Genomic DNA, 115,343 nt, shown 5'->3' with positions numbered 1-115,343 from the left:
TTCAGGGCTGCCAAGTCGATCAAGCCATTGATAGTTTTCTAGTTGATCGTTTAAAGTTAAATAATAATAATCTTTAGATTCTTTTAAGGTATTTTGCAGTGCAAGTTTTTGTTCAATTGACGCTTTATCTAACTTCTCTTGTTTTTCTTTTATGCTTTTATCAAGATAAGCGATAGAACGATTGGCATAAGCCACTTGATTTTTTACTTCAGTAACCAGTAGAGGAGTGGTTGTTTCATCATGACGCTTAATTAAATCAGCTAAAACGGCTCTTAGTTGGTTATTTTTACCAAGTTGCTGAACACGGATAACAGCAAGATCACTTCCTTTAAATGAGGCTGCTTCTTGTTTTAGTCGAGCGACTTCATTGTTTATTTTATCTAAATCAGCTAGGTCTTGAGCTTCATTCGCAAAAGTAATAGTACTGAAAAGTAAAAAGAGTCCAATAAGATAGCGCATAGTGCCTCTACTGCTGTTGAAGTGGTATTAAATCTATTGTAATGAAATATATAGGAAAGTGGCAGAAGAACTTTATTAGAGAATGTCACAAAAATGAAAAAGCAGCCGTGAAAGCTGCTTTTGCTAGAGCATACTGAACAGATTATTAATCAAGCCCTTTGAACTCAGTGATAAGTGCTTTACAAAAGGAAAGAAAAAAACCAATTATCATCACTAATAAGACTGAGCCAAATATAAGAGTTAATATTTCCATATATCACCTCGATTTAAATACAAGGTGAGTATAGCAATTTATGTAGTATTTATCCTGCTTGCTCGTGAAACAAATGTTGCAGTTTGTTTCTGCTTTGCTAATTATCGTTGCTTTTAACCGATTTTATACGTTGTTAAAAACGTTTGATTCTTTATTACTGCCTTGTTTATTAAAGAAAAGTTGCGTTTCTTCTATAATTATGTGGCGTAAGGCAATTAAACCGATCAAATTTGGGATCGCCATCAAACCATTAACAATATCTGCAATCACCCAAATGGTATCTAGGTGCATATAAGCGCCGGAAGCCACTAAAGCAATGAAGATGATTTTATATGGAAGAACACCTTTAGTACCAAATAAATAGGTTACACAACGCTCCCCATAATAGTTCCAACCTAAAATGGTGGTAAAGGCAAAAAACATTAATCCAATCGATACAAGGTAAGGGCCTAGTTGTTCAGAGCCTAGACCAATAGCAAATGCTTGAGTTGTCATTAGTGCACCAGCAGAATCCCCTTGCCAAACACCAGTAACGACTAAGGTTAACCCTGTCATAGTACAAATGATCACGGTATCAAAGAAGGTACCTGTCATTGAAACAAGACCTTGTTTTACACAAGAATCCGTTTTTGCGGCAGCGGCAGCGATAGGAGCACTACCAAGACCTGATTCGTTTGAGAATACGCCACGCGCTACACCCGATTGAATAGCAAGCATGATAGACGCACCAATAAAGCCACCCGTTGCTGCTGTACCTGTAAAGGCGGATGAAATGACTAATTGAAAGGCTGCAGGCAGTGCTTCAGCTTGGAATAATAATACCGATGCACACGACACAACATAAATAACCGCCATGGTTGGAACGACTTTCTCTGCTACTTTCGCAATAGATTGAATACCACCAAGCGTTACAACGGCAACAAGGACAGTAAGGATGCCGCCGGTTAACCATGCAGGCGCGTTCATTGTGAGGTGAGCTGAATCAACAATCGCGTTAATTTGTGGGAAAGTACCAATACCAAAACAGGCAACGCCTAAAGCAAATAGGGCAAACAATTTAGCGAGCCACTTATTACCCATACCGTACTCGATGTAGTACATAGGGCCGCCGATCATCTGGCCATTGCTGTCTGTTTTTCTGAATTTTACCGCTAATAAACACTCTGCGTACTTTGTAGCCATTCCAAATACGGCTGCAAGCCACATCCAAAATAGAGCACCAGGTCCCCCCATTTTTATTGCGGTGGCAACACCAACAATATTACCCGTACCAATAGTGGCAGATAGGGCGGTGCATAATGCAGCGAAACTAGAGACATCACCTTTACCTGTACTTTGATTCTCTTCTTTTGAGAAGACCATTTTTAGTGCAGTCGGTAAGTGGCGAAGTTGGAAAATACGAAGTCGGAACGTAAAGTAGATACCTGTACCCACTAATAAGATCAATAGAGGTGGACCCCAAATGAAGTTATCGATAGTAACAAGCGTGTTGTGAAAAGTGTTCATGGTTTCCCCTTAATAAAACATATAGAAAGGAGAAGAGAGAGTGGTGTACTAAAACTAAAAAAATAGGCCATAGTATAGAGCCGAGATTAATCGGATCACTTTCTCCTCTGTCCTTTTGCCTGAGAGTTTCACCGTTATCATTTTTCAGATAAGGGCTTGCTCCTTCGGCGGCCGATTTAACGGCTCTCTCCAGAGATTCCTCCAACTACAGTCCTCACCTTATTCATAAAAAATGAACTAGGCACCTGAAAGATTTACTTCTTCGGTGGGCGTTGCCAAAAATGGCGTTGCCGCTCTCCTGCAGTCTTCATCGGATCAACAAATTGTAAGCTACGTAGTAGCTAAGTTGAGTATGTTAGACAAGTCACATTTTTTTGTCATGCATTTTATTTACAAAATAGATAAAAATTGATCGAAAACGGTTTCTTTGTTCAAAATAACAACGATAACTCAAGTATTTAGAGTGTAAAAATGTGCTAAAGTATAAGAAAAGCGAGGTGTACTATGTTACGAGTTGCTGTCATTATTTTATTGTTTGCTCTTTCGGCACTGTTATTCAAATACAGAGCAAATGAAAAAATTCAAAAATCGGTGGTTTATACGTCAGTGATTGGTGTTGCTATTTATGTGGCATACATCATGATTTCAGAACTGATCCGATAAACTGTTTGTTACTTATAAAATGTGTAGAGAATGCATCTATACTATCTATTGTTTATATATGAATGCTTGAGGTTAATGCGTGAGTGTAGAAAATCAAACCAGAACGACTGACGATCATGACGAAGACGTTATCATTATTGAAGAAAAATCAAAAACTAGTCATTGGGTTGCTGGGGTTACCTTAATCATTGGTGCGATTACGGGTGGTCTCATTGGTTCGAGTCTGTCTGATAATAAATGGTCTGCGGCTTATACTCAGCTAGAAGCGAAAGCCAAGCAATATCAAACTGAATTAAAGCAAGCAAATGAGAAAAGTGCAGAGCTTGATATCCTGATCTCAAAAGAGAAGGAACAAGCGTTAGAAGCGCAGCAAAAAGAGCATGATGTTGAAAAAACGCAATTACTTACAACGGAAGCTGATAAGCGCTCGTCACTAAGTAAAAGTGTAGGGGCATTAACGTCTCAAAAAGCATCACTTGAAATGCAGGTAGAAGAGCAAGATAAGCAAATCACGACGTTGAGCAATCAAGTTGATTTGCAGCTTACGATGCTTTCTCGTGCAAAGCAGTTATTTCAGCGTCAGCTACAGTTAAAAGAAGAAGCGGGTGATCTAGAAGTAAAAATTGAAGTGACAGGGGCTAATGAGAAGCAACTTGCTAAAGATTGTGCTGTGTATTTGGAAGGCAAAAGTTGGGATGTGAAATCGGACGTATGTAAGCGTCAAGAAGAAGCAAAAAAACAGATTGCACAATATAATGATGAACTTCAATTATTACAGATGGACATTAAAGAGATCGATCGTATTAGCGAAGATTTAGGAATGTAAGTACTTTTCTCGAATAAAGAAACCACACATTGGTGTGGTTTTTTTATAGGCTTAAATTGTATTGAGAATTATTTCAGTAATTGGAGAAGATGAGTGAGTGATCAATCGGCGAAATTTGTTCAGGGTTCTACAATGCGTCATATATTGGTGATGTCGGGAACGGCTTCTATCGGATTAATGGCATTGTTTGTTGTTGATTTACTCGATATGTTTTTCATTAGTATGCTGGGGCAAGTTGAGTTAGCGGCGGCAATTGGGTTTGCTGGAACGATTATTTTTTTCTCTACTTCAGTTTCTATTGGCTCATCCATTGCAATGGGAGCTCTTGTTTCTAAGTCATTAGGAGCAAAAGAAAATGATAGAGCAAAACAGCTGGCTTCAAGTACTTTAGTTATCGCTTTTATTGTAAATAGTATTGTTACTATCATTATGTTCTGCTTTATTCCTGAGTTGCTTGCAATGATAGGGGCAAAAGGAGTAGTGGCAGAGCGAGCACAAGCGTACCTTTCTATTTTATTACCAAGTACGCCTATTATCGCGATAGCAATGGCTGCTGGGGCAGGCTTAAGAGCCGTTGGTGATGCGAAGCGTTCTATGCTTGCAACGCTTTATGGCGGTCTTGTGAATGCGGTACTTGATCCTATCTTTATCTTTGGTTTTAACATGAATGTGGAAGGGGCTGCGATTGCTTCTGTTATTTCACGTTTGACGGTTTTAATTTTCTCACTCTATCCATTAATCGTGACTCATAAATTGGTCACACTACCTCAATGGAAAGACATCAAACATCATACGCCAGCCATATTTACTATTGCGATCCCGGCAATTATTACCAATACCGCAACGCCAATTGGAAATGCGATAGTGACCTCGACACTTGCGCCATTTGGTGAGGATTTTGTGGCTGGTTTCGCCGTTATTGGCCGATTAATCCCTGTGACGTTTGCTGTGATTTTTGCTATGTCAGGTGCAGTTGGGCCTATTATTGGACAAAATTACGGTGCTAAACGAGTCGATAGAGTAAAAGAGACGTTAAGAAATTCATTATTATTTTCATCGGTTTATTGTGTCTTCGTTTCTTTGATTTTGTACCTACTTCAAGATCAAATTATTGCTTGGTTTAGCTTGGTGGACGATGCTGCTCTTATTATGACGACATTCTGTACCGTGGTTGCTATTACTTTTATTTTTAATGGTGCCATGTTTGTTGCGAATACGTCTTTTAATAATCTAGGCAAGCCATTGTATTCAACGGCACTGAATTTAAGTAAAGCCACTATTGGTACCTTGCCATTCGTGTATTTTGGGGCGCAGTGGTATGGCGGTATTGGTGTTCTTTATGGACAAGCTCTAGGTAATATTGTGTTTGGTATTATCAGTATTTTGGTATTAAAAATTCATGTTTCTTATATGGTTAAAGAGCATTGCAAAGCCGTTTCGTCTGAGGATACTTTAGGGGATATTACGGTAACCATGACACCATTTTGTAATAACGATGCAGTGATTATGCAAAGTGGTGTTGAGAATAAGGAAAAGTTAGATCATCCGTCTTTGTCGGGATAAATAGGTCATCTAATTAGTTACATTAATATTATAAAAGTTAACCCTAATAAAAAGGGTGGTGTTGTATAAATAAAATACAGTCGCCACCCTTTGTTATTTTAAGTCTTGGTACTATTTTTGTTTAGAGAGTTTTCTGCGTAAGAAACCAAACCCAAACAATGAAGCCAGCGCAAAAAAGTTAAATGATGCTGCTTTTTCATACTCGAGTGAAATTACGATAGGATCATGGTCGGATGCTGAATACATGTCATTGTATTTCGCCATGTCCCCCGTGTATTTCGGGCTGTATTCAAATAAATTACTTTCTGCTGCATTAATGTGCCAATCTTCAATTTCAGTAATACGTTCAACCAGTGATTCATTGGCTAAGGCGTGGTCAAGATTACCTAATTCACCAGAGTAGGTGTAAGAGAAGGTCTCTGTGCCATGTAGGTGTGTGTTTAGGTTGATATAACCATAACCTTGGGTTATTTGGCTGCCCGTTTCTTCATAAGGGAGTGGGTTACCTTCTTTATCTGTACCGAGTGTGGTGTAAGCTGCAGTAAAGATATCTCGGTTGTATTTCTCTTGGCTGTAATCGGTTAGTGTTAGTAGGGGATCTTCCATGCCATAGGCGTTCATATCACCTAGGATTAGAATATCGCCTTTAACGGTTTCAAGATCATCACCAATGGCTTTCGCTGCGGATACTCTAAAGCGGTTACAGTTACCTTGTAGGTCGGCTGGGTCGTTGTCTTCTTCAAAATTCTGCCATTGCTCGATACATTCAGAGCCTTTTGATTTTAGATGATTAACCACGACGGTTAATGGCTCTTTGGCTTCTTTAACCATGAATTCTTGCACTAGGCTATGACGTTGGTATTTGTCATAAGCAGGGTTAAATTCAATGGTGCCATTGTTGTCTCGAGTAATGGTGTTTTCGGCAATGTGTTGTTCTGGTGTTTTGATAACACGCGCTTTGCCTTTGAGTTTCACTTCACTTGGACGGTAAAGCAGGGCAACCATAATGGCATCTGAGCCTAAGTATTCGCCTTGGTACTTGTCTTTGCTTTTAATCTCAACGTATTTGTAGTGATCTTCTTCATCTTCAAATTGTGCATTTAATGCAGTGGTTAGATCATTAATCGCACTGTTTTCACCAAAGCCATTATTTTCTACTTCCATTAAACCAATAATATCGGCATCAATAGCAACGAGTGCCGATAAGATTTTTGCTTGTTGAACAGCAAAATCATCCGCATTAACGGCACCACGGTTTTGACCTGTTGGATTAGCATCACCGCCAGTCGCTACTGAGGTGAAGTAGTTTAATACGTTAAAGCTTGTGATGGTTAAATCTTCATCATCAATACTTGGTTCGTCTGTTCTCTCAACGTTAAATAGGGTTGAACCGTCATCATTAAGTGCTTGAGTAATGATATTGTCTTGAGTGATTGTGTTTGAAGCAACTAAACGGTATTGACCGTAAGAGTAAGCAACAACACCTTCTAGGCCTTCAATACGTGCACCTAAGCGTAGATAGGAATCCGCACTGCCATCTTGGTCGATATCAGTACCAAAATCGGGGAAGTAAGGTACTTTTCCGTTCGCGGCTTTGTTGTCTGATTCAATGGTAATTTGGCGTTTTGAATTTTCTTCTGCTAATGCAATGGCTTCAGAGCTTTCTGCAGCAAATAACTGTGTTGGTTTGAATAACGGTTCACCATGAGATAACACCATGTTGTTACGCTTGCTGCCATAATCAAAGCTAAAGTTTCGTGTAATACGCAGGTCTGAATGAGAAGTGAGTTGTACCTTCATTCCTTCATGGCGCTCTAATGCGTCTGCTAATGTTTCGTCTTCATTAATAACAAGTTTATTGACCTTAGCTGGAGATTCAGTCCTTTGAACTACGTAGTTATTGGTATCAGGCTTTAGTTGTGTTTGGTTATAGTATTCTTGAACCTTGGCTTTTACGCACACAATTGCCCCAGGTTGGATCTCTTGTGATGGTGCACTGCCTGTGCTTACGAAGATACCTTCTGAGCTGTTGGGATCAAAGTCATCATTCAAACCCTGTAAATAAAAGCCTTTTAGCAAGCTTTCACCACGCGCAGTCACAATACCTTGAACGAAGTACTCTTCTTCAGAAATAAACCCACTGGTCACTAGAGGCGATTTACTGCCTGTTCCTTGAATTTGGTTTATTTCAGTAAAGGTTGGAGAGGAGCCTGATTCAGTTTTACAAGCAAATGGAGGAGGTGGCGTTACGCCTTCTTGATATTCACCAAGGCCTTCAATATTGTCTTTTGGTTTTTCAAGCCACATAGCAGCATCAAACGTTGTGCTAGGTGTTAAATCTGCTCGAACAAAACTCTTATCTTTGCCCCAATCTACATCGCCATCAATACCAATTCGATCATGCTCTACGCCATCTTTAAACAGCATATAAGTTTCGTCGCCATTGTGATTTACAATGCTTTCAGTACTGTTTGTTACGGTTAGGATTGAGTCAGATGATCTACTGTTTGAAATAACGTAAACGCTTTTTGCATCTAAGGTAATTGAGGATAAATCGAGATCATTTTTCCATTCGTTTACCCCATTGTATTTGGATTTAAGAACGTAACCAGAGAGTGATATCGCGTTGTCACCAGTATTACTAATTTCTAATGATTTATTGTAACTTCCGCCTTCAACATATTGAGAAATTATAATTTCTGCGTATGCATTACTAGAGAGGGCTAAGCCAACAGCCATAGCGATAGAGGTTTTTAATTGAGGTTTTTTCATTTCACTGCTTTCCGTAGTCATGTTATATGAATTGATGTTTCTTATTTGTTTTATCTATAATTTAAAGCTCTCATATTGATATGTTATAAACATTACTTTTACATGAATAATGTGAGACTAAGCAGTGTCGTTACGCTATTAATTTGGCAGAAGTCAATTTAATAACAAAAATAGTAATAGTGTATATACAAACAGGTCCTGTTGAGTGGATGCAAACAAATATGCATTGCTTAAAGTAAGATTACATTGAATGTAGATATGGATCGTAGAGAAAGGGATAACTATGGAGTAGGTCTTTTTCTGTATGAATAATATGCAATGATGGTTCATCAATGAACAGTATTATTTATATATAGGAGATCATTAAATGAAAAAGGTCCAACTCTCAACACTTGTTGCTTTGGGAGTACTTTCTCAACCTGTTATTGCTTTAGATGAGCCAAACACAGCCACAATTGCGATTTCACTGGCGATGAATTACGAGAGTTCAGTTGATATTGATGCCTACTGGTTGAGTGAAAAACTCGATGGCATAAGGGCCTACTGGTCTGGTTCTGAGCTGTTAACTCGAAAAGGACACAAATTGCACGCGCCAGATTGGTTTACTGATCCTTTGCCTGATCATCCTATTGATGGGGAGTTATGGGCAGGTCGTGGTGGTTTTCAAAAGGTAGCAAGGACGGTGCTTGATTCTGAGCCTGACGAAGCGTCTTGGAGAGACATTCGATTTATGATGTTTGACTTGCCTAGCTCTGCGGGGATGTTTCCAAAACGGTACTATGAATTATCAACCATGATTAAAGCGCTTGATATTCCACATTTAAAATTAGTAGATCAACATCCGATAAGCTCTGAAGAAATGCTGTTTGATGTATTAGAAGATATTTCAGGACGAAAAGGGGAAGGGGTAATGTTGAGAAGAGTTGATGCTGTATACCGTCCAGGACGACATGATGATTTGATTAAACTGAAAAAACATCAGGATGCAGAAGCAATTGTTATTGGCTATACCGCAGGAAAAGGAAAGTATCGGGGTATGGTTGGGGCATTGATATTGAAAATGCCAGATGGAAAAGAATTTAAGATCGGCAGTGGGTTAACGCAAGCGTTAAGAGAAGAACCGCCTAAATTGGGGCAGCAAATTACTTACCGATATAATGGCTATACAGACAACGGAATACCTAAATTTGCACGATATCTTGCGGTGCGGGAAGGGTATTAACGATAGAGTGCTTATTTTAGATGCACTCTATCTTTGAGGGGGATTGTTGAAAAATGATTAAGCGATTATTGGCTTGACGCTATCACGCACGACTAAAGTCGGCTCAAGCTGTATTACATGATTAGTTTCTGATTTGGTTTGGATTTTTTCCAATAATGAATCAACGGCTTGCTGCCCTAATCGATGTTTTGGCTGATGGATAGTAGTTAATGATGGCGTAATGTATTTAGCCATTTTAATATCATCATAGCCCACAATAGAAAGATCATTAGGCACAGAAATACCTTTTTTATTCGCGCAATTAATGACACCCATTGCCATCATGTCATTACACACAAAGAGTGCGCTAGGTAACTTCCCTCGACTATGAAGCTCATTAAAAGCGGCCTCTCCACCTTCGCATTCAAAGTCACCAGAGGCAATCCATTCTTTATTGATCGCTACTCCTGATTCCTCCATCGCTTGCACAAAACCACTTAAACGTTGTTGTGCTTGTAGCTTATTAAGAGGACCCGTTAAACAACCAATCTCAGTATGTCCTTGTTCAATTAAATGCTTTGTTGCTAGATAGCCACCGTGGTGCGAGTTGTCTTGAATTTTATCACTAGGAAAATCAATCAAGCCCCAATCCATTACCACTGTTGGTACAGCTTGGTATCGAGAGAATAATTCAAGTACTTGATTTTCAATTTCGGTGCACATTAGCAATAAGCCATCAACACGCTTTTGTAATAGGGTATCTAGGCTTGAGTGAACGCGCTTAGCATCGCCTTCGGTATTACATAGGATTAGGTTATAGCCCATTTCATAACAACGACGCTCAACGCCTTTTACGACTTCACCAAAGAAGGGGTTGGTAGAAGTCGTAACTAACATACCAAAGGTTTTTGTATGATTGACTTTTAAGCTACGAGCGAGTGCAGAAGGGGCATAATTTAGCTCTGTGACTGCAGTCATTACTCGTTCAGAAATGTCTTCACTAACAAAGCGTGTTTTATTTAAAACATGACTTACTGTAGAGGTTGAGACACTTGCATGTTTGGCTACATCTTTGATTGTTGCCATAAATTCAATCCTTTATTTATGTCTTTATGAGCAAATCACAAAGGTATTTTGCTCATAAAGACATCAAAATCGGTATTAATGCTCTAGTAAAAAACGTTCTACTTCTGTAATAGAAGGAATAGAGGTTTGAGCACCCATTCGAGTTACTGAGATTGCCGCCGCAGCATGAGCAAATTTGATTGCATCGTCCAATTTACGGCCAGACTGTAATCCTGTTAAAAACGCGCCATTAAAAGTATCACCGGCACCTGTTGTGTCAGTTGCTTGAACTCTAAAGCCTTCAACTTGGCGACCAGAACCATTTTGGCTGATCCATACTCCTTTACTGCCAAGGGTGATCATTACCGTTTCAATACCCTTTGTATGAAGGGCGTCAGCAGCCAGTTGAGCACTTGCCATATCGGTTACTTCAATGCCTGTTAGTAATTCAGCTTCTGTCTCATTTGGAGTAATCATATCAACAAGTTGCAATAAGTCATCACTTAATTGATGCGCAGGGGCTGGGTTTAATACCACTTTAGTACCTGCGGCTTTGGCAACTTGTGCCGCTTTTTCGATGGTTTCAATAGGGGTTTCAAGCTGCATTAATAGGGTATCAGCCGCTTCAATTAATCCGTGATGAGGGGCAATACGCTCTGCTGTTAGTCGTGCGTTTGCTTCGGCGGAGATACAGATGCTGTTTTCACCGGTTGCTGCTACTTGGATCATTGCAATGCCTGTTGGGGTGTTTTCTTCTATCATTACGGCTTGGGTATTAATGCCATCGATTTTAAATGCTTCAATCATTTGGTGACCAAAGCTGTCGTCACCTACGCTTGCGATAAATGCGATATCAGCACCTAAACGAGCAGCAGCAACGGCTTGGTTTGCGCCTTTACCTCCAGGAATAACAGAATAGCTGTGACCGTGTAACGTCTCACCAGGGCGAGGGAAAGAAGCAACTTGAAGAACGTGGTCTGCGTTTACGCTACCTAAAACAACTAATTTATTCATAATGTGCCTTGTTTCTTATCTGTGACCGGAATGTGGTCTTAAAACCTATGGGTAAATGTTTTTTCTTTACTTCATTTAACGATACGTTTTATATCTATTTTTGCTCTTCTAAGAAGAGTGAAGCATCGATACAATGTAGTTGTGAGCGTATCAATGCTCCCGTTTTATTACTTTATGAGTTGATTACTTAGTAATAACTTTTAGGTCAACTGGGATGAATTTTTCAACAGTTTCGCCTTTAAGAACTTTAACCGCTGTTTCTACACCAAGTGCACCAATTAGGTCTGGTTGTTGTGCAATCGTTGCACCAAGTAGGCCACGGTTAACCGCTGCAATACCGTCTTCTGTGCCATCAAAACCAACGATTAATACGTCTTTACCTGATGCTTGAACAGCACGTAGAGCACCTAACGCCATTTCATCATTTTGAGCAAATACTGCTTGAACATCAGGGTTTGCTGCAATCATGTTTTCCATTACGTTAAGACCTTTAGTACGGTCAAAGTCAGCAGGTTGGCTACCAAGTAGAGTCAGATCGCCATTATCAACCGTTTTCATGAAGCCTTCACCACGCTCACGTGCAGCCGATGTTCCAGCGATACCTTCAAGTTGGATAACGCGTGCTTTTTCGCCCACTTTTTCCATGATGAATTTACCTGCCATCTCACCACCAGCAACGTTATCTGAGGCAATATGGCTTACTACGTCACCACGGCTTGCACCACGGTCAAGCGTTAATACAGGGATGCCAGAGCGGTTAGCCATACGAATCGCATTTGATACCGCATCAGAATCTGTTGGGTTAATTAGAATTGCTTTTACACCACGAACTGTAAGATCTTCAATGTTTGAAAGCTCTTTACTTGGATCATTTTGAGAATCCAGAACAATCAGTTTGTAGCCTAGGTCTTTTGCTTTTGCTTCAGCACCTTCTTTCATGGTCACGAAAAATGGGTTGTTCAATGTAGACACGACCATTGCCATTGTATCTTGAGCCGCAGCTGTCGATGCGAAAGAGGTAGAAAGTAGGGCTGCCGAGATTAGGGTTGCTAACTTTTTCATTCTATATTCCTTGTAGAGTGTAGGGCGGCACAATTCAAACAGGGTACGTCTGGTTGTGCCTATTTTTGTTTTAAACAGCAAACGAATGTATAGGGGTGAAATTTTTGTATTGCGTTCTTATATAATTTAGTGCGTATTACTTGCTCTTGTTGTCCACTAATACTGCCAGTAGGATAACTACCGCTTTGGCAATCATTTGGTAGTAAGAAGAAACATCTAATAAGTTCAGTGCGTTGTTTAAGAAGCCGATAATCAGAGCACCAATTAGCGTACCCATGATGCGACCTTTACCACCAGCGAGGCTTGTACCACCAAGTACAACCGCTGCGATAGCATCTAGCTCATAACCCATACCTGCTGTTGGTTGAGCTGAAGAAAGACGAGACGTTACGATTAAACCAGCTAGTGCAGCAAGTAGACCACAGATTGCGTAAACACCGATCTTAACGCGATCTACGTTGATACCAGATAGGCGAGTTGCAGATTCATTACCACCGAGTGCGTAAACGTAGCGACCAAAGCGTGTGTGATTTAGTAAGTACCATACAGATGCAAATACGATAACCATTAGCCAGATTGGAACTGGGATGCCAAGTGCGTAACCTGTACCAAACCACGCAAAGCTGTCTGCAACATCAGTAAAGCCTGTTGAGATAGGGCGGCCTTCGGTATAAACCATGGTTACACCACGTAATAACGTCATTGTAACTAGCGTTGCGATAAAGGCTTGAACCTTGCCTTTAGCGATAATAATACCGCTGATTGCACCCAGAGCTGCACCCGCAAGTAGCGCAGTAGGAACCGCAATCATTACCGGAATCTCAAGACCAATCATGGTTGCAGCAAAGGCACCACAGAGTGCTAATACAGAACCAACGCTTAAGTCGATACCTGCGGTTAAGATAACCAGTGTCATACCTACCGCGATAATCGCGTTGACTGAGGTTTGGCGCAGGATGTTTAAGATATTGTCGACAGTGAAAAAGTTGTCGTTTAAAAAGGAAACCACGACAATTAAAAGCAATAGCGCGATTAATGATTTTTGTTCAATCAGCCATTCTTTAGAAAACATGCCGCCTTTCTTTTGTTGCGTTTCAGATGAAGTCATTGATTTAGTGCTCATGCTATTACCTCGATGTTTTGCTCAACAGTTTTACCTACTGCACAAGCCAATAATTTTTCTTGGTCGGCATCTTTTGCCATGAATTCGCCACTGATACGGCCTTCATGCATAACTAAGATACGGTCGCTCATTCCTAATACTTCAGGCATTTCAGATGAGACTAAAATAATGCTCATGCCTTCGGCTTTAAATTGGTTAATTAATTGGTAGATCTCTTTTTTCGCACCAACATCAACACCACGTGTTGGCTCATCTAAAATCAATACTTTAGGACGAGTCATAAGGCCTTTAGCAATCGCCACTTTTTGTTGATTACCGCCAGACAAGTTACCGATAATTTGGTCGCGAGTAGGGGTTTTAATATTGAATAAGCGAATGAAATCTTCTACTGCTGTGACTTCCGCGTAATGATCAATCTGAACACCTTTTGATAACTGATCTAACGAGCATAAAGACATGTTCTCTTTCACTGATAAACCAAGTACTAGGCCATCACCTTTACGGTCTTCAGAGATATAAGCAATGCCGTTTGCCAAACCATCACGAGGAGAGATTGGGTTAATCATCTTGTTGTTTAGTTTGATAGCGCCACAGGTCATTGGGGCGGCACCGTAGATAATTTTCATTAACTCAGTACGGCCTGCGCCCATTAAACCCGATACACCAAGGATCTCCCCGCGATCTAATGAGAAGCTAACATTGTGAACACCAGGACCAGAAACATCGAACAACTCTAGTGATTTTTCATTGTGTTGAACATCAATACGAGGGTATTGCTCATCAAGACGACGGCCTACCATCATTTCAATTAGTGTGTCTTCATCGATATCCGCAACAACTCGTTCACCAATGAATTTACCATCACGCAGTACTGTGATGTCATCGCAGATCTCGAAGATTTCTTTTAGACGGTGTGAGATATAAACAATGCCACAACCTTCATCACGTAGTTCGTTAATGACTTTAAATAGGGATTCAGTTTCAGTATCCGTTAAGGCATCAGTCGGCTCATCCATGATGATAACTTTAGATTTGAACGACAGTGCTTTGGCAATCTCAACCATTTGTTGCTCACCTAAACTCAGTTCGCCTAATAGCTGACGAGAGTGGTGTTTTACATTCAAACGTTTCAGTAGAGCATCTGCATCACTGTACATTTCAGCCCATTTGATGCCACCAAATGCATTGGTTTTCTCACGGCCTAAGAAGATGTTTTCAGCAATGGTCAGTTCAGGAATAAGGTTCAGCTCTTGGTGAATAATACTGATACCTGATTCTTGAGAGTGCTTAGGGCCATTAAAGTTAACCGCTTTACCTTCGTAACGGATTTCACCAGCATCCATTGCGTAGATGCCCGTTAGTGACTTCATCAAGGTTGATTTACCCGCGCCATTTTCACCCATCAGGGCCATGACTTTGCCGGGATAGACATTAAGACAAGCACCATCCAGAGCTTTCACGCCTGGAAAGGCTTTCTCAATGCCGTTTAATTCTAAGATAGCTTGAGTCATAACGTGTCCTATTTAAAATACAACGCCAGATTGGAAAATAACGTTAGCATAAGGAGTGCATTCACCAGTGCGAACAATCGCTTTGCTTTGCTGTGTGTGTACTTTAAATGCCTCGTGAGGCACGTAAGAGACGGTAATTGATTTTCCACACAGCGCTTCTTCAGCAGCAATAAGTGTCATCAGCTCATCGTGTAGTTGTGGGCTAACGGTTTTGAACTCTTCAGCAACAATTACGCCTTCAATTTGCATTTCAGACAATGTCGCTTTTACGGTATCAATAAAGGTTGGTATTCCCTGAACTAATGCTAAATCGATTCGTTGTGATTCTTCAAAAATCGGCAGGCCAGCATCGCAAATAGTGACTTCATCAGTATGGCCAAGTGTGGCGATTACATACGATAACTCTGCGTTTAGTAGTGTATTTTTCTTCATGAGAATACCTTTAGTTAATTAATTATGAACACATACTGCTTGTTTAATGCTCATCGAAACGTTTGCGTAAACGTTTCGATGGTGAATTTAGAGCAATAAATAGCACTTTGCATCCAAGAATATAACTAAGTGTGATCAAACGCAGGAATCTAATTGATGAAAGACTAAATAAGAGATCTTAGTCAAATTTTGGTGGTAGCTAAAGGATGGAAGGAGGGGGTACTTTTAAATGTGCAATCTCTAGGAACTAAAACTTCAATTGAATATCGAATGACTACTTATACTTCAGTATAACGAATAGATTGGCGTTTATTATTTTAGAAATTTAACATTGAGGTTGAATAATGCGCGTAACCAATTGTCTTTATTTAGGTTTTGTTTTATGTAATGCACCCTCAGCCATGGTTGAGTTAGAGACTACGGTGGTCGTTAAGGGAGATAAGTTCGTCTATGAAGGGGATATCTCTGGCGATGCGAATGAAACGCTGTTGTCGTTATATAAAAATAATGGACAGATTAAAACATTAGAAATTAAGAGTTATGGTGGAGAAATTAACCTTGGGATGGATCTCGGTGAGTTTGTTTATAAAAATAACTTAACCGTTGAAGTGAACGATTATTGTTTTTCATCATGCGCAAATTATGTATTTCCAAGCGGAAAAAGAAAATTAATAAGTAACCGTGCTGTTATTGGTTTTCATGGTGGGGCAAGCAGTAACGAATTTGATGATAGTGAGTTTGAAAAAGAGTTAGCCAGCCTATCTATTCAGCAACGTGAAGAGACATTAAATGAAGCGGCTAACTATATGAAAGATTCGATAAAGCGTGAGGATGCGTTTTATTCCATGATTGGGGTTGATCAAAGGATCACGACATTGGGCCAAAGTGATGATTTCTCTCAGTTTGACGAAGGAGGTTATGATGGCTGGTACTACTCAATATCTGCTTTAAATAAATTAGGTGTTGATAACGTCTTTTTGATTGAACCTCCGGTGGAATATAAACCAATCAGAAGTGATTTAACGCTTTTTGAAATTGATGCGGATAAATTTTAATAAACCACATTATTAAGCTGGATTTATTTATTTTTTATAAAGAGAAAAAATGCCAAGTTATTAGAGTGACTTGGCATTTTTATTATCTAAAGCGATGTAAATCATGATGTATTAATTATTTAAATATAAACTGAAGGCTAATTAAATAGAAACTTCATTTATACAAGGATGCAAAATGAAAACTAAAGCTTTGTTTATTGGTACCGCATTAAGTGTATTAACTGGCTGTGCGACAACCTTACCAACGGTCAATGATATTGATGTAAATAACTTAGAAAAGAATCAATCAGTATTGATTTTTTCAGCAGGCGCATATGAGGCTTGTAAGATTAATACGGTTCAAGTCGTAGTGAAAAAATCTGAAAATGAAGCGTCACTTGGAGATAGCATAGGTGTATATCAACTAAATAACGGATATATTGATAGTTTTTTTGAATCAGAATATGGTTTAGTTTATTCAACAGTACTTGAGCCGGGTACTTATGATTTCTGGCTATCTAATACGAACCCATTTTTTAGTTATGATGAACCGATGATTACCGAGTCATTTACATTAAAGTCAAAAGAAATAAAGTACATCGGTGAGATTTATGGTGACCGTTGTGGTGGTAATGGAGACATTACGATTACGGTACATAATAAAAATGAACGAGATCTTAATTATATCAAAAATAATGTCGCAGAGATCGATATAAATAAGGTTGTTGTGGAACCCGTAAAAGCCATTCCACGTGATGATAAAGCAGTAGAGTAGGTTGTTATTACGGTTGGTTTATTGAAAAACAGTAGTTTATAATACTTAGACAGCCTTAAGTATATTAAGTTATTTGTATAAGAGAGTAGATAGTGAACAATTATTTCGAAAGCCCTTTTATTGGTAAGTCATTAAAAGAGCAAGTAACTAACCCCAATATTATTGTTGGTGAGCACAGTTACTATTCTGGTTATTACCATAATCACAGCTTTGATGATTGTGCTCGCTATTTACTTTCTGATAGAACAGATATTGATAAGCTAATTATTGGTAGTTATTGTTCTATTGGGTCAGGCGCTGTTTTTATGATGGCAGGAAACCAAGGGCACCAACATAAATGGGCAAGTACCTTTCCATTTTTCTATCAAGATAACGATAACTTTGCTGATGCTAAAGATGGCTTTGAACGTGCTGGTGATACCGTTATTGGTAATGATGTTTGGATTGGTACAGAAGCAATGATCATGAGTGGTGTTACTGTGGGTGATGGTGCAATCATAGCAAGTCGTGCTGTGGTGACTAAAGATGTAGAACCATACTCCATTGTGGGTTCAAATCCGGCTAAACATATCCGCTATCGTTTTACAGAGACTGAGATTGCTCAGCTAGTAGAAATGAAGTGGTGGCAGTGGAGTGAAGAGAAAATTAAAGGTGCAATGGACTTACTGTGTTCGTCTGATATTAATGGCCTTTATGCGTATTGGAAAAATTCGATTTAATTAACCGTAGAGGGCATAAATAGGCTAAAATAACCGGCTATTATTTTAGCTTTGAGCCCTTTATATTCATGACGACGACGACAGCACCAGCCAACTTTGCAGAACTTGGCCTTATTTCACCATTGTTAGCACGATTAACAGAGCTGGAATATCAACAGCCAACGCCTATTCAAGCGCAAGCTATCCCAAGTGTATTAGCCGGACGTGATTTAATTGCAGGGGCAAATACAGGCTCAGGTAAAACAGCAACGTTCGCATTGCCTATGTTGCAGCAAATTTTTGAGCAGCAGTCAGGGAAACCCCACAGCAATAAAGGCAATTATGTTACTGGCCTTATCTTAGTTCCTACTCGTGAGCTTGCACAACAAGTCGCTGATAGTATCAAATCATATTCCGCGCATTTTAATGGTGCGATTAAAACGGTGTCTGTGTTTGGTGGTGTATCTGTTAATAAACAAATGCTGAACCTTCGTGGTGGTTGCGACATTTTAGTTGCAACGCCAGGTCGATTACTAGATTTGATCTCAAGTAATGCCATTAAGTTAGACCAAGTAAAAACCTTAGTACTTGATGAAGCCGATAGAATGCTAAGTCTTGGTTTTACTGAAGAATTGTCTCAGCTATTAGCGTTAGCGCCAAAGCAAAAACAAACACTGTTATTTTCAGCAACGTTTCCAGAAGAAGTAGAAACGTTAACTCAGGCGTTACTTAATAACCCGGTAGAGTTGCAATTACAAAGTGCAGACGCAAGTACTTTAGTACAGCGCGTATTTACTGTTAATAAGGGTGAAAAAACAGCCGTATTAGCGCATTTGATTCATCAACAGCAATGGCGACAAGCACTTATTTTTGTCAACGCTAAAAACGGTTGTAATCACCTAGCCGATAAACTGTCAAAGCGTGGAATTACTGCAGAGGTATTCCATGGTGATAAAGGTCAGGGCGCTCGTAGCCGTGTTCTTGAAGGTTTTAAAGCGGGTGAGATTGATGTACTGATTGCTACAGATATTGCCGCTCGTGGTTTAGATATTGAAAAACTGCCAGTGGTTATCAATTTTGATTTGCCAAGAAGCCCAGCAGATTACATGCACCGTATTGGTCGAAGTGGCCGTGCAGGTGAAGTGGGTCTAGCATTATCATTAATTGATTTTGAAGATTACCATCACTTTAAAATCATTGAGAAGAAAAACAAGATCCGACTTGAGCGTGAGCAAGTAGAGGGTTTTGAAGTAGATGAAGATATCACAGAGGCCTTATTAGAAGCGATTAAACCAGTCGCAAAACCAGAAGGCACAGGCAAGAAGAACAAAAGAAAATACCCAGATAACTGGTAATAAATAGATCATCTAATTAGTTACATTGGTATTATTAAAAACACTCGACACTTCATATTGTCGAGTGTTTTTCTATAGTTAAGAATTTTCCTAACTTGGGAGTGCTTGTGAGAAAATTTTATACAACGGAAGGAAATAGGTCTTCCAAAAAACAAAAAGAAGCCTATCCTGTACTTGCACTGTGTGAAAATTGTGTGGGCCAATACACGGTCATTAGTGAAGGTGAGAGAACTTATGATGAATGTGTAAAGTGTGGCGCTGACGATTAACTACAGTGATCTAATTTACGGTTTAATCAATTATCAGAAATAGAATGATAAAGTAAGGAAATAAAATGAGCGCAATTGGTAATTTAATTTGGTTCCTTTTTGGTGGCGTATTCATGGGTCTAGCATGGTGCTTTTTTGGTGTATTAGCCTTTATTAGTATCATTGGTATTCCATGGGGAAGAGCGTGTTTTGTTATTGCTGGTTTTTCTTTTTTCCCGTTTGGTAAAGAAGCGATTTATCGTGATGAATTGACCCGAAACGAAGACATAGGTACAGGTAGTCTTGGTTTTATTGGTAATGTTCTGTGGTTTATTTTTGCAGGTTTTTGGTTAGCGATTGGCCATGTAATGTCAGCGGTAGCTTGTTTTGTGACGATTATTGGTATTCCATTTGCCATTCAACACTTGAAGCTTGCTGTGATCTCAATTGCACCTATTGGGCAAACAATTGTTGATAAAGAAGTTGCAGCAGCCGCTCGTCGTGCTAATGCAGAGGCAGAAGTAAATAAGTGGCGTTAATAAAAGAGCAGGGCACAATTAATAAAATTTAGATTATTACTTGCCAGCGGCTAAATTTTCACTAAAATCGCGCAACATTCATTTGGTAGTGATTAATTAATGAAAACGCTAATAGCTAGCTCTATGTTAGCATCGTCAATGATATTAACAGGCTGCGTGACTTTCCCAACTCAAGAATCAGAAAAAGTAGATGTGATTTGGGATGAAGTTGAAGTAGTAAAAGATTGTCAACGTTTGGGGATTGTATTTGGCTCAGAAGGCCATTTTTATGATTACTGGCTGCACGCTGATAAGGATATGGTTTGGGGTACATTAAACCAAATGCGAATTAAAGCAGCAGCACTAGGCGCGGATACATTGTATCTATATCAGTCTTTAGATTTTTCAAGCTCTGTTACTATGTTTGGCAACGCTTATTTATGTAAACAATCAGCAGAAAGTACAGTTCAAGTTAAATAGATATACTGATAATAAAGCATCCATAGATTTTTAATTATGGATGCTTTTTTATTTATCTTTCGGAAGGCTCTGAGATTTGATAAAGCTTCTGATCCCCACAAGTCGTTTTACAATTACACACTTTATTCACTCCCACGTTATTCAGTCCACCACAGCTTCCTTGGATCGCTTTACGTCCAAATATAACGCCTAATGCCATTAATAAAATGGTAAGAATAAACACAATAAAAGTAATTAGTAGAGTACTCATTATTCAATCTCCGTTTGGAGCATTAAAGCCTGACCATTAACCAAGCAACTGCTTACTTTAAATCTTGCTTGTTTAATTATGCTGCCAAAGGTTTGTCGAGAAACCATCATCTGGTCGGCTGCGTCTTGTTGACTTAATCCTTCAAAATCAGCCAATCGCAATGCTTCTAATTCTTCAGCAAGTAGTTGAACTTGCGGTAGTTCTGTTGTTGGTACGCCATTAGGTTTAAAGCAACTGTATGGTGCTCTACTACAAATTCGACGACACTTTTTAGGTCTAGCCATCAATGCTCTCCATTAAATACAAGCAAAGTATAGGCTTGTTAGTGGCATATGCCAATAATTATTTTTGGCATATGCCATTAACAGAGTTCGTTAAGATTAAAAAATAATCATGAAGAGTATTTTCTTTATTTAGATCAAGTGGTTTTTATTATGACTAACGACAAGGTGATATTTATTCGATATTATGCGCCTTTATTAGAATAATGAATTGGCAATAAATCTTATGAAAATTTCTGTTGATGGTGGTTCTTTTCAAGTTTCTGTTGAAACTGAATATGCAGGGTTGGTAGTTGAAGCAACAAAGATTTTTCACTCAACTCGTGAGCAAGCTGGATCAAACGATAAAGCGATTTTGCGTTTTCTACAAATTATCATTGAACACCGTGAAGATAATGATGCTATTGGGTATGCATCAATGGGGTTATTAGGTTGGTATAACGAAGTTATTTATGCTGTTGAAGATAAAGACATTACGCTAAATTTGCCTAAGATTTTGCCACATCTATTAAATCCATCGGGTGATCTTACGGCTACTAGCGCGACTGAAATGAACACGTTTAAGCATTAGTATTACCGATGAGCCAAGCTGAAATTCAAAAAGTGATTGCTAGTTTTACTTCAATAGAACAGGTTCTTAAACATTTTGATATTGAGTTTGACAGTAAGTTTATTAATGAATATCGAGTGCCATTAATGAAACGGATTAATGGCAACTTGCTGCTTGCGAAACCGGATGATTGGTTTTCGGCTCGTCGTGCATTAAGAAATGCCTATTGTAAGATTCAAAGAGGACGATTAGATCCCCACACTCGTTCAGCGTGTCGTGGTTGTACTACATGTATTCGTCGATAATCTCACAATAGTTATATACAAAAAGCCCTCAATGTTAATCCATCGAGGGCTTTCATTTATTCACTTAACGATTCAATTATTTTACGTTTAAGCTGTTCATTTGTTGTTGTAGTTTATCCAACTGCTGCATTTTTGCTTTCATTTGAAGAGATTGAGAGCTTATAGCAGCAGGGTTCATTAATTGGCCAGACTGCATTGGATAGTCAGGTAGAGTGTTAAAAAACTCACCTAATACATCTTGCATCGGTACGAATAGCCACATGTTATCTGCCATCCAGCGTAGGTACATACCCGATTCGTGTGGTGCTTTTTCAAATGGGTCAGCACGTAGGTGAATGATTTGAGGCCAGTTTGGCTCTAGACGAACCGCATTAGAAATATTACCTTCCATCACTGCAAAGTTTAATTTCCAATCCTGCCAGCGAACTGCGTTTAACTCACCATTTGCAGTGAAGTAGAGTAGGGATTCACGAGGGCCTTTGTCTGTTTTTCCTTCAAATAATGGTTTGAAGTCATAACCATCAATATGAACTTTGAATTCTTTGCCGTTGGCTTTGTAGCCTTTAGCCAGTTTTTCTTTCACATTAGGGACACCCGCAGCATCAAGTAGCGTTGGTAGCCAATCTTGGTGTGCCATCATTTCATTGATTTTAGTGCCCGGCTCGATAGTTCCCGGCCAACGAACAAGCTGCGGAACACGCATACCGCCTTCCCATGTTGTCCCTTTCTCGCCATGGAATGGAGTTGCACCACCATCTGGCCATGTTGCAGTTTCTGCACCGTTGTCGGTTGAATAAATAACAATGGTGTTATCTGCCACACCTAGGTCGTCTAGTTTATCTAGTAAGATACCGACGTGATCATCGTGCTCAAGCATACCATCAGCATAAATACTGATGCCTGATGCACCTTGGTATTTCTCTTGCAGACGAGTCCAAACGTGCATACGGGTGGTGTTATGCCAGATAAAGAAAGGCTTATCTGCTTTAACTGCTTTTTCCATAAACGCTAATGAAGAATCTAAGAACTCCTCATCGGCATGTTCCATACGTTTACGCGTCATTGGGCCTGTATCTTCGATCTTACCATCGGCATACGACTTAATCACACCACGAGGGCCGTAGTTTTTACGGAATTCAGGATCTTTAGGGTAGTAATACGTTTCTGGTTCTTCTTCAGCATTTAAATGATAAAGATTTCCGAAAAACTCATCAAAACCGTGGTTAGTTGGTAGGTGTTTATCTTGATCGCCTAGGTGGTTTTTACCAAATTGAGCGGTCATGTAGCCTTGTTCTTTTAAAAGATCAGCAATAGTAGGCGCCCAATCAGGAATACCGTGATCAGAACCCGGCATACCAATGGTTAAGAGGCCAGTACGAAAAGGTTCTTGACCTGTAATGAAGGCTGCACGGCCAGCAGTACACGATTGTTGGCCATAGTGATCAGTAAAAAGGGCACCTTCGTTTGCAATACGGTCAATGTTTGGGGTTTCGTAACCCATCATGCCTTGGTTATAGGCACTGATGTTCCAGTAACCAACGTCATCACCAAAAATAGCGAGTATATTTGGTTGAGATGCTGCCATCACTGTGCCTGAGGTGGCAAGTAGGCCAACGCCAACAGCAATCTTACTTAAATTATGTCCCATGAAGAACTCCAATTAGTTGCGATTAATTGTCTGTACTCTAAGTGAGAAATAATGATTCGTCGCTTTATAGCGGTTATAACCAATGGTTATTTTTAAATTAAATTGTTGAATTTAAATGGTTATTTGTAAGGTGTAATTAAAGACTAATTGAGATGTTGATCAGAAATACCATATTTATTTTTGAGTGATGAAGAAAAGGAATAGAGACAATTGGCATAAAATTGAATAAAAAACATACATCAAATTCGATTCTGCTTGTTTTATAGACTATATATTTAATCGTAACTGCTTATACATAAACAGGAGGTTATATGACGTTGAAACAAGGAACAAATCGTAGGTTAGGTATTTTAAGTGCGGTATTAATGGGGGCTTCTGGCTATACCCTTGCTGCCGAAAAGCCCAATATTTTAGTAATTTGGGGGGATGATATTGGTCAATCAAATATCAGTGCGTATACCTTTGGTTTAATGGGATACAAAACCCCAAACATTGATAGCATAGCAAAAGAAGGGATGATGTTTACCGACTATTACGCAGAGCAATCATGTACTGCTGGTCGTTCAACGTTTATAACTGGCCAAAGTGTATTACGAACAGGTTTAAGTAAAGTCGGTTTGCCGGGCGCAGATATAGGTTTACAAGCCGAAGATGCAACCATTGCGGAAGTGTTAAAACCAATGGGCTACATGACAGGCCAATTTGGTAAAAATCACCTTGGTGATAAAGATGAGTTTCTTCCAACAGCGCATGGTTTTGATGAGTTTTTTGGTAATCTTTACCACTTAAATGCGGAAGAAGAACCGGAAAACATTGATTACCCTAAAGATCCTGAGTTTCGTAAAAAGTTTGGACCTCGTGGGGTAATTAAATCGTACGCTGATGGCAAGATTGAAGATACAGGCCCGCTTACACGCAAGCGTATGGAAACTGTCGATGATGAAACCGTTTCTGCGGCAATTGATTTTATGGGGCGTGCCGTGAAAGCAGATAAGCCATTTTTTGTGTGGTGGAATGCGACTCGAATGCACTTTAGAACTCACGTAAAACCGGAGCTGCAAGGTTCAACAGGGATCAGTAATTACGCTGATGGTATGGTTGAGCACGATAACCACGTGGGTGAACTGTTAAAAACCGTGGATAAACTAGGTATTAAAGATAACACCATTGTTTTCTATTCTACCGATAATGGTCCTCATATGAACTCATGGCCTGATGCGGGTACAACGCCATTCCGAAGTGAGAAAAACACCAACTGGGAAGGGGCTTATCGAGTACCAGCCATGGTTCGTTGGCCGGGTAAAATTGAACCGGGCGTAGTATCTAATGAAATTATGCACCACATGGATTGGCTACCAACATTTGCAGCGATTGCCGGCAATGACGACATAAAAGATGAATTGAAAAAAGGAACCAAACTTGGAAATAAGAGCTTTAAAAACCATCTAGATGGATACAACTTCTTACCTTACTTAACAGGTAAAGAAGAGAAAGGCCGTCGTGATGAAATCTTTTACTTTACCGATGATGGTGATTTAGCCGCACTTCGTTATAACAAGTGGAAAGCAGTATTTATGGAGCAACGTGTTAACGGTACGCTTCAAATTTGGGCTGAACCATTTGTAACTCTACGTGTGCCTAAATTGTTTAACTTACGTATGGACCCATATGAAGTCGCCGATGTAACGTCTAATACATACTATGACTGGTTGTTAGACCATGCATATATGTTTGTTCCAGCACAGGCGTATGTAGGACAATATTTAGCAACCTTTGAGGAATTTCCTCCGCGTCAAAAAGCAGCAAGTTTCGGCCTTGATCAGGTAATGGAGAAGCTGCAACAGCCTCACAATAAATAGTAAAAATCAGATAACGCTAGGGCTCTTCGGGGCCCTTTTTTATTTCTGCTAGCATTCACATATTGATAAATCCTAATGGAAAAATCAGTAAATATACTCTATATCTAATGTATTGTTATCTTTAGGATTAGAGATAGAAAATGTATCAATACAAGGATGTATATGAGCAATAAAATAATCACCTACGCACTTTGTGTGGTATGGATAAGCATTATTGGTTTTTCATCGAATACAGTTGCTGCCGATTTTGTCGGTAATGAAACTTGCGTGGATTGCCATAAAGAAGAAGTCGAAGCATGGATTGGTTCTGATCATGACATGGCAATGAAGCATGCGGATAAAGACAGTGTGTATGGTGATTTTAATGACGCGATTTTTGAGTTTAAAGGAAAACCAAATCGCTTTTTTAAGAAAGGCGATGAATATTGGGTCAATATCGAAGGGCCTGATGGGAAGTTCAACGATTACCAAATTAGCTACACGTTTGGGTTTGAGCCATTACAGCAATATATGGTGGAATTTGACGATGGACGTATCCAATTAATTCCATTCGCTTGGGATTCACGTAGTGCAGAAGAGGGTGGTCAACGTTGGTATCACCTTTATCCTGAGATGGAAAAAACCGATGAGTTCTATTGGACTAATACTGGGCAGAACTGGAACTTCATGTGTGCTGATTGTCACTCAACGGATGTAAAGAAGAATTACGACGCGAAGACTGATACCTATAACACCAGCTGGTTTGAAATTAATGTTGGTTGTGAAGCCTGTCATGGCCCAGCAAGTGAGCATATTACTTGGAGTAAGAACCAAACAGAAAATAAAAATCCCCACTATGGTTTTGATCGTGATTTGAGTAAGTCAGTCAAAGAATGGGTCTTTAAAGAAGGCCACACAACACTGCAACCAAAGCAAATCCAAGCCACTGATCAAATTACTATGTGTGCGCAGTGCCATAGTCGCCGAACCCAATTAAATGAAGATCAGGCTCATATCAAAGGTGATTCAAAAACATTATTAGATAGCTACCTTCCAAGTTTAATCACTGCTGAGCTTTATCATAATGATGGTCAGATTTACGATGAAGATTATGTATATGGTTCTTTCATGCAATCGAAAATGGCAAAAAAGGGTGTCACTTGTAGCAATTGTCATAACCCGCATTCAACAAAGTTAGATATTCCAGAGCAAGCCGTGTGTAGCCAATGTCATATTGCCTCAGAATATACACCAGAAAAACACACCTTCCATGAAGCCAATACCGAAGCATCGCAATGTACGACATGTCATATGCCAGAAACGACTTACATGGGCGTAGATGCAAGACGTGATCATAGCTGGCAAATACCAAGGCCAGATCTGAGTAAGAACATTGGTACTCCTAATGTTTGCACCCAATGCCATGAAGACAAAGACGACAGTTGGGCCGATAAGCAGATTGGTCAATGGTTCCCTGATTCTCCGTATCGAAATCAGCAACACTTTGCTGTGGCATTTTACGCATCAGACATTAATTATCGTGGGGCGGGAGATGCCCTGTCATATACAGCACAAGACGCAAAACAAGCGGGTATTATTCGAGGCTCAGCTCTGCAAAGATTAAGTCGTTTTCCGAGCAAGAATACATTAGTGGCACTTGGTAGAGCGATAAAACATGATGATGAACTTATTCGCTTAGGAGCAGTGCAAGGCTCTGCAGGATATAGCGCTTATGACCGTTGGCAGATCCTTTCTCCATTATTAACCGACAACGTTTTAGCGATCCGCTCAGAAGCCGCAGGAGCATTAGCCGCGTATTGGTCTGATCTTAATCCATTACAAAAAGAGCAATTAACAGCACCATTAAACGAATACATTAACATTCAACTGTTTAATGCAGATCGAGGCTTCGGGCGAACTAACTTAGGTAATGTGTATCGCTCTCAAGGAAAACTAGAAAAAGCAGAGCAGGCCTATTTAGGTGCGATTGAAATTGAACCCTATTTTATTAATAGTTATGTCAATTTAGCGGATATGTATCGTACGCAAGGTAAAGAAAACAAAGAACTTGAACTGTTAAAAGAAGGAATAAAAGCGCAGCCAAATTCAGGAGCTCTGCCTTACAGTACTGGATTAGCGTTATTGCGATTAGAGCAGAAAAAAGAAGCTAGCCAGTACTTTAGAAAAGCGGCAGAGATCGAGAAACAAAACTCTCAATATTGGTATGTGTATGGATTATCGATGGAGCCTTTTGATGGAGCAGCTGCCGCGCAAGCCTTAAACCAAGCCTTTGAGCTCAGTGGCGATCCACAGCATCTGTTTGCTCAATGCGACATGCTATTAAAAAATCAGCTTAAAAAAGCAGCACAATGCATTACTCAATTGGAGCAGTACGCTCCGAAAAATGTCATTGATGCATTAAAACAACGCCTTTAATGATGATCGGTATAACCAATAGTTATAGAGCAAGTATTTACAATGAATAGATAAAATTTATCTCGTTAGGATAGGGAGCAAACATGAATCAAACCCAACAGGCAATAAATACATTGATAACACAGGTTGAACAGTCCGTTATTGGTCAGTCTCACGTGGTACGCTCGTTGGTTATTGGGTTATTAACTCAAGGTCATGTGCTGCTTGAAGGCCTACCGGGAACCGCTAAAACACGTTCAGTTAAATCATTAGCAGACAACTTACATACCTCGTTTGGGCGGATTCAATTTACACCAGATCTTCTTCCATCGGATGTCACGGGTACCGAGGTGTATCAAGAGCTAAACGGTAAACCACAACTGTATTTTCAACCAGGGCCTATTTTTAACAGCATAGTATTGGCGGATGAAATTAATCGAGCGCCAGCTAAAGTACAAGCGGCATTATTAGAAGCGATGGCGGAAGGAACGATCACCGTTGGCGATCAAACGCACACCTTACCTGAACTTTTCATGGTACTCGCCACACAAAACCCAGTAGAACAAGAGGGTACATATCCATTACCAGAAGCGCAAATGGATCGATTTATCATGAAGGTTTCTGTTGATTATCCTGATGATGAGGCCGAATTAGACATTATACGCCTTGTTCGTGGCGAAGAATCTTCTCAAAAGCAGACAGCGGAAAAAAAGGAAGATAAGTCAGAAAGCGCAGTTAATATTCAGCTTGATCCTTCTGTCGTCATGCAAGCAAGAAGCGAGTTATCTCAAATTGAAGTCTCTGAGATCAGTGAGCGATATATCGTCGCCTTAGTTATGGCGACACGTAAACCTGAGCGTTATAACGAGTCTAATTTATCTCGTTGGATTGAAATCGGCTCAAGCCCTCGAGCGTCGATCTCTCTGGATAAATGTGCGCGAGCTTATGCGTGGTTGCAAGGTCGAGATTACGTAGAGCCAGATGATATACGAGCAATGGCTCATTCTGTGTTGGGGCATCGTGTAACCTTGAGCTACGACGCGTTGGCGGATGGCGTAACGCAAGAGCAAGTCATTAATGAGTTATTGGATCACGTTGTTATTGGGTAGGGCTTTTTATGAAGGATAAAAGTACTGATCCACGAATACATTGTGATTACAGCAAGCTAATTAAACTGCAATCCCAAGCGAGGGCGTTCAGTTTATTACCGAATCTAAAATCAGGCACTGCGTTGTCTGGTCGCCATTCGTCTATTTTTCGGGGACGAGGTTTAAATTTTGAAGAGCTAAGACATTACCAACTCGGCGATGACATTCGTAATCTGGATTGGAAAGTCACGATGCGAACCGGTAAGCCTCATGTTCGCTCCTATACTGAAGAGAAAGATCGTCATTTTATTATTTGTGTCGATCAACGCAGTAGCATGTACTTCTCATCTGTCGATACCATGAAATCGGTCGTTGCAGCAGAGCTTGCAGCATTAACGGCTTGGCGAATATTACAAGACAGTGATCGAGTAGGGTTTGTTCTTCAATCAACAGAGAAACTGCATTGGTTAACCGCAAAAAGATCTCAAGGGGATTTACTCCATCGATTAAAGTTGTTAGCCAATACAAATCAGTCGTTAGATGTGATGAGTAAAGACAGTGATGCTGTGAGTTTCTCTCAATTTGTCACCTTATTAGGACGCCTAAAATTAAAAGAAACGACAATCATCATTTTTAGTGACTGGCATGGCACTACACCGGATGATATTACCCATTTAAAGCACCTTCAAAAGCATAACGACGTACTTGGTGTGCTTATCTCTGATCCTTTTGAATCCCATCTTCCAGCATTACATAACGACTGGGTTGTTGGCGATGGTTCATTGCAAATTAGTATTAATGAGGCGAAGAAGTTTGATTTAGCCAATAAAGGGTTAAGTGAACAGCAAAGTTTAAAAAGAGAACAATTGATCCAACTCATGGCTGCAAAAGGGTTGCCCGTTATCGAGACAGATACGTCAGGTGCTCATATCGAACAATTTAAACGTGCTGTAGGAGGTCGTCGATGAGCCTTCATACACCACCAAGCAGCTATATATTAAGAGATCTGAGTGAAGTGGTTACCCCTGAACATGTCAGCTGGTTTCCTCAAACGTTAGGGTGGAAAATAATCGCTATTACTTTGGTCGCTTTTAGTCTCTACAAAGCCATAAAGTGGGGAAAAAAGTGGTGGGGAAATCGCTATCGTCGTGAAGCTTTAACACTCGTTATTTCTATGAAAGTAAGGCTTGATGAGCAAGCGAAAATGTCGAATGAGTCGCAAGTGAGTCAGCAACTAACTTATGATTTATTTGAGGTGATGAAAGCTACGGTTGTTTATCTGAATCCTCAACATGCTCCTGTTTTTGGTCATGATTTTCTTTGCGTAATCGACGGTTATTTTCCGAAAAGTTCGACCCCTTTTGATGATGACATTGGTGACGGGTGGATGAAAGCGCTAGTTCAGAGTAAAAATCAATTAACGTTTCAAGAGTTACAGCAATTACTTACCATGTGTGAAGCGTGGCTACGTCATCATCAGGGGGAAGCGAATGTTAATTGATCAACTTGAATTTGCGAACCCGTATTGGTGGTGGATACTGCCATTACCAATGGTTATTTATTGGTTTATTCCTGCTTATCGCACTCGTCAATCAGCCATAAAGGTTCCATTCTTTGATGTGGTTGCTAAAGCCTTAGATGAGACACCATCTGATGGGGCAAGTCAGCTGACTCCTAGTGTGTGGCAAAAAGCGATTTTGATTTTATCTTGGGGGCTATTGGTTTTAGCGTTAACCAAACCGACCATTTTAGGAGAGCCTCAAACCCGTGAGCAATTAGGACGAGATATTATGGTTGTGGTCGATTTATCTGGCTCAATGGCTGAGCGAGACTTCGTTTCTTCTACTCGAACTGATAATGGTGAGCGCCAATCCATTTCACGTTTAGACGCTGCTAAAGAGGTATTATCCGATTTTGTGAAAACCAGAAAAGGCGATCGTTTAGGGCTCATTTTGTTTGGCGATGCGGCTTTTGTTCAAACGCCATTTACCGCTGATCAAAAAGTTTGGCTTGAATTGCTTAATCAAACCGATGTGGCAATGGCTGGGCAAAGTACCCATTTAGGAGATGCTATTGGTTTAGCGATAAAAGTATTCGAGCAAAGTGGTGACGATGAAACGGCGGTAAAACTAGATAATACGATTGATATAAAACCAAGAGAAAAAGTTGCAATTGTACTAACCGATGGTAATGACACAGGCAGTTATGTTGAACCAATAGATGCCGCAAAAGTCGCTGCTGCGAAAGGGGTTCGTATTCATATGATAGCGATGGGGGACCCAAAAACCGTGGGTGAACAAGCGCTTGATATGGAAGTCATAAATCGCGTAGCTAAATTATCCGGTGGTAATGCATTTGAGGCGATGAACCGTGACGAATTAAGTTTGGCCTATGATGAAATTGGAAAATTAGAACCGCAATTGTATGAGAGTACAACTTATCGTCCAAAGCAATCAATACATTACTACGCAGTAATGTTGATCGTGATTATGTATTTATTGGCGTTTAGCTTAGTGACTGTTAAACGTTATTTTAAAGTAGGAGAGGCGGATGTTTGATTCTCTTATGTGGCAACAAATCGTTGAGCAGTTTCATTTTATTCGACCTTGGTGGCTATTGGCTTTACTTCCTCTTGCATTATTAGTTTATTTACGTTGGAAGCAGGACAGTAAGAATGAATGGCAAGATGTATTACCCGAGCATTTGCGTTCGGCATTAACCATCAATGATATGGGGTGGAAAAAACAGCTTCCGCTTAAGTTGCTCAGTGTTTCTATGTTTATTGCTATTATCGTGTGTGCAGGGCCAACTTGGGAGCGTGAACCGTCCCCGTTTGGTGAAGATAAAGCGGCGTTGTTAATTGTATTAGACAACAGCCCATCGATGTTGCAAAAAGACTTAGCCCCGAGTCGATTAGAACGGTCGAAACAGAAGATCCGAGATTTACTTAACGAGCGAAAAGGTGGAAAAACCGGGCTTGTCGTATTCTCCGGATCCGCACATTTAGCCATGCCATTAACCAAAGATAATTTAGTATTTGCTCCGTTTTTAGCCGCAATTAACCCAGATATTATGCCCGTTGAAGGGAAGAGTGCAGAGAGTGCACTAGCATTAATAGAACCACAACTTGGTGATAACAGCGCAGGAACCGTTTTACTGATCAGTGACGGCGTTAATCCTAAGACGATTCAAGCGTATGAAGAGTATTTTCAAAATAGCTCACATCAACTATTGGTGCTAGCGGCAGGTAATAAAGATAAAGTGAGTGATAACCCAATGGATTTATCTTCATTACAAACGCTAGCACGAAAAAGTAATGGTAGCGTGGTGGAAGTGACGGTTGATGATCGTGATATTCAATCACTCAACAATAAAATTCAGCGCCATATGCAGTTGAATAATGAGTCAGCGATGCCGTGGAAAGACATGGGTTACTATTTACTGTTCTTGGTCGCGTTATTGATGCTTTCATGGTTTAGAAAAGGTTGGTTAGTGAAATGGTGTTTAGTGGTATGTGTGGTTTTTCCAACCTTATATTCAACGCCAACCTACGCTGAAAACGTGAGTTTAAAAGCCAAAACTGAAGAGCCGGTGAGTACGGTGACATTATGGCAAAAAATCACTGATGGCTGGATGGATTTATGGTTGACGGCAGATCAACAGGGACAATGGTATTTCGAACAATCAGACTATTTAAAAGCGGCAAAACAGTACCAAGACCCACTTAAAAAAGGGACGGCGTATTACTATGCGGGAGAATATCAATTAGCCCACAGCGCATTTTTACAAGTGAAGTCTGATTTAGGCCTGTTTAATGCGGCAAACGCGCTAGCAAGACAAAGAGAATATGTAGCAGCGCGGGATATTTTCCAGGGGTTATTAACAGAGGATATTGATTCAGAATTAAGAGAAAAAACGGAAAATAATTTGTCTGTAATGCAAGGTATTGTCGATGAAGTAAACCGTACCAGTGAAAGTCAAAAAGGCACAACCGATGGTCCAGAAGAATCGTTTGAGTTAGCAGAAGATCAACCTAAAACCGGTGATGGTGCCGATGAAGAGGTTGATGCCTCTTTAATGACAAAAGAGAGTCTCAATGCCAATGAGATTTTGGGCAGTCAAGAATTAGCCGATAAATGGTTACGTAGAGTTGAGGCTGATCCGAAATACTTCTTACGTGCTAAGTTTCAACTGCAACGATACGAACAAACGCGCAATCACGCAACAGATACAGTGAAGGAGAAGTGAAGATGACCATTAGTAAACAAAGCACAACTCATCTAATGCTCTTCGTTATTATGATAGTTGCGGGTTTCAGCTTTCCAACGCACGCGACATCAATAAATGAGTTAAATAAATCAGACAGAGTAGTAATAAAAACGTGGCTTAGTGAGCCAGCTAATAAGGACACATCACTTAAAACGCCTCGCTACGCGGTCAATGAGCAAATCATTCTTTATATTGAAGTTGCAACACCAAGATGGTTTACCAGTGGCACTCGTATTGCCAATATTGAGATCCCGAATGTCGTGACTAAGCAGCGAAATACGCTAGCGACCAATTTTACGGAACGAAAAAATGGGGTCACTTGGAGCCATCAACGTTGGGAAATTATCTTATACCCGCAAGAGAAAGGGCGCTTTGTGGTGCCTTCTACCGAAGTGAATATCGAGGTTTCCCGTGAGGGAGGCGGTAATGTATCAGGCACCTTATACAGTGCACCACAGCAATTTACAGCAGCAATACCAACCGGGTTATTAACGGACGATCAAACTTGGGTATCTGGACGTAATCTAAGCATTGATCAGCAATGGAATCGCTCAAGTGAGGAGTTAAAAGTCGGAGATACAATAACTCGAACACTCACTATTAGAGGTGAAGATACCTTAGCGATGCTACTGCCTAATATAATAAATAGTTCTTCTAGTAATGAGTACCAAAGCTACCCGCAACCCAATCAACTTTCAGACTCTCAAACGCGCGGTGATTATTTTTCAGAACGTAAAGAGTCGAGTGTGTATGTGCTGCAGGCTGGAGGTGATCTCACTTTTCCTGCCTATCAATTAACATGGTGGGATTTGGATTCTCAGCAACTAAAAACCATTAAGGTAGCTGGAGAAACGGTTAAGGTCTCGCATACATTCCAGTCATGGTTAAAAGCCTATTGGACTTTTATTCTGGGGGGATCAGCCAGTGTTATTCTCTTTGGGTTTGTTGTGGTACGCATAAGACATTATTATAAAACGCACCCTTTACCTGCGCGGTGGATCTATTCAAGGGCGGTTAAGCATGGTCAATGGAACCAGGTAAGAGTATTGCTTTATCGTGTGTTACGACAACAGCATCAGCAACTTGAGCTTAAAAAGCATTCTCAGGTTAATAAGTGGCAGCAAGACTCGACAGATTTTCAAAGCGATAAAGTGACAGTGTCACTATTGCGAGCGGTTTGGAAGAAGGTCAATGTTTTATCGAGTCCGTTAATCGTTTTATTTACTAGGTTAACACCTAAAAGAGCACTTCCTCAGTTGGATAAATATCGAGAGCATTACCTTGCTAAAAACACCGATGTTCAAGATAAATCACACAAAACTAAAGAATAGCGCTTGTGTCTATTTATCAATGATATACAGTGAAATCAGGATAAATAGACCATGACGGTTATTATGAAAAGTACTGAATTAAATTTGATCCCTATCTTTGTCGCTATTTATGAAGAAAGTAATCTATCAAAAGCTGCGGCCAGAATGGATATTAGCCAGCCAGCAGTAAGTAAAGCGCTAAAGCGGTTACGTGAAATTTACGATGACCCGCTTTTTCACCGCAGCACAACAGGGGTAGAGCCTACGGTCTTTGCCTCTGATATTTATCCTGCGATGTCGGCGGCACTCAAAAATTTCACTTCAACACTGTCAGCGTCAAGAGAGTTTGATCCTAAAACATCTAATCGTATCTTTTCTATTGCCGTTGTCTCTACGGTAACTCATTCTTTTATTCCAAGATTAGTGCGTCAAATTCGACAGGCTGCGCCTCATATTGCGTTAGAAATACATCCTCAATTTACCGAGGATCTTGAGGCTGATTTGCGCTTACAGCGATATGATTTAGTCATAGATATGGCTATCCGTGGCAGAACTATGTTGAAATCAGAAGTCGTATATTCTGAAAAACTGATGGTCGTGTGCAGCAAAGATCACCCAAGGATAGGAACGTCTATTTCACTTGATGAGTTTTTAAAAGAAGAGCATGTGGCAGCTTCTCGTTGGCATAGCCGAAGTAGTTTACTTAATGGAGAAGACATTAAAGAGCTGGAAGCGCGTAATATCGTAATTAGAGCATCAGGTGCATTAGAAATGATGCCAATTATTGGAACAACAGAGATGATTGGAATGTTACCAAAATCCGCTGTTGATGGGTTAGGTAGTCACTATAATTTAAAAGCGTTGGATTTACCGTTTGAGAAACAAGAGCACAATTTATGTACTATTTGGCATCCAAGTAGAACAACAGAAAGTGGACATCGTTGGTTGAGACAACAAATACAAAAAGTAGCCAAAGCCGAATTTAACGAAATTAAGTAAATTGATACAAAAGCAGCCCAATAATAAGGCTGCTTTTTGATGGCGGTATTTAATGTTGAGTCACTTCTTTCAAAACCTCACCAGTTGCGCCACTTGGTTGCGTGATACCTAAAACATTCGATAAGGTTGGCGCAATGTCGTAAGGGGTAATTTCGCGACTTACTTTTTCATCATCAATATTATATCCAGCAAAGATAACCGGAACATGAGTATCATAACGCCAAGGTGAACCATGAGTAGATGCAATGGTTAACCCGTCCATGTCATTAATGTAGTTTCTAGGGTTATAAACCACATAAACATCACCTGATCGCATCGGATGATAGTTGTTTTTCACTAGTTGCATGGTATGAGTGTTTGGTACTTGGTTTTTCTCAATATCAGAGCTTGTTACCGCATACGCAATGCCTTTCACTTTTAACAGTTCTTCTGCTATTACTTTTTGTACCTTATCTAACGCTATGCCTTTCTTCTTGATTACTTCATGATTTAAATACACATAAGGTTGAGCATATAAACGAATAGCGTCTTTCTCTAAGCCAAATTCGCTTTTTAAACGCGCAAGTAACTCTGGGGAAATTAGGGTGTTTTGATTGAAATAAGCGGCTTGATTTGCCCCTAACGCATTAACCGTAGCAGGGGCTTCAGGCACACCGTGATCGGCTGACAGCACAATCAATGTATTTTTCAATCCAACTTGCTTATCGACTTTTTTAAGTAAGTTTGCAATGGTTTTATCTAATCGAATTAAGTTGTCTTCTGTTTCTAAACTTGATGGGCCATACATATGAATCACATAGTCATTTGATGAGAAACTCACAGCAAGATAATCCGTAAACTTTCCTTTGCCTAAGTCTTCTTCTTTAAGCAGAGTTTCAGCAAAGTTCCCCGTGATTTCATCTCCTGCTGGGCTAAGTGTTAGCATGGTGCTGTAGTATTTATAGCTTGCTGGGCCATAAGGGTGAGGGAAGGTACGTTTAAATCCGGCAAGGTCAACTTTGTAATCGGGATTGCCTTCTTTTAGAGTATATTTATCTTCAGGCAGTGATAATGCCCATTTTTTTCCTGAGTATTGGTTAGGTACTTTTTGTTGGTTCCATGCAGTAACCCATGCAGGGTACTCATCATAATAGTAATTACTGGTCACAAATTCTGATTGTGCTTTAGAGAACCAAAATGCTTTCCCTGAATGACCACCTAACGAAATAGCGCCACGGTCTTTTACTGATACCGAGAATATTTTTGATTCACCGTTGCTTGCTATCGCGAGTTCGTCACTAAATGTGGTAGATAAAATTGGCTCAGGAGAACGACCATCTTGGGTTGCGACCTTTTGAGTTGGGTCGATCTCGGTTGATTTATTTACACCCGCACCGGAAGTAAGCATGCTGTAGTTGCCATCTTCAACGTTATAGACCAAGCGCTCTTCGTTTCTGTCATACCACACATTTCCAACCATGCCATGAACACTTGGTGGCGCTCCTGTAGCAAGTGAGACGTGCCCAACAATCGTTTCGGTATTTCCGTGTTGGTAATGGGCATTGGTATAATAAGTACCATCTTCCATTAAGTAGCGAAAACCATCTTCGCCAAAGTTCGCTTTGTAGCGTTCTAACAAATCACCGCGAAGACCATCTACGGTAATTTGTAAGATGAGTTTAGGGTTATGCTCATTCGCCAGAGCGGTTACTGGTGTCATCATTACTCCAGCGAGTACGAGACAATGTAATGCGTTGTTCTTCATGTTTTTATTCCTTGCCAAAAGAGTAAATTTTTATTGGTAATCTTAAGTGTTGATTACTTTGCATCTCTTACTAAGCGTAGCCCCATGTCTGCCATTATGATGGATTGGCTTGCGAAATCTCGACGGTAGTTTTCTGACTCATTTGCCTTATAAGAAAAACTGCTGCCTCGCACTGATTTGTGCGCTAAGCCACTTGCTTCGTCTCGTGCATTGTTTGGATTATCGGTTGGTGAGAAACGATAAAAAGTATCGTCATAAGCATCACTAACAAACTCGCCAACATTGCCTGTCATATCATATAAGCCTAGTTCATTGGGTTGCTTCATTCCAACGGGATGAGCTTGATTATTGGCGTTATCGGCAAACCATGCGACATCATCAATGTTGTTTGATCCACTGTAAGTGTAGTTTTGGCTTAAATTTCCTCCACGAGCGGCATATTCCCATTCAGCTTCTGTTGGAAGACGGTACGTTTCACCTGTCAGTTCATTGAGCTTTTCAATAAAGTAATTGGCTTGCTGCCAGCTTAAGTTATTTACGGGAATGTCTGGGGACTGGAAATAACTGAGTGATGAGCCCATTACCGATTCAAATAATTCCTGAGTGACTTCAAATTTTGAAATATAGAAATCATTAACCGAGACAAGGTGAGCAGGCTTTTCTGCTTTTGTAGCCGATGGAGAGTCTGAACCCATAAAGTATTCACCACCTTCAACATAGACCATCGTCTCTTCTATTTTTTGAGTGACAGGGTGTGGTGGCGCGGTTGCACATCCTGCTAGCACTGAACTAAGAAATAAGGTGGTAAATAATGTTTTAAAATTGGTTAAAAAAGAGATTCTAAACATGACATTCTCAACAGTAATGATTGAGTATTTATCATACAGTGAAAAGACTTTCCAAAATGGAATAACGTGTATAACTAATACCAATGTTCTTTTTGTTTATTATGGAGTTAGAACTTACTTAACAACTGGCTATAAAGGGTGGCTAATAGGTTTGTTAGGTAAGTTCTTTTTCTCAAATCAAATACTCATTATCAATAGGAATCAATATGATCATTACTCAAGGTCCTCAGTTTCAGGGTAAGGCTTCAAAACGATTACATGTCATGGCAAAACCCATTGGTGCTGTGTGTAATATTGATTGCACGTATTGCTATTATTTAAGTAAAGAGGACTTACTTGAATACAAAAAAGGCTGCTCACCACAAATGGATGACGAGACATTAGAAACGTATATTCGTCAATACATTGAAGGTCAAAACACCCCTGAAATCATCTTCTCTTGGCAAGGTGGAGAGCCAGCATTACTAGGTTTAGATTACTTTAAGAAAATTGTAGAGTTTCAAAAGAAATATCAGCCAGAAGGGATCATGATCTCGAATGATTTACAGACAAACGGTACCTTATTAACCGATAAATGGTGCGAGTTTCTTGCAGAGCATAACTTCTTAGTGGGCTTGAGTATTGATGGCCCTGAGCTATTACATAATGCGTACCGTACTAATAAAGCCGGTAGAGGAACCTTTAACCAAGTGATGAAAGCGGTGGATTTGCTGCATAAACACAATGTGAAATTTGCGACCTTAACCTGTGTAAATAACTTAACGAGCAGAAATCCACTAGAAGTGTATCGATTCTTGCGTGATGTGGTGAAATCGCCACAAATGCAGTTTATTCCAATCGTTGAGCAAAAAACATTTAGAACGGTTGCTCCTCAAACTGAGCAAATTTCGGCTCAGTTACGACAAGGCGATAAGCGTTTAATTCCGGGAAACAAAGAATCAATAATGGAACCTTGGTGTGTTTCAGATGAAGCATGGGGTAATTTCCTAATTGCAGTATTTGATGAATGGGCCCAGCATGATTTAGGCAAAGTGTTCGTTCAATATTTTGAAGCCAGTGTCGAAACCTGGATGGGGCGTAAAAACCCATTATGTACTTTGGGTGAGATTTGCGGAAAAGGCTTAGCAATGGAGCATAACGGCGATGTATTTGCGTGTGACCATTATGTTTATCCAGAATATAAAATTGGCAATATCCATACTCAAGAATTAGATGAGCTAGCGTACAGTCGTAAACAGCAAGAGTTTGGCTTTGCTAAAGCGAAAACATTAACTACTCAATGCCAGCAATGTGATTATAAATTTGCCTGTCATGGCGAGTGCCCTAAAAATCGATTTATTAAAACACGTGATGGTGAGCCGGGGTTAAATTACCTGTGCGCTGGGTGGAAAAAGTTTTTTGCTCATGCGGATAAATCAATTGCGTATATCTTAAGAATGCTAGGTAATCCAGTTCAACATGGAAAATTTAGTGATGCGGCTCGACAGCAAGCGCAATCTTCTGCGTTTCCAACTAAGTTTTAATGGAGGGGGAGAGAATGAAACCATTACTGAAAAAATGCGCCGCACTAGGGCTTGCTAGTTTATTTGCCATTGCAACGCCAACCTATGCGACGGATTCACTGCAAAATATGACACCAGAGCAACAATTGGCTTATACGGCACAAAATAAAAATGAGAGTACAGAGAAGCGCGCAGAGGCGTTGCGTCAATTAGCGCGCTATCCTAATCAAAACAGTTTAGTTGCCGTAGCAAGAGGATTAAAAGATCCTGACCCCATGATCCGCGAAGCGGCAGTGATAGGATCTGATTTATACCAATTTAAACATCGCTGGCAGATAGTATCGCCGTTATTAACGGATCCTGAGTTGAGCGTTCGTATAGCAGCAACGGCAAATTTGCTTCGTGAATACAACCAGATGTCGGCATCTCAGCAAGATCAAATTGAAGCGCCATATCAAGAAGTAACCGTATATTTGGCAAAACAAAAAGACAGTGCTGACCAATTACTGTTAGCGGATGCCTATCGTTGGCATGGTGAGTGGTCTGAAGCCGATGATATTTATCAGAAACTTGTGAAGATAGAGCCTAACAATTCGCAAATATGGTTAAATTTATCGGATAACTACCGAGCACAGAACCAAGATGAGCAAGCTTTATTGGTATTAGATAAAGCGATTGTTCAATTACCAAAAGAGGCGAGTCTATATTACTCAAAAGCGTTAACTCAAGTACGTTTAAATCAGAAAACACAAGCAGCACAATCAATACAGACTGCTGCTGATTTAGCCGAAAATAATAGCTATTATTGGTATTTAAATGGCGTTTTGCATGAAGATATTGATTTGAAAATCGCGACTGAATCGTTTGAGCAGGCGTATTTGATTTCAGGCTCACCGGAACAACTTTATGCGGTATGTGATATTTACGTGCGCTATGGAAATGATAAAGCGGAGGCGTGTTTAGAAGAGCTTGCCAAAGTTGCTCCTGACTACGTAATTGCTCAACTAAAAGAAAAGCAAAAATAATTAGTACTGTTAATAATAAAAAAGCCCGAGGTATTAATACCTTGGGCTTTGCTGTTTATACTTGTTTGAATTAGTGCACTATTTGCAGTTCATCCACTTCCATATTGATTTTAGTAGGGTTCTTTTGCAGCCAACGTAAACGTAAGCTTAATAAAATCGCAGAAGTCGTTAGACCGCCAATAAAGCCAAACCAGAAGCCATAAACACCCATCGGCTCAGTGATCCAATCTGTCATACCAAGAACGTAACCCGCAGGTAAACCTACAATCCAGTAAGAAACAAACGTACACTTAAAGATAGCTGTCATGTCTTTGTAGCCACGAAGTGCACCAGCGGCAACCACTTGAACAGCATCAGTACATTGGTAAATAGCAGCAAGAAGCATAAGGCTTACCGCCAATTCAATTACTTCTTTGTTGTCAGAATATAGATATGCGATCTGCTCACGGAATAATAAAGTTAATATCGCAGTGCAGCATGCCATTAGCAAACCAAAAGCCAATCCACAGAAGCTTGCAATCTTAGCGCCTTCAAGATCGTTTTCACCTAATTTATGACCAACGCGGATACTAACGGCAATCGCAATACTCATTGGCACCATAAAGATCAACGATGAGAAGTTAATCGCGACTTGGTGCGCAGCAACAACGATTGATCCTAATGGTGAAACAAGTAGAGCAACCGCTGCAAATAACGTCACTTCAAAGAAGATAGAAAGGGCAACAGGTAGGCCTAATTTGAATAAACGGTAGATCTCTTTCGCTTGTGGCTTATTCCATGTTTCGTATAAATTTACACGACGTAATTTAGGCGCAAGAAACGTATAGATAACCATAGTAATAAACATTAGCCAATACACGATTGCCGTTGCAACACCACAACCCACACCACCTAATGCCGGCGCGCCCATTTCGCCATACACAAACATCCAGTTTAAAGGTACGTTAGCTGCAAGGCCGATAAAGCCGATGATCATTGCTGGCGTGGTTAACGATAAGCCTTCACAGAAGCTACGTAGCGCTTGGAATAATAAAAATGCAGGAGCAGCCCATAGTACCGCATGTAAATACCCTTGAGTTTTTTCAAATAACTCCGGTTCGACATCCATAGCCGCAATAATAAAGCCAGCGTTATAAAGGATAAGCATAATCGGTACAGAAACGATTAACGCTAAGTAAATACCTTGATGGATCTCAAATGGAACTTTTTTAGATTTTCCTGAACCATTCAATTGAGCGACAACAGGTACAAGCGCCATTAATAAGCCAACACCAAATAATACTGATGGAAGCCAAACACTTGCTGCAATTGCCACTGCTGCCATGTCAGTTGCGCTTACGCCACCAGCCATAACGGTATCAACAAAACCCATGCCTGTCTGAGCGACACTCGCAATTAGGACTGGTGTTGATAATTTAATTAACCGAACGATTTCTTTTTGGTATCTGTGCACTGATTCACCGTACAAATTTTTAGTATAAAAAGGGCATTAATGTATTAAAGAGCATAAATGCGAGTTCATTTTGCGCTAGTAGCTATCGCAAAAGAAAATGGGGTCTGATTGAGTGCTTTGAACAGAGGAAACTGTTAAAGGTAAGCAGAAAGTGGACAGTATATAGATTAAGAGAGACTTCACAAAATGAAATATTCAACGTATCGTAGATATTTTTAAAATAACCAAAGTCAAATAAAACGTTTTAATGTATTTGATGGTATTGATAGGAGAGAGTGATGTTTACTGGGATTGTTGCGACAACTGCGAAAGTAATTGAAATAGTAAAGAAAGAGAAATTTCAAACCCATGTAATAGAAATTCCTGCACCGTATCATCAAGGTTTAGAAATTGGTGCTTCTGTTGCTCATAATGGCTGTTGTTTAACCGTAACCAATATTAATGGGCATCTTATTTCTTTTGATTTGATTGAAGAAACATTGCGTTTAACTAACCTTGGGTTATTAGAAGTAGGGCAATTTATTAACATCGAACGTGCAGCCCGCTTTGGTGATGAAATTGGCGGTCATTCAATGTCAGGTCATATTGTTGATGTGATGACAGTGAGAGAGATTAACCAGACCACAGAAAATTGCCAAATTTGGTTTGATGTCGCGCCGCAGTGGACAAAATATATTTTACATAAAGGCTACATTGGCGTGGATGGTATTAGTTTAACCATTGGTGATGTTGATGAAAAAGGCTTTAACGTTAATTTGATCCCTGAAACGTTAGAAAGAACCAATTTAAGTGGTCGTGCTATTGGCGATAAAATTAATTTAGAAATTGATCCGCAAACACAAGCAATTGTAGATACCGTAGAGCGAGTGTTAGCGAATCAATAATGAGTTAAAGAAGTAACTTAAAACAGTCCATCTTCCTCATTATTCGTCGTCAGATTTACAGATTGATTTTGAGGATTTATCTCCATCGTGAACTCAATTGCTCGATGACAAGATGGACAGTCATCATAAACGGTTTTATTTGATTGCTTGTGGTCAATAAGCATATTAATAGCGTGTTGGCAATTTGGACACTGGATATTCTGGTTAGTGTAATTATTCACAACAAACTCCTTCTACTGTTCTGCAATTACGATATATGGGTTGACTATTGGTTGCTCGTTAATAGTAGAAAACAGAGTTGGTTTTTGCAGTGAATTAAGTGCAAAAGTTGATAGCTTCGATGTTTTTTCATTAAGATGAGTAAAAAATGAGATGGAAAGTACCATCTCATGATTTTATGTGGTTATTTTTTATTCAGGTTAAGTTTTTCAATGAGTTGTTGAGCATGAAACATGTATTCTCCACCAAACATGATGCAATGGTTAAGAATGTAATACAGGTTATATAGGTGCTGTCGAGTTTCAAACCCATTAGAAATAGGTGTGATGGATTGGTATCCGTCAAAAAAGCTATCTTGAAAACCACCAAATAACTCTGCCATTGCTAAATCACATTCTGGATCACCCCAATAAGAGGCAGGATCATAGCTGATAGGTCCTTTGACACTTAACGCGATATTGCCATGCCAAAAGTCGCCATGTAAGAGTGCTGGTTTGGGTTGATGGTTGTGTAAGATATTTTTAGTGTTCTTGACTAATGTTTCAATATCACCAAATTCCATTCCTTTCTCATGCAATAATTGTAATTGCCAGCCAATACGTTGCTCAGCAAAGAAACAGGCCCATTTACGATGCCAAGTATTTACTTGTAGAACATTGCCAAGATAGTTATCACAATCAAAGCCATATTCAACTTGGTCACCCCATAAATGGTGGTTTGCTAAGCTTACACCAAGTTCAAAAGAGGTTTGCTTATCCATGGGTTTAGTGGGTAAGAAATTTAAGACTAAAAAAGCGTGGTCTTTAGTGGTTCCAACATGAAGTGGAGAGGGAACGAAGATGTGATCGGATTGATCAAGTTGATTTAAACTTTCTATTTCTGTTTCAAAAATCGGAAGCTCAGCTCGTTCATTTATTTTAACGAAATAACGCTGAGAGCCATCACTGATCATATAGCAATCATTAATTTCTCCACCAGTGATGATCTCACGTTCAGAAATAGTGAAGGGACGCCCTGTTACGTCAGAGATTTGTTTTGCTATAGCCTGCCACATAATTGCCTCTCTTGATTATCTGAAAAACCACATCATTAAGGATAGTGTATTCCTAATAAATATCTGTGAAGTATGGCAGATAATACCAATACAATTAATTAGATAAACGGTAATGCATAAAAATCACCCTTATAATTACTTATGTTGTCAATAGAAACGGAAAGGATTTGAGTGTTATTCTCTATTTTGATAAATTGTGACAAAACATATTAAAAGTAAGTTTAAGCCTTTAATCTTTTAAGCGCTATGAACCATAACAAGTGGATAAATTATGATTGTCAATACTGAAGGCTACCATTCATTAATTGAATACCTTACAGAGAATTTAGCTATTTTTGCTAATCAGCAAGGGGATACTGGGGAGGAAACTGTGGAAGACATTGTGACTGATCTAGTGGCTTCTAATTTAATGACGGTATTTGCTCAAAATCCAGAACTAGAATCGGAAATGAGATTCACCTTATTGCGAGAAGCCGATGCTGTGGTGGCGGATTTAGGTGAAGTATTAGCAAGTGCTTGGGTTCAAAAAGCGACAAATGAGCAAGTGATGTTCTTAGATGACTACATAGGCTTGATTAAAAACCTATTTGATAGCGCATTCCGATAATTAGTAGAATTGCTATTAAAGCCAAGTACATTGAAGGTTATTCAATTTACTTGGCTTTTTTATGTTCCTTTATAGTACTCGCCTAACCTGCCAAAATGCCTTCTTCCAATAAGGATTATCAAGACTTGAAATGATCACACCTTTTGATGTTGAAGCATGCATAAATTCTCTATTTCCAATATACAGCCCAACATGCCTAACTTTTACACTTGTTTTAAAGAAAATTAAATCGCCTTTTTGCGCATTTTCTAGTGGTATTAGCTGGCCTATTACGACTTGATACTGAGTAGTCCTAGGTAAAGAGAGTTGGTGCAAGTTGTATAAAGCATCTTGAGTAAATGCAGAGCAATCAACCCCACGTTTCGTTGTGCCACCATATTTATAAGGGACGCCTTGCCATTCTTGAAAGTAATCTTGATACGCATCAGACGTTGATAGCTGAGGGTGCTGAATACGAATTTCTTCTTTCGTTAATTGAGGTTCAGGAGAAGAGGCGCAGCCAAATAGAGTGAGTAGAGTAAAAGTTAAAATAAAATGGCGAATCATGTGTCATCCTAGATAAAAAGCAACCTTACTATTTTGACTTATTTTCACAGTTTAACGCAATATTAATAATAATCTTATATATCTCTCATGAGTTTTGTAAATCAAACTGATTAAATGTTGGGCAAAGGTGTGGTATTTGTTCAATCGATTGGATGAATAATCTACAAATGAAATGTTTTGTGACATTTAGCGCTTTCCTTGTTTTTTACAATCATGTAACCTTTGCGTGAATTTTGGAAGTACTTACTTTTAACTAAAATACTCATAATTTAACCATTTGGTACGAAATGTTGTGTTTTATTTGAAGAGCTAAGTCAAAAACAAGGAGTTACAGATGAGTTCGTCTGCATCGCAACAACAGAATCAACAGCAGCCAAAAAGGCCGTTGTTCACACGTTTTCTTGATTCAGTAGAATATTTAGGAAACCTATTACCACACCCAATTACCCTTTTTGCAATCTTTTGTGTGGCAATTTTAGTTTCATCAGGTATTGCTGGTTACTTTGAATTATCAGTAATGGATCCTCGCCCTGAAGGGGCAAAAGGACGAGCCGCTGATGGCATGATCCACGTGGTTAGCCTATTCAATGCTGAAGGCTTACAACTTATCGTTACTAACTTAGTGAAAAACTTTGTTGGTTTTGCTCCATTAGGTACTGTTCTTGTAGCAATGCTTGGTGTTGCAATCGCAGAGCACTCAGGCATGTTATCTGCTGCAATGCGCGGCATGGTAATGGGCGCGTCTAAGCGTATGGTTACAGTAACGGTTGTATTTGCAGGTATTATTTCAAATACAGCATCTGAGCTTGGTTACGTAGTACTTATTCCATTAGCTGCAATGCTTTTCCACTCACTAGGTCGTCACCCGTTAGCAGGTCTTGCGGCGGCGTTTGCTGGTGTATCAGGTGGTTATTCTGCAAACCTTCTAATCGGTACGGTTGATCCACTGCTTTCTGGTATTACAGAAACAGCAGCACAAATGATTGACCCAACTTATACAGTAGGCCCTGAAGCAAACTGGTACTTCATGTTTGTTTCTACATTCTTTATCGCAATCACTGGTGCTTTTGTAACAGAGAAAATTGTTGAGCCAAAACTTGGTAAATATAATGATGAAGAAGCGTCAGAAGATTTATCAAACGATAAGATGGGTAAGCTGACTGCACTTGAGAAGAAAGGTCTTAAATTTGCAGGTGTGGCTGTTCTTGTTGTGAGTGCATTACTTGCATGGACGATTGTTCCTGAAGATGGTGTATTACGTTCAGCAACTGGTACGGTTGCAGGCTCTCCATTCTTGAAAAGTATTGTGGCATTCATCTTTGTATTCTTCGCGGTTCCTGGCTTTGTTTACGGTAAAATTACTGGTTCAATGAAGAATGATCGTGATGTAATCAATGCAATGGCAACATCAATGTCTTCAATGGGCATGTACATTGTTCTTGTGTTCTTTGCTGCACAGTTTGTTGCTTTCTTTAAGTGGACTAACTTTGGTCAAGTAATTGCGGTTGGTGGTGCGAGCTTCCTACAAGATATCGGTCTTACTGGTCCTATGTTGTTCTTCGCATTTATCTTAATGTGTGGCTTCATTAACTTAATGATCGGCTCTGCATCTGCACAGTGGGCAGTAACCGCACCAATCTTTGTTCCAATGCTAATGCTAGTAGGTTACGCACCAGAGACAATTCAAGCAGCTTACCGTATTGGTGATTCAACAACGAACATCATCACACCAATGATGAGCTACTTCGGTCTTATCCTTGCGGTAGCGACACGTTACATGAAGAACCTAGGTATCGGTACACTGATTGCAACCATGCTTCCATACTCAATGGTGTTCATGTTTGGTTGGAGTATTCTGTTCTACCTATGGGTATTCGTCTTCGGTTTACCAGTAGGTCCGGGTGCAGCAACGTTCTACACACCATAACGGTTAATAGAATAAACGCTTAGCTCTGAGTATGTAATTAGCCCTAAGCATATAAATAAAAAGGCGATCTTCGGATCGCCTTTTTTAATTTATTTATTTCTAAATGGTTGCGTCAGCATTTTATCTAGGCGTTGCTCTTTTTCTTTTCTGAAAAAACCAAGCCCGATTTTCATCTCTTTATGCCCATCTATTGGTTTTACTAAATAGGTTTTACTAATGCGATCCCAAATAGATAAAAAGAAACCATAATTATTATGCATTTCAGAAATATGAACAGAATGATGAACCCGGTGGAAGTCAGGCGTCACCAATAACACTCGAATATAACGATCTAACCAGGTTGGGATAAACAGATTGCTGTGGTTAAACATCGCACTGACGTTTAAAGTAATTTCAAACAGAATAACCGCTTCAACTGGAATACCAAGTAAACCAATAGCCGCTATTTTTACCAACATAGAGATAATGATCTCGATAGGGTGAAAACGCGTCCCTGTGGTGACATCAATGTCTTGATCTGAATGATGCATTCGATGCAAGCGCCATAATAAAGGAACACGATGAAAGGCGCGATGTTGCCAATAGATTAACCAATCCAATAACAAGATAGAAAGAAGCCCTGTTAAAAATGATGGCGTGTTTAAATAATTAAATAATCCCCATTGTTCTTGTTGTGCAATAAAAGCAGCATCAATGGCTAATAAAGGCAGAGTGAGACGAAGAATTAAGCTATTAAAAAAGACTAAACCTATGTTACTAGCCCAACGTGTAGATTTTTTTTGCGTTAAGACTTTACGTGGCCATTGGTATTCAGCTAAAGCAAAAATGATGAATGCAACGATAAAGAAGCCCAAGCGTAGAGGGTCATTGTATTCAATCCAGTTAATTTCCATTCGGAATTCTCTTATTAAACTTGTTATTACTCATACTGTAAGTAAAATGCGCTTTTTTTTCCATATAAATAGCTTGGTTATTGCAAATGCGTATTCACAAAGTCCACCAATTACATAAAGAAAGATTAGCACGTTCTACAAAACCCTTTAATGCGCGTGGTGCTAATGTGAACCGTTGTGAGTACTGCCAAGTACATAAAGACTACTGCATTTGTGAGCATCAACCAAACGTTCAATCTAACGCGGCTTTTTTGTTAATAATGTTTGATACTGAAGTTTTAAAACCAAGTAACACAGGCAAACTTATTGCAGACTTAATTCCTGAGACTCATGCTTATCTGTGGTCTCGCACTGAGCCAAATCCAGATATGCTTGCTTTATTGCAAGATGACTCGTATCAACCGTTTGTTATCTTCCCAGAAGAGCAAATTGAAAATAAAGCCCTAGTGACAAATGATATTGTGGTTGAAGAGGGTAAAACACCTTTATTTATTTTACTTGATGGCAGTTGGCGCGAAGCGGGCCGTATGTATCGTAAAAGTACTTATCTACATCAATTGCCTGTGCTGTCATTTAATAGTGAGCACTTATCTAGCTACATTATGCGTAAGGCCTCAAAAGATCACCAGCTATCAACGGTTGAAGTGGCAAGTTTGGTGTTGGATTTATTTGGTGAAAAAGAAAATGCGAAGCATCTAGAGTGTTGGTTTGAGCTATTTCGAGAGCACTACCTTTACAGTAAGCGACCAGTGAAGGGAGCAGAAAGAGGGATGGGGTTAAAACATTTGATTGATTTTCGTACAGAACTGAAAGAAAGCAACCAAATCTAATGGGGATTTGAGGTACATTTCACACAAAATAGAAGGTAATTCCGCCTAGGTCACAGTCTGTATTTATATAAATTAGGTAAGATAACACCATAAAAAATTTAAAATAGATTAGGACAAGGATACCTTATGTACTACGGTTTTGATGTAGGCGGCACAAAGATTGAATTTGGCGCGTTTAATGAAAAATTAGAGCGCGTTGCCACTGAACGAATTCCAACACAAACAGAAGATTACGCATTATTGGTTGATGACATTGCTGACTTAATTGCAAAATATGATGCTGAATTTGGCGTTGAAGGTAAAGTCGGTTTAGGGATCCCAGGAATGGAAGACGCTGAAACGGGTGCTTTATTAACAAGTAATGTACCTGCAGCAAAAGGTCAATTCTTACGTAAAGATTTAGAAGCAAAGATTGGTCGTTCAGTAAAAATCGATAACGATGCGAACTGTTTTGCACTATCAGAAGCGTGGGATGAAGAATTAAAAGACTCTCCATCAGTAATGGGGCTAATCTTAGGAACAGGCTTTGGTGGTGGTTTGATCTTTGATGGCAAAGCATTCTCTGGTTACAGCCATGTAGCAGGGGAGTTAGGCCACTCTCGCTTACCAATCGATGCATGGTTTCACTTAGGTGATAAAGCACCATTATTAGAGTGTGGTTGCGGTAATAAAGGTTGTATTGATAATTACCTTTCTGGTCGAGGCTTTGAACTGCTCTATGCTCATTATTATGGTGAAGAAAAGAAAGCGATTGATATCATCAAAGCGAATGAAGCTGGTGATGAAAAAGCGGTAGAGTATGTTGAGCGTTTTATGGAATTATTAGCAATTTGCTTTGCCAACCTGTTTACTTGCTTTGACCCACATGTAGTTGCACTTGGCGGTGGCTTATCTAACTTTGAATTGATTTATGAAGAGTTACCAAAGCGTCTTCCAAAGCACTTATTATCAGTAGGTCGCGTGCCTCGTATTATCAAAGCAAAACACGGTGATTCTGGCGGCGTTCGTGGTGCAGCATTCTTAAATATTAAAGACTAATCTTGACTCAATATTTAGAATAGAAAATGCAGATACAAAAAGAGCCTCATGTTGTTTGTTATTACTAACAGATAAACAGAGGCTCTTTTTTTGAAATACAATCAGCTGTTTAGCTAAAAGTTAAATAACGGAGTCGTTATTAAGCACAGCATTTTTTGTATTTTTTACCGCTACCACAAGAACAAGGTTCGTTGCGGTTAGGTGTTTTTTCAAAGCGAGTTGTTTTAGGCTTGTTTAATACGCCTTCAAGCTCAAGAATATTTTCTTCTTTCTCAGCATTCACTTCGATGTTTGCGAATAAGTTGTGCTCAGTAAGCTGCGCTTCAATTTCAACTTTACGCTCCTCTGTTTGAACAACTAAAGTTAGTGGTGCTTCTTCAGTACCTAACTTAACGTCACGCTTGGTGTTAAAACCAGAAAGAACGTGATTTTGACGAGTTTCGATACGACCTTTGAAGAACATTTTAGACATCTTGGAGCCTTATAATTTTTGAACACAGTATTTTAGGCACGTTTATACTATAAACGGCAGTGGTGATAAAGGTTTAAAAAAAGTAATCTTGATTTACTCATTCAAGTACAGCTCAGCCATACCATCGAGTTTGCTTTTCACTTCTTTCCAATTTGGCATCACGCTGGTTAATAAGCGCCAGAAGCGTTCGCTGTGATTGTGTTCTGCAATGTGGCTAAGCTCATGCAGTATCACATAATCAATGCACTCTTTCGGGGCTTTGATTAGGTGAGGATTAAGCATCAAGTTCCCTTTGGCAGAGCAGCTTCCCCATTGTTTTTGCATTGGCATCACACGAAAACTTGGAATACCATCAACCCATGTTGCTTGTGGCAATAGCTCTGCTAACCGTTCATGAAAAATACGCTCTGCTTTTACGCCGTACCAACCAGAGACTAACGCTTTGGTTAGGGCCTGTTTGTCGTCATTAAAACGGGTGAGGGTAACAAGCAGTTTGCCTCGACTCATTTTTACGCTGGGTAACGCGGAGTTATCTTCAACCACTTTAAGCACATAGCGACGGCCTAAATAAAATTGCATTTCACCGCTTACATACTGTTTGGTTTCTACATACTCTAAATGGGTACGAAACTCTTTTAGTGCGTCGTAAATCCAACTCGCTCGTTTCATCACGGCATCATGTATGTCGCTTCGCTCTGCGTCATCAGGGGCACTAATCACCACTTCACAGCTAGGATGAACCTTGATGCTAATTTTACGCTTTGCGTTCTCGCTATTGTTTTTTTGAGTAACGATTTTTCTAATAACATTTTTCCTAATAACAGAGTAGGAGACAGCTTCATCACCATAGATAAAGCTGTACTCTTCTTTGTTATTCTCTTTTTCGTTTACCGATGCCATTAATGATGACCTGCTACGCCTAAACGAGTGATCTGGATAATGTCCGCAATCACTAGATTGGTTTTATCCATGCCAATTGCTTTGAATAGAACAGGCAATAGTTGACGGCGGATCTGGTTTTCAATCTCTTGTGGGTTAATTGAAAACTCAGCAACGGCTGCGGTAACTATTTCATCAATTTTTAATGCGTAGTTGAAACGTTCATCTTCGCTCAAGGTATTGGTATCTTCTACGTGTTTTAAGAAAAGACCAAAGTACGCTTGCACATGACGTTTGATTTTTGGATCAAGCTCAGAGAAACGGCCTGTTGGTAACCCTTCAACGTTACGCTCGATCACTTGCTCTTCAAAATCAGCAAATAACAGGTATTGCTTAATAGGGGCATCAAACATCTCTTTGGTTTTATCGATGGCTTGTTTCAATAATTTAGAGAAATACTCTTGGGCATAAGGGTCGTCTGCTAAATCTTGCTCAATCATCTTAGTGATACGGCCTGTTATCACGTCTTTTTTGTTACGCGCTTCATCGTCACTCATCTCTTCTGGTTTGGCGTGTTTCCCCATATTACCCACCAGATAAGCGCCTTCGGATTCTTGAATTTCTACGCCACCAATATGTTTATCCAACATGGTGCGAATGTTTTCTGCATATTCATCGTAATCGACCGTTTCTTCGGCATCTTCACGGGCTTGTTTACGCAGATCAGACATGGATTTTAAGGTCTTTTTGTATAAATCTCGTTTGTCGTCAAAACTCTTATCTTCAAAGTAGGTTGCCGATTGCAGTGCCACTTTTAAACAGTTAGAGAACGCGGTTAATGCGTCATAAAAATCGTTACGTTTTTTAAGATTGGTATCCGTTAATAATCCATCAATGGTATCGATTTTTGGTGCTAACGCTTGGCGCAATGCAGGGCCATCTTGTTTGTTTGATACGCCATCAAAAATAGCCCAGAGATCGCGATATAAGCCTGGTAATTTTTTGTATTCGGTATCCATGCGATGGTAAAGACCCTCTAGGTCATCAATATCAAAACCACCTTTAATGCGCTCTTCTAGCTCTTGGTAGTTTGCTATCGATGCATCAAGCTCTTTTAAAATGCCACGATAATCAATCAAATAGCCAAATTGCTTTTTAGCGTGCAAACGGTTCACACGCGCAATGGCTTGAATTAAGTTATGTTGTTTAAGCGGTTTATCAATGTAAAGCACGGTGTTTTTTGGCTCATCAAAGCCGGTGAGTAGCTTATCAACCACAATCATGATGTCGGGGCCGTCGTCTTTACTAAACTCATCAATAATGTGTTTGGTGTAGGCCTTTTCATCACGCCATTCTTTTTCTGTCACATTGGCTTTCCACCAATTTTGTACTGTGTCAGTGCTTTCACCATCAACCGTGTCATGGCCTTCACGAGTGTCAGGCGCAGACATTGCAACAACCGATGTCACTTTACCTATCTTATCCAATAGCTTTTTGTACTGAATGGCAGAGGCTTTAGAGTCACACGCCAATTGTCCTTTTAAGCCTTGGTGTTTAAAGTTTTGGAAGTGATCAGAAATATCATGGGCGATCAGCTCTAAACGTCCTTCGGTTTGGTAAATTTGCCCTTTTTGAGCAAATTTTTTCTTTAAATCCGTGCGCTGTTTTTCTGATAATGTATTGGTAATACGGTCAAACCACGCATCAATGGCTTTGTCGTTGGTGCTGAGATCAGGAATGCGCTCTTCATACAATAGTGGGGTAACGGTTTGGTCTTCTACCGCTTGCTGCATGGTGTAAGAGTGGATGATCTTACCGAATTTATTTTCTGTTTTATCGTCTTGCAGCAGTGGGGTGCCCGTAAATCCAATATAAGCGGCTTTGGGTAGCGCTTGTTGCATACGAATGTTGTTTTCACCGTTTTGGCTGCGGTGCCCTTCATCTACTAATACGATAATATCCGGGCTGTTGTTGTAACATTCTGGTCGCTCAATCGCGGTACCAAACTTATTGATGATAGAGAAGATAATACGCTCATTCCCTTTACCAATTTGCTCGGCTAGGCGTTTTCCTGTGGTCGCCATGGCCTCTTTTTTATCTTTGTCTGATAATGCGCCACCAGAGGCAAATGTTCGAGCCAGTTGGTCTTCTAAATCCACTCGGTCAGTAACCACAATCACGCGACATTTTGCTAACTCTTTAAGCCAGATAAGCGCTTTAGATAAAAACACCATGGTGAACGATTTACCAGAGCCTGTGGTATGCCAAATTACGCCACCATTACGAGCGCCCAGATCATCAAATGAGGTGATACGCTCCACTAAAGCTTTAATGCCAAACACTTGTTGATAACGCGCAACAATCTTGCCGACTTTTTTATCAAACAGGGTATAAAGGCGAGTCATTTCTAATAGACGGTCATGACGAAGTAGCGACATCAATAAACGGTCTTGATCAGTCACCATTAAATCACCGCCTGAGATCAGCGATATATACTCTTCACGCACCTTATTCGGGCGATGGTTAAAAATACGGTCGAAATTTTCTGGTGATAATGGCGTGTTTTTTAAGCGTGAAAAAGTGTGCTCTGTGATTTCTTCTTCTTTCCATTTCGCCCAAAATTTACTTGGGGTTCCGCAAGTAGCGTAGCGTCCATCGTGTCCATTCACCGACATGACCAATTGGCTATAAGCGAATAGGTGAGGGATGCAATCTTGTTTTTGATTACGAATGGTTTGAGATACGCCTTCTTCAATGGTGGGCTTTCCTACCGTTGAGGAGTCTGGGCGCTTGGCTTCTATCACGACCCAAGGCAAACCATTTACGAAGCAGACCATATCAGGAATGTAGTTTTTGGTGCCGTGGGTGTTTTCGACTTCAAGCTCTTCAGTAAAGTGGTATTTGTTGTTGTCAGGGTATTCCCAATCAATGATCTGAATGGTTGGATTGGCTTTTTTGCCATCCACAAACTCAGTGACGCTAATGCCATACGTTAGTGAGTTATACAGCTTTTCATTGGCGTTTTTTAAGCCTTCATTCATGGCTGGGTTGGCTAATTCTTGAATGATTTTATCAATCGCATTTTTTGATAAATGATGCTCTTTACCCATGAATGAATAGGTTTTGTGTTGCAGCACATCACGCAATACATTAGGTAAGATGACGCTTGATAAGTTACCACGCATAACTGTGCAGTCACTTGGTGGAATGAACTCATAACCAAGGTTGGTTAATAACGTGAGCGCAGGAATTTTTGCGCTTTGTTCTTCTTTGAAGTTAGGGACGGCGTTAGTTGTCATCGTTGTTTTTATCTCGTGCAAGCAGTAGCTGTCGTTCTTTTTCAAGCTGTATACGAAGCTCTTCTTCACTTGGTAGTTCCATCATGTATTTTGATGCAAACAAGTGTTCACTGTCATTGAGTACCGAATATTTTGCCACCGTATGGTTGTTTTCAGTACACAGAATTAAGCCGATGGTCGGGTTATCATCACTGCGGCGTTTTTTCTCTTCATACATACGAACATACATGTCCATTTGCCCAACGTCTTGATGGGTGAGCTTATGCATCTTTAAATCGATGAGCAGAAAGCACTTTAGATGGAAGTTGTAGAACACTAAATCAATGTAATAGTCTCCATCATCGGTACTAATACGTTGTTGACGCTCGACAAACGCAAAGCCTTTACCGAGTTCTAGTAAGAACTTTTGCAAGTTATCAATTAAGGCTTGTTCTAGTTCGCTTTCATGTACCTGACTAGAGGGCAGGTTAAGAAAATCGAGAATATAGGGATCGCGAAGATAATCTTTTACATCTACTGCTAGTGGTTTGGTGTTTTGCTCTGCTTCATCCAGCACTGACTGTAGATCATGCTTACCCGCTTGGGTTGCAAGTAATCGTTCGTAATAAAGCGTTCCCATTTGCCTTTCAAGAGCACGAACACTCCAGTTCTGTTCTGCTGCCTCTTTTAAATACCAAAGGCGAGCATGTTCGTTTTCGATGCTAATCAGTTTATTGTAGTGAGACCAACTCAAATCGGCAGACAGTGTCTGCCGATTTGGAAATGCCTGATAAAAACTGCGCATATTTCTTAGGTTGCGTACTGAAAAGCCCTTACCGAACTCCTCTGTTAACGACACAGAAAGGCTTTTCAGCACTTGCTTGCCATACTCTGCGCGTGTTTCACCTTGCTGTTCACCTTCCACAATTAAACGGCCTATTTGCCAATAGGTTTGCACCATGGTGGTGTTGACGGTTTGTGCGACCTGTTTTCGTCCCTCAACCAGTAAAGTACGAATATTGTTTAACAAGTCGGTGTTTAATTGTGAAAGATGATTGTTCATTAGGCGGCCTCTACTTGTACTCTTCTCTTTCCTGTCAATAACTGCTGCATCAATGCCTTTTTCTCTTGCTTTAAGTGAGCAAGCTTAGCTACTAACAACTCGATTTCTTTATCGGCAGCGGTTAGAACTGAGGCGATTTTTTGTTGTTCTTTTAATGTTGGCAAATGTAATGGATATTCCTTTAAGCGATCCATTTCGATTCCAGTTTGACCAGACGTTCTTCTCGAAAAAGATTCAATATACTCAAACAAAGGTTCAATACTCAAAAAGAAAAACATAAATTCTTTATCTATTTTTACGCAAGGAATTGCTTTTATTAATGCCACGTTATAAGCCCCTTCAATACCTCTCAAAATTTGAAAAATTGGAGGTCCATATCGGCCAATCATTACATCATCAATTTTGCATCGTTTTTTAGCTTTTTCTATCGGAATATATGTCAAAAATTTATCTGACTTATAGTCTCTAATTTGAATTAATCTGATATAACCATCTTTATAATGATCAATAAATGTTGCTCGCGGTGGTTGAGCACCTCCGGAGAAAGATATGTAATCGGCAATAACTCCTTTTTCCCAATCCCCCTCAAACGCTTTACCCGTTTCAGGATCAACCAAACGCTTTTTACCCGTCAACAACTGCTGCATTAAAGATTTTTTCTGCTGTTTACTGGCATCAATCAGCTTTTCAGTGGTTGCAATTGCCTTATCCCATGTAGAAAGGATTTGAGCGATTTTGCGTTGTTCGGAGCATGGTGGAAGGTTTAACTCAAGTCGGTCAAATTCTTTTTGTCCCAATGTCTTGTTTCGACCTGCTCCTCCAGGCGAGGCAAGCCCTAGAAGGTATTTCCCTTTTGGGGTTTTAAAGAAGTAAACTAAATAGTCAATATCACACTTACCTTTTTTAGGAAAAAATTGTGGGAACCTATGAGAAGCTATAAACCCATGCTCTTTTTCACTTATTTTGGCAATAGCTTGCTCCCAAGCAAAAACAATATTAACTACAAATGCATTTTCGATTACTTCAAATACTCTTTTATTTCCAATTTCAGAAGAAGTAACCTTTTCTTTGTGAAAGATTCCTTTCCCGTGTGAACGTATGCCTATTTCTCGGTAATAAGTACCTACTTCAGGTTTTACGGGAACAACAACTCTGTCAAGAATGTCTGATATCCTTTTTTTCGACCAACCATTAGGCATCATAACCTAACTCCTCTAGGTAATTTGCCATCTCAACTTCAAGGTCAGCCAATTCAGTTTGCAGTGACAAACGCTCACCACGCACTGCCATCAAATCAATTTCCGCTTCTTCTTCAAAGGTATCAACGTAGCGAGGAATATTAAGGTTGTAGTCGTTTTCGGCAATCTCTTCTAATGTGGCAAGGTAAGAGTACTTGTCCGTAGTCTCACGCGCTTTGTAGGTATCAACAATCTTCTGAATGTTATCGCTCGTTAATACGTTTTGGTTCTTGCCTGATTTAAACTCACGAGAGGCATCAATAAACAGAACTTTGTTGTCATCTTTTTGTTTTTTGAACAACAAAATTGCAGCAGGAATACCTGTACCAAAGAATAGCTTTTCTGGCAGGCCGATAACTGTATCTAATAGGTTTTCATCAATTAGCTGTTTACGGATTTTACCTTCTGAAGATGCACGGAATAGCACACCGTGAGGCACAACTACACCCATGCGACCGCCCTTGCTTGTTGGAGTAGCAGGTTTTAACGTCTCAATCATGTGTGAGATAAATGCATAGTCACCTTTGGTTTTTGGTGGTACGCCACGGCGGAAACGACCAAAGTGATCGCTTTCTGCATCTTCATGGCCCCATTTATCCAAAGAGAAAGGAGGGTTGGCTGTTACGACATCAAAGTGCAGTAGACCGCCTTCTTTATCTTGAAGTTTAGGGTTACGAATGGTGTCACCCCATTCAATACGGTGGTTGTCTTCACCGTGTAGGAACATGTTCATTTTTGCCAATGACCATGTAGAGCCAATCGCTTCTTGGCCAAACAGTGCATATTGCTTAGAACCGCCAAAGTTTTTCTGAACTTGCTTACCACATTTCATCAGTAGTGAGCCAGAGCCACACGCAGGATCACAAATGGTGTCGCCTTGTTGTGGCTCTAAGATGATAGAAAGCAGATCCGATACTTCTGGTGGAGTATAGAATTCACCGGCTGATTTACCACTGCCAGCCGCGAAGTGTTTGATTAGGTATTCGTAAGCGTTACCAATGACATCTAACGACCCAACACGGCTTGGGCGTAGGCTTAATGCTTCTTTACCAAAGTCTTCTAATAGGTGACGTAGAATGTCATTTTTTGATTTCTCATCGCCCAGTTTATCGGTGTTAAAGCTAATATCTTGGAACACGCCTTTTAATTTAGTGCCGTTTGCTTCTTCAATGGCGTGTAGCGCTTTATCAATACGTGAGCCGTTACCTGCTTCAAAGCGTGATTCATACAAATCCCAAAACGTAGAGCCAGTTGGAATTTTGAATGATTGGCTTTCCATCATTGCCGCAATCAGCTCTGGCTCGTCACCATATTCTTTAGCTAATTCATCTACTTTGTCTTGGTGAACATCTGAAATGTATTTTAAGAACAGCATGGTTAAGATGAAATCTTTGTAGATAGATGGATCTACGGTGCCGCGGAAAGTATCACAAGCAGACCATACGGCTTTGTTGATGTCGTCTTGGTTGATTTGGGTATGTGGCATGGGTTACCTAGCTGTTATGTGTAACGCTTATTTATACCAATCTACCCAATTATCTGAACAACTACTTATCCAGAATGGTATTAGTGCTAATTAAGCGAATGAAATATGGGGATATAATACGTGGTTATGATGTTTTTTTATAGTCATTTTAATCAAGATAGGAGAGAAGAAGGCAGGCAAAGTAGTAAGCGCAATATGACGAAACAACTTCTTGGATAACTATCCAATTTCTTGTATTAATTTTTTGTTTGTTTCAAAGTAAAATTCAATAAGTGATTGTATTTTAAGTGTTTAATTGTTGGCATCTTAATTGCTATATTGAATTTAACTCGTGAGGTTCACGATTCTAAATCGAATTCAATTATTAAGGAATAAAGTGATGCCAACTCCAGCTTATATGTCAATTAAAGGCCAAACTCAAGGCGATATCACTAAAGATGCTTACTCAGCAGATTCAGTAGGTAACGTATGGCAAGAAGCGCACGTTGATGAATTTCTTGTTCAAGAGCTTGATCATGTATTAACGGTTCCTCGTGACCCTCAAAGTGGCCAGCCAACAGGTCAACGTGTTCACCGTCCGGTAACCGTAACAAAACAGCAAGACCGTTGTTCACCGCTGCTATTTAACTCATTAGTATCGGGTGAAAAATTACCTGAATGTAGCATTAATTTCTACCGTACTTCGACTTCTGGTAAGCAAGAGCATTACTACACAATTAAGCTTATTGATGCGCTATTAGTTGATATGAAAACTCGTATGGCTCATTGCCAAGACGAAGCAACATCTGATCGTGTGACTGAAGAAGTGCTTAAGTTTACTTACCGTGCAATCGAAGTGACTCACGAAACATGTGGTACAGCCGGTAATGATGACTGGCGTACTCCGCGCGAAGCGTAATGATTATTGTCTATAGACATTAAAAGTTAGGGCCACATGTTGGCCCTATTTGTCGTTTTGTCTCTATTGTATTGCTTATATGTTTACTGGAAAGATTTATAAGCAATGCAATCGAGCTTCTATCAGGTGAATACAATGAGTAGTGAGTTAGAGTTTAAATTTGAAGTCCTCGGCACACAGCATGAATTTCGTGTTGAGAGTTTTAATGTCGTTGAAGCCACTTCCCAGCCTTTTAAAGTGACTTTATCGCTATTGTCACTTGATCCTGATATTGAGTTTGATGTTTTAAGTCGAAAGTCTGCTCTATTAACCGTTCTAGGGCAGGGAATTGATGCCGGACGATTATTCCATGGTGTTGTGAATGAAGTTCGTTATTTGGGCGCTGGTCGTCGTTTTTCACGTTATAAAGTTACGCTCGTTCCTCAATTATGGTTTTTGACTCAACGCCAAGATTGCCGTATTTTTCAAGATAAATCGATTATCGATATTTTAACTGAAGTACTCGATGGTGCCTCGGTGACGGATTATCGTTTTGAAACATCGAATACTTACCCAAATCAAGAGTACTTGCTTCAGTATCGCGAGACGGATAGTCACTTTGTTCAGCGTTTATTAGCAGAGCATGGCTTATGGTATTACTTTGAACATACCCAAAGTAACCATACCATGGTGATTGTAGACAAAAACGATGCTATTCCTGAGTTAATCAGCTCACCATTAAATGCCTCTTATACCGGTTCTTTAGTGTATCAATCTGATGGTGGTGGTAACGCAGATAGAGAGCATATTTTTGAATTAAGTGCTTATAATCGGGTTCGTACAGGGCATATTACTCAAACTGATTATAACTATGAGCAACCACGCATTCCTCAACAAGTACAACAAGAAGGTTTTCTAGATACAGATTTAGCCTTTTTTGATTATCCGGGACGTTACGAAAATACGCATCAAGGCCAACAAAGACCGAATTACTTATTAGCTGACCATCAGGTTGAAAATCACCAAATTGAAGCCGCAAGTAATATTATGCGTTTAACTGCAGGCTATAGTTTTGATTTGGCAAAGCACCCAAGAAGTGCAATCAATCGTGACTACACTCTGATTTCAGTGACACACAGTGGTTATAACCCCCAAGTGCATGAAGAAGAGGCAAGTGAATCTCCTGCGTCTTACCAAAACCAGTTTATTTGTATCCCTCGTGATGTTGAATTTAAAACACAGAAATTAGTAGCTCCAGTGGTTGATGGTCCTCAAACAGCAGTTGTTGTAGGTCCTTCTGGAGAAGAAATTTACACTGATCCAATGGGCCGCATTAAAGTGCAATTTCATTGGGATCGTTATGGTAATAATGACGAACACTCTGGTTGTTGGATACGTGTGAGCCAATCTATGGCTGCGCCAACGTGGGGTGCGGTTTATTTGCCAAGAATAGGGCATGAAGTGGTGGTTACTTTCCTAGAAGGTGACCCAGATAGACCTCTAGTTACAGGTGCCGTATACAATGGTTTGCACACGCCACCTTATGCGCTACCAGAGAATAAAACTAAAACCGTGTTTCGTACCCAAACCCATAAAGGGGATGGCTATAACGAAATGTCGTTTGAAGATGAAGCCAACCAAGAACAAGTCTACTTTCACGCTCAAAAAGACATGAAAACGGATGTCCTTAATAATCGATTCAGAACCATTGGTAATGATGAAGAGTTAGAAGTTGGGCGTAATCAAGAAAATGAAATCAGAAAAGATCGAAAAGAAACCATCGAAGGTCATAAAACATCAACCACTAACCAAACGTTTACAGAAACAGTTCATCAAGATGTCGATGTAAACTACAACGCTAATATGGAAAAAAACGTAGCAGTTGATCAGACGTTAACTATCCATGATAACCGTAATAGCACCGTAGGTAAAAACGATGATTTAACCATTAAAGGCGAGCAAAGCGCGATAACGATGGGAGCAAGAAGCACAGATATTAGTGCTGATGATACATTAACCGTTGGTAAAGATCTTACGGTAGAAGTGGGAAGTAATGCTTCTATTAAATCAGATGGAAAGCAGACGATCATCAGTGCCGATGAGATAAGTGCAAAAGTGGGAAGTTCAGGGATTATTTTAAAAAACAATGGAACGATAACCTTATATGGCTCAGACGTTACTGTCGATGGTGCAGGCTCAGTAGCTTTAGTTGGCGCAAGTGTTGCCATCGGCCCAGGGGCTGGGTCTTCTCAAAATAGTGCAAGTGTTAATCCCCCTCGTACTTTCTCAATGTCACCACTCGCTTCAATTAAACCGGTAATGACCTCAGCAGCATACAGTGCAATGGTGGAAGATTGCGCATTAATGAAAGAGTTATGCCAATGTGGTAAGGGGGGCGTATGTCAACTGCACAACTAAACAATGAATGGCGAACGATTATTATTGAACAGCCATTATTTGATGCATCAGAAAGCATTTATGCGATTATAGAGCCAGAGTTATGGCCTGAATGGCATACAGAGCTTAGTTCACATGTCGATGAGTTAGAGACCTTTGAGCTATTTAAAGCAACACAGTTCAATGCGATAAAAAATGGCCCTGTAGTGGTTAACGTCGCAACGTCACAAACATTATTTGAGGCGTGTGTAGATAAAATGAGCTCAGCGCATTGTGGAGCGTTGTTTTATACCGAAAACACAACCAGCAGCAGTGAGTTAATGTATTCATTACGCAATGCGTTAATCGTTAAAAAAGGCAATGGAGAAGTGTTTTTACGTTATTACGACCCAAGAGGACTATTGCCATTAGTCGCTTCTATGTCAGATACAGAGCGTCGTGATTACTTTACACCGGTAACTAAAATAACGTGGTTTAATAAAGCGTGGCTTACTGTTTCCATTTCTAATCCCATTGCTCCACCATTTTCAGATTATCAATGGGTCATGACCGAGCATCATTTTGCGTCTATGCAATCCATTTCAACTCAATGGTAAAGGAGTGATTACACCATGAGCCAATCTTATATTGTTCAAAGCGGTGATACGCTACTTAAAATTGCCATTGATAATGATGTTCCTTTTACCACGTTACTGGAGTTGAACCCGAAATATCAACCAAACCCTGATTTAATTCATGTAGGTGACAGTATTCGTCTGCCTGAAGAAGTCGAGGATGAAGAGGTAGAGCAAGATTATCTTATTGAGCCAGTAAAACCTCGCCCAGTATCAGATACCTGCACATTAATGTCGTCGCCAGAATGTGAAGCTAAAGAAGTGCATGACATTTTGTTTGTGACAGGAGTACATAAAACAGATTTTTATTGTGTGGATGAAAAAGCGCTCAAATTTATAAAAGAGGAAGTAAGTGAATTAAATAAACTGATTCAAGGGTATGTTGATCTTGTCAATGCAGTGCCTGATGCAGAAAGTGCAACAAAAGAGCAGATTGCAACACATGCCAGAAAGAGACAAGCGTGGTTAGAGGCAGCAAATTACGCAGGAGCGATTTTCCTATCAGAATCAAGCCTTGATAGACAAAGAAAAAGAAATGAAGCCATACAAATAAAAAAACAAGGAAACGAGAATTGGGAGGCTCTACAAACACAAATAAAAGAGCTTGAGAATACAAAACTGTTTGTGAAAAAGTATGACGAAAACTCTCTTTATATTGATAATTTGTCTGTTGGCACATTAAAAAGAGAAGCGCTTGAGCGTATTGATACTGATTTAGGGCGATTAAGTCAACAACAATTGGCGATGGTACAACAAAGTGCAGAAAAAGCGCAGAGTAGCCCATCACCTATAAAACCAAATAATCAATCGGTTAAGTTAAATAACATAAAAGGAAAAAGCACAGCCAAACGTCATGTTATTGAGGTGTTCTCGGTATTAGATAATAGGTATATGTATATTCGCGCTGATTTTTTTGAGCGAGAGTATGCGCATTGGCGTCAAGTACCAGATAGAACCAATACCAGACAAGCGCTTATTGATAATAATAAAAAAGGGTTAATGCAAGCAGTAGCAAAAGACATTGCTGCAGATATAAAAAGTGATATCAAAAGTGGACCATTAAAAAAACAGATTGCGGAATGGAAAGCTGACGGTGGGTACTGGCTTGAATCTAAAAAGGAATATGACCTTTGGGGAGAAGGTGATAACAGCAAAATTGCCGTAAGCCATGAAGCTCAGCTAGTTCGTTGGGGAGCGAATGCTGCAGCAAGCCTAGATAAAACAGGTATGGCGATTGGTGGCTCTGCGGCAATTGCGCTTGCAGAGGCATCAGCGAAAATAGAAGGATTTCTGCCGTATAAAGGAGGTTATGCCGCTAAGTTAACCTACACTGATGCAAATAAAAATACTGCTACCTATGCTTTTGGTTGCTTTAGACTCAAAGGGGAAATACAAATCAGTGCGTTTGTAGGCGCAATGGTGAGTGGAGATGCGTCAGCAAAAATATTATTACCTGAAGTCGGAGAAGGCAGTGTTGGTGCGCTATATAGCCCAAATGTAGGGTTGGCAACGTCCAATACTGGCGGTGAAGTTGGCCTTAAAGTCGATGGTTTTGCGGGTGGACAAGTTGGAGGCAAAGTTACTGGCAGTGCAGAGTGGAAAGCCCCACCAACAACGAACGTGAAAGAAAAAGAGAAGGTTCAAATCGATTTTCAACAGTTAGCCGAAGTATCAGCCGAAGGAAACATCGCAGGTGGCCTTGGTGCTGGGGTTGATTTTCGATTGAGATTAACTCCTGACGGATTTTATTTCGCATGCTCAGGCCGTTTCGTATTTGGTGCAGGGGGCAGCGGTAGTTTTGCTTCATTAATTAAATTAGATCAGTTGTGGGAGCTAGCTAAAGTTATTTTGCAAGGGCTACAATGGGTAGGGTATCGACTGCTTGAAAACATTGATGAACGAGCGTACGAATATTTAGTTAGAACTAGTTATTTAACCTTTGCTTCTGATGTTGTTAAAGACCCTGCTGAAGCATTAAAGCAAGGTGTTATGTTAGGTCAAGAAGTTATCAACTTTGTATGGAATGAGAGAGATGCAACACTTCAACGTCAAAAAGAAGCGGAAATGCTCTCTCAACGTATCATTAGTGAAGAGGTATTTAGTGGTGTACCTGCCGATCAACTCTTGCCTGAAGTGGTTGGTATGATGCTCAATACGTTAGTGGAAGACTTTTTTTTACGTCGTGAAGAAGCACAAGAGACTGCTATTTGTTATCTATTAAAGAAAACCACTTACAGTTGGCGTAAGTTTGAAGAGATTTTATCTCGTATGAACGACTTTGGTGCAAGAGAGGCGGGTTACGAAAAGTTATTCGCTAATTTAAAACGCATTAATACAGTATTAGATGGCGAGCAGCAAAGAGAGTTTAATGGTTGGGTTTATCGTTTAGCAAAAGCGAAAAAACAATCAGAAATACCGTCGATGCCCTTTACGCCAAAGACCGAAATTGGTTGATGATATGATTGTTAGGTTAGGTAGTGAAAAGAAAGCTTCTACTTAATAAAGATACGCCCCTAAAGATTAGGGGCGATAAATATCCAAAGCTTAATTTAAGGTAATAGCAGGTATTTTTTGCTGAAGAGAGCAGCGAAAACTATAACTTGGGTAATACCTATCTTCTTCAAGTTTATTGGGCACTCGATCTATAGTCATTGCCCCTGTTCCATCACGCATGACTTTTTCTTTGCCTGTTTTTGGCCCTTGTGGGTTGTTTTCTAGTGATTCTTGGTAATAAGTTGGTGAATACCAATCATTGACCCACTCTCTGATATTATTACTCATACCGTATATGCCTAATGGGTTTGCGGGCCATTGTCCTATTTGGTCTTCTGTACTTGTTCCAGCGTTGACCTCATCATCAGTATAATCGATGTAGTAACCAGTATTTGGGTTGAAATATTGCCCATTGCGATATTGCAAGTAACCATTATTGGTTGCGTAATAACGTTTTTCGCCTCGGTTACGGGCGGCATATTCCCACTGCGCTTCGGTTGGTAAGTCAAAAGGTAGTACTGTGAGGTTACCTAACCATTGACAATAATCTTTTGCTTGTTGCCAATTAATTGTTCTTGCGGATTGATTTTTTCTGCGTGTTAATAGGTACTCATAGTCTTCAGATCCTCTTTCTATGACTTCGCCTTTAACAACATGATAGCCATCCATTTTATCAGCTGCGACAGGCAATCCATTAATTTTTCGCATCCATTCCATATCCATAAAGCTGGTTTCATAAGTAGACATAGAATAAGAATCAAGAGTGACTTTGTGAAGGTAATCAGCTCCTTTACGTGTGCTTAGTGGGGAACTCAGACATTGAGCATCAGGTGACCAGTCAATTCGATTTGTGGTTCTACTTGGAATTTCACAAGGAGCTTTAAAATCCCCCATTTCAAAACTACCGCCTTTTACGAACACTAGATTCTCAATAGCACGAACCGCGGTGTTTAATGCGTTTTGTTTTAATTCATTGGATGCATCAGGGTACTGCTTATTGATGTTGGTAATAATGGTATCAATTTGTTGTTTTGATACCGTGTCACTTGATGCACTCATAGAGGAGTTTGCATCGTTGCAGCCGCTTAATAATGGTAGTAAGCAAGCAAATCCTAACCATTTGTTTTTCATGATTCATCCTTATAATTCTATGCCTCTATTTTAAGCTATTTAGCGTTTTCATTGAAGGTGTAACAGGAAGTAAAATGTGATATTTGTTCAGTGTTTTTGGATGTATTGAGATTGAGAGAAAGGTAGTCTAACTATTGATTTTTTTATCTAAATTAAAAAGAAAAAACCCCACAAACGTGAGGCTAGATTCGATATTGTTTAAGAAAGATACACCGTGTTATACCCGTGAGTTTAACGGAATAATCGTCACTTTCTGACCAATATCCACCGATTCAACCTCAGGTTGCACTTCAATTAAGCAGTTGGCTTCACTCATCGAACGTAAGATCCCAGAGCCTTGCTTACCTGTGGTTACTACTTCCATTTGACCATTTTGGTTAATAGAGTAAATGCCACGGCTGTATTCAGTTCGGCCAGTGCGAGAACGAATAAACTCTTTAGCAATTGCCGTAAAAGTCTCAGGTTTCCAGTCATCTTCGCCTTGAAGTTTACGTAATGCAGGCTCAACAAACTGTAAGAACGCCACCATTACCGCAACAGGGTTACCCGGTAAACCAAAGAACGGAGTATCACCAATATGACCAAAAGCAAGAGGGCGCCCCGGACGCATATTGATACGCCAGAAATTAATATTGCCTAGTTTGTCTAAAATCGTTTTGATGTAGTCCGCATCACCAACCGACACACCACCAGAAGATAAAATCATATCTGCTTGTTGTGATGCTTGAGAAAGCGTTGACTCTAAAGCGGCTTCACTGTCTTCAATGATACCGAAATCAATCACTTCACAGCCTAATTTTTGCAGTAATGCGGTTAAAGTAAAACGGTTAGAGTCATAAATCGAATTGGCTTTTTGTGCTTCACCCGGCGCTTGAACTTCATCACCTGTCGAGAAGATAGCCACTTTTGTTTTAACGATAACAGGCACAGAAGCAATACCTAAAGACGCCAGCATGCCCACTTCAGGTGCGGTAATACGTGAGCCTTTAGCCACACAGATCTGATCGATAGCAAGATCTTCACCTGCTAGACGAACGTTTTGGCCTTTACGAATGCCTGATTTACCCGCGTCGAAACGTACTTGGTCAGCTTCTTGAATCGCTTGTTCACGCATGATCACCGTATTACCATTTTCAGGCACAGGCGCACCCGTCATGATTTTTGCGGATTCACCATGTTGAAGAGGGCGATCATAGCTGTGACCTGCCATGATTTCAGCAACGACCGTATAGCTTTCGCGCACTAAATCATCACCACAAATCACATAACCATCCATTGCTGAATTGTTATGTTGAGGAACATTAATCGGCGATAAAATATCTTGAGCAGCTAATGCATTAATCGACTCAACTAAAGACACATCACTTTGTGAATTTAGAGGAGTGATTGCTTCTAAAATCTTAGCTCTTCCTTGGCTAACAGATAAAAACGCAGGAGATAATTCATCACAATTAGCTGATAAATCACTTTGTTGTTTATGTTGATGCTGTTTTACATAGTCAACAATGAACGCAGTGATAGCATCGGTATCATTGATATCCATTTGCGGTAGTTCTGATTCTGCTTTGGAATCAGAGGCAATCGCAATAATGTTGTTATCTTCTGGGAAAATCCAAGGCTTGCCTATTTCATCACGATGCAATTCAATCTTGGTGTATGGCAGCTGTTTAAAGCCTTCAATAAGAATCAAATCAAGTTCAGTTTGGTCTAACTTATTGATGAGTTGTTGACAGGTCGTTTCTTCATCAGGCGTTTCAGTAATCAACGCATTACGAAAACGAGAGCTAATCAACATTTGGCTTGCACCCGCTTTACGTAAGCGGTAGCTGTCTTTACCTTCTTGGTCGATATCAAAATTATGATGAGCGTGTTTAATGACTGCGACTTTTAGTCCCATATCAGTCAATTTTGGTAATAGCTTTTCTAATAATGTCGTTTTACCTGTGCCGCTATAAGCAGCAAAACCCAATAAAGGGATAGACGCAGTCGTTAAGCTCATAATAAAGATCCAAATTGTTCGAGTTCTTGAGGGCTATTCAAATTGATAAAAGCATTAGGGTAGTCAGAGAAATCAGCAAATACGGTATTACACTCTTTGTATAATAGGATGATTTTTCTGTCACCGCGCGCTAAGAAGGCATCAATTTTAGGAATAATGCGTTTGTGCATTAAAGTGACGACAGGTTGCATGTACTCACCATCGTGAGCAACAACAATATCAGTGTCTTCTTTTACCGCATCGCAAAGCAATGAAACTAAATTGCTCGGAAGGTTAGGGGAATCACAAGGAATAAAACCAACCCAATCAGAATTCATATTGATTAAACCAGAATGCATTCCTGCCAATGGACCTGGGTATTCACTAAACTTATCTGAAAAGGTGACCGCGTAACGTGAGTATTCTTCAGTACTGCGGTTAGCATTGATGGCAATCTGGTCAGTTTGAGGTGTTAATGTATCTAAAGCGTGCTCAATTAACGGTTTATCTTGAAATAGAACAAACCCTTTATCTTTACCGCCCATACGACGAGCTTGTCCACCCGCTAAAATTACCCAACTAGTTTGCTTTGGCTGGAGCATATTTATCCTTGCTAACGATCACTTTTAATGGGGTTGATTCTATCAGCTTTGCGTCTGAAATGGTCCATTGACGATGACAAATTTCAGTTAATGCGTTGGTTTGGTGACTGGTGACGACAATGCTAGAGCCACGTTCAAGGAGATCTTTCGCCATAATAACCAATAAATCGATGGATTCTTGATCAACACTGGCACTTGGCTCGTCCATTAGCAGTATAGAAGGTTTTAGCACCCAAGCTCGTGCCATAGCGACACGTTGTTTTTCACCACCAGATAAAACAGAAATATGTTCGTCAGCTAACGTTTCAAGACCAACCATGCGTAGCGCATTGATCACCATATTGCGTTTTTCAAGTTTATTCATGGTGGTGTATTTCATACCATAAATAACATTATCGAAAACGGTACCATCAAATAAAAATGGGTTTTGATGAAGGTACACAATTTGGTTATTACCTGAGCGACCAAATAAGCGTGCAGTCCAATGGGGTTGGTTCAGATTAAGCTTGCCAGTCGTTGGGTTTTGTAATCCAGATAAAATCTTAAGTAGTGTTGTTTTACCTACACCATTAGCGCCACGTAAATAGACAGACTCTTTTGGTCCTAATGATAAATGTGGAATATGGAAAAGCACACGATCATTAAATCGCATCGATAGATTATCGGCAGTAATTCTTATTGTCATTTTTTATGCCTACTAAGTACGTAAATACCCTTTACCACGAGTGATAGAGAGTAAAAAATTCAATACCAAAGCTAAAATTAATAGCACCATACCAAGGGCAACCCCTTGAGCAAACGCACCTTTTTGACTTTCCATAGCGATTGCGGTTGGAATATTTCGTGTTGCATTAAAGATGTTACCGCCGACCATCATCGAGCAGCCGACTTCAGTAATAATTCGAGAAAACCCAGCAATAACGGCGGCTAGGATAGGGAATCGCGTTTCCCAAATTAAACTACCAAAAGCACGTGGTAATGAAGCGCCGAGGGTAAATGCGGTTTCCCATACACGTCGGTCACTGTGTTGAAATGCGCCGTGCATCATGGCAACCATGATAGGGAAACAGATGAACATTTGACCGATGATCATCGCTTCTTGAGTAAAAAGTAATTGCCAATCGCCAAGAGGTCCAGATCGAGAAAGAACCATATACAGCAATAAGCCAATTACCACAGTAGGTACAGATTGTAACGTGTTAATAATAGAGAGCAGTAGCCACCGCCCAGGAAACGAGCCATACGCAAGCGCAAACGCCAACAAGAGTGCTGGCAATAACACAACCGCCATTGCAAATAGTGAGACAGAGAATGAAACACCAACGATGCTCCATAATGCAGCATCACCGCTAAACAGTAATTGAATGGCTTCGTGAGAGGTGGCTAAGATAGTCATGGATTATTTAGCGTCCGCAGTGAACAGTTTTTTACCATTAAGAGTAAAGCTATCGATCATTGCTTGGCCTTTATCACTAATTAACCAATCACTGAATGCTTGAGCGCCTTTCGTATTTAAGTTCTTGTAACGCTCAGGGTTAATCAGAATCACTTGGTAAGGGTTAAATAGACGCTTGTCGCCCTCAACCATGATCTCAAGATCAAGTTTGTTTTGGTAAGCTAGCCAAGTACCACGGTCTGTTAATGTGTAAGCTTGTAGCTCAGAAGTCATGTTCAATGTTGGTCCCATACCTTGGCCAACGGCTTTGTAACCACCAAAGTTTGGTTCAATCTTAGCTTGAGACCATAAAATCAATTCTTTTTTGTTTGTGCCAGAGTCGTCACCGCGAGAAACGAAAGTAACGTCTGATTCCGCCATTTTCTTGAATGCCGCAGTCACGTCTTTCATGCCGTGAATGTGTGCAGGATCGGCTTTAGGACCAACTAGAACAAAATCGTTATACATTAATGCTTTTGGATCAACGCCATAACCTTTTTCAACAAAGTTTGCTTCCGCTTTAGGGGCGTGAGTCATTACTAAATCAACATCACCATTTTCGCCCATTTTTAGCGCTTTACCTGTGCCCGCTGCCAATACTTGAACTTCGTAGCCAGAATCTTTTTTAAATTCAGGCAATAGGTAATCAAGTAAACCAGAGTGGTAAGTACTTGTTGTCGTTGCAAGACGAACGATACTAGCATCATCTGCATATACGTTCGTTGCAGAAAAAGAACCAAGAGCCAGTGTAGCCATTACTGTAAACGTACTGATTTTATTGTTCATGTTATATCCATGTAGTGTTATTAAAATTACTGCAAGTGCAATAAATGAATAGACTCATCGCCATTTAAGCAATCACTATGCCAGAAATAATATTGATAGTATCATCTTTAACTTAATGATATTTAAGCGATTGATGGGTATTCTGGCATAAAAGCCCTACAAAAAATGTGACTAGGACAAAATGTCTCACACGAAAGGATACATTTTGTAGAATACAGGGTAGAATAATTAGGACATTTTGACCCACATATCTTGTTAAAGCGTATAAATTAGGAAACTCTATGGTCTCGAAATTAGATTGGAATGCATTTTCAGTGCTTGTTGTTGATGATGAAGTAGGTATGCAAACCATACTAAAAAAAGCATTAAGCAAACAATTTGGACAGGTTCATACTGTTGGAACCATTGAAGATGCCGAAGCCATTCGCCAATCTCACCATCTTGATTTGATCATTCTTGATATTAATTTACCGGGCCAAACTGGACTAGAATGGCAAGAGAGCATAGCTTCTGACTCTCGAAACTACGACGTCATATTTATGACCGGATACGCAGAGTTAGACACTGCAATTCAGGCATTGCGATTAGGGGCTGCTGATTTTATTTTAAAACCGTTTAATCTCGAAAATATGCTGCAAGCGGTGAAGCGTTGTATGGACCGTCGCTTAGTCGAGAGAACCAACTTTGCATTACAACGAGAAGTGGAAAAAAATAACCCAATTGAAATGATCGGTAATGCGGAAAAAACCATAGAGCTAAAACAGATGGTTGCTCAACTGGCACCATCAAATGCAGCAGTTCTTATTGAAGGTGAATCAGGTACAGGTAAAGAGCTTGTGGCTCGTGGGTTACATCAATTAAGTCACCGTAACGGTCCGTTTGTCCCTCTTAACTGTGGTGCTATTGCGCCCGATCTTCTTGAAAGTGAATTGTTTGGTCATACATCAGGTGCCTTTACTGGAGCTAAAAAAGGACGTGAGGGATTATTTAGAGTCGCTAACGGTGGGACTCTATTTTTAGATGAGATTGGTGAAATGCCAATAGGGATGCAATCGTCTCTTTTACGTGCTTTAGAGCAAAAAGCCATTCGACCAGTGGGTTCTGAAAAAGAAATTCCAGTTGATGTTCGTATTGTTGCTGCAACTAACCGTAATTTACTGGAAGAAGTTGAAAAGGGTAATTTCAGAAAAGATCTCTTTTATCGCTTAAATGTTCTGACGGTATCTTTACCCGCTCTGCGTGAACGTAAAGCGGATTTGGCCTGCTTAACAGAACATTTTTCACACATGATAGCGAAAGAAATGGGATTAAAACCAATTCATTGGGCGCATGAAGATATCGTTGCGATGGCTCAATATGATTGGCCCGGGAATATTCGTGAGCTGAAAAATATGATTGAGCGTTGTATTTTACTCGGTAAACCGCCAGTAGATCATTGGGCTAGTCTTCAAGGTGATGTGCCATTGCAGCAACCATCATCTAGCCAAGAGCAAGTTTTAGATAAAGAACCAACGGAATGTACGTGTATGCCAGAAATGGATGAATACCCTGAGCAATGGACATTAAAAGAAGTTGAAAAGAAGCACATCATCACTGTGGTAGAGCTGCATGATGGAAATAAATCTGCTGCTGCAAGGCAACTTGGTGTTGCTCGTAAAACATTAGAAAGAAAATTTAAAGAGTGGAGTGAAGAAATCGCATGATGCTGTCTTTGTCGTTATGGAAGCGACGTGTTCAAACCATGGTGAGATATCGATTACTGTGGCTAAACTCGGTCCCACTGTTTTTAACACTATTAGCGCTTGTTGTGATTACCGCATTTTGGTCGGTACATTATACCTGGCAAAATGCACTTAATGATGTAGGAAGTAAACTTTCTGTTGCCAATAATAGCATTGTTTTTTTACAGAAAGAGCAAGGAGCAGAGCTTCGCGGTTTTGTTGAGTCTTATCAATTTCAAATTAAACTAAAAGAGAGAGATTCTGACTTTACAAACTGGGTAAGAGATCAAGCAGGGAAATACAATTCAGATTATATAGCGCTTCATCCCATTAGTTATGTTGATCAGTTACCTGCAACTATTGTAAAAGCATTGTCACTGGGGATCTCTCGGACATTTTTCCAAGTCATGGAACAAGATGATTTGAATAATATTTCACCTGTATTGGCCTCTAAAGCTTATGTGGTCAATAAAGAGGACAACAGCATAGAAAAGCGAGGACTAATCAGCCGTACTTTAATTCCTATTTTTAATGAGCATGGTCATTTAGAGTGGATTGTAGATAGCGGTATTCTTTTAAATAACAGCACCTTCTTAGTTGATCGCATTCGAGACTTAATTTATCCAGAGGGCGATCTAGCCGCTGATAATTACGGGACGGTCACGTTATTTCTAGATAATTTACGTATTAGTACTAACGTGCCATTACATAATGATTTTGCGAATAAATCACTTAATCAAGGCCGTGCTATCGGAACGACGGTATCTGCGAAAGTAAAAAACAACGTAATAGAAAACGGAGAGCGCTGGGTTAATAGGGCTTATGTATATAACGACTGGTATATTTCGGCTTATCAACCAATTAGAGACATGAATGATAAGGTGATCGGAATGCTCTATACCGGCTACCTTGAGTGGCCACTGTTAAAACAATATTTACAAAATTTAGTTGAGGCAGGAGTAACAATATTAATTACTCTTTTATTATCGACTATTTTTGTGCACCGAGGTGCTAGGGATCTCTTTCAGCCAATAGAAAAAATCCATTATGTTGTTAAATCAGTACAGATGGGAAAAGACGTTCGTATTGGTGATTTAGGTCTTAATAATCATCATGAACTTGCAAGTTTAGCTCAGCAGTTTGACAACATGCTCGATCAACTTCAGCAACGAAACTTGGAGATTCAACGGGCCTCAAAAGATCTTGAGTCAAAAGTGGAATCAAGAACCGCCAGTTTGCATGAAAAAACCATTGAGTTAGAACAATACATTAAGTTGCTCAAACAAGCTCAAGATAAGTTAATCATGAGTGAGAAGTTGGCCTCTTTAGGGGAGCTTACCGCAGGTATTGCGCACGAGATCAATAACCCAACCGCCGTAATCTTAGGTAACACTGAGTTGATTAAGTATGAGCTTGGGGAGGGCGCGGAGGTTATTTCAGAAGAGCTTGATGCGATAATGGAGCAGATAGATCGAATTCGTAATATCACGCGCAGTTTGTTGCAATATAGCAGACAAGGTGGGATTCAAGATCAAGTTACTTGGCAATACATAAATCCTATTATTGAAGAAAGTGTCACTTTAGTTCGAACCGGGGCGCATAAGCGAGATATCGAGGTGGAGTTTGACTTTGAACAACCACCACGAGTAGAGGTGAATCGCCATCATCTGCTACAAGTATTGGTTAATTTACAGATGAATGGTATTCATGCCATGAACAGTAAAGGGAAGTTGATCATTCGAAGCCGTACATGGTGTGAAGAAGGCGAAGAACGTGGCGCTATTATTGAAGTGGAAGACTTTGGTAATGGAATGAGCGCTGAACAATTAAGTCGGATCTTTGACCCATTTTATACCACCAAACGAGAGGGTACAGGACTTGGTCTTTCAGTATCTCAGAGTTTACTCAGCCAAACGGATGGGGAAATTAAAGTTCGCTCGCAACTTGGAAAAGGCTCGGTATTTACGGTTTATTTGCCAACAAAGTCTAATCAGCAACAATACGATAATTTGGTTGGTTAATCGTAATCCTAAGGTACGGTGGGTAAGTGAGTAAGAACGACCAGAAAAGAAATGTTATCTGACTCACAAATTTATGCACTAAGGTCTCAAATTGGTTTTTTTTTAAGCGGAGTGTTTATAAAAAGTCTTGAAATTTAATTAGTGATATTAGATAGTTAGCACGTCCGGTTATGACCCCGAACAGTTCCAAATTAAGCCACATTTTGAGACGTGTGGCTTTCCTTTTCTTCTCTTTTCAATATTTTTCACCCTCCTAAACAAGTCTGTTTTTTTGTCTGTTTACTCATTCTTGAGATTTATACCTATGTAATAAATAGGTCAGATAATTAATGGAATTGGTATTATTCGTATATATGAATTGAACATGAACAAACCACTCATGCTTTGTTAAGCCATTGCTTTGTATTATTTATTCCAAGTTACTTTTATAGCGAATAAATGGAGAATATAAAGATGAGCCCACTAAGTATTGTAATCATCACCCTAAATGAAGAAAAACGCATTGGTCGTTTATTGGAAGATTTAACAAAACAAACAAATCAAAACTTTGAAGTGATCATTGTTGATTCAAACAGCGAAGATGCCACATGTGAAGTTGCTCAGGCCTTTGAAGCGAGCATTCCTGATCTAACGATTCACAAAATGGATAAACGTGGTGTTAGCTTAGGTCGTAATACTGGCGCATCACTCGCTAAGCATGAACGCTTACTATTTTTAGATGCCGACGTAAGCCTAAAAGCAGATTTTCTTGAGAGAGCAGCAACACAATTAGCTGAGAAAAAATTAGAAGTTGCTGGTGTGTATATGGGCTCTAAAGGGCTTCCTATTGCTCATAGAGTAGGCTACGCCTTATTTAACTTAGGTTTATTTGCTACTCAATTCACTTTTCCAACCGCCGTAGGGGCGTGTATTTTCTCAACAAAGCGTGCGCATAAAGATCTTCAAGGTTTTGATGAAAATATCACCTTATGCGAAGACTGTGATTATGTGAAACGAGCAAGCCAAACATGGCGTTTTCGCTTTTTACCAATGACGTTTGAGTTTGATCCACGTCGATTAGACCAAGATGGTTTATTTACGATGGGGGCTACGTATTTAAAAGCCAATGTTCGTCGTTTTTTCTTCGGTGAAATGCGTAATAACGAGATGGAATATAAATTCGGCCATTACTCTGAACAAAAATAGTCAGCATAGGTAAGCGTGCTTATGTATGATTCTATAGCATTATTTACGGGCGCATTATTGGATGCGCTCATAGGGCCAAATTTATTTGTTCCGGGTGAGCCGTTCTTAATAGCAGCTGGTTTTCAGCTTCATCAAGGGGTTTGGACTGGTGTTATTGCGGTATTGCTCGGTGGTCTTACTGGTGATCAACTCAGTTATTGGATTGGGCGTCGCTTTGGCCGAAAGGCTCAGACACGATTAATGAACTGGCAACCGAAAACTCGCCGTCCCATTGCTCGCTGTCGCTTGTTACTTCAAAGAAAAGGTAATTCGGTCTTACTGTTTGCTCGCTTATTAGGACCAGTGGCTTGGATCGTTCCTTTTATCGCTGGTGTAAATAATATCGAGTGGCGACGATTTTCATTGTTTGCATCTATTGGATTACTACTTGGCGTGGGTCAATTTGTCTTATGGGGGTATTTACTCTCTTATGGGATTGATGCCTTTCCATGGATGAGTGATATGACACTATTTGTCACCGAGCATAAACAATCAATAGTTACCTTGTTACTGATAGTTATTTTTTTCGTGATGGCAAAGAAGTTTCAATGGAAAGATATTCGTCATTGGATCATCACAGAGTTTACTCATCGCAAATAATTAGGGTCGTTTGACCCTAATTTAGATTGTCAGAATACGATGTTTAATAAAGCAGAAAAACGATTATTCTTTTACTAGTGGGAAGGTTAGGGTGGCTTTTAGTCCTCCCATTGCACTCTTTGATAACTCAAGCGAGCCGCGATAACTGTGCGCCATTTCACTCACAATATTTAGCCCAAGACCTGTTCCTGGAGTCGTTTCATCCAAACGGATACCGCGTTTAATGACTTGCTCAAACTCTGATTCAGGAATGCCCTCACCATTATCCTCAATCATGATTTGAATTTGATTTCCTTCAACTTGCTCAGAATGAACACGGATCATTGAATGCGCCCATTTATACCCATTTTCAAGTAGATTCCCTAGCATTTCATCGAGATCGGTCTTATCGAAGGCGATATGATCTTCACTGTCTAGCTCATTTATTAATATCACTTCACGTTCAGCATAGACTTTATCAAATGCCATTGAGATCGCATCTACGCGTTCAGAGGGTGAGGTGGCTACTGAGAGGATATTCATTGAACCTGCCATGCGAGCACGACTAAGGTGATAATCAATATGTGCTTGCAGTTGAGCAATAGGGGCAGACAGACGATTTTTATCTTCAACGCTCAAATATTCTAATTCATTTTTAAGTACCGATAGAGGCGTCTTTAATGAATGAGATAAATTACCTGCATGATGACGAGCACGTTCAAGTAACTCTTGGTAATGAAATAATAGTGCGTTGAGATCAGAAACTAATGGCGCGATTTCTTGAGGATAATGCTGACTTAATGCCTGCTGTTCACCTTTACGCAGCATAACTAATTCAGATTGCATTTTAGCTAGAGGGCGAAGTGACCAACTGACTTGAATACCGATAAGAAATAAAACCCCACTAAATAATAAGCCAAGAATGATCCAGAGCTGGCCTGTAAGTTGATGTAAGGTTTTTTCTAATGGATCTTCATCAAGCCCAACAGTGATGGTTATTGGCTGTTTAATTTCAGGAAGGTAAATATTTTTTTGTATATAAATAAGTTCTTCGTTATTAGCGCCTTTCACTTTTGGGTTAATAGATAAATTATCTTCTTTGAATGTGAGCTTTTTATCCCACAAAGATCGCGAACGAAGATCATCACCTTTGGTTGATGCCGTCCAATAAAGACCACTGTAAGGCTGACTAAAGCGAGGATCAGATAAACGCGATGGCATGATGAGATTACCTTCGCTATTCACTTCGATATTAGCGGTGATCTCATCCATTGAAAGCGATAACTGACTTTTTACATCTTGGACTAGATAATCGTTTACTAATTTAGGGATACCAATTCCCGCAGCAAATATCATGGCAGATAGCCAAAAAGCCGCAGCAAGAAGCAAGCGGCTTTTTAGACTCAATTTTTTGAAGGTATCTTTGAATTGTCTCGGTGATGTATTCACAGTAGACCTTTTATATTTTAAGGGTTTAGTTGATAGCCAAGACCACGAACCGTTTTAATAATTTGTGGTGCTATTTTTTTACGAATTCGACCGATAAATACTTCAACCGTGTTTGAGTCACGATCAAAATCTTGTTTATAAATGTGTTCAACTAAGGTAGTTCTTGAAATAACCTTATCGGGATTATGCATAAAGTAGGCAACAACTTTGTACTCTAATGCCGTTAAGCTTACTGCTTGTTCTTGCCATAACACTTTTGAGCTACGAGTATCTAAACTTAATTCCCCAATTTTTAAAATAGGAGAAGCGTTACCAGAAGCGCGACGTAATTGAGCGCGAATCCGAGCGATTAATTCAACCATTTCAAAAGGTTTGGTTAAATAATCATCGGCCCCTGCATTTAACCCTTCAACACGCTGAGATAGGGTATCGCGAGCACTTAGAATAATGACGGGTGTATTGATGTTTTCATCTCGAATACTTTTCAATACGGTTAGTCCATTTAACTTTGGTAGGCCAAGATCGAGAACAATCGCATCCCACTCTTCTGTTGTTGCACGATATAAGGCATCAATTCCGTCTTGGGATAATTCAGGAACCCAATCAGCACCTTCTAAGGTTTCTACAATTTGTTCACCTAAGCGCGGATCATCTTCTACGACTAAAATTTTCATTATTATTCTCTTAGTGATTATCTTTTTTTGTTGTTATTTAAGAGCTGCGCGAATATCGCGGCCTTTAATCTCTGTAATTGCTAAGGTTGCTGCATCATATTCAACTTTGATTATATTGTTTTCATGTACCAGTTTTAATTCGTAGGTCCATTCATTGTCGTCTTCATCCAGCTCTACTTTGATAATTCGGCCATGGAAGTCTTTCTCAACCATAGCGTAAAGCTCAGAAAATGGCTTTACTAAACCGGCTTGAACCGCATCATAAACTTCATCTTGATCTTCATCGATATCTATTTTAGCGCCATTTTGATGAACATCTTGAATGAGCTGATGCCCATCAGGGTGAGCATTCGCAAAAGCACTTTGTGATAATGGGAAAAAAGTGAATAGGGCAGCAAGGTATAAGGCTGATTTTTTTAGCATGATGCTTCCTAATTAAGTCAATACAGCATCAGTATAAAACAGCGAAGATGAATAGAACATGAATTTTATTCTGAAGATAGTCGGATAAGAAAAGTCCAATATTCTCTAATCATAATGAGTTGTTTTGATAAATGTGTAAATTATTATAGGTTGTTGTGGTGTTTTATGGTGTTTTTTATAGGCTATTGATTTTATGGCTTAAATTTTAAATTTAGTGATTGAAATCATAAATATTTGACTGTTTTTTTGCCTTTTTAAAAAATATTTCACTGGTTTTACGTTTTTTAAGCTGTTAGAGTCCCATCCCTCACGCATCAAGTGGGATACCCATGTTTAAAAATAGCAATGAAAATAGCGATAAACTAGTTCCAACACTTACTATAGGATTTATCCTTTTATTCCTTCTCTTTGCTCTTGTTGATCTCTCAACATTTACAGCAACGATTCAAACCTTATTTATGTCAGCATCGACCATGTTTGGGCTATGGTGGCAGTGGTTAATGATCATCACATTTGTTATAGCTCTTATCATAGCGATGAGCAGTTATGGCAAAATTAAGATGGGTGGTGAAGAAAAACCAACGTTCGGTACGTTCAAATGGGTCGCAATGATCATGTGTACCTTACTTGCAGGCGGTGGCGTTTTCTGGTCAGCTGCTGAACCAATCTTTCACTTCATTACACCTTCTCCAACTTTTTCTGATGTTAAAACTGGCACCCTTGCAGCCGTAGCGCCTGCGTTAAGCCAAAGTTTTTTGCATTGGGGCTTTCTAGCATGGGCTGTATTAGGCACATTAAGTACGATTGTACTAATGTACGCACATTATAATTGTGGCGTTAAATTGCGTCCCCGTGCTTTGCTATATCCAATTTTAGGCAACAAACTTGAAAATCATTGGTTAGGCTCATTGATTGATGCTTGTTCAATTATTGCGGTTGCTGCCGGTACAATTGGCCCAATTGGTTTCTTAGCAACGCAACTTAGTTACAGCTTAACGGTACTGACAGGACTTGAAAGTTCACTGATGAGTCAAATCGGTCTTTTATCTATGATTGTGGCAATTTATTCAGTTTCAGCCTTTACGGGGATGGACAAGGGCTTACAGTGGTTAAGCCGAATGAATGTTATTGGCGCTGTCACTTTATTAGTAGCCATTTTGGTACTAGGCCCGACAAGCTTTATCTTTACTGAGTTTGGTCTTGCATTTGGTAACTATATTCAACACCTACCAGAAATGAGCTTAAGCACCGCAGATCCTGCATGGAACTCGTGGTGGACTTGGTTCTTCTGGGGATGGTTTATTGGTTTTGCACCAATGATGGCTATCTTTATTGCGCGAATTTCTAAAGGTCGTAGCGTTCGTGAGTTAGTGATTACCGTGGCAATTATTGCACCTATTGCGACAAACTTTTGGTTCTCGGCACTGGGTGGTACAGGGATCTTCCTTGAGTTACAAACCCCAGGTAGCATCTCTGGACCATTACAAGAAGCGGGTTTACCTGCAGTACTGTTAGCGTCATTAGAGCAATTACCACTAAGCTGGTTATTAATTCCTGCATTTTTAGTGCTTACGACGACGTTTGTTGCTACAACAGGTGACTCAATGGCATATTCAATTGCAATGGCTGTTGAGGGAACTGATAAGCCATCACGTTTCCAGCGTCTATTTTGGGCGTTAATGATGGGTATTGTTGCTGGCGTATTATTGATTGCAGGAGATGGTGGATTAAACGCTCTACAATCTTTCATTGTGATCACGGCCGTTCCGGTGTCTATCTTACTTGGCTTTACGTTTATTTCAGCACCTATTGCTGTATTAAAAATGAAAAAAGTTGAGCAAGAAAGCAAATCGTCAGTAGACTGCACTAAGAGCGTTACTGTGTAGTCATTGATTACGTTTTGATTGAATGGGAGGCTTATCGCAGACATTGCGGTAAGCCTTTTTTAATATGGGGATTCGATTATTTCAGGAGTTAATGTATGCCAACTAAGAAAGCCGTGCTGCAGCAGTTATTTTTGCGAGAAGTAAACGGGGCTCCAATTACTGAACGTAATGAATTATCTCATTGCACCATAATAGAAACAGAGTTCGCTATGTGGGAGAGAGAGAAGAGGGATTTTTCATTTGATGAGGTCTTTGAATCTCACTGGATAAAAACCTGTACTGCTGGTTATATTACTGAATTGATCTTTAAAGCAGATGGAAGTTTAACTGAATTTACCTTGTTTAATAGGTTAAAAACGGTGGGCCATTGGGTGTTAGATGAAGGCTTGTTGTATGTATCAATATTTAAAGGTGAAAACCAATACGATTTTGTGATTGTGGCAAACTCTAGCGTTAACATTCACTCTGCGATTGAGTATAAAAATGGTGAACTACATTCTTATCTTAAGTTAGCACAAACTAGAAAAGTATAATCACTCAATATTTATTCTATTTTAATACTCGAGTTATAATGTTACTTCTTGATACATTTATTGTATGTATAAAATGAACTAACTCGCATTAATTTATAAGAGTTGTTTAAAATTGCGACGATTGTTATTGTGCCTGCTTTTTATAAATGAAGTTTATTTTTATAACTTGTAGGGTTTATCTTTAATGTTTTCATCAAGGATAGATAACAATGAAAAAAGAATTATTCGTTATATCATGCTTTGGTTTTCTTACTGCTTGTGGTGGTGGTGATAGCGGGAGCGGGAGTGCAACCAATACAACTAGTTGCGGTAATATGCAAGAGATGACATGTACATATCCAGTATCACAATTGGAATTGAAATACACAATGTACTTGCATAATGATAATAGTATATTTTTAAGTGGTGGATTTTATAGTGAGTACAAACCGCCTGTATTTCCATATGAAATGCTCATTTCGGATATTGAACGTGTAGAAGTTCTTCAGGATGGTGTTTTACTTACAAGAAGTGATCCTTGGTCTCTTCAATATACAGCGTTAGATACTTCAGCTTCTATGTATGAATTTAATTGGTATCGTAATGGTAATTTAGTTGGATATAGTTCAATAGACAGACTTCCTGAGCCTATTAATAATATCTCAGTGTTGAGCAAGGAGGTGGTAAGTATTGTTTCGGTATCATGGGATGGTTTTGTCGATCATACTTATACTTTAGATGTTGGCTCTTTGAGTTGTTATGATGAGAATGATCTTGTTGAAAATATAGCGCCTAATAATTCTGAATACGTTAGGCAAGAAGTATCACCGTCTATATCTATTGATTTAATTTCTCAATATAGCAAAACGACTCAAGAGCTTCAGGCGTCATATGAAAGGTGTAATATTATAGCGCATATTAGTGGAACTAATGATTTGGCTATACCAGTTCAGCATATTGGAAATATAACACTTGATTTTAAAGCGGAAGAAACAGTGTTGCTTAATTTATTCTAAATGAAATAGGCCGCTAATAACGGCCTATTATTGTTTCTACAGTCTTTTAAATCTTTCTCCAAACTCCCCATTCACCAGAAGCTTCAGGGTTATTACCTTGAGTCCACCACTGAGCTTGATACGTAACACCATTAACGGTTACTTGGTCACCCGTATTATAAGTGGCTGTTGCATCCCATGTAGATGATGGATCTGTTGGTTCAGTAGGAGGTGTTGGCTCTACCGGTGCTGGTGGCGTCGGCTCTACTGGAGTAGGGGCAACAGGCGTTGGCGGTGTAGGCTCTACAGGTGCAGGGTCGACAGGTGTTGTTGGAGTCCCACTGATCACTTCCCAAACACCTGTTGTGCTCGTTGCAGGGTTATCACCTTGGTTCCACCATTTAGCTTGGTAAGTTACACCATTTACAACCACTTGATCGCCAGTGTTATAAACCTTGCCTGCATCCCACGTGTTTGTTGGATCCGTCGGGTCAGTTGGCTCTGATGGATCCGTTGGAAGCGTTTCAACAACACGAGTTACAGGCCAGTTAGCGTGAGACTCATAGAAGTTAGTGACACATTTTTCATAGTCACCAGGAACAAGTGCGGAATATGCAGTTTGGAAGCCGACTAATTCACATTCAAAAGAAGCGCCTTCTGGACGATCAGGGTAGTATTTCCAGTTACCATCCCAGTTAGTGTAAAGTACATCGGTCGCACCATTTAGATTCAAACTGCCATAAGGGGTTTGTTGCCAACACGTATTTGCTTCATCTGCTTCAACTGGGATTTCGTAATGTTGTGCTAACCCTTCCCAATAGCGAATACGGTTAACTGGCTGGCCTTTGTCTTTGTTCTGCTCTCCACATTCAATACCGCCATTAATGACATTAATTGTTGTACCAAACCCATAACCAATGCCTGCATCAGTTTCTCGTTGAGAAGGGGTCCAAGTACGGTCAATAACATGCAGCATGGCAGGTTTTGGTGCTTGAGGCGTTAAGAAGAACCAAACGGCTGATGCTAGGTTTAGCCAAGAATCAGCAACTAGCCCAGGATTATTGAGCAACACAGTAGCATCGCCATCGAACATGACTTCAGAGAAAGCGCCGTAGTTAAAGTGGTAAGATAATTGTTTTGCACCACGGCCAAAATAGCCTTCACCAGCCGCACATGGCCAACGTTTATTTTGCCAGTCATTTTGGCCACACCCTGTGGTATAGCCTTCTTGACCTTCAGACCATCCCATTTCACGAACATGGACTAAGGCTTGTTGCCATTCTTCAAGCGCAAGAGGGTTATCTGACACGTTATCAATGGCAATATGCCCACCAGTCTCTTGAGAGAAATGCGCGAATGCCGTTACGATTGATTTTTTACAAATAGCATCAGCGTCGCGTCCATCCGTATAGTCACCACAAAAAGCAGGGAACTTACCAATAGCACGCAAGAAACGTGTATACGTATATTCAGGCGCTGCCATTTGAGTTAAGAAGAACCATTCAGATTGTGGGAAAACTCGTTCAACACGCTTTACGTTAGCTGGGTTGGTTGCAACACCGGCATCAATGGCTTCTACTGCAGCATTTGGCAATGTTTCTAGCGCTTTAGCCCATACGTCGTACATAGGGTCTAATGTTTTCGCATCTTCAGCAGCCTTAATTTCAGCTTTAGAGACAACATAACCTGTTGGGTTTTCAGGATCTGGTTGAGGATTCATTGTGAAACTATTGGCTGCAAAACTGCAGGCAAGTAACGAAGGGAGTATAGCGAGTTTAAACATGGATAACTTTCCTTGTCGTTATTTATAGAATAAAAATAAGTTAGAATAACTATAGAAGTTTTTATAAGGTTCGGTTATCTAGATACATGAATCAGTTTTAACTATGCGAGTTGTTTCAAAGAGTATAAATTATAAGCGAAAGCATATTCGCAATGTGATTAGCGCTATAGTCAGGGAAATATATTAATGGTAAGTGTCAGAGCAGCAGAGAAAATTGATTTAAAGAAAGTTTATGAAATAGAAACAGAAGCGTTTGGTACGCATGGATATCCTTCTTTTTTTATTCGACAGGCCTTTGACTGTTGGTCTGATGGTTTACTTGTGGCTAAAAAAGCAGGTGAGGTTGCAGGGTATGTATTGCAAGTGCCATCGAGTGCAATTAAAGGAGATGCTTGGGTATTATCGTTGGCAGTATCAAAGAGCGCACAAGGCTGTGGCTTAGGTAAAAAATTATTAGAAACAGCGATTGAGAATGCTAAACAATATAAGCGATTATTATTGACGGTGTGCCCTAAAAACACAGGAGCGTATACCTTATATCAATCATATGGCTTTTACTTAGTAGAAGAAGAGCAAGACTATTTTGATATTGGTGAAGATCGTTTAGTTCTTGCCCTAGATATTGTTGAATAACTTGTTATTGTGTCTTTAAAGAATTAACAAGATTGAGACGGAGAGAATATGGAAATCGATTATAAAGTAAATGAACCGATTAGTGCTGAGCAGTTTATAACCTTGCTAAAGAAAACTTCTTTAGGTGTACGTCGCCCCATTGATAATATTGAAAAAATACAAGCCATGTTAGATAACTCAAATTTAATTGTTACGGCATGGGGAGATGGCGAACTCATTGGTATTGCTCGTTCAGTGACAGATTTTAATTTCTGTTGTTATTTATCTGATTTAGCTGTTGATGAGAGCATTCAATCAATGGGTGTAGGTAAGTACCTTATTTTAGTGACAAAAGAAGAAGTCTCTTCTGACTGTAAGTTGATTTTGTTAGCTGCCCCACAAGCAGAAGGTTATTACCCCAAAATTGGTTTTGAAGCGCACAACAGTGCATGGGTTTTATCCGATGAAAGTCAGTTGAAGCTATTCTAAGGAAAGATCATGACATCAATCAGTGTATTAGGGTGTGGCTGGTTAGGCTTACCGTTAGCAAAACATTTAGTTACTAATGGTTTTGCTGTTAAAGGCTCTGTTCGCAGTGAAGAAAAAATAGAATCTTTGGAAGCAGTCTCTGTTACTCCATTTGTATTGGATATTGATGGCGAGATAGCAGAGCAATTATGGGGAGCATTTCTAGATTCAGATATTCTAGTTATCGCGATCCCATCTAAGAATCAAACTGGCTTTAGTGCTTTGATCCGTGTCTTAGAGTCTTCATCTATTAAGCATGTGGTTTTTGTTAGCTCAACTTCGGTATATGCGGATAATAATGGTGTGGTTACTGAAGATATTGCTGCATCTGAATCTTCTGCATTATTTCAAATTGAATCGTTGTTTTACCAATCATCGGTATTTACAACAACGGTGATCCGCTTTAGTGGTTTAGTGGGATATCAACGAAATCCAGGGCTATTTTTTCAAAAAAGCGGGCGTTCAGTGAGTAACCCTGACGCTGCTGTAAATATGATCCACCAAGATGATTGTGTAGAGTTAATTACACAGATAATCAAACAAGAAAAATGGAATAATCTATTTAATGCGTGTGCTGATAGCCACCCAAGTAAACGCGAGTTTTATACTCAAGCAACTCAGCGAATAGGAGTGAGTACACCTGAGTTTATTGAATCAGACACTCAAACGTTTAAAATCATCAGCAATGAAAAAATTAAAAAGGCATTGGGTTATGAGTTCATTTACCCTGATGTGATGCAAATTACTTACGATGAATGTTAATTAACAAAAAGCGCGATTCAAATTAAGGACAGAATAATGAGTAATCCAATTGAAACTAAACCATTAGTAGCTAAATCATTAGTAACAACGACATGGTTAGCTGAGCATATTGACGATGAGAATCTCGTTATTGTGGACGCCTATATGGCGAATGTCGTAGGTAAAGAGCCGTTAGTTTATGATACTTTTTCTTGCCTACCTACAGCGCGTAAATTGGATGTAGAAGCTGACTTTTGTGATCATACATCTTCTCAAATCCATGCGCTTCCTAATGAAGAGCAGTTTACTCAAGCAATACAGAGACTAGGCATTAATTCAGATTCAATCGTTGTTATATACGATAACCAAGGTATCTATTCTGCACCAAGAGCGTGGTGGACGTTTAAGGTGATGGGGTTTGAACATGTTTATGTCTTGGATGGTGGATTACCTCAATGGCTCAAAGAGGGAAGAGAGACAGCATCAGAATACACAACAACATCGTTATTAGGTAATGCGACTGCGAAAGTGGTGAAAGGCTTAGCGTGTGACTCGGACGAAGTACTTAGCGTAATAAATACCGATGTTGCAATTTTAGATGCGCGTGGAGAACTGCGTTTTCTAGGCAAAGCACCAGAGCCACGTGAAGGTGTTCGTAGTGGTCATATCCCAAGCTCTAAAAATCTCCCTTTTTCTATGTTGTTAGATAACTATACATACCAAGATGAAGATACATTACGAACTATTTTTGAGGGACGCGTGCCTTCAGTAGATACGAAAATTTACTTCAGTTGCGGTTCAGGCATAACAGCATGTATTTTGATGTTAGCTGCTGTATCTATAGGTTATAAAGAAGTCGTTTTATACGATGGTTCTTGGGCGGATTGGGGAACTAATCACTCGTTGCCGATAGAGTAATTAAAATAAGGGTGATCAATGAGAGATACTTTAAGAGCCAAAATCATCACGGTGTGTGATAAGAAAATAGAGCAAAAAGGGGATAATGTTGGCTTATCTTTTTATGCTTTTTTTGCAAATAAGAACGATGATCCAGAGCTGCTTATGGAGGCAGCAACGTGGTGGATTTCAATACATCAGTTGGATCATTTTGAAAAAGCAATAAAGATAAAAACGATGGTACAGGATGGTTTATAAATGGAAATAGAAGTACGTAAAGGCACAATAGATGATGTACTTGAGGTTGATGCTCAGATCCCAGATTAAGTCTATGAATCGTTACCCAGCAATGCTGCACCTGCTAATCTCTAGTGGCTACCATATTTCTGGTTATGAAGAAGAAGGGTCAACGGATAAAAGTAAAATTAAGTTTATAAAGTACATTATGGCCGAAGGGGTATAGAGCTCTCAGGTGCACTAGAAAAGAAGTGCTCTTTATAGTCTACAATTAAGACACCATAAACTTATAACCAAACCGTTATCAGTAGTATGTTAAAGCTACGATCGAGAATAAAGGATGATTCAATGGAAAGAATTACGTTTAAAAAAGTCACATTGTGTGAATATCCCTCACTGTTTGGGATATATAAAACGTACTTTCATTCTATAGTCGAAGGTTCACTTGGTTGGGATGAAACTTTTCAACAACAACGATTTATGGAGTCATACCCTCACGAATGGTTTGATTGGGTGATGTTCAGTGGAGAGCGCTTAGGGCTCATTTGTACCCACTTAGAGCAAAGTAAAGCTCATGTTCATCTGTTTATTATTTTTAAAAAATATCAAAATAAAGGGGTTGGTGGCTCAGTGATGAAATGCTATCAGCACCATTTTAGTGATCGCGTTGGAAAAGTGAGTTTATCTTCTTTTAAAAATAACCCTAAAGCCATTCGGTTTTATCAAGGATTAGGCTATCAGATCATTAGTGAAGATGAGTATTTTGTAGATATGGAGCATTCGCTGCTTTATTCTGGCCAAATAGGGTATTAAACAATGCTTAAAAATCACCAAAAATTATGTCATCTGCATCTTTGTGCCATTTTGGATAGGTAAACATCGCTTTTGAGAAAGTTGGATCATTATAATGATTCACCAACCACGCTCTTAAATAAGGAAGTGGAGCTTGAGCGTACCATTTTTTATCGACTCGTGAAAACTGGCGGATAAAGGGTAAGATAGCGTAATCCACCAAGCTGACTTTCTCTCCCATAATATAAGTATGCTGAGTTAGAACGTGTTCAATCTCCATTAACCATTCACAACAGCGCTCTCTGCATTCTTCTTTATTGCTATCGTGATAACGAGAAGCAGCTCGATATTTCTGTAATGCATCAACAAACTCATGATCACTCCGATGGATCAACTCAAGCATTTGGGGGAGTTTCTGCTTATCATGTGAATAGAATAGGTTATTAGGATCAGATTGAGTGAGTGCCCAAATCATCACATCAAGACTTTCGTCGATTACTTTACCATCACTTAGCTGCAATACAGGAACCGTACCTTTTGGTGAAATAGATAGCATTTCTTCAGGTTTATTCTTCATATCAATATCACGCAGCACCACAGTTTGTTGTGCATGTAAAATACCCAAACGAGAACGCATCGCATAAGGACACTGTCGAAGGGAGTAAAGAATAGGCATTGTCATGATTAAATACTCAAAAGCTAACGTGTTTTAAATCATATTAATGGAATAAATCCTTGGTTTCACCTTTATTTCTTTATGATCTGGATCAATGAAAGCGTAATGAGTGGTAATGAAAGCGTGAGACGAGTAGAATACTCGCTCAAAAAAATTATTACATATAATAAGAAGCGAGCAATTTCATAATGAGTAGAAAACTTGAATTATTGGCCCCAGGTGGTGATGTAGAAGCGATTAAAGCAGCCATCGTAGCAGGAGCAAATGCCGTTTACTGTGGTTTAGATGTATTTAACGCACGTAACCGCGCTGCCAATCTTTCATTTGATGAGCTAAATGGTGTATTACGATTAGCTCATGAATATGGCTGTGAAGTTTTCCTAACATTGAACATCGTTCTTCTTGAGCATGAAATTAAATCAATTTCAAAGCTACTTAACCAACTAGTAAACACCACCATTGACGGCATTATTGTTCAAGATCTTGGTATGTTTAATCTAGTAAAAAAATACTTTCCAACACTAGATATCCACGCTTCAACGCAATTAACAACACATAACGATGGTCAAATTCAATTTTTATCTAAGTTAGGTGCTTCACGCGTTAATTTATCTCGAGAGCTTAATATTGGTGAGATTAAATCCATAACAGAGCTAGCGCATGAGCACGGTGTATTAGTGGAAGTATTTGTTCACGGTTCATTATGTATTGCTTTTTCTGGTCAATGCTATTCAACATCAGTCAGTGTAGGTAACTCTGCAAACCGTGGACGCTGTAGTCAAGCATGCCGTGATGAGTATGAAGAGACTGATGTTGGCAATAAATACCCATTAAATTTAAAAGATAACTCAGCTTACTTTGAATTACCTGAATTGGTTGATGCTAAAGTAGATTCACTGAAAGTAGAAGGCCGTATTAAAGGCGCTCATTACGTTTATACCGTTATTGAAAACTGGCGTAAAAATATCAATACGTTTGTTGAGTCGGGTGAGTTGTATGAAGATGATTCAAACCTACATAAAGTATTCAATCGTGATTTTACCAACTCATTCTTGAAAGGTAATTTAACTAAAGACATGTTTATCGATAACCCGCGCGATAATAGTGTGAATTATGCCGTTCAACAAAGTAACGCGATTGATGTAGTACAAATTCAAGACGTAAAACAAGAGCTTTATAGTGATAAAAACGCACTTGGGGCAACACTAGAAGAAAAAATCAAGTTCTTAGATATCAATAAGATTTCTATCACGATCGCTTTTAAAGCGGTTCTTGGTGAACCATTAGTTGTAACGATAACACCAAGTAATAAAGAGCAAGAAACGTTTGAGGTGAAATCGCAATCTCTGCTAAGTGAAGCGGGCGAGAAATCGATTACTTCGTCAGAATTAGAAAAAAGATTCAAAGGTGTAATTAACGCTAATTACGAACTTACCGGTTATGATTTTTCTGAATTGGCGGATAATTTAGCTATTCCATTTAGAGAGTTAACAGAACTTAAAGATAAAGTGGCTTATTTACTAAATGGTTCTAAAGAAGTACTTAAGTTTGTTGATGTACCAGCATTACCTAAGTACGCGAAAGTAGAAGAGAAACCTAAACTATCAATGCTGATTGCAGATGTCGCAGACTTAAATGTATGCGATGCAACAGATGCAGATATTTATTTTAAATTACCTGAAAGCTTTAGAAGAAATGACACTAAGTACATTAATATCTTCTTAGAAAACCCTCGTTTAATTCCATGGTTCCCAGCGGTATTGATTGGTAAAGATTATAATGAAGCGGTTCGAGTTCTTGAAGAAGTTAAGCCTGCGCGTATCGTAACAAACAATACAGGTATAGCGTATAAAGCGTTTGAGATGGGCATTGAATGGATTGCAGGTCCATTCTTAAATACCACTAACTCACACGCATTAGTGACAATGAAAGAAGAGTTTAATTGTTCGGGTGCCTTTATTTCAAATGAGATCAATAAAGGACAAATTAAGCATATTCGTCGTCCAGAGAACTTTAAACTACTTTATAGCATTTACCACCCGGTATTAATGATGACAAGTCGTCAGTGCTTTTTCCAACAAACTGTTGGCTGTAATAAGCGCGCAATTGAAGCTGGTTGTATGTTGAAGTGTGAAAAAGCGACGACAATAACCAATACAAGAGGTGTTTCTTTTGCGGTAGATAAGCAAAAAGGCGGCTACCCAAGTATTTATAATCACGAGCAATTCTTAAATATGGATATTGTGACTGATATGTCGGATTTATTTGATGAGTTCTTTATTGATTTAACTAACATTGGTGGTGGTTCTAAAGTTCAAGCTGATAAAGTTGAATTAGTAAAACATTTTGAGCGTTTGTTGAATGGCGATGAGCAAGTACAAGAAGAGCTGTTTACCATGGTGCCAATTAATACACATGACCAATATAAAGTAGGTCTATAAGCGTTAATTGTACTGATAATCTTAAGATAGAAGCCGTGATCACATATCACGGCTTTTTTTTGTCTATAATTCAATAATAAATATGAGTTTGATATAGCAGAAGTGCAATTATAAACAATGAGAGGAATTGGCTATGGTGACACTACAACTACTCAAAACAGAAGATGCAGAAGCGTTATTAGAGTTTGAATTGGTCAACCAAGAATGGTTTGAATCCTATATTGAAGCGCGTGATGAAGATTTTTTTACTGAAGAAGGGATCAAGGAGCATATTGATTTTTATCTTTCTGAATATGAACAAGACCGAATTTATCCAATGTTACTGAAAAATGTCCAAGGAACCATTTGTGGGCGAGCTAATCTTTATAATATTAATAGAGAAAAAGAATCCGGTTTTATTGGTTATCGAATTGGAGAAGAATTTATTTCTCAAGGACTCGCAACTTATGCGACTGAAGTGCTAATTAATGTAGCAAGAGAGACGTTGGCGTTGAGCGAATTAATCGCCACTGCAACAACGGATAATTTAGCCTCACAAAGAGTATTAAGTAAAAATGGCTTTAAGCAAGTTGGATTTAAGCCTGAATTTACCATTGTGGATGGCGAGATCATTGATTGTTATGAATATCGTTGTGTAATTAAGCAGTTATCAAGTGTGGTGTAGTTTGAGCGTAGCCGTAGAGCGGGGCTTGATATATACTTTCTTGTTTCAAAGGAATCTCTATAATGGAAATGATAATTGTCTCTTCTGAGCGACAAAAGCGTATGGTCATGATTTTTGGTCGCATGAAAGCAAAAATGTCAGATAAGGCACTGTTGAATAGTTTAGATTCACGTGAAGTGAATTCAACAGCTTATCCTGCATTTAAAAAAGCACCAGATCTACGTGTTGAGCGCATTCAACTTCCATTCGGTGATGATAAAACAGGCTCATTAGATGGTGGTGATTTCTTATATCGTTACTTATCAAAAGGCTATATTTGTTTAGGTGATTTTGAAGGTCAGCCAAAGCCAGATCTAGCACCATGGGGCGTTCGCTCTGTACGTCGTCAGCCTAAAATTGGTTTCGGACTGTAATCGATTAAATCTATCAATTACATGATAGCAATAACTGTATCGTAATATTTACGATCTAAGCAGAATTAAATTGCAATGGGAGTATTCTATAAAATTCATATTATGAGTTTTGTAGAGGACTTCCATGAATAAATCTAGATTCCCACTCCTTATATTACCTTTGTTGTTTACTTCAACTTTACCCGCAAAAGAATTTGATTTTTCACATTAATAGCAAATCATTCAATATTATCTAACATCTTCGAATTAACTATTTGATAATTCTGTATACTAAGCGGCTCTGAAGAATAACTTATCAACGATGCATGGTATCTGCTGTTAGCGACAATGTGAGATCATGGTGTACAGAGCAAGAGTGGAGAGAATTAACGGCTTACACTGCGCGACCAGATTCTGTAAATCAATTAGCTAAATTGTATGAAGAAGACAGAGCAGGGACGATAAACTTATTTCCTAAATTTGGGGTTGGTTTTAATACTAAAGTACCTGGCAGACATGCAGGAGACATTACTTAGAAAAAGATGCATTTTTAGGGTTCTGGGGAGCACCCATAGGATCGGATGCGTCGGAATTGAAGAGTAACGCGAATGGATCACTTGCTCCGACACTATATGAATACCTTACTCAAGACATCGTTCTTGAGAATGAAAATGGATGGGGATTTCCTTCCTTGCTTTCAGAACTGGATATACAAAAAAGTAAATAAAAAAGAAGAGCAAATACCATTCTCTTTTGAGTTGATTGTGAGCATATCGTTAAGTGTGCGCACTTATAATGTTAAGCATTATCTTTATCAAAAAATGAAAGTGATCTCATGCATATTTTTGAATTTATTTTGTGAAAAAGGACACATTTTTAAATGATAAGACTGTTAAGATGACTCAGAATTTAATCGCTTGTCTCATTAATGAGTCGTGCAATGTAGGGAGTGTAGGCTCCACTGATAGCTCTGCATTGCTTTATATTATTTAAAATTATAAAAAGTAGACATATTATGCATTTAACATTAAAAACAAAGCTTGTCATAACAAGTGTTGCTCTCATCATCTTAACGATTATCTCGCTGGGTACTTTTTCATATCAAACAATGAAAACCCAAGCATGGGATGATATTCGTAGTGAGAGTGGGAATACTGCAAAAGCATACAGTTTAGGTATTGGGGATTGGTTTAAAGGTCGCCAAGATGCGATTACTGCAATGAAAGAAGCCATAGAGCGTAACCCTAATTTAGATATTGTTGATCGTCTAAAACAAACATTAACGTCAGGAGGGTTTGGATTAAGCTTCTATGGTAATGAGCAAGGGGTAATGGAGCGTCAAGATCCGTCATTGAATAAAGCAGGTTATGATCCCCGTACGCGTGGTTGGTATAAAGAAACGGTATCCGCGAATAAAGCGATTACAACCAAACCTTATGTTAGCCATACTATGCAAGCCCTTGTAGTTACACTAACAGAGCCAGTTCGTGAAAATGGAAAAATCATTGGTGTTACAGCATCTGATCTCTTTTTATCAACTTTAATCGATGATGTTCTGGATATTCCTGTCCCAGGAAAAGGTTACGCCATGCTTCTTGATGTCAGCAATAAAATTGTCGTTGCTCATCCAAATGAAAAAATGACACTAGAGCCGATTTCAGAATTAGGTCAAGGGTTTGATGCAATAAGCTTAAATAGTGAGCTTACCTCTGACGGCTTCTTTTTTACTGAGCAAGATGGAGTAAATAAAGCCGTAATGGTAACGGCTGTCCCTAATACTAGTTGGGCTATTGCTCTTGTAATGGATCAAGACACGCTAGAAGTACCGTTAAATGCAATGCTATTTAAATTAATACTTATTGGTGGTTTAATTTTATTGTTTGTTTCATTATTTACGGGCTGGTTAGTCACACGCCAATTACGTGAATTAGGTACCGTATCAGAAGCCTTAGCAGATATTGCAAATGGTGAAGGGGACTTAACAGTTCGTATTAATGTTAAATCTGATGATGAAGTGGGTAAACTTGCTGAAAACTTTAACCAGTTTGTTTCTCGTCTTCACACAATGGCATCGAATTTAAGATCAATTACTTTAGAACTTAATCGTTCAGCGGCAGATTCGGCAGATTCAGCCCTGCAACGTAGCCAAAATATTCGTCATCAACAAGACGAAATTACCATGGTCGCGACTGCGGTAACAGAAATGGCGAGTGCAACCCAAGAGATAGCAGGTAATGCGGAGAATACAGCAAAATCTGCAGAGCAAGCGGTAACTTTAACCCAAGAAGGGCATAGTTAAGCAAACCAAAGCCAAACATCGATTGGTAATCTTGCGCGTGAAGTAAACAGCGCAGTGGGTATCATTGAAGATCTGAATGGTCATGCTCAGAAGATCAGTTCAATTCTTGCAACTATTCGCTCGATTGCAGAGCAAACGAATTTGCTTGCATTGAATGCGGCAATAGAAGCAGCAAGAGCAGGGGAGCAAGGACGTGGGTTTGCTGTTGTTGCGGATGAAGTTCGTGTTTTATCTCAACGAACTCATACTTCAACAGAAGAAATTCAATCGATGATTGAAACATTGCAATCTACAACACAAGAAGCAGTATCTGTTATGTCAGACGGCCATCACTTGGCAGAAACCAGTGTAAAAGATGTCGATAAAGCGGGTATGAGTATCGAAAATATAGCGGCTCAAATTAATGTGATTAGTGATATGGCGACTCAAATCGCTTCGGCAGCAGAAGAACAATCAAGTGTTACAGCAGAAATTAGCCGTAACACGGAAGGTGTGCAAGAAGTTGCAAACCAAATGGCGAGTGAAGCTGAAACTGCAGCACAACAAGCTGAGGCATTAAAGTCACTAGCAGATTCATTAGAAGAAGAAATTAAACGTTATAAATTGTAGTAATTAATACTTTAAATATACGCAGGAAACCGTCTTTTTTGACGGTTTTTTTGCGTCAAAAAAATGTGATCTTCATTCAAAAATGACGCTAAGGCAACGACTTACAAAATATTTGATAAACATCTTTCATTAGCTATTCCCAAAAGCAAAACAAGGTGTAGAATACGCTTCCTTATCGGCTAACACAGTATGTGTAATCTATTCCAGTGTATTGAAAAATAAGATGAATACACTATTAGGACATAAATGAAAAACGTATTATTTGCTCTTGTTATTTCTTTAGCAACCGTTTCTTGTACTCCAATTTTTGATGGTAACTATAATCAATCTAATCCAGAGTATTGTGATTGCAGTAATGGCTCATCAAATTCAAACACATGGCAGCCCGGTTCATCAAAGCCAAGCACATCAAAACCAACCCAAACGGTGGAAGAGCAATTAGCAAATCTTGCTAACCAAGTACACAATAAATGGGGAGATAAAGAATTTCTTGAAGCGGGTAAGCATCGTTATGTGAAGTATCTTGATGGATATCGTACTCGCGCACATATTGATTTTGATAAAGGTAAGATTTATATCTCTACCATTTCACAATACCAACCAAAAGAAACGTTGAAGAAAGCGATCATTGGTACCGTATTGATGCCTGCTGACCCATCACATGTCGATTTATTTAGTGATAAATCAATTCCGTTGCGTGGTCGTCCATTCTTACTTGGTCAGATTAAAGATCAAGAGAATAAAGACATTGAATGGCCATGGAGAGCTGGTCGTTATGCCGATTATTTAATTGAAAATAAGCTGCAATCTAAAACGATTAAAAACGGTAAGGCATATTACGTTGAGATCTCAATGGTAGACGACCATTTGGAACAGCGTGAATTTCAATATGCAGATTTGATCAAAAAAGCGTCGAAAGAATACGATATTTCAATCGATTTAATTTATGCCATTATCCAGACAGAAAGCAGCTTCAACCCTTATGCAGTAAGTCATGCTGGGGCCTATGGTTTAATGCAAGTGATCCCAAAAACAGCAGGGGCAGATGTATTTAAACTAGTTAAAAATAAATCTGGTATTCCAACAAAAGAGTATTTATTTAACCCTGCGAATAACATAGATACAGGCACCGCTTATTTTTATATCTTAAAGAATAGATACTTACGAGATATTACTCATACAACTAATAAACATTACAGCATGATATCAGCCTATAATGGGGGTTCTGGTGGGGTATTTTCAACTTTTAACCCAAGCAAGACTAAAGCAATTAGTGAAATCAATAGCTTAAAACCAGATCAGCTATATTGGGCATTAACCAATAAACACCCTAAGGCTGAAGCACGTCGTTATCTTGAAAAAGTATTGAAGTTTCAAAAAGAGTTTAATGAAAAAGTGTAGATAGAATATGTTAATTGAGAGGATGAATAAATTGAATTATACATTCCTAATACGATTTTTTTGCTTCTCATTCTATTAAAAATATAATCAAATTAGTTGGTGGTAACGCTAGATTGAAACAGATTTTCTTTTGTTTGTTGTGTTTATATTCCTCACTTTCATGGTCGTTTGAATTGACCACCGAAGAACATGAGTGGCTTAAGCATAATCAAAATTTCACATTTTATAATGATGACTACGATTCGAGGATTTTCTTTGTCGATAATGGAGTTGAAAAAGGACTTTATCCTTATCTTATTGAAGATATTAATAAAAAATTAAATACGAAATTTTCAATAGAAGTTAAAGATGTTGATGTATTACATGAACAATTTAATAAACTTGAAAATGGTGCTTATTTTGATTTTGCGAATACAAAAGAAAGACGTGAAAATTACTTCTTTGTACCTACTTTATATCGGGTAAGTACTAAGATTTTCTTTAAAGATAGTAAAAATATTAAAGACTTAGTTAGTTTGAACCATAAAAGGATTGGCCTTGTTGATGATTGGTATTCTACAACTAATTTTGTGAATCAATACGAAAGTTCGTTACACTATATACCAGTAAAATATAAAAGCTTAAATGAATTAACGGCAGCTTTGCAGGTTGGAGATATTGATGCTTTTGTGGCCGACACGCAGGTGATTACAGATAAAGCATTTCCAACTCTTGATTTACCTCGATTAGAGAATTTATATACATCATTCGCAATTTCAAAAAACAATATTGAGTTATATACAATTTTAGTTAAGTATTTTACTGATTTAAAATCAATCGAAGTAAAAGATATGGTGAAAAAATCGCGTGAAGATTATTTCATCTATTTATTTAAAAATAATGAAGAGCTTAAAGGGTTAGAGGTTACTGTCGGTTATGGGATTAATGAGTTTCCAGCCAGCTATCTCATAAGTAATCAGTATCATGGTATCGCGCCAACGCTTTTTGATAGCATTAAATTGATTTTTAAAGATTCAGTTAATTTTACAGAACCAACTCTGGGTGAATGTGTCGATTATGATATTTTACTTTCTACATTTGAAAATAAATGCATAACAGATAATTACTTACTGACTAAGCCTTATTATAGTTTTGAACTTTCTGTTTTTAATAAATTAGAAGGCAACTTTATATCTCGAATTGCTGATGTTAATTATTCAACTGTCGGAATATTAAAGAATGCGTATTATTATGACTACGTGAAAAATAATACCTTAAAAGTTAAAATGGTATTTTTTGATACCTTTGAAGAGATTATTAAAGCAATAAACGACGGTGAGATAGACTACGCGTTTGGCGACCAGAGATTATTACTTAATCATACTATTAATCATGATATGTATGATTTAAAGACAGCAGGGACATTAACAAAAACGTTCTCTGTCTATATGGCAGTAAAAAAAGAGCATGAAGCGTTATTTAAAGCAATTAATTTGATATCGATAAGTTCGGATAATGAGCGTTTAATTAAAAATATCTATATAAATGAAAATGAAAAATTTAAACGTAACGATTTATGGGTACTAACGAGCGTTTTGAGTGGTAGTTTGCTTATTATCACTTTTTTATTGTTCAGAGATTATTTAGCGAAAAAATCACAACGTCGCCTATTAACTATGAATGAATCGTTGATAGGCTCACTGGAAATGGCGTCGTTGTACAGTGATGAAGAGACTAGCGAACATAACAAGCGCATTAATATTTATTCTGAGCACTTATCAAATCTTTTGAAAATGCCAAAAGCGTTTGTAGAAGAGATCAGAATGATAGCTTCTTTGCACGATATTGGAAAAATTGGTATTCCTCACTACATCTTGAAGAAACCAGGAAAACTAGATCCTGATGAATTTGATGTAATGAAACAACACGTAAACATTGGCTATGAGATAATAAAGAATACGGACCTTAGCCTGATAACCAAAAATATTGTGCTGTATCATCATGAAAAGTGGAATGGGAAAGGGTATTTACATCTTTCAGGTAAAGATATTCCTATTGAAGCTCGAATAGTAAGTATTGCGGATGTGTATGATGCTTTAAGACAGAAACGTATTTACAAAGAAGGGTTTACTCATGAAGTTGCTATTAAGATCATTGAAGAAGAAAGGGGGGTATCATTTGACCCTGCGATCGTTGATGTATTTTTGAAACATCATGAAGAGTTCAGAGCTATTTTTGAGAATAATCAATAATCAATTGGGGCGAGTAGAACGCACATTCGCCCCTGTTTTTTGCTACCTAGTGTTTAATCCCCAAGCACGCCTTCACCTTTCACATCAAAATTAATTTTTTCATGCCCAGCAAACACTTGGAAACGCTTGCCTTTTGCTCGGGCAATAATCGTAATGCCAAATTTCTGAGCCAAATCTAAACCCATTTGCGTTACGCCTGAGCGAGAAAGTAAAACAGGAATACCCATTTGAGCGACTTTAATGACCATTTCAGAGGTTAAACGACCCGTAGTGTAAAACAGTTTGTCATCACCGGTTTCTTGTTTTAACCATAACTCACCCGCTAAAGTATCTACCGCATTATGGCGACCAACATCTTCCACAAATGAAAGCACTTTATTGTCTTTGCACACCGCACAACCATGAACCGCACCAGCCGCTTTGTAAGTATCATTGTGATAAGTCAGCGCTTCTAACGATTGATAAAGGTCGGATTGGTTAATCGTCACTTGTGGTACTTGATAGTTTTCAAGCTGCTTCATTACGTTGCCATACATGGTGCCTTGACCGCAGCCAGAAGTAACCGTCTTCTTCTTTAGGTTTTCTTTTACATGCTCAGTGGTTTCTTTGGTATTTACCGCTGCTGTTTTAGTTTCCCAATCAATAATGACGGATTCTAAAAGAGAAGCGTCAGTAACAAAATGCTGGTTTTTTAAGTAACCTAAAACTAACTCCGCAGGGCGAGCACCAAGCGTCATTAACGTTACCACTTCTTGCCAATTCAACATAACGGTTAAAGGTTGTTCGCAAGCGATCTCTTTTGTCAGTTTTTCGCCATATTCGTCATACACATCAACAGAGATGGTTTGGCTTGGTACAGCACCTGTTGTAATTATTGTTGGTGATGGTTGATTCACGGCAACGCTCCAAAAAATTAATAAAGACTTGATAAACTAGGCAAATACTATACCACTCTTAATAAAATGAAAGGAGTTGGTATAAGGTTTGCTTTAATTTAGGTAATTATAATCGACATAACGTAGGTGACTTGTGGGTAAAAAGACAGAAAACCAATGGCCACTTCAGTTTGAAGTGATTGAAGAAATCAAACAAGTAGGGCGTTGGAGCGCACCATCATGGCGCATTGGTGACGTTCATCTTTATGAGTCAAAAACACAAGCAGCACAAAGCAATGGCATATTATTTGAACGTGATCTTGAAATATTCTTAGATGAACGAACTGATTACCGTTTTAACTTAAGCTCTCAAGATCCAAAACTATTTTTTGCCTTTGAAAATGATAATGACGTACTCATTCCAGTGATGATTACTGCTTCACAAAGCTTGATAGGGCAATACATGGATGGTGATTACGTTGTGTTATCCATTGGAATGCCACTACCAGTGCAAGCATGGTTAGAAGCTTTTATCGGCAAAAACGGTGAACTGATAGAAGTTCGTAGAAAGAAACGTAAAGGTGCGGGGCGCGCAAGTGAGCAACTTCCTAAGTAGATGGGCACTGAGAAAACAGAAGGTAAAACAAGGTGAAGAGGTCAGTGATGAGCCTATTCAAGCATCGCCAACACCTGTTATTGACGCTTCTGTCGATGATGTTGAAGCAACACCAATCTTAGAAGAGTCAGAAGTAACGCTTGAGATAGAGCTGCCTACCGAGGCCGATCTAGGTGAAATTACAGGAACCAGCAACGTCAGCCAATTTATGGCAACAGGGGTAGATAAAAACCTGAAAAAAGCCGCATTGCGTAAGATGTTTTTGAATCCTGAATTTGCAATGGAAGATGAGCCAAACTACTCAACACCACCAAAATTGGATAGTGAAACTGCAGCCAAATTACGAGATTGGATGGTAGAGCCAGTTGAAGAAGAAGGCGAGAGTGAGCAAGAGTCAGTGGCAGAGCAATTATCAGAACCATTGCCAAAAGAACAACAAGAATTAACCGTTAAAAATGAAACAACAAACAGTAATGATAATGAATATCAATACGTTACTGGCAACGAAAAAACGTCAAGTGAGACAAAAAAGACCATTTAAACAATCGGGACATTTTGAACCAAGGTGAGACAAAATGTCCCGAAAAAAAACACCGCCTGCCAAATAGTCTAAAAATACCGCATTTTACCCAATTAATATTTCTAATAATTACCCATTAAGTTGGTACGGTTATTGCGATATACCACCTAGAAACCAGTCACAGAACTGAATAGGCCCAAACGGGGTCAAGAATAGGTGAAGCAATGTTAACCCAATTTTTAGCACAATCTGAAACAACGAATGCCAAAGCGCGTCAGTTCGCTATTGCGCAAACCGTTGAGTTAAACAACTTAATCCCACCAACGGTGAGCTACGAAAGCCGTGGTAACTTGATCATCATTGGACCTACTAGCATTATTGTTGATGTTGCCGAGCAGTTCTCAGAGCTGAACAGCATCACACTGGTCTCAACCGAATCCGATGCACACGATAAAGCGACTGAAAGAACGGTTTACCACGCTAAAGATCTAAGCATCAAAGGCTTTTTAGGCGCATTTGATGTTGAGTGTACGCTAAATGGTGAACGCGTTAATCTTGCAAAAGCAACCATTGGCGCTGCTGCATTCGATCTTGTGTTAGACATGAAACTAGACAGCGTAATGTCAGAGCAAGTGCCAGTACCGGGTTACTATCCTGTAGGTCGTGGTTACCCAACGCTTGCACAAGTGCTTGATGAATTACCAGCGCTTGTTGGTACGTTTGATAAACCAAAATACTTTCGCTTAAATCCAGAGTTATGTGCACACAGTTCACGTGGTGTAAAAGGGTGTGAGCGTTGTGTTGATGCTTGTCCTGCTGGCGCACTAACCAGTGAAGGTTCAGATCAAACAGGCCACCACATTCAAATTAACCCATATCTTTGTCAAGGGGTTGGTACCTGTGCAACGGCTTGCCCGACAGAAGCCATCAGCTATGCATTGCCAGAAGCGGAGAAAACACAAAACTTCGCTACTCGTCTATTAGCAAATTACAAGAAAGAGGGTGGTGAAACACCGATTATCGCTTTCTGCAGTGATCGCCATGAAAACTTTAACGTGATGGCATTAAAAACCATGCCAGATCATGTTATCCCAGTGGTTCTTGATGAGCTTCTTTCTGTGGGTATTGATACATGGTTCTCTGCACTTGTTAATGGTGCAGCCCAAGTTCTGTTTATCGCAAGCCGTAGAATGCCAGAAACCATTCAGCGTGTATTAACGCAAGAAGTAGAAATTGCACAGGCTTTCTTATCTCAACTAGGGTTAGATCCTCAACGCATCCAAGTCGTTTACATGGAAGCGTTACATGAAATGACGCTTATCGATACGCCATTAGCGGTAATTGAACAACCATTAACGGGTAATAAGCGTGCACGCTTAATGGGCGCGTTAGATCACCTCGCTGCTGATGCGGCTTCAAACCATATCGAAATTACAGAAATTCAATCTCTGCCTTCTCATGCGCCTTATGGCAGTGTGAGCTGTGAAACGAAAGACTGTACGTTATGTATGGGTTGTGTGGCGGTTTGCCCAACCCGTGCACTTCATAGTGATCCCGATTCACCAACATTAAAATTCATTGAGCAAGATTGTGTTCAATGTGGCCTTTGTGTCAGCGCCTGTCCAGAAAAAGTATTGAGCATGAAAGTGCAAATGAACTGGAGCCAAACACAGCGTCAAGAAACACAAATAATGCATAAAGAAGATGCCGCGTGTTGTATTACTTGCGGAACACCTTTTGCTCCAGCATCAATGATTGAAATGTTACGAGCTAAGTTACAGGGTAACCCGCACTTTAGTGATGAAGCCTCTATTAGCCGTCTATACATGTGTGAAGACTGTCGAGTAAAAGACATCTTTACTGATCTGTCTGCAAACCCAGAAAAACAATTAAAGGTGTAATGACCATGAATGAACAACAGCAAGTAAGACAAGAAATCTATGGTTTATTAGCGCATTTATTTCGTATTGCACCAGATCAAATGGTGATTGATTGGTTAAGTACGCTTGAAGTAGAAAGTAACGATGATCATGCAATGAGTAAAGCATGGTCTGTTATTTCAAAAGCGGCTCAAGAATCAAATCAAGAAGCCCTAACAGACGAATACCAAAACCTATTCATTGGCGTTGGCCGTGGTGAAGTGATGCCGTTTGGCTCATGGCACATAGCGGGCGCATTAATGGAAAAACCGTTAGTGGCACTTCGACAAGATCTAATGCAATTAGGTTTTGAACGTGCCGATGACGTAAAAGAGCCTGAAGATCATATCTCAGCATTATGTGAGGTAATGGCTATGCTTATTGAAGCGGGTGATGCTGAAGTTCTGCAACAACGTTTCTTTAATCGCCATATTCAACCTTGGTATGTTTCACTGTGTGAGCAAATCAATAATGCAGAAAATGCAGATTTCTACAAATCAGTGACAGGTTTAGTAGAGGCGTTTTTCATTGTAGAACAAACGCGCTTTGCAAAAAATCCAAACGCAATTGAAGTCACAGAAGTATAAAAGTCGTTGTGACTTAAAAGAATTAAAACCATAAAAACAGACGCCCATTCCAAGTACATTGGAAGCAAAGGAGCATTGAATGAGCAATAAAAATACGGACCTAAACCGCCGCACACTACTGAAGGGCCTTGCAACTGCAGCTGCCGCAGGAACAGTAGCAGCAGCGGTATCAGGAACAGCAAGCGCAAACACAGTAACGGATAAAAAAGACGTTGAGAAGAAGGGCGATGGATATCGCGAAACTCAACATATTCGTGATTATTACGATAGCCTATAACGGAGCTTAATAATGAAATTAACTAAACGTTCCGATTCGGTACAAAAGCAAGAGAACCAGCTTGGCATTACACGTCGTATGTTCATGCGTACTTCAACGATTGCTGCGGGTGCAGTAGCAAGTGCAAGCATGTTTGTTCCAAGCATGATGAAAAAAGCACAAGCGAAAGAAGTGCCAGTTGATGCGCCAACAGAAGTGAAACGTACTATTTGTTCACATTGTTCTGTAGGTTGTGGTATCTACGCTGAAGTACAAAATGGCGTATGGACTGGTCAAGAGCCAGCATTCGATCACCCATTTAACGCAGGCGGTCACTGTGCAAAAGGCGCAGCACTGCGTGAGCATGGTCATGGCGAACGTCGTCTAAAATACCCAATGAAGCTAGAAAATGGCAAATGGGTAAAACTGTCTTGGGATCAAGCGATCGAAGAGATCGGTAACAAAGCACTTGAGATCCGTAAAGAATCAGGCCCAGACTCAGTGTACTGGTTAGGTTCTGCAAAGCACAACAACGAACAAGCGTACTTGTACCGTAAAATGGCGTCATTATGGGGTACAAACAACGTCGATCACCAAGCGCGTATTTGTCACTCAACCACAGTAGCCGGTGTTGCAAACACATGGGGTTACGGTGCAATGACAAACTCATTCAATGACATGCATAACTGTAAATCTATGCTATTCATTGGTTCAAACCCTGCAGAAGCACACCCAGTAGCAATGCAACATATTCTGATCGCAAAAGAGAAGAATGGTTGTAAGATCGTTGTTGCCGACCCACGTCGTACACGTACAGCAGCAAAAGCGGATCACTATGTTTCATTGCGTCCGGGTTCAGACGTTGCCTTTATTTGGGGCGTATTGTGGCATGTATTTGCAAACAAATGGGAAGATCAAGAATTCATTAACCAACGTGTGTTTGGTATGGATGAGATCCGCACAGAAGTAGCAAAATGGAACCCAGCAGAAGTTGAGCGTGTAACAGGCATTACAGAAGCTGAAGTGTTTGAGACAGCAAAACTGCTTTCTGAAAACCGTCCAGGCTGTGTTGTTTGGTGTATGGGTGGTACTCAGCATACTACGGGTAACAACAACACACGTGCATACTGTATCCTAGAACTTGCTCTTGGTAACATGGGTAAATCAGGCGGTGGTGCAAACATCTTCCGTGGTCACGATAACGTACAAGGCGCAACGGATTTAGGTGTTCTTTCTGATACGCTTCCAGGCTACTACGGTGTTGGTGAAGGCGCATGGAAACACTGGACTAAAGTATGGGATCTAGATTACGAGTGGGTTAAAAACCGATTCGACCAAGGTAAATACAACGGCAAAACGCCAATGAATAACTTTGGTATTCCTGTATCTCGTTGGGTTGATGGTGTTTTAGAAGACAAAGCAAACATCGAACAAAACGACAATATCCGTGCAATGTTCTACTGGGGTCACGCAGTAAACTCACAAACACGTGGTACTGAGATCAGAAAAGCAATGAGCAAGCTGGATATGATGGTTATCGTCGATCCATACCCAACCGTTGCTGCAGTAATGAACGATCGTACCGATGGCGTATACCTTCTTCCTGCAACAACGCAGTTTGAAACGCACGGTTCTGTAACCGCATCAAACCGTTCATTCCAATGGCGTGAGCAAGTAATTCAGCCATTGTTTGAATCAAAACCTGACCACGAGATCATGTACCTACTGACTAAAAAGTTAGGTTACTCAGATCAACTGTTCAAAAACATCAAAATTGATCAGAACAACCAACCTGTAATTGAAGACATTACCCGTGAATTCAACAAAGGTATGTGGACAATTGGTTACACAGGCCAAAGCCCAGAGCGTATTAAAGCGCACACAATGAACTGGCATACGTTCCACAAAACAACGCTAGAAGCAGAAGGTGGACCTGTAAACGGTGAAACCTACGGTCTTCCTTGGCCTTGTTGGGGTACACCAGAAATGAAGCACCCAGGTACGCATATCCTTTATGATACGTCTAAACCTGTAGCGCAAGGTGGCGGTAACTTCCGTACCCGTTTTGGTGTGGAATATGAAGGTCAAAGCCTACTTGCTGAAGACAGCTACCCAGTAGGGTGTGAAATTGAAGATGGTCACCCAGAATTCACTGACAAACTGCTTAAGCAACTTGGTTGGTGGGACGATCTGACTGCGGCTGAAAAAGTAGCAGCAGAAGGCAAAAACTGGAAAACCGATTTATCTGGCGGTATTCAACGTGTTGCAATTAAACACGGTTGTATGCCATTTGGTAATGCAAAAGCACGTGCGATTGTATGGACGTTCCCTGACCGTGTTCCACAACACCGTGAGCCGTTATACACACCACGTCGTGATTTAGTTGCTGATTACCCAACATGGGATGACCGTGCGGCTAACTTCCGTATTCCAACGTTGTACAAAACAATTCAAGATCAAGACAAGTCAAAAGAATACCCAATTATTCTGACATCTGGTCGTCTGGTTGAGTACGAAGGTGGCGGTGAAGAAACGCGTTCAAACCCATGGCTTGCTGAGCTTCAACAAGAAATGTTTGTCGAAGTTAACCCGAAAGACGCAAACGACATCGGCTTTAAAGACGGTGACATGGTTTGGGTTGAAGGCGCAGAGAAAGGTCGAATTCACGTTAAAGCAATGGTAACACGTCGTGTTAAACCTGGCTTAGCGTTCGTACCATTCCACTTTGGCGGTAAATTCCAAGGTGAAGATTTACGTAGTAAGTACCCAGAAGGTACTGACCCATACGTAATCGGCGAAGCAGCAAACACAGCAACCACTTATGGTTATGACCCTGTAACACAAATGCAGGAAACCAAAGTGACACTATGTAAAATCACGAAAGCGTAAGGGGTGATATAAAATGGCTAGAATGAAGTTCTTATGTGACACCAAGCGTTGTATTGAATGTAACGGCTGTGTCACAGCATGTAAAAACGAAAATGATGATGCGCTAGAGTGGGGTATCCAACGTCGTCGCGTAGTAACACTAAATGACGGTGAGCCGGGTGAAACCTCAATCTCTGTGGCATGTATGCACTGTACCGATGCGCCTTGTATGGCCGTTTGTCCTGCGGATTGTTTTGAACATACAGAAGATGGCATCGTACGTCACAACAAAGATCTTTGTATCGGTTGTGGTTACTGCCTATTTGCTTGCCCATTTGGTGCGCCGCAGTTCCCTAAACAGGGTGCTTTTGCTGAGCGTGGCAAAATGGACAAATGTACATTCTGTGCTGGTGGCCCGGGTGTAGAACCAGGTTCACAAGAAGAACGTGAAAAATACGGCGCAAACCGTATCGCAGAAGGCAAATTACCAATGTGTGCTTCTTTATGTTCGACTAAAGCACTGCTTGCTGGTGATGCAGAGAAAGTATCTGACATCTTCCGTCAACGTGTTGTAGAACGTGGCGCAAAAGACGCTGGTTGGACAGATGGTGAAGATCTTTCGTTTGATGCGACTAAGAGCTAATCCAGTGGAGAGAGTGATGTTTACACAATTAAAACGTCTTTCTCTTTCGTTATTGCTGCCATTATTGGCAGCATTAACGCTTTCATTTGCTGTACCTAGTATGGCAAATGAAAGCACAGCGAATAAGAGTGCAGAGAAAGAGATGACCCAACTTGCAGGCGCTGATTTTTGGCGTGAAGTAAAGGCCGGTCAAGAAGGTTATACAACGTCTCAATCACCTGAGCATGGTGTACTTATTAGTACCGCAGGTGAAACGTGGTTTGTACTAAAAGAAAAGTGGATGTCACCATTAGGTGCACTTGCTATTTTTGGTAGTTTAGTAATGGTAACACTGGCGTATTTCGTTGTGGGCCCATTAAAACTGAGTAAACCAAAAACAGGCCGTAAGATAAAACGCTGGTCTCGTATGGATCGCGCCTTACACTGGAGCATGGCATTTACATTTTTAACACTGGCATTTAGTGGTTTATGTTTAGTTTATGGTAAACACTTTTTAAAACCGATTTTACCAAGTGAAATCTGGGGCATGATTATTTATGCTGCGAAGCAATACCACAACTACATGGGACCGATCTTCTTTATCCTACTAATGTGTGTACTTCTGAAATGGTGGAGAAAATCGATCTTCAACAAGACAGACATTCAATGGTTCATGAAAATGGGCGGCATGGTAGGTAAACACAAAGGATCGCACCCATCAGCTGGTTTCTCAAATGGTGGTGAAAAAGCAATTTATTGGTTACTAATTATATTTGGTACTGTTGTTGCTTTTAGTGGTTTTGTATTAGATTTCCCTATTTTCGGCCAGCTACGCCGTGACATGGAGCTATCTAACCTTGTACATATGCTATCAGCACTTATCCTGATCTGTGGTTTCATCTTCCACATCTATATCGGCTTGTTCGGTATGGAGGCGGGTCTAGATGGCATGGTAACGGGTGATGTTGATGAGACATGGGCAAAAGAACACCATGACTTATGGTATCACGAAGTGAAAGACCTTCCTGAAAACCAACCACAAGATAAGAAAGTAGACTAAGTTAATTCATTACTTTTATTGTCATAAATTCAAAAGCCGAGCAGGGTAACTTGCTCGGCTTTTTGACGTTTAAAAAACAGCCTTCTCAAACTTAGTAACGATGTCGGTCCTATTTATCTTTGCTATATTTATAACGTTCTCAAAGATTAATCTGAATAAATAATACTAAGAGCGCTGTTGATTTGTGTAGAAGGGAGGCGGAATGGAACTATTACATGAAGAAAAAGTATGTTGCCCTTATTGCAATGAAGTGATTGTAATTGTCGTCGGTCCTGAAGATCTCGGCCAAGAATATATTGAAGATTGTAGAGTTTGTTGCCAACCGATTAACGTTCAAGTTACCACCAACCTCAATGATGAATTAATGGTGATTACCTATAATGAAAATGATGCCAGTTGATAGAACCATCGCTCATACTCAATCGAACAGAGTAACTTAGTTATTTTTTGCGTGTTTGAAGCTTAGCAAAACGAAATCAATTCTATTTAACTTATTACCAATACTATCAATAGCTTGAATCATCAAAAAATACAGTTCTAAAAAGGAAAAATGAAAAGAAATAGAATGAAATCCATTTATGAAAGGGTATGATGTGCGAATGGAAAACATACATTTTCATTAATTTTTAACGGCAAGATTCGAAATCAATAAGTTCGGTTGAGAGTTTGAGAGTATGTATAACGGTTATATTGGCAAAAGGTGAATTATGTTTACAGTGGAAGTTGATAGTGAATTGAAATTGGCACTTATTGAGCCATCTTTTGCGAAAAAGTACTTTGAAATCGTCTCAAAAGAAGAAGCCTATTTGTCTCAATGGCTGGCTTGGCCACCACTCGCAAAATCTGAAGATTTCTTTTTACGCTTTGTACGTAAATCGCTACTTGATTATGCGGAAGGCAAAGGAATGGTTTGCGCCATGATTTACCAAGGTGAATTGGTTGGTAATGTCAGTTTTAATACGATTAACCATCAGTTAAAAATGGCAGAAATTGGTTATTGGCTCAGTGAGTCTTATCAAGGTAAGGGTATTATTACTCGCGCTGTCTCTAAGTTAATCGAGATTGCATTCACAGATTTACAGCTTGAGAAAATTCAAATAGCAGCAGGCGAGAACAACTTACCAAGCCGTAAGGTTTGTGAACGTTTAGGCATGACATTAGAAGGCATTATTTCTAATCGAGAAAACCTAAATGGTCGTATTATCAATCATGCTATTTATGGTTTATCGAAGCAGCCTGTGAGCTAACCGCATAAAGCGACTCGTTGTCGTGTAGGATGAATGCAGTGACTAATGTTATGTGCCGTATCGTGTTGATTTATTTAATTTTAGAAAAAGGCTAGATGCCTTAGTGGAATAACTAGTGACAAATGTAATAGGGAACTATGAGGCATTTTGTCGTAGAAAGAGCGTTAAATAACAGGAGCTTAAAGTGAGTGATTTTGATGACTTTGACGGAGTAGAAGAGTTCTACAAAGGTACGTTAAGAAAACTAAAATCTGATATTTATGACGAATTTGTATTAGGTGTAGTGTCGACGAATAAGGTTGATATACATGGTGATCAAATGAGTTTAGAGGCTCTAAAAAGTACAGAGATTGCCATCAATAAACATGGCTTACCCTTGAACGCTCATCATGATCCAAGAATAGCAACCTTTGGTCGTACTCTAGCGGCAAAAATGCTCACTAGCCGTGATGGTGAAAAAACCTATGTTCTTGCTGTTATTGCAACGTACTCAAAGTCATTTTATCGACCGTTTCCAACAGAAATGAGAGCCTTAAACTCAGCCTACATTCCCACTGAAACTGATGTTTCATTTGGAGATGTTGAGATTGAATACAGCAATATTGAGCTTGATGAAGACATAATCACATGTGCATTAGCTAACGCACCTGAATTCGTTGCGACAAAACCATATATAGCGGTTCGAAAGGCTGCTGATCCGGTAACGATATTAAGTATTGCCATACCCGCAAGCATAGCCCTCCCATTTTTAACTGGTTACTTTAATAAGTTAGGTGAACAAACTGCTAACCATCAAGAAAGGTTTGCTAGTTGGCTGGTAAACTCAATTGTGAAAAAAGTTAACAAACGAGTTCTCTATAATTTCAATACTCCTTATCGTGGATGTTTGGTGGAATTTATCATCGAGACAAACAGTCCAGTATTAATTAAAGACTCTATTAATCAAATTACAGATGCTAGCAACAATGCAAAAAAACTCATTGACAACTTAGTCGATGAGAGCCCAAAACGGTTGGTTTATGTTTACCACAATGACGACAAAATGTGGGTGCCTGAGCATGTCACGCTAGGTAGTGGGCAAGTTCTTACGGACCGACCATATCTGATGAGCATGGAAGAGTTTGGAGGCTTAAGTATAGGTGCAAGGATCGCTGATTAATGTTATTTAACAAACTGTTTAAGAGTGATTCGCAACGCTTGGCATTTTCACTATGTGTTGCGTTTAGTGTTTAAGGTGGTATGCGGAAGCATCGGTATTGCGTTGCTCACACCTTAACAGGGTGTTAAATCTTATTGGGGAATTAAAGTGGATAAAATAGCAATAATAATATCAATATTCTCGGTAGCAATATCTTTCGTTGCTTTGTTAATGGTAGTGTTGAATAAGAAGCAAGATATGAGGCCTTGGATTGCTATTGAAGATGTTGGTTATGAGTTTGCTGATAATGATTGTTTTAGAGTAAATGCAAAGGTTAAAAATGTATCTGGTGGACCGGCATTAAACTTAACATTTTATACAATAATAGAAGGTAAATCTGATGTTAGAAGCTCTGGGTTACCTTCTATTTTACCCGGCCAGCTATTAGAAATGCGGTCCTCAAATATCTCTGGTGTTGAACAATCATATTTAATCGAGAAAAATATTCCTATTGAGTTTAAAGTTGAGTTTGAGGATGCATATGGTTATCCATACAAACTGACACAAAAAATCACTCCATCAGGTAAGTTATTTGATTATACTCCGGAGATAAAACGTTCAATTAGAACTCTGGGATTAAAAATTTAACAAATGCATCAACACGATTTGCTACATTCGGCATTCTAGGTTTCTTTGAGTTTACCATGTTAAGTGGTAAATTTGAGCATAATCTGCATGGTAGCAAACGTGTTATGCAGGCGTTAGGCTACTCTTGACATTCCAGGAAATGACTTTGTATAGCATTCATGTTGTATGAGGTGTATACTTTGGGTAAACCAATGTGTAGGAGATAGTTATGGCAACTACTTCATTTGATAAGGACTTCAAAGTAACTGATGATAAGGTTATTAACAAGTTCAAAATGGCAGCCGCAAACCCTAGAAAGGTAGCGGTCAAAAAACGAAACTATGAGTCTGATAAGTCAAAAGGTATCCAGTTATTAACACGACAGTTGTCAAACTCGGGGATGTAGTTGAAGCTTTTGATAGTGATAAACTTCAAAAGCTCTTCTCTAATTTCACTTGCCCTAAAAACCCTGATGTAGAAACCTTCCTTAGATCCAAAGCAACTCGATTTGAAGAAAGCGATAATTCTAGAACATACCTCATCTTAAACGACAATGGTGACATACTCGCTTATTTTTCACTAACGTTCAAAGAAGTGTCTTTAGTCCATTCTGATATATCTAAAGGCCAAGTAAAGCATTTAGATGGAATAAATAAAAATGCAGAGAAGATCAAAGCTTACTTGATCGGTCAAATTGGTAAGAATTTTTCTGTTGAGCCAAATAAGATCACGTTAGAGCTAATCCTTGATGAAGTATATGCGATTATTAACGAAGCCAAGGCGTTGATTGGCGGGCGCGCTGTGATCCTAGAATGTGATAAAAATCCGAAATTAATTGAATTATATAAAGAAAATGGTTTTGATGAATTAATTCATACGCCTAGCGAATCTCTGGTAACTATGTACACCTACATAGCCTAACAAATAAGGATTAAGCGCTGCGCAGCCAGCGTTAAATCCCGGGTGTTGAACAATCCCGTAGTCACTTCTTTATAGTAAATTTTACGATCTAGTTTGATGGGCGCATCGCCTTGAGTCTTTTCTCAAGGCGAGTGAGGCCAAGATAAGATTATGATAGTAACTTTATCAATGGGTTAGCTATTTTTTAAATCGTCTTATTTGTTGTATCTCCTCTGGTTTAACCTCAGCCATTATCCTTATTATGTTTGCCTTTCGGCTATCTCGATCGCGTTATACCCATGCTCTCCATGTCATGCAGGTAACGAGGGCAGGTTAGTATTGCTTTGGTTCGGATGGGTATAGTGCTTGGCGGAGTTTGATAATTTAAAGTGTAGCGATAGAAAAACTGTAAGCCATTGCGGTCGAGTTTAACGGTGCTCTACGAGTGAGAGCTAATCAAACTGGCGAAGAAGCTTTCTAAATCAGTCGTGTTTAATGTATCGGGACAAAGGTCAAAGAACTCGCTAATCCGATGAACTGCACGAGAATAAGCATCAATGGTAGCAGGTCGTTTACCTTGCAGAGTTAAGTTGGTAAGGTGTAATTCATAAAGGCGATGATATCGCTCTTGTTATCCGCCATCAAAATGATGGGGGTACAGAGAGTCTGGATGATACCGGTTTTACTCTGCCGCGAAGCTGCTTCGTTCAACAATCTGTTTAAGAGTGATTCGCAACGCGTGGCATTTTTACTATGCGTTGCGTTTGGTGTTTACGGTGGTATGCGGCAACATCGGTATTGCGTGGCTCACACCTTAATTGGGGGTTAGCACTCATCACTTCAACTAGATCTAGCGAAAAATTTCAATTCATATATAATTGGTTTTATATACAGTGTTTTCACCTAATTAACTTGAAAACATTATGTTAGGAGATGTATATGACTTATATACCAAATTTTAATGAAGACAAAACTGCGCAACTAGCAGCATATTTGACCTCGAAAAGTGGCGGTGAAATTTACCATCTTATGCTCATGAAGTTGCTTTACATTTCTGACAGAAATGCATTGGCGACACTAGGGCATACAATAAGTGATGATAACTATGCTTCCATGAATTATGGACCTGTTTTATTGAACACTCTGTCTTTAATCGATGGAAGTGTTCGTTCTACGAATGGTTTGTGGTCAAAACTTTTGTCTCCAAGTCGAAATTATAAAATATCATTGCTCAATCGTGACTTTGATACTGCTTTATTATCAGAGGCAGAATTGGCTATTACTGATGCTGTATTCTCTCAGTTTGGCTCAATGGATAGATTTGAGCTAGCGGATAAAACGCATGAGTTCGGTGAATGGAACAATCCTCATGGTTCAATATTGCCTATTGATTACCAAGATATTTTGAAAGCAGTTGGTTTTGATGACGCTGATGCAAACAGTATTTTACAAGAATTACAAGATGTTAAAGCAGCGAAGGACTTTTTAAATAATTTATGAGCACTATTATTGAAAAGAACACTATTCTTGTTCCTGTACCGTCGCCAACATGTAAGCACTTATTTATCGTATTGACAACTCCTGAAGGTGATCCGCCAGTAGTTGTCATGGTTAATATTACCACTCGACGACCAACATCGGATTCAACCGTAGTCTTAACTCCGGGAGATCACTCTTTTGTAAAACATGAGAGCGTGATTGCATTCGAGCACGCATCTCTGTTTGAAGTTTCTCGACTCGAAAGTGGCTTGGCTAGTGGGGCTCTTTCCAAGTACCCTGATATTAGTGAGTCGCTATTCTCAGCTGTAAAAGCTGGTCTTTTGAGCTCACCTAGGACACCTCAAGGGATCAAAGATTACTGTTCAAGCAGATTCTGAGTGTTTTTAAGCAGCGTTATTACGCTGCATTTTTTATGTCTTAACCTTCGATTGTTCAAGAGTGCTAACAAATAAGGATTAAGCGCTGCGCAGCCAGTGTTAAATCCCGGGTGTAGAACAAGCCCGTAGTCACTTCTTTATAGTAAATTGTGCGATCTAGTTTGGTAGGTGCATCGTCTTGAGTCTTTTCTCAAGGCGAGTGAGGCCAAGATAAGATTACGATAGTAATTTTATCAATGGGTTAGCTATTTTTTAAATCGTCTTATTTGTTGTATCTCCTCTGGTTTAACCTCAGCCATTATCCTTATTATGTTTGCCTTTCGGCTATCTCTGCCGCGAAGCGGCTTCGTTCAGCAAAGCAATCAACACGATACTTATTACACTCGGCATTCGTGGTTTAGAGTATAATTGGCTTGGTAATTAAGGCGTTCGCACGTGTTATTGCGGCGTTATAATTTTTCTTAGTATTGCTGAATATTTATACTTGCACTATAATTGGTACAAAATTAAGTACAATTAAGGTGCTATTATGACTCGATTAAGATTGGACCAAGATATTCAACCACTTTCAGAATTTAGAGCTGGCGTAGCGTCGTTTATTCGTCAAATTAACGAAACTCGTAGACCTTTAGTTATCACTCAGCGTGGTAAAGGCGTCGCTGTTGTTTTAGACGTTGCTGAGTATGAAGCTATGCAAGAGAAAATAGAGTTACTGGAAGAGATGCAACAAGCTGAAGCACAAATCGCTAGTGGTTTCGGTTTATCAAATGACGATGCTCGTTCTAAAATCTTAGCGCGCTTACGTTAATGAATGTTATTTGGTCGCCGCTTGTTTTAGACAAAATAGGGCAGACAGCAGAATACATAGCATTAGACAATCCATCAGCGGCAGAAAAATGGGTTAACGATGTATTCGATAAAGCTGAGAATTTAGGTTCATTTCCAGAGTTGGGTCGTCTTGTCCCTGGCTGAATAAAGCGAATTATCGTGAAATCATTTTTGGTAATTACCGCATTATTTATAGCGTAACGTTAAGCATAAATATTTTAACGGTTCGTAACTGTAGTCAATTGCTGACTATGGCTGATATATAAAGTTATAACAAATAAGGATTAAGCGCTGCGCAGCCAGCGTTAAACCTCGGGTGTAGAACAAGCCCGTAGCCACTTCTTTATAGTAAATTGTGCGATCTTTTTGAAATCTAACTTATAAGTCATGGATGTTTACCGAAATCGTTTCTTCATTCTCTCGTTCTGCGGCAAGAGATAATAGTTCTAGATCTTCAACCCGATCCATCAAAAGTTCATAAGCTTCAGCTGGTACACAATAAAATGCAGGCTCATTTCTGTTTAGTACAGCAACAGCTTCGCCATTAGCACTTGAAGCAACTTTCATTGGGTTAGCTTTAAACTCAGTAATACTTGCTGCAACATCAGCTAAAATTCTAGTAGTCATAATGGTCTCTAATTAGGTTGATTATTCGGTCATTATAGTGTGCCGTTGTAGCTTAACAAAGCAATCAACACGATTTATTACATTCGGCGTTGTAGGTTTATCTTTGGTTTCAGTGTTTAAGGCAGTAAAATTCAGCTAAGTCGTTGTAGTAATAAATGTGTCAATGCGGCGTTTAATGC

The 115,343-nt window shown here is 39.5% G+C and carries 105 protein-coding genes, 5 pseudogenes and 1 riboswitch (1 of these 111 running past the window's edge); of the genes and pseudogenes, 71 read left to right on the top strand and 39 right to left on the bottom strand.

What is annotated here, in order from left to right:
- Together PVK70_RS02870 and PVK70_RS02865 are read right to left on the bottom strand one after the other, a co-directional pair.
- On the bottom strand, window positions 1-459 hold the start of the coding sequence (locus tag PVK70_RS02870) for a mechanosensitive ion channel family protein (RefSeq protein WP_130047558.1). It extends 1,227 nt beyond the left edge of the window; 459 of the gene's 1,686 nt are visible here — the first part of the coding sequence; the start codon lies at window positions 457-459; its stop codon lies off the left edge, out of view.
- 376 nt (window positions 460-835) lie between these two features.
- A complete protein-coding gene (locus PVK70_RS02865; protein WP_130044620.1) occupies window positions 836-2,218 on the bottom strand; it encodes an alanine/glycine:cation symporter family protein in 1,383 nt (460 codons plus the stop codon).
- 97 nt (window positions 2,219-2,315) lie between these two features.
- Window positions 2,316-2,421, bottom strand: a riboswitch (glycine riboswitch).
- Between the two features lie 301 nt (window positions 2,422-2,722).
- Here PVK70_RS02865 and PVK70_RS02860 point away from each other — a divergent pair.
- The 3 genes from PVK70_RS02860 to PVK70_RS02850 all read left to right on the top strand — a co-directional run bounded on the left by PVK70_RS02860 (window position 2,723) and on the right by PVK70_RS02850 (window position 5,270).
- Window positions 2,723-2,881 (top strand): hypothetical protein, encoded by a 159-nt coding sequence (locus PVK70_RS02860; RefSeq protein WP_130044619.1) that lies wholly within the window; start codon window positions 2,723-2,725, stop codon window positions 2,879-2,881.
- 79 nt (window positions 2,882-2,960) lie between these two features.
- On the top strand, window positions 2,961-3,707 hold the full coding sequence (locus PVK70_RS02855) for a hypothetical protein (RefSeq protein WP_130044618.1): 747 nt from the start codon (window positions 2,961-2,963) through the stop codon (window positions 3,705-3,707).
- Between the two features lie 93 nt (window positions 3,708-3,800).
- Window positions 3,801-5,270 carry an MATE family efflux transporter gene (locus tag PVK70_RS02850; RefSeq protein ID WP_130047557.1) on the top strand — a complete coding sequence of 490 codons (1,470 nt, stop codon included), beginning with the start codon at window positions 3,801-3,803 and terminating at the stop codon, window positions 5,268-5,270.
- A gap of 111 nt (window positions 5,271-5,381) precedes the next feature.
- On the opposite strand, the gene PVK70_RS02845 is transcribed toward PVK70_RS02850, so the two are convergent.
- Window positions 5,382-8,042 carry an ExeM/NucH family extracellular endonuclease gene (locus PVK70_RS02845; protein ID WP_130047556.1) on the bottom strand — a complete coding sequence of 887 codons (2,661 nt, stop codon included), beginning with the start codon at window positions 8,040-8,042 and terminating at the stop codon, window positions 5,382-5,384.
- Window positions 8,043-8,409: 367 nt separating this feature from the next.
- Between PVK70_RS02845 and PVK70_RS02840 the strand changes: the two genes are divergently transcribed.
- Window positions 8,410-9,264 (top strand): DNA ligase, encoded by an 855-nt coding sequence (locus tag PVK70_RS02840; RefSeq protein ID WP_130047555.1) that lies wholly within the window; start codon window positions 8,410-8,412, stop codon window positions 9,262-9,264.
- 57 nt (window positions 9,265-9,321) lie between these two features.
- Here PVK70_RS02840 and PVK70_RS02835 read toward each other — a convergent pair whose 3' ends face one another.
- From PVK70_RS02835 to rbsD, 6 genes are all read right to left on the bottom strand, one after another.
- Window positions 9,322-10,329, bottom strand: a complete 1,008-nt coding sequence (locus PVK70_RS02835; RefSeq protein WP_130047554.1) for a substrate-binding domain-containing protein — start codon at window positions 10,327-10,329, stop codon at window positions 9,322-9,324.
- A 75-nt stretch (window positions 10,330-10,404) separates the two neighbouring features.
- Window positions 10,405-11,322 (bottom strand): ribokinase, encoded by a 918-nt coding sequence (gene rbsK / locus PVK70_RS02830; protein WP_130047553.1) that lies wholly within the window; start codon window positions 11,320-11,322, stop codon window positions 10,405-10,407.
- Window positions 11,323-11,505: 183 nt separating this feature from the next.
- On the bottom strand, window positions 11,506-12,384 hold the full coding sequence (gene rbsB / locus PVK70_RS02825) for a ribose ABC transporter substrate-binding protein RbsB (RefSeq protein ID WP_130047552.1): 879 nt from the start codon (window positions 12,382-12,384) through the stop codon (window positions 11,506-11,508).
- A gap of 136 nt (window positions 12,385-12,520) precedes the next feature.
- On the bottom strand, window positions 12,521-13,507 hold the full coding sequence (gene rbsC / locus PVK70_RS02820) for a ribose ABC transporter permease (RefSeq protein ID WP_130047551.1): 987 nt from the start codon (window positions 13,505-13,507) through the stop codon (window positions 12,521-12,523).
- Entirely contained in the window at window positions 13,504-15,018 is a 1,515-nt protein-coding gene (rbsA, locus tag PVK70_RS02815) for a ribose ABC transporter ATP-binding protein RbsA (RefSeq protein WP_130047550.1), read from the bottom strand. Before rbsA ends, rbsC begins: the two co-directional genes overlap by 4 nt.
- A gap of 12 nt (window positions 15,019-15,030) precedes the next feature.
- Window positions 15,031-15,450, bottom strand: a complete 420-nt coding sequence (gene rbsD, locus PVK70_RS02810) for a D-ribose pyranase (protein WP_130047549.1) — start codon at window positions 15,448-15,450, stop codon at window positions 15,031-15,033.
- A 344-nt stretch (window positions 15,451-15,794) separates the two neighbouring features.
- Here rbsD and PVK70_RS02805 point away from each other — a divergent pair, with 344 nt between their 5' ends.
- The 6 genes from PVK70_RS02805 to PVK70_RS02780 all read left to right on the top strand — a co-directional run bounded on the left by PVK70_RS02805 (window position 15,795) and on the right by PVK70_RS02780 (window position 20,558).
- On the top strand, window positions 15,795-16,505 hold the full coding sequence (locus tag PVK70_RS02805) for a hypothetical protein (protein ID WP_130047548.1): 711 nt from the start codon (window positions 15,795-15,797) through the stop codon (window positions 16,503-16,505).
- A gap of 175 nt (window positions 16,506-16,680) precedes the next feature.
- Entirely contained in the window at window positions 16,681-17,259 is a 579-nt protein-coding gene (locus PVK70_RS02800) for a hypothetical protein (RefSeq protein WP_130047547.1), read from the top strand.
- A gap of 92 nt (window positions 17,260-17,351) precedes the next feature.
- Window positions 17,352-17,978, top strand: coding sequence for a type B chloramphenicol O-acetyltransferase (gene catB, locus PVK70_RS02795; RefSeq protein ID WP_130047546.1), 627 nt, complete (start codon window positions 17,352-17,354; stop codon window positions 17,976-17,978).
- A gap of 68 nt (window positions 17,979-18,046) precedes the next feature.
- Complete coding sequence (locus PVK70_RS02790; protein WP_130047545.1) at window positions 18,047-19,312, top strand: DEAD/DEAH box helicase; 1,266 nt, start codon at window positions 18,047-18,049, stop codon at window positions 19,310-19,312.
- Window positions 19,313-19,646: 334 nt separating this feature from the next.
- A complete protein-coding gene (locus PVK70_RS02785; RefSeq protein ID WP_130047543.1) occupies window positions 19,647-20,099 on the top strand; it encodes a YccF domain-containing protein in 453 nt (150 codons plus the stop codon).
- Window positions 20,100-20,198: 99 nt separating this feature from the next.
- A complete protein-coding gene (locus PVK70_RS02780) occupies window positions 20,199-20,558 on the top strand; it encodes a DUF4156 domain-containing protein (protein ID WP_130047542.1) in 360 nt (119 codons plus the stop codon).
- A gap of 52 nt (window positions 20,559-20,610) precedes the next feature.
- On the opposite strand, the gene nqrM is transcribed toward PVK70_RS02780, so the two are convergent.
- The gene (gene nqrM, locus PVK70_RS02775) at window positions 20,611-20,808 is read right to left on the bottom strand and encodes a (Na+)-NQR maturation NqrM (protein WP_130044602.1); all 198 of its coding nucleotides are present in this window, start codon (window positions 20,806-20,808) and stop codon (window positions 20,611-20,613) included.
- Window positions 20,808-21,092 (bottom strand): DUF134 domain-containing protein, encoded by a 285-nt coding sequence (locus PVK70_RS02770; RefSeq protein WP_130047541.1) that lies wholly within the window; start codon window positions 21,090-21,092, stop codon window positions 20,808-20,810. The genes nqrM and PVK70_RS02770 overlap by 1 nt, the downstream gene beginning before the upstream one ends.
- A gap of 223 nt (window positions 21,093-21,315) precedes the next feature.
- On the opposite strand from PVK70_RS02770, the gene PVK70_RS02765 reads away from it, so the two are divergent.
- Together PVK70_RS02765 and PVK70_RS02760 are read left to right on the top strand one after the other, a co-directional pair.
- On the top strand, window positions 21,316-21,660 hold the full coding sequence (locus PVK70_RS02765; RefSeq protein WP_130044600.1) for a hypothetical protein: 345 nt from the start codon (window positions 21,316-21,318) through the stop codon (window positions 21,658-21,660).
- An 8-nt stretch (window positions 21,661-21,668) separates the two neighbouring features.
- On the top strand, window positions 21,669-21,944 hold the full coding sequence (locus PVK70_RS02760; protein ID WP_130044599.1) for a nitrogenase-stabilizing/protective protein NifW: 276 nt from the start codon (window positions 21,669-21,671) through the stop codon (window positions 21,942-21,944).
- Window positions 21,945-22,020: 76 nt separating this feature from the next.
- On the opposite strand, the gene PVK70_RS02755 is transcribed toward PVK70_RS02760, so the two are convergent.
- Entirely contained in the window at window positions 22,021-23,592 is a 1,572-nt protein-coding gene (locus tag PVK70_RS02755) for an arylsulfatase (RefSeq protein ID WP_130047540.1), read from the bottom strand.
- A gap of 311 nt (window positions 23,593-23,903) precedes the next feature.
- Between PVK70_RS02755 and PVK70_RS02750 the strand changes: the two genes are divergently transcribed.
- The 9 genes from PVK70_RS02750 (at window position 23,904) to PVK70_RS02710 (ending at window position 35,511) form a co-directional block, all read left to right on the top strand.
- Window positions 23,904-25,451: an arylsulfatase gene (locus PVK70_RS02750; protein ID WP_130047539.1), complete on the top strand. Its 1,548-nt coding sequence runs from the start codon at window positions 23,904-23,906 to the stop codon at window positions 25,449-25,451.
- 162 nt (window positions 25,452-25,613) lie between these two features.
- Window positions 25,614-27,866: a multiheme c-type cytochrome gene (locus PVK70_RS02745; RefSeq protein WP_130047538.1), complete on the top strand. Its 2,253-nt coding sequence runs from the start codon at window positions 25,614-25,616 to the stop codon at window positions 27,864-27,866.
- A gap of 83 nt (window positions 27,867-27,949) precedes the next feature.
- The gene (locus tag PVK70_RS02740) at window positions 27,950-28,954 is read left to right on the top strand and encodes an AAA family ATPase (RefSeq protein WP_130047537.1); all 1,005 of its coding nucleotides are present in this window, start codon (window positions 27,950-27,952) and stop codon (window positions 28,952-28,954) included.
- 8 nt (window positions 28,955-28,962) lie between these two features.
- Window positions 28,963-29,901 carry a DUF58 domain-containing protein gene (locus PVK70_RS02735; protein WP_130047536.1) on the top strand — a complete coding sequence of 313 codons (939 nt, stop codon included), beginning with the start codon at window positions 28,963-28,965 and terminating at the stop codon, window positions 29,899-29,901.
- Window positions 29,898-30,434 carry a DUF4381 domain-containing protein gene (locus PVK70_RS02730; RefSeq protein WP_130047535.1) on the top strand — a complete coding sequence of 179 codons (537 nt, stop codon included), beginning with the start codon at window positions 29,898-29,900 and terminating at the stop codon, window positions 30,432-30,434. Before PVK70_RS02735 ends, PVK70_RS02730 begins: the two co-directional genes overlap by 4 nt.
- Entirely contained in the window at window positions 30,424-31,491 is a 1,068-nt protein-coding gene (locus PVK70_RS02725; protein ID WP_130047534.1) for a VWA domain-containing protein, read from the top strand. The genes PVK70_RS02730 and PVK70_RS02725 overlap by 11 nt, the downstream gene beginning before the upstream one ends.
- Window positions 31,484-33,181 carry a vWA domain-containing protein gene (locus PVK70_RS02720; RefSeq protein ID WP_130047533.1) on the top strand — a complete coding sequence of 566 codons (1,698 nt, stop codon included), beginning with the start codon at window positions 31,484-31,486 and terminating at the stop codon, window positions 33,179-33,181. The genes PVK70_RS02725 and PVK70_RS02720 overlap by 8 nt, the downstream gene beginning before the upstream one ends.
- 2 nt (window positions 33,182-33,183) lie before the next feature.
- Window positions 33,184-34,533 (top strand): BatD family protein, encoded by a 1,350-nt coding sequence (locus PVK70_RS02715; protein WP_130047532.1) that lies wholly within the window; start codon window positions 33,184-33,186, stop codon window positions 34,531-34,533.
- Window positions 34,534-34,596: 63 nt separating this feature from the next.
- On the top strand, window positions 34,597-35,511 hold the full coding sequence (locus PVK70_RS02710) for a LysR family transcriptional regulator (RefSeq protein WP_165367142.1): 915 nt from the start codon (window positions 34,597-34,599) through the stop codon (window positions 35,509-35,511).
- A 49-nt stretch (window positions 35,512-35,560) separates the two neighbouring features.
- On the opposite strand, the gene PVK70_RS02705 is transcribed toward PVK70_RS02710, so the two are convergent.
- Together PVK70_RS02705 and PVK70_RS02700 are read right to left on the bottom strand one after the other, a co-directional pair.
- Complete coding sequence (locus tag PVK70_RS02705) at window positions 35,561-37,255, bottom strand: alkaline phosphatase family protein (RefSeq protein ID WP_422836530.1); 1,695 nt, start codon at window positions 37,253-37,255, stop codon at window positions 35,561-35,563.
- Between the two features lie 53 nt (window positions 37,256-37,308).
- Complete coding sequence (locus PVK70_RS02700; RefSeq protein WP_207216400.1) at window positions 37,309-38,094, bottom strand: formylglycine-generating enzyme family protein; 786 nt, start codon at window positions 38,092-38,094, stop codon at window positions 37,309-37,311.
- 215 nt (window positions 38,095-38,309) lie between these two features.
- On the opposite strand from PVK70_RS02700, the gene PVK70_RS02695 reads away from it, so the two are divergent.
- Window positions 38,310-39,626 (top strand): anaerobic sulfatase maturase, encoded by a 1,317-nt coding sequence (locus tag PVK70_RS02695; RefSeq protein WP_130047529.1) that lies wholly within the window; start codon window positions 38,310-38,312, stop codon window positions 39,624-39,626.
- A 14-nt stretch (window positions 39,627-39,640) separates the two neighbouring features.
- Window positions 39,641-40,630 carry a HEAT repeat domain-containing protein gene (locus PVK70_RS02690; RefSeq protein WP_130047528.1) on the top strand — a complete coding sequence of 330 codons (990 nt, stop codon included), beginning with the start codon at window positions 39,641-39,643 and terminating at the stop codon, window positions 40,628-40,630.
- A gap of 70 nt (window positions 40,631-40,700) precedes the next feature.
- Here PVK70_RS02690 and PVK70_RS02685 read toward each other — a convergent pair whose 3' ends face one another.
- Window positions 40,701-42,083 carry an MATE family efflux transporter gene (locus PVK70_RS02685; RefSeq protein ID WP_130047527.1) on the bottom strand — a complete coding sequence of 461 codons (1,383 nt, stop codon included), beginning with the start codon at window positions 42,081-42,083 and terminating at the stop codon, window positions 40,701-40,703.
- Window positions 42,084-42,361: 278 nt separating this feature from the next.
- Here PVK70_RS02685 and PVK70_RS02680 point away from each other — a divergent pair, with 278 nt between their 5' ends.
- Window positions 42,362-42,967, top strand: coding sequence for a riboflavin synthase subunit alpha (locus tag PVK70_RS02680; protein ID WP_130044585.1), 606 nt, complete (start codon window positions 42,362-42,364; stop codon window positions 42,965-42,967).
- Between the two features lie 17 nt (window positions 42,968-42,984).
- Here PVK70_RS02680 and PVK70_RS02675 read toward each other — a convergent pair whose 3' ends face one another.
- Together PVK70_RS02675 and PVK70_RS02670 are read right to left on the bottom strand one after the other, a co-directional pair.
- Window positions 42,985-43,188 carry a CPXCG motif-containing cysteine-rich protein gene (locus PVK70_RS02675; protein WP_122034538.1) on the bottom strand — a complete coding sequence of 68 codons (204 nt, stop codon included), beginning with the start codon at window positions 43,186-43,188 and terminating at the stop codon, window positions 42,985-42,987.
- Window positions 43,189-43,370: 182 nt separating this feature from the next.
- Complete coding sequence (locus tag PVK70_RS02670) at window positions 43,371-44,240, bottom strand: fructosamine kinase family protein (RefSeq protein WP_130044583.1); 870 nt, start codon at window positions 44,238-44,240, stop codon at window positions 43,371-43,373.
- A 271-nt stretch (window positions 44,241-44,511) separates the two neighbouring features.
- Between PVK70_RS02670 and PVK70_RS02665 the strand changes: the two genes are divergently transcribed.
- The gene (locus PVK70_RS02665; protein WP_130047526.1) at window positions 44,512-44,847 is read left to right on the top strand and encodes a DUF3802 family protein; all 336 of its coding nucleotides are present in this window, start codon (window positions 44,512-44,514) and stop codon (window positions 44,845-44,847) included.
- Between the two features lie 69 nt (window positions 44,848-44,916).
- Here the strand turns inward: PVK70_RS02665 and PVK70_RS02660 are convergent, their stop codons facing one another.
- Window positions 44,917-45,393 carry a C40 family peptidase gene (locus PVK70_RS02660; protein WP_130047525.1) on the bottom strand — a complete coding sequence of 159 codons (477 nt, stop codon included), beginning with the start codon at window positions 45,391-45,393 and terminating at the stop codon, window positions 44,917-44,919.
- 334 nt (window positions 45,394-45,727) lie between these two features.
- Between PVK70_RS02660 and PVK70_RS02655 the strand changes: the two genes are divergently transcribed.
- Window positions 45,728-47,320, top strand: coding sequence for an AbgT family transporter (locus tag PVK70_RS02655; RefSeq protein WP_130047524.1), 1,593 nt, complete (start codon window positions 45,728-45,730; stop codon window positions 47,318-47,320).
- Between the two features lie 89 nt (window positions 47,321-47,409).
- Here PVK70_RS02655 and PVK70_RS02650 read toward each other — a convergent pair whose 3' ends face one another.
- Window positions 47,410-48,213 (bottom strand): sterol desaturase family protein, encoded by an 804-nt coding sequence (locus PVK70_RS02650; RefSeq protein WP_130047523.1) that lies wholly within the window; start codon window positions 48,211-48,213, stop codon window positions 47,410-47,412.
- 86 nt (window positions 48,214-48,299) lie between these two features.
- Between PVK70_RS02650 and PVK70_RS02645 the strand changes: the two genes are divergently transcribed.
- The gene (locus PVK70_RS02645) at window positions 48,300-49,043 is read left to right on the top strand and encodes a tRNA-uridine aminocarboxypropyltransferase (protein WP_130059994.1); all 744 of its coding nucleotides are present in this window, start codon (window positions 48,300-48,302) and stop codon (window positions 49,041-49,043) included.
- Between the two features lie 126 nt (window positions 49,044-49,169).
- Entirely contained in the window at window positions 49,170-50,081 is a 912-nt protein-coding gene (nagK, locus tag PVK70_RS02640; RefSeq protein WP_130047521.1) for an N-acetylglucosamine kinase, read from the top strand.
- 139 nt (window positions 50,082-50,220) lie between these two features.
- Here the strand turns inward: nagK and PVK70_RS02635 are convergent, their stop codons facing one another.
- The 6 genes from PVK70_RS02635 to PVK70_RS02610 form a co-directional block, all read right to left on the bottom strand.
- Window positions 50,221-50,553: a PBPRA1643 family SWIM/SEC-C metal-binding motif protein gene (locus PVK70_RS02635; RefSeq protein WP_105054831.1), complete on the bottom strand. Its 333-nt coding sequence runs from the start codon at window positions 50,551-50,553 to the stop codon at window positions 50,221-50,223.
- 93 nt (window positions 50,554-50,646) lie between these two features.
- Complete coding sequence (locus tag PVK70_RS02630; protein ID WP_130047520.1) at window positions 50,647-51,453, bottom strand: M48 family metallopeptidase; 807 nt, start codon at window positions 51,451-51,453, stop codon at window positions 50,647-50,649.
- Window positions 51,453-54,731 (bottom strand): type I restriction endonuclease subunit R, encoded by a 3,279-nt coding sequence (locus tag PVK70_RS02625; protein ID WP_130047566.1) that lies wholly within the window; start codon window positions 54,729-54,731, stop codon window positions 51,453-51,455. The genes PVK70_RS02630 and PVK70_RS02625 overlap by 1 nt, the downstream gene beginning before the upstream one ends.
- Window positions 54,721-55,773 (bottom strand): PDDEXK nuclease domain-containing protein, encoded by a 1,053-nt coding sequence (locus PVK70_RS02620; RefSeq protein ID WP_130047519.1) that lies wholly within the window; start codon window positions 55,771-55,773, stop codon window positions 54,721-54,723. Before PVK70_RS02620 ends, PVK70_RS02625 begins: the two co-directional genes overlap by 11 nt.
- Complete coding sequence (locus PVK70_RS02615; protein WP_130047518.1) at window positions 55,773-56,975, bottom strand: restriction endonuclease subunit S; 1,203 nt, start codon at window positions 56,973-56,975, stop codon at window positions 55,773-55,775. The genes PVK70_RS02620 and PVK70_RS02615 overlap by 1 nt, the downstream gene beginning before the upstream one ends.
- Window positions 56,965-58,497: a type I restriction-modification system subunit M gene (locus PVK70_RS02610; RefSeq protein WP_130047517.1), complete on the bottom strand. Its 1,533-nt coding sequence runs from the start codon at window positions 58,495-58,497 to the stop codon at window positions 56,965-56,967. The genes PVK70_RS02615 and PVK70_RS02610 overlap by 11 nt, the downstream gene beginning before the upstream one ends.
- Window positions 58,498-58,876: 379 nt before the next feature.
- Between PVK70_RS02610 and PVK70_RS02605 the strand changes: the two genes are divergently transcribed.
- The 4 genes from PVK70_RS02605 to PVK70_RS02590 all read left to right on the top strand — a co-directional run bounded on the left by PVK70_RS02605 (window position 58,877) and on the right by PVK70_RS02590 (window position 64,839).
- A complete protein-coding gene (locus tag PVK70_RS02605) occupies window positions 58,877-59,395 on the top strand; it encodes an Hcp family type VI secretion system effector (RefSeq protein WP_130047516.1) in 519 nt (172 codons plus the stop codon).
- Between the two features lie 135 nt (window positions 59,396-59,530).
- Complete coding sequence (gene tssI, locus PVK70_RS02600) at window positions 59,531-61,792, top strand: type VI secretion system Vgr family protein (RefSeq protein WP_130047515.1); 2,262 nt, start codon at window positions 59,531-59,533, stop codon at window positions 61,790-61,792.
- The gene (locus PVK70_RS02595; RefSeq protein ID WP_130047514.1) at window positions 61,774-62,367 is read left to right on the top strand and encodes a DUF4123 domain-containing protein; all 594 of its coding nucleotides are present in this window, start codon (window positions 61,774-61,776) and stop codon (window positions 62,365-62,367) included. The genes tssI and PVK70_RS02595 overlap by 19 nt, the downstream gene beginning before the upstream one ends.
- A 15-nt stretch (window positions 62,368-62,382) precedes the next feature.
- Window positions 62,383-64,839, top strand: a complete 2,457-nt coding sequence (locus PVK70_RS02590; RefSeq protein WP_130047513.1) for a LysM peptidoglycan-binding domain-containing protein — start codon at window positions 62,383-62,385, stop codon at window positions 64,837-64,839.
- A 90-nt stretch (window positions 64,840-64,929) separates the two neighbouring features.
- Here PVK70_RS02590 and PVK70_RS02585 read toward each other — a convergent pair whose 3' ends face one another.
- The 6 genes from PVK70_RS02585 to PVK70_RS02560 form a co-directional block, all read right to left on the bottom strand.
- Window positions 64,930-66,009 carry a formylglycine-generating enzyme family protein gene (locus tag PVK70_RS02585; protein WP_130047512.1) on the bottom strand — a complete coding sequence of 360 codons (1,080 nt, stop codon included), beginning with the start codon at window positions 66,007-66,009 and terminating at the stop codon, window positions 64,930-64,932.
- A 217-nt stretch (window positions 66,010-66,226) separates the two neighbouring features.
- The gene (locus PVK70_RS02580) at window positions 66,227-68,008 is read right to left on the bottom strand and encodes a bifunctional molybdopterin-guanine dinucleotide biosynthesis adaptor protein MobB/molybdopterin molybdotransferase MoeA (RefSeq protein ID WP_130047511.1); all 1,782 of its coding nucleotides are present in this window, start codon (window positions 68,006-68,008) and stop codon (window positions 66,227-66,229) included.
- The gene (mobA, locus tag PVK70_RS02575) at window positions 68,005-68,589 is read right to left on the bottom strand and encodes a molybdenum cofactor guanylyltransferase MobA (RefSeq protein WP_130047510.1); all 585 of its coding nucleotides are present in this window, start codon (window positions 68,587-68,589) and stop codon (window positions 68,005-68,007) included. The genes PVK70_RS02580 and mobA overlap by 4 nt, the downstream gene beginning before the upstream one ends.
- Complete coding sequence (locus PVK70_RS02570; RefSeq protein ID WP_130044570.1) at window positions 68,567-69,274, bottom strand: energy-coupling factor ABC transporter ATP-binding protein; 708 nt, start codon at window positions 69,272-69,274, stop codon at window positions 68,567-68,569. The genes mobA and PVK70_RS02570 overlap by 23 nt, the downstream gene beginning before the upstream one ends.
- 12 nt (window positions 69,275-69,286) lie before the next feature.
- Window positions 69,287-69,985: an ABC transporter permease gene (locus tag PVK70_RS02565; RefSeq protein ID WP_130044569.1), complete on the bottom strand. Its 699-nt coding sequence runs from the start codon at window positions 69,983-69,985 to the stop codon at window positions 69,287-69,289.
- A 3-nt stretch (window positions 69,986-69,988) separates the two neighbouring features.
- Window positions 69,989-70,810 (bottom strand): substrate-binding domain-containing protein, encoded by an 822-nt coding sequence (locus PVK70_RS02560; RefSeq protein ID WP_130047509.1) that lies wholly within the window; start codon window positions 70,808-70,810, stop codon window positions 69,989-69,991.
- A gap of 281 nt (window positions 70,811-71,091) precedes the next feature.
- On the opposite strand from PVK70_RS02560, the gene PVK70_RS02555 reads away from it, so the two are divergent.
- The 4 genes and pseudogenes from PVK70_RS02555 to PVK70_RS02540 form a co-directional block, all read left to right on the top strand.
- Entirely contained in the window at window positions 71,092-72,513 is a 1,422-nt protein-coding gene (locus tag PVK70_RS02555; RefSeq protein WP_130047508.1) for a sigma-54-dependent transcriptional regulator, read from the top strand.
- Window positions 72,510-74,552, top strand: a complete 2,043-nt coding sequence (locus tag PVK70_RS02550) for a sensor histidine kinase (RefSeq protein WP_130047507.1) — start codon at window positions 72,510-72,512, stop codon at window positions 74,550-74,552. Before PVK70_RS02555 ends, PVK70_RS02550 begins: the two co-directional genes overlap by 4 nt.
- Window positions 74,553-75,005: 453 nt before the next feature.
- The gene (locus PVK70_RS02545) at window positions 75,006-75,737 is read left to right on the top strand and encodes a glycosyltransferase family 2 protein (protein WP_130047506.1); all 732 of its coding nucleotides are present in this window, start codon (window positions 75,006-75,008) and stop codon (window positions 75,735-75,737) included.
- Between the two features lie 21 nt (window positions 75,738-75,758).
- A pseudogene (locus PVK70_RS02540) lies at window positions 75,759-76,331 on the top strand (DedA family protein); the annotation flags it as partial.
- 108 nt (window positions 76,332-76,439) lie between these two features.
- Here PVK70_RS02540 and PVK70_RS02535 read toward each other — a convergent pair.
- From PVK70_RS02535 to PVK70_RS02525, 3 genes are read right to left on the bottom strand one after another with little or no spacing between them, the layout of a single operon-like run.
- Window positions 76,440-77,804 carry an ATP-binding protein gene (locus PVK70_RS02535; protein WP_130047504.1) on the bottom strand — a complete coding sequence of 455 codons (1,365 nt, stop codon included), beginning with the start codon at window positions 77,802-77,804 and terminating at the stop codon, window positions 76,440-76,442.
- Between the two features lie 17 nt (window positions 77,805-77,821).
- The gene (locus PVK70_RS02530) at window positions 77,822-78,478 is read right to left on the bottom strand and encodes a response regulator transcription factor (protein ID WP_130047503.1); all 657 of its coding nucleotides are present in this window, start codon (window positions 78,476-78,478) and stop codon (window positions 77,822-77,824) included.
- Between the two features lie 33 nt (window positions 78,479-78,511).
- The gene (locus tag PVK70_RS02525; RefSeq protein ID WP_130047502.1) at window positions 78,512-78,901 is read right to left on the bottom strand and encodes a PepSY domain-containing protein; all 390 of its coding nucleotides are present in this window, start codon (window positions 78,899-78,901) and stop codon (window positions 78,512-78,514) included.
- A gap of 329 nt (window positions 78,902-79,230) precedes the next feature.
- On the opposite strand from PVK70_RS02525, the gene PVK70_RS02520 reads away from it, so the two are divergent.
- From PVK70_RS02520 to PVK70_RS02510, 3 genes are all read left to right on the top strand, one after another.
- On the top strand, window positions 79,231-80,787 hold the full coding sequence (locus PVK70_RS02520; protein ID WP_130044562.1) for a BCCT family transporter: 1,557 nt from the start codon (window positions 79,231-79,233) through the stop codon (window positions 80,785-80,787).
- Between the two features lie 95 nt (window positions 80,788-80,882).
- Window positions 80,883-81,320, top strand: coding sequence for a hypothetical protein (locus PVK70_RS02515; protein ID WP_130047501.1), 438 nt, complete (start codon window positions 80,883-80,885; stop codon window positions 81,318-81,320).
- 209 nt (window positions 81,321-81,529) lie between these two features.
- Window positions 81,530-82,315, top strand: coding sequence for a hypothetical protein (locus PVK70_RS02510; protein ID WP_130047500.1), 786 nt, complete (start codon window positions 81,530-81,532; stop codon window positions 82,313-82,315).
- Window positions 82,316-82,361: 46 nt separating this feature from the next.
- On the opposite strand, the gene PVK70_RS02505 is transcribed toward PVK70_RS02510, so the two are convergent.
- Window positions 82,362-84,077: a chitinase gene (locus tag PVK70_RS02505; protein WP_130047499.1), complete on the bottom strand. Its 1,716-nt coding sequence runs from the start codon at window positions 84,075-84,077 to the stop codon at window positions 82,362-82,364.
- A 186-nt stretch (window positions 84,078-84,263) separates the two neighbouring features.
- On the opposite strand from PVK70_RS02505, the gene PVK70_RS02500 reads away from it, so the two are divergent.
- The 7 genes from PVK70_RS02500 (at window position 84,264) to PVK70_RS02470 (ending at window position 87,905) form a co-directional block, all read left to right on the top strand.
- On the top strand, window positions 84,264-84,710 hold the full coding sequence (locus tag PVK70_RS02500) for a GNAT family N-acetyltransferase (protein WP_130047498.1): 447 nt from the start codon (window positions 84,264-84,266) through the stop codon (window positions 84,708-84,710).
- 48 nt (window positions 84,711-84,758) lie between these two features.
- A complete protein-coding gene (locus PVK70_RS02495; RefSeq protein ID WP_130047497.1) occupies window positions 84,759-85,178 on the top strand; it encodes a GNAT family N-acetyltransferase in 420 nt (139 codons plus the stop codon).
- A gap of 9 nt (window positions 85,179-85,187) precedes the next feature.
- Window positions 85,188-85,979 carry an SDR family oxidoreductase gene (locus PVK70_RS02490; RefSeq protein ID WP_130047496.1) on the top strand — a complete coding sequence of 264 codons (792 nt, stop codon included), beginning with the start codon at window positions 85,188-85,190 and terminating at the stop codon, window positions 85,977-85,979.
- Window positions 85,980-86,015: 36 nt separating this feature from the next.
- The gene (locus PVK70_RS02485; RefSeq protein ID WP_130047495.1) at window positions 86,016-86,876 is read left to right on the top strand and encodes a sulfurtransferase; all 861 of its coding nucleotides are present in this window, start codon (window positions 86,016-86,018) and stop codon (window positions 86,874-86,876) included.
- 18 nt (window positions 86,877-86,894) lie between these two features.
- Window positions 86,895-87,113, top strand: coding sequence for a DUF6500 family protein (locus PVK70_RS02480; RefSeq protein ID WP_130047494.1), 219 nt, complete (start codon window positions 86,895-86,897; stop codon window positions 87,111-87,113).
- Between the two features lie 73 nt (window positions 87,114-87,186).
- Entirely contained in the window at window positions 87,187-87,318 is a 132-nt protein-coding gene (locus PVK70_RS02475; RefSeq protein WP_274441259.1) for a hypothetical protein, read from the top strand.
- Window positions 87,319-87,440: 122 nt separating this feature from the next.
- Entirely contained in the window at window positions 87,441-87,905 is a 465-nt protein-coding gene (locus PVK70_RS02470; RefSeq protein ID WP_130047493.1) for a GNAT family N-acetyltransferase, read from the top strand.
- 7 nt (window positions 87,906-87,912) lie between these two features.
- On the opposite strand, the gene PVK70_RS02465 is transcribed toward PVK70_RS02470, so the two are convergent.
- Window positions 87,913-88,566: a glutathione S-transferase gene (locus PVK70_RS02465; protein WP_130047492.1), complete on the bottom strand. Its 654-nt coding sequence runs from the start codon at window positions 88,564-88,566 to the stop codon at window positions 87,913-87,915.
- Window positions 88,567-88,748: 182 nt separating this feature from the next.
- Here PVK70_RS02465 and PVK70_RS02460 point away from each other — a divergent pair, with 182 nt between their 5' ends.
- The 7 genes and pseudogenes from PVK70_RS02460 to PVK70_RS02430 all read left to right on the top strand — a co-directional run bounded on the left by PVK70_RS02460 (window position 88,749) and on the right by PVK70_RS02430 (window position 98,597).
- On the top strand, window positions 88,749-91,001 hold the full coding sequence (locus tag PVK70_RS02460; RefSeq protein WP_130047491.1) for a peptidase U32 family protein: 2,253 nt from the start codon (window positions 88,749-88,751) through the stop codon (window positions 90,999-91,001).
- A gap of 133 nt (window positions 91,002-91,134) precedes the next feature.
- A complete protein-coding gene (locus PVK70_RS02455) occupies window positions 91,135-91,665 on the top strand; it encodes a GNAT family N-acetyltransferase (protein ID WP_130047490.1) in 531 nt (176 codons plus the stop codon).
- A 62-nt stretch (window positions 91,666-91,727) separates the two neighbouring features.
- Window positions 91,728-92,078, top strand: a complete 351-nt coding sequence (locus PVK70_RS02450; RefSeq protein WP_130047489.1) for a hypothetical protein — start codon at window positions 91,728-91,730, stop codon at window positions 92,076-92,078.
- A 299-nt stretch (window positions 92,079-92,377) separates the two neighbouring features.
- Window positions 92,378-92,784: pseudogene (locus PVK70_RS02445) on the top strand (alkaline phosphatase family protein); the annotation flags it as partial.
- 288 nt (window positions 92,785-93,072) lie between these two features.
- Window positions 93,073-94,965: pseudogene (locus PVK70_RS02440) on the top strand (methyl-accepting chemotaxis protein).
- 246 nt (window positions 94,966-95,211) lie between these two features.
- Window positions 95,212-96,366: a membrane-bound lytic murein transglycosylase MltC gene (gene mltC / locus PVK70_RS02435; RefSeq protein WP_130047488.1), complete on the top strand. Its 1,155-nt coding sequence runs from the start codon at window positions 95,212-95,214 to the stop codon at window positions 96,364-96,366.
- A 173-nt stretch (window positions 96,367-96,539) separates the two neighbouring features.
- On the top strand, window positions 96,540-98,597 hold the full coding sequence (locus tag PVK70_RS02430; RefSeq protein WP_242504753.1) for an HD domain-containing phosphohydrolase: 2,058 nt from the start codon (window positions 96,540-96,542) through the stop codon (window positions 98,595-98,597).
- 53 nt (window positions 98,598-98,650) lie between these two features.
- Here PVK70_RS02430 and PVK70_RS02425 read toward each other — a convergent pair whose 3' ends face one another.
- Window positions 98,651-99,493, bottom strand: a complete 843-nt coding sequence (locus PVK70_RS02425) for a formate dehydrogenase accessory sulfurtransferase FdhD (RefSeq protein ID WP_130047487.1) — start codon at window positions 99,491-99,493, stop codon at window positions 98,651-98,653.
- Between the two features lie 133 nt (window positions 99,494-99,626).
- Here PVK70_RS02425 and PVK70_RS02420 point away from each other — a divergent pair, with 133 nt between their 5' ends.
- The 14 genes from PVK70_RS02420 to PVK70_RS02350 all read left to right on the top strand — a co-directional run bounded on the left by PVK70_RS02420 (window position 99,627) and on the right by PVK70_RS02350 (window position 111,853).
- Window positions 99,627-100,088 carry a DUF3305 domain-containing protein gene (locus PVK70_RS02420; RefSeq protein ID WP_130044544.1) on the top strand — a complete coding sequence of 154 codons (462 nt, stop codon included), beginning with the start codon at window positions 99,627-99,629 and terminating at the stop codon, window positions 100,086-100,088.
- A complete protein-coding gene (locus PVK70_RS02415; protein ID WP_130047486.1) occupies window positions 100,069-100,629 on the top strand; it encodes a DUF3306 domain-containing protein in 561 nt (186 codons plus the stop codon). Before PVK70_RS02420 ends, PVK70_RS02415 begins: the two co-directional genes overlap by 20 nt.
- A gap of 203 nt (window positions 100,630-100,832) precedes the next feature.
- Window positions 100,833-102,509 carry a 4Fe-4S dicluster domain-containing protein gene (locus PVK70_RS02410; RefSeq protein WP_130047485.1) on the top strand — a complete coding sequence of 559 codons (1,677 nt, stop codon included), beginning with the start codon at window positions 100,833-100,835 and terminating at the stop codon, window positions 102,507-102,509.
- Window positions 102,510-102,514: 5 nt separating this feature from the next.
- Window positions 102,515-103,114, top strand: a complete 600-nt coding sequence (locus PVK70_RS02405) for a TorD/DmsD family molecular chaperone (protein ID WP_130047484.1) — start codon at window positions 102,515-102,517, stop codon at window positions 103,112-103,114.
- A 79-nt stretch (window positions 103,115-103,193) separates the two neighbouring features.
- A complete protein-coding gene (locus tag PVK70_RS02400; RefSeq protein ID WP_130044540.1) occupies window positions 103,194-103,391 on the top strand; it encodes a twin-arginine translocation signal domain-containing protein in 198 nt (65 codons plus the stop codon).
- A gap of 12 nt (window positions 103,392-103,403) precedes the next feature.
- Window positions 103,404-106,259, top strand: a complete 2,856-nt coding sequence (locus PVK70_RS02395; protein WP_130047483.1) for a formate dehydrogenase subunit alpha — start codon at window positions 103,404-103,406, stop codon at window positions 106,257-106,259.
- A gap of 13 nt (window positions 106,260-106,272) precedes the next feature.
- Complete coding sequence (gene fdh3B, locus PVK70_RS02390; RefSeq protein WP_130044538.1) at window positions 106,273-106,881, top strand: formate dehydrogenase FDH3 subunit beta; 609 nt, start codon at window positions 106,273-106,275, stop codon at window positions 106,879-106,881.
- A gap of 16 nt (window positions 106,882-106,897) precedes the next feature.
- Window positions 106,898-107,920 (top strand): formate dehydrogenase subunit gamma, encoded by a 1,023-nt coding sequence (locus tag PVK70_RS02385; protein WP_130047482.1) that lies wholly within the window; start codon window positions 106,898-106,900, stop codon window positions 107,918-107,920.
- Window positions 107,921-108,122: 202 nt separating this feature from the next.
- The gene (locus tag PVK70_RS02380) at window positions 108,123-108,320 is read left to right on the top strand and encodes a CPXCG motif-containing cysteine-rich protein (protein ID WP_130047481.1); all 198 of its coding nucleotides are present in this window, start codon (window positions 108,123-108,125) and stop codon (window positions 108,318-108,320) included.
- Window positions 108,321-108,627: 307 nt separating this feature from the next.
- Window positions 108,628-109,167, top strand: a complete 540-nt coding sequence (locus tag PVK70_RS02375; RefSeq protein WP_130047480.1) for a GNAT family N-acetyltransferase — start codon at window positions 108,628-108,630, stop codon at window positions 109,165-109,167.
- Window positions 109,168-109,351: 184 nt separating this feature from the next.
- The gene (locus tag PVK70_RS02370; RefSeq protein ID WP_130047479.1) at window positions 109,352-110,326 is read left to right on the top strand and encodes a hypothetical protein; all 975 of its coding nucleotides are present in this window, start codon (window positions 109,352-109,354) and stop codon (window positions 110,324-110,326) included.
- Window positions 110,327-110,473: 147 nt separating this feature from the next.
- Window positions 110,474-110,953 (top strand): hypothetical protein, encoded by a 480-nt coding sequence (locus PVK70_RS02360; RefSeq protein ID WP_130047477.1) that lies wholly within the window; start codon window positions 110,474-110,476, stop codon window positions 110,951-110,953.
- 208 nt (window positions 110,954-111,161) lie between these two features.
- Window positions 111,162-111,338 carry a hypothetical protein gene (locus PVK70_RS02355; RefSeq protein ID WP_165367139.1) on the top strand — a complete coding sequence of 59 codons (177 nt, stop codon included), beginning with the start codon at window positions 111,162-111,164 and terminating at the stop codon, window positions 111,336-111,338.
- Window positions 111,339-111,526: 188 nt separating this feature from the next.
- Window positions 111,527-111,853, top strand: a complete 327-nt coding sequence (locus PVK70_RS02350) for a hypothetical protein (RefSeq protein ID WP_207216398.1) — start codon at window positions 111,527-111,529, stop codon at window positions 111,851-111,853.
- A 355-nt stretch (window positions 111,854-112,208) separates the two neighbouring features.
- Here PVK70_RS02350 and PVK70_RS02345 read toward each other — a convergent pair.
- A pseudogene (locus tag PVK70_RS02345) lies at window positions 112,209-112,460 on the bottom strand (phage integrase N-terminal SAM-like domain-containing protein); the annotation flags it as partial.
- A 311-nt stretch (window positions 112,461-112,771) separates the two neighbouring features.
- Between PVK70_RS02345 and PVK70_RS02335 the strand changes: the two are divergent.
- The 4 genes and pseudogenes from PVK70_RS02335 to PVK70_RS02320 all read left to right on the top strand — a co-directional run bounded on the left by PVK70_RS02335 (window position 112,772) and on the right by PVK70_RS02320 (window position 114,803).
- Entirely contained in the window at window positions 112,772-113,332 is a 561-nt protein-coding gene (locus PVK70_RS02335; protein ID WP_165367138.1) for a Panacea domain-containing protein, read from the top strand.
- A complete protein-coding gene (locus PVK70_RS02330) occupies window positions 113,329-113,709 on the top strand; it encodes a hypothetical protein (RefSeq protein ID WP_130047474.1) in 381 nt (126 codons plus the stop codon). Before PVK70_RS02335 ends, PVK70_RS02330 begins: the two co-directional genes overlap by 4 nt.
- 529 nt (window positions 113,710-114,238) lie before the next feature.
- Complete coding sequence (locus PVK70_RS02325; RefSeq protein WP_045102011.1) at window positions 114,239-114,517, top strand: type II toxin-antitoxin system Phd/YefM family antitoxin; 279 nt, start codon at window positions 114,239-114,241, stop codon at window positions 114,515-114,517.
- Window positions 114,517-114,803, top strand: a pseudogene (locus tag PVK70_RS02320) (type II toxin-antitoxin system RelE/ParE family toxin). The gene PVK70_RS02325 and the pseudogene PVK70_RS02320 overlap by 1 nt, the downstream one beginning before the upstream one ends.
- Before the next feature lie 112 nt (window positions 114,804-114,915).
- Here PVK70_RS02320 and PVK70_RS02315 read toward each other — a convergent pair.
- On the bottom strand, window positions 114,916-115,164 hold the full coding sequence (locus PVK70_RS02315) for a type II toxin-antitoxin system Phd/YefM family antitoxin (RefSeq protein WP_130047473.1): 249 nt from the start codon (window positions 115,162-115,164) through the stop codon (window positions 114,916-114,918).
- Window positions 115,165-115,343: the final 179 nt, after the last annotated feature.

Source organism: Aliivibrio sp. A6 (assembly GCF_028765505.1).
Classification (GTDB): Bacteria; Pseudomonadota; Gammaproteobacteria; order Enterobacterales; family Vibrionaceae; genus Aliivibrio; species Aliivibrio finisterrensis_A.
The sequence above is the reverse complement of the archived record's forward strand: the minus strand, read 5'-3'. Positions and strand labels throughout refer to the sequence as shown.

What these genes read in the sequence shown, in the direction of transcription:
- PVK70_RS02865 (WP_130044620.1), bottom strand. Translation starts at nt 2,218, where the DNA reads ATGAACACTTTTCACAACACGCTTGTTACTATCGATAACTTCATTTGG.
- PVK70_RS02860 (WP_130044619.1), top strand. Translation starts at nt 2,723, where the DNA reads ATGTTACGAGTTGCTGTCATTATTTTATTGTTTGCTCTTTCGGCACTG.
- PVK70_RS02845 (WP_130047556.1), bottom strand. Translation starts at nt 8,042, where the DNA reads ATGAAAAAACCTCAATTAAAAACCTCTATCGCTATGGCTGTTGGCTTA.
- PVK70_RS02840 (WP_130047555.1), top strand. Translation starts at nt 8,410, where the DNA reads ATGAAAAAGGTCCAACTCTCAACACTTGTTGCTTTGGGAGTACTTTCT.
- PVK70_RS02835 (WP_130047554.1), bottom strand. Translation starts at nt 10,329, where the DNA reads ATGGCAACAATCAAAGATGTAGCCAAACATGCAAGTGTCTCAACCTCT.
- rbsK (WP_130047553.1), bottom strand. Translation starts at nt 11,322, where the DNA reads ATGAATAAATTAGTTGTTTTAGGTAGCGTAAACGCAGACCACGTTCTT.
- rbsB (WP_130047552.1), bottom strand. Translation starts at nt 12,384, where the DNA reads ATGAAAAAGTTAGCAACCCTAATCTCGGCAGCCCTACTTTCTACCTCT.
- rbsC (WP_130047551.1), bottom strand. Translation starts at nt 13,507, where the DNA reads ATGAGCACTAAATCAATGACTTCATCTGAAACGCAACAAAAGAAAGGC.
- rbsA (WP_130047550.1), bottom strand. Translation starts at nt 15,018, where the DNA reads ATGACTCAAGCTATCTTAGAATTAAACGGCATTGAGAAAGCCTTTCCA.
- rbsD (WP_130047549.1), bottom strand. Translation starts at nt 15,450, where the DNA reads ATGAAGAAAAATACACTACTAAACGCAGAGTTATCGTATGTAATCGCC.
- PVK70_RS02805 (WP_130047548.1), top strand. Translation starts at nt 15,795, where the DNA reads ATGCGCGTAACCAATTGTCTTTATTTAGGTTTTGTTTTATGTAATGCA.
- PVK70_RS02800 (WP_130047547.1), top strand. Translation starts at nt 16,681, where the DNA reads ATGAAAACTAAAGCTTTGTTTATTGGTACCGCATTAAGTGTATTAACT.
- PVK70_RS02790 (WP_130047545.1), top strand. Translation starts at nt 18,047, where the DNA reads ATGACGACGACGACAGCACCAGCCAACTTTGCAGAACTTGGCCTTATT.
- PVK70_RS02785 (WP_130047543.1), top strand. Translation starts at nt 19,647, where the DNA reads ATGAGCGCAATTGGTAATTTAATTTGGTTCCTTTTTGGTGGCGTATTC.
- PVK70_RS02780 (WP_130047542.1), top strand. Translation starts at nt 20,199, where the DNA reads ATGAAAACGCTAATAGCTAGCTCTATGTTAGCATCGTCAATGATATTA.
- nqrM (WP_130044602.1), bottom strand. Translation starts at nt 20,808, where the DNA reads ATGAGTACTCTACTAATTACTTTTATTGTGTTTATTCTTACCATTTTA.
- PVK70_RS02770 (WP_130047541.1), bottom strand. Translation starts at nt 21,092, where the DNA reads ATGGCTAGACCTAAAAAGTGTCGTCGAATTTGTAGTAGAGCACCATAC.
- PVK70_RS02765 (WP_130044600.1), top strand. Translation starts at nt 21,316, where the DNA reads ATGAAAATTTCTGTTGATGGTGGTTCTTTTCAAGTTTCTGTTGAAACT.
- PVK70_RS02760 (WP_130044599.1), top strand. Translation starts at nt 21,669, where the DNA reads ATGAGCCAAGCTGAAATTCAAAAAGTGATTGCTAGTTTTACTTCAATA.
- PVK70_RS02755 (WP_130047540.1), bottom strand. Translation starts at nt 23,592, where the DNA reads ATGGGACATAATTTAAGTAAGATTGCTGTTGGCGTTGGCCTACTTGCC.
- PVK70_RS02750 (WP_130047539.1), top strand. Translation starts at nt 23,904, where the DNA reads ATGACGTTGAAACAAGGAACAAATCGTAGGTTAGGTATTTTAAGTGCG.
- PVK70_RS02745 (WP_130047538.1), top strand. Translation starts at nt 25,614, where the DNA reads ATGAGCAATAAAATAATCACCTACGCACTTTGTGTGGTATGGATAAGC.
- PVK70_RS02740 (WP_130047537.1), top strand. Translation starts at nt 27,950, where the DNA reads ATGAATCAAACCCAACAGGCAATAAATACATTGATAACACAGGTTGAA.
- PVK70_RS02735 (WP_130047536.1), top strand. Translation starts at nt 28,963, where the DNA reads ATGAAGGATAAAAGTACTGATCCACGAATACATTGTGATTACAGCAAG.
- PVK70_RS02730 (WP_130047535.1), top strand. Translation starts at nt 29,898, where the DNA reads ATGAGCCTTCATACACCACCAAGCAGCTATATATTAAGAGATCTGAGT.
- PVK70_RS02725 (WP_130047534.1), top strand. Translation starts at nt 30,424, where the DNA reads ATGTTAATTGATCAACTTGAATTTGCGAACCCGTATTGGTGGTGGATA.
- PVK70_RS02720 (WP_130047533.1), top strand. Translation starts at nt 31,484, where the DNA reads ATGTTTGATTCTCTTATGTGGCAACAAATCGTTGAGCAGTTTCATTTT.
- PVK70_RS02715 (WP_130047532.1), top strand. Translation starts at nt 33,184, where the DNA reads ATGACCATTAGTAAACAAAGCACAACTCATCTAATGCTCTTCGTTATT.
- PVK70_RS02710 (WP_165367142.1), top strand. Translation starts at nt 34,597, where the DNA reads ATGAAAAGTACTGAATTAAATTTGATCCCTATCTTTGTCGCTATTTAT.
- PVK70_RS02705 (WP_422836530.1), bottom strand. Translation starts at nt 37,255, where the DNA reads ATGAAGAACAACGCATTACATTGTCTCGTACTCGCTGGAGTAATGATG.
- PVK70_RS02695 (WP_130047529.1), top strand. Translation starts at nt 38,310, where the DNA reads ATGATCATTACTCAAGGTCCTCAGTTTCAGGGTAAGGCTTCAAAACGA.
- PVK70_RS02690 (WP_130047528.1), top strand. Translation starts at nt 39,641, where the DNA reads ATGAAACCATTACTGAAAAAATGCGCCGCACTAGGGCTTGCTAGTTTA.
- PVK70_RS02680 (WP_130044585.1), top strand. Translation starts at nt 42,362, where the DNA reads ATGTTTACTGGGATTGTTGCGACAACTGCGAAAGTAATTGAAATAGTA.
- PVK70_RS02670 (WP_130044583.1), bottom strand. Translation starts at nt 44,240, where the DNA reads ATGTGGCAGGCTATAGCAAAACAAATCTCTGACGTAACAGGGCGTCCC.
- PVK70_RS02665 (WP_130047526.1), top strand. Translation starts at nt 44,512, where the DNA reads ATGATTGTCAATACTGAAGGCTACCATTCATTAATTGAATACCTTACA.
- PVK70_RS02660 (WP_130047525.1), bottom strand. Translation starts at nt 45,393, where the DNA reads ATGATTCGCCATTTTATTTTAACTTTTACTCTACTCACTCTATTTGGC.
- PVK70_RS02655 (WP_130047524.1), top strand. Translation starts at nt 45,728, where the DNA reads ATGAGTTCGTCTGCATCGCAACAACAGAATCAACAGCAGCCAAAAAGG.
- PVK70_RS02650 (WP_130047523.1), bottom strand. Translation starts at nt 48,213, where the DNA reads ATGGAAATTAACTGGATTGAATACAATGACCCTCTACGCTTGGGCTTC.
- PVK70_RS02645 (WP_130059994.1), top strand. Translation starts at nt 48,300, where the DNA reads ATGCGTATTCACAAAGTCCACCAATTACATAAAGAAAGATTAGCACGT.
- nagK (WP_130047521.1), top strand. Translation starts at nt 49,170, where the DNA reads ATGTACTACGGTTTTGATGTAGGCGGCACAAAGATTGAATTTGGCGCG.
- PVK70_RS02635 (WP_105054831.1), bottom strand. Translation starts at nt 50,553, where the DNA reads ATGTCTAAAATGTTCTTCAAAGGTCGTATCGAAACTCGTCAAAATCAC.
- PVK70_RS02630 (WP_130047520.1), bottom strand. Translation starts at nt 51,453, where the DNA reads ATGGCATCGGTAAACGAAAAAGAGAATAACAAAGAAGAGTACAGCTTT.
- PVK70_RS02625 (WP_130047566.1), bottom strand. Translation starts at nt 54,731, where the DNA reads ATGACAACTAACGCCGTCCCTAACTTCAAAGAAGAACAAAGCGCAAAA.
- PVK70_RS02620 (WP_130047519.1), bottom strand. Translation starts at nt 55,773, where the DNA reads ATGAACAATCATCTTTCACAATTAAACACCGACTTGTTAAACAATATT.
- PVK70_RS02615 (WP_130047518.1), bottom strand. Translation starts at nt 56,975, where the DNA reads ATGATGCCTAATGGTTGGTCGAAAAAAAGGATATCAGACATTCTTGAC.
- PVK70_RS02610 (WP_130047517.1), bottom strand. Translation starts at nt 58,497, where the DNA reads ATGCCACATACCCAAATCAACCAAGACGACATCAACAAAGCCGTATGG.
- PVK70_RS02605 (WP_130047516.1), top strand. Translation starts at nt 58,877, where the DNA reads ATGCCAACTCCAGCTTATATGTCAATTAAAGGCCAAACTCAAGGCGAT.
- tssI (WP_130047515.1), top strand. Translation starts at nt 59,531, where the DNA reads ATGAGTAGTGAGTTAGAGTTTAAATTTGAAGTCCTCGGCACACAGCAT.
- PVK70_RS02595 (WP_130047514.1), top strand. Translation starts at nt 61,774, where the DNA reads ATGTCAACTGCACAACTAAACAATGAATGGCGAACGATTATTATTGAA.
- PVK70_RS02590 (WP_130047513.1), top strand. Translation starts at nt 62,383, where the DNA reads ATGAGCCAATCTTATATTGTTCAAAGCGGTGATACGCTACTTAAAATT.
- PVK70_RS02585 (WP_130047512.1), bottom strand. Translation starts at nt 66,009, where the DNA reads ATGAAAAACAAATGGTTAGGATTTGCTTGCTTACTACCATTATTAAGC.
- PVK70_RS02580 (WP_130047511.1), bottom strand. Translation starts at nt 68,008, where the DNA reads ATGAGCTTAACGACTGCGTCTATCCCTTTATTGGGTTTTGCTGCTTAT.
- mobA (WP_130047510.1), bottom strand. Translation starts at nt 68,589, where the DNA reads ATGCTCCAGCCAAAGCAAACTAGTTGGGTAATTTTAGCGGGTGGACAA.
- PVK70_RS02570 (WP_130044570.1), bottom strand. Translation starts at nt 69,274, where the DNA reads ATGACAATAAGAATTACTGCCGATAATCTATCGATGCGATTTAATGAT.
- PVK70_RS02565 (WP_130044569.1), bottom strand. Translation starts at nt 69,985, where the DNA reads ATGACTATCTTAGCCACCTCTCACGAAGCCATTCAATTACTGTTTAGC.
- PVK70_RS02560 (WP_130047509.1), bottom strand. Translation starts at nt 70,810, where the DNA reads ATGAACAATAAAATCAGTACGTTTACAGTAATGGCTACACTGGCTCTT.
- PVK70_RS02555 (WP_130047508.1), top strand. Translation starts at nt 71,092, where the DNA reads ATGGTCTCGAAATTAGATTGGAATGCATTTTCAGTGCTTGTTGTTGAT.
- PVK70_RS02550 (WP_130047507.1), top strand. Translation starts at nt 72,510, where the DNA reads ATGATGCTGTCTTTGTCGTTATGGAAGCGACGTGTTCAAACCATGGTG.
- PVK70_RS02545 (WP_130047506.1), top strand. Translation starts at nt 75,006, where the DNA reads ATGAGCCCACTAAGTATTGTAATCATCACCCTAAATGAAGAAAAACGC.
- PVK70_RS02530 (WP_130047503.1), bottom strand. Translation starts at nt 78,478, where the DNA reads ATGAAAATTTTAGTCGTAGAAGATGATCCGCGCTTAGGTGAACAAATT.
- PVK70_RS02525 (WP_130047502.1), bottom strand. Translation starts at nt 78,901, where the DNA reads ATGCTAAAAAAATCAGCCTTATACCTTGCTGCCCTATTCACTTTTTTC.
- PVK70_RS02520 (WP_130044562.1), top strand. Translation starts at nt 79,231, where the DNA reads ATGTTTAAAAATAGCAATGAAAATAGCGATAAACTAGTTCCAACACTT.
- PVK70_RS02515 (WP_130047501.1), top strand. Translation starts at nt 80,883, where the DNA reads ATGCCAACTAAGAAAGCCGTGCTGCAGCAGTTATTTTTGCGAGAAGTA.
- PVK70_RS02510 (WP_130047500.1), top strand. Translation starts at nt 81,530, where the DNA reads ATGAAAAAAGAATTATTCGTTATATCATGCTTTGGTTTTCTTACTGCT.
- PVK70_RS02505 (WP_130047499.1), bottom strand. Translation starts at nt 84,077, where the DNA reads ATGTTTAAACTCGCTATACTCCCTTCGTTACTTGCCTGCAGTTTTGCA.
- PVK70_RS02500 (WP_130047498.1), top strand. Translation starts at nt 84,264, where the DNA reads ATGGTAAGTGTCAGAGCAGCAGAGAAAATTGATTTAAAGAAAGTTTAT.
- PVK70_RS02495 (WP_130047497.1), top strand. Translation starts at nt 84,759, where the DNA reads ATGGAAATCGATTATAAAGTAAATGAACCGATTAGTGCTGAGCAGTTT.
- PVK70_RS02490 (WP_130047496.1), top strand. Translation starts at nt 85,188, where the DNA reads ATGACATCAATCAGTGTATTAGGGTGTGGCTGGTTAGGCTTACCGTTA.
- PVK70_RS02485 (WP_130047495.1), top strand. Translation starts at nt 86,016, where the DNA reads ATGAGTAATCCAATTGAAACTAAACCATTAGTAGCTAAATCATTAGTA.
- PVK70_RS02480 (WP_130047494.1), top strand. Translation starts at nt 86,895, where the DNA reads ATGAGAGATACTTTAAGAGCCAAAATCATCACGGTGTGTGATAAGAAA.
- PVK70_RS02475 (WP_274441259.1), top strand. Translation starts at nt 87,187, where the DNA reads ATGAATCGTTACCCAGCAATGCTGCACCTGCTAATCTCTAGTGGCTAC.
- PVK70_RS02470 (WP_130047493.1), top strand. Translation starts at nt 87,441, where the DNA reads ATGGAAAGAATTACGTTTAAAAAAGTCACATTGTGTGAATATCCCTCA.
- PVK70_RS02465 (WP_130047492.1), bottom strand. Translation starts at nt 88,566, where the DNA reads ATGACAATGCCTATTCTTTACTCCCTTCGACAGTGTCCTTATGCGATG.
- PVK70_RS02460 (WP_130047491.1), top strand. Translation starts at nt 88,749, where the DNA reads ATGAGTAGAAAACTTGAATTATTGGCCCCAGGTGGTGATGTAGAAGCG.
- PVK70_RS02455 (WP_130047490.1), top strand. Translation starts at nt 91,135, where the DNA reads ATGGTGACACTACAACTACTCAAAACAGAAGATGCAGAAGCGTTATTA.
- PVK70_RS02450 (WP_130047489.1), top strand. Translation starts at nt 91,728, where the DNA reads ATGGAAATGATAATTGTCTCTTCTGAGCGACAAAAGCGTATGGTCATG.
- mltC (WP_130047488.1), top strand. Translation starts at nt 95,212, where the DNA reads ATGAAAAACGTATTATTTGCTCTTGTTATTTCTTTAGCAACCGTTTCT.
- PVK70_RS02410 (WP_130047485.1), top strand. Translation starts at nt 100,833, where the DNA reads ATGTTAACCCAATTTTTAGCACAATCTGAAACAACGAATGCCAAAGCG.
- PVK70_RS02405 (WP_130047484.1), top strand. Translation starts at nt 102,515, where the DNA reads ATGAATGAACAACAGCAAGTAAGACAAGAAATCTATGGTTTATTAGCG.
- PVK70_RS02400 (WP_130044540.1), top strand. Translation starts at nt 103,194, where the DNA reads ATGAGCAATAAAAATACGGACCTAAACCGCCGCACACTACTGAAGGGC.
- PVK70_RS02395 (WP_130047483.1), top strand. Translation starts at nt 103,404, where the DNA reads ATGAAATTAACTAAACGTTCCGATTCGGTACAAAAGCAAGAGAACCAG.
- fdh3B (WP_130044538.1), top strand. Translation starts at nt 106,273, where the DNA reads ATGGCTAGAATGAAGTTCTTATGTGACACCAAGCGTTGTATTGAATGT.
- PVK70_RS02385 (WP_130047482.1), top strand. Translation starts at nt 106,898, where the DNA reads ATGTTTACACAATTAAAACGTCTTTCTCTTTCGTTATTGCTGCCATTA.
- PVK70_RS02380 (WP_130047481.1), top strand. Translation starts at nt 108,123, where the DNA reads ATGGAACTATTACATGAAGAAAAAGTATGTTGCCCTTATTGCAATGAA.
- PVK70_RS02375 (WP_130047480.1), top strand. Translation starts at nt 108,628, where the DNA reads ATGTTTACAGTGGAAGTTGATAGTGAATTGAAATTGGCACTTATTGAG.
- PVK70_RS02355 (WP_165367139.1), top strand. Translation starts at nt 111,162, where the DNA reads ATGGCAACTACTTCATTTGATAAGGACTTCAAAGTAACTGATGATAAG.
- PVK70_RS02335 (WP_165367138.1), top strand. Translation starts at nt 112,772, where the DNA reads ATGACTTATATACCAAATTTTAATGAAGACAAAACTGCGCAACTAGCA.
- PVK70_RS02330 (WP_130047474.1), top strand. Translation starts at nt 113,329, where the DNA reads ATGAGCACTATTATTGAAAAGAACACTATTCTTGTTCCTGTACCGTCG.
- PVK70_RS02325 (WP_045102011.1), top strand. Translation starts at nt 114,239, where the DNA reads ATGACTCGATTAAGATTGGACCAAGATATTCAACCACTTTCAGAATTT.
- PVK70_RS02315 (WP_130047473.1), bottom strand. Translation starts at nt 115,164, where the DNA reads ATGACTACTAGAATTTTAGCTGATGTTGCAGCAAGTATTACTGAGTTT.